This is a genomic window from Mucilaginibacter sp. PPCGB 2223, from assembly GCF_001705515.1.
Classification (GTDB): Bacteria; Bacteroidota; Bacteroidia; order Sphingobacteriales; family Sphingobacteriaceae; genus Mucilaginibacter.
The window spans coordinates 1-115,343 of record NZ_MDJS01000001.1 but is presented as its reverse complement, the minus strand read 5'-3'; the positions used below and the strand labels follow the sequence as shown (position 1 = coordinate 115,343).

The 115,343-nt window shown below is 44.9% G+C and carries 99 protein-coding genes, 1 tRNA gene and 1 rRNA gene (1 of these 101 running past the window's edge); 62 read left to right on the top strand and 39 right to left on the bottom strand.

Annotation, left to right across the window (positions count from 1 at the left end):
- A protein-coding gene (locus BEL04_RS00500) for an MFS transporter (RefSeq protein ID WP_065999023.1) crosses the window boundary here: on the bottom strand, positions 1-57 show its start. It extends 1,173 nt beyond the left edge of the window; the window shows 57 of its 1,230 coding nt (coding positions 1-57); the start codon lies at positions 55-57; its stop codon lies off the left edge, out of view.
- 217 nt (positions 58-274) lie between these two features.
- Between BEL04_RS00500 and BEL04_RS00495 the strand changes: the two genes are divergently transcribed.
- Positions 275-2,365, top strand: coding sequence for an LruC domain-containing protein (locus BEL04_RS00495; protein ID WP_254659497.1), 2,091 nt, complete (start codon positions 275-277; stop codon positions 2,363-2,365).
- 59 nt (positions 2,366-2,424) lie between these two features.
- Here BEL04_RS00495 and BEL04_RS00490 read toward each other — a convergent pair whose 3' ends face one another.
- From BEL04_RS00490 to BEL04_RS00440, 10 genes are all read right to left on the bottom strand, one after another.
- Positions 2,425-2,883 carry a hypothetical protein gene (locus tag BEL04_RS00490; RefSeq protein WP_083227699.1) on the bottom strand — a complete coding sequence of 153 codons (459 nt, stop codon included), beginning with the start codon at positions 2,881-2,883 and terminating at the stop codon, positions 2,425-2,427.
- Positions 2,884-2,949: 66 nt separating this feature from the next.
- Complete coding sequence (locus tag BEL04_RS00485; protein WP_065999019.1) at positions 2,950-3,687, bottom strand: hypothetical protein; 738 nt, start codon at positions 3,685-3,687, stop codon at positions 2,950-2,952.
- A 24-nt stretch (positions 3,688-3,711) separates the two neighbouring features.
- Positions 3,712-4,449, bottom strand: coding sequence for a hypothetical protein (locus tag BEL04_RS00480; protein WP_065999016.1), 738 nt, complete (start codon positions 4,447-4,449; stop codon positions 3,712-3,714).
- A 240-nt stretch (positions 4,450-4,689) separates the two neighbouring features.
- Positions 4,690-5,229, bottom strand: a complete 540-nt coding sequence (locus BEL04_RS00475; RefSeq protein ID WP_065999014.1) for a hypothetical protein — start codon at positions 5,227-5,229, stop codon at positions 4,690-4,692.
- 78 nt (positions 5,230-5,307) lie between these two features.
- On the bottom strand, positions 5,308-5,700 hold the full coding sequence (locus BEL04_RS00470) for an acyl-CoA thioesterase (protein WP_065999012.1): 393 nt from the start codon (positions 5,698-5,700) through the stop codon (positions 5,308-5,310).
- A gap of 278 nt (positions 5,701-5,978) precedes the next feature.
- Positions 5,979-7,070, bottom strand: coding sequence for a chorismate synthase (gene aroC, locus BEL04_RS00460; RefSeq protein ID WP_065999010.1), 1,092 nt, complete (start codon positions 7,068-7,070; stop codon positions 5,979-5,981).
- A gap of 54 nt (positions 7,071-7,124) precedes the next feature.
- The gene (locus BEL04_RS00455; protein WP_065999008.1) at positions 7,125-7,478 is read right to left on the bottom strand and encodes a four helix bundle protein; all 354 of its coding nucleotides are present in this window, start codon (positions 7,476-7,478) and stop codon (positions 7,125-7,127) included.
- Positions 7,479-7,563: 85 nt separating this feature from the next.
- Complete coding sequence (aroA, locus tag BEL04_RS00450) at positions 7,564-8,850, bottom strand: 3-phosphoshikimate 1-carboxyvinyltransferase (RefSeq protein WP_065999005.1); 1,287 nt, start codon at positions 8,848-8,850, stop codon at positions 7,564-7,566.
- A 9-nt stretch (positions 8,851-8,859) separates the two neighbouring features.
- Positions 8,860-9,990, bottom strand: a complete 1,131-nt coding sequence (locus BEL04_RS00445; protein ID WP_066003270.1) for a chorismate mutase — start codon at positions 9,988-9,990, stop codon at positions 8,860-8,862.
- Positions 9,991-10,110: 120 nt separating this feature from the next.
- The gene (locus BEL04_RS00440; protein ID WP_065999003.1) at positions 10,111-10,947 is read right to left on the bottom strand and encodes a prephenate dehydratase; all 837 of its coding nucleotides are present in this window, start codon (positions 10,945-10,947) and stop codon (positions 10,111-10,113) included.
- A 443-nt stretch (positions 10,948-11,390) separates the two neighbouring features.
- On the opposite strand from BEL04_RS00440, the gene BEL04_RS00435 reads away from it, so the two are divergent.
- Positions 11,391-13,052: a glycosyltransferase family 39 protein gene (locus BEL04_RS00435; RefSeq protein ID WP_065999002.1), complete on the top strand. Its 1,662-nt coding sequence runs from the start codon at positions 11,391-11,393 to the stop codon at positions 13,050-13,052.
- Here BEL04_RS00435 and BEL04_RS00430 read toward each other — a convergent pair.
- The 3 genes from BEL04_RS00430 to BEL04_RS00420 all read right to left on the bottom strand — a co-directional run bounded on the left by BEL04_RS00430 (position 13,049) and on the right by BEL04_RS00420 (position 17,148).
- Positions 13,049-13,822, bottom strand: a complete 774-nt coding sequence (locus tag BEL04_RS00430; protein ID WP_065999001.1) for a helix-turn-helix domain-containing protein — start codon at positions 13,820-13,822, stop codon at positions 13,049-13,051. The genes BEL04_RS00435 and BEL04_RS00430 overlap by 4 nt on opposite strands.
- A gap of 140 nt (positions 13,823-13,962) precedes the next feature.
- Entirely contained in the window at positions 13,963-14,610 is a 648-nt protein-coding gene (locus tag BEL04_RS00425) for a hypothetical protein (protein ID WP_139112882.1), read from the bottom strand.
- Positions 14,611-14,649: 39 nt separating this feature from the next.
- Positions 14,650-17,148, bottom strand: coding sequence for a beta-galactosidase (locus BEL04_RS00420; protein WP_065998997.1), 2,499 nt, complete (start codon positions 17,146-17,148; stop codon positions 14,650-14,652).
- Positions 17,149-17,601: 453 nt separating this feature from the next.
- On the opposite strand from BEL04_RS00420, the gene BEL04_RS00410 reads away from it, so the two are divergent.
- Positions 17,602-17,976: a hypothetical protein gene (locus tag BEL04_RS00410; protein WP_065998992.1), complete on the top strand. Its 375-nt coding sequence runs from the start codon at positions 17,602-17,604 to the stop codon at positions 17,974-17,976.
- Positions 17,977-18,028: 52 nt separating this feature from the next.
- On the opposite strand, the gene BEL04_RS00405 is transcribed toward BEL04_RS00410, so the two are convergent.
- The 5 genes from BEL04_RS00405 to BEL04_RS00385 form a co-directional block, all read right to left on the bottom strand.
- Positions 18,029-20,398 (bottom strand): glycoside hydrolase family 2 TIM barrel-domain containing protein, encoded by a 2,370-nt coding sequence (locus tag BEL04_RS00405; protein WP_065998989.1) that lies wholly within the window; start codon positions 20,396-20,398, stop codon positions 18,029-18,031.
- Between the two features lie 7 nt (positions 20,399-20,405).
- Complete coding sequence (locus BEL04_RS00400; RefSeq protein WP_083227698.1) at positions 20,406-21,395, bottom strand: glycosyl hydrolase 53 family protein; 990 nt, start codon at positions 21,393-21,395, stop codon at positions 20,406-20,408.
- 81 nt (positions 21,396-21,476) lie between these two features.
- Positions 21,477-24,656, bottom strand: a complete 3,180-nt coding sequence (locus BEL04_RS00395) for an efflux RND transporter permease subunit (protein WP_065998987.1) — start codon at positions 24,654-24,656, stop codon at positions 21,477-21,479.
- A gap of 23 nt (positions 24,657-24,679) precedes the next feature.
- A complete protein-coding gene (locus BEL04_RS00390; protein WP_065998983.1) occupies positions 24,680-25,864 on the bottom strand; it encodes an efflux RND transporter periplasmic adaptor subunit in 1,185 nt (394 codons plus the stop codon).
- 13 nt (positions 25,865-25,877) lie between these two features.
- A complete protein-coding gene (locus BEL04_RS00385) occupies positions 25,878-27,149 on the bottom strand; it encodes a TolC family protein (RefSeq protein WP_254659496.1) in 1,272 nt (423 codons plus the stop codon).
- Between the two features lie 397 nt (positions 27,150-27,546).
- Between BEL04_RS00385 and BEL04_RS00380 the strand changes: the two genes are divergently transcribed.
- The 11 genes from BEL04_RS00380 to BEL04_RS00330 all read left to right on the top strand — a co-directional run bounded on the left by BEL04_RS00380 (position 27,547) and on the right by BEL04_RS00330 (position 39,258).
- Positions 27,547-28,752: a pyridoxal phosphate-dependent aminotransferase family protein gene (locus BEL04_RS00380; RefSeq protein WP_065998978.1), complete on the top strand. Its 1,206-nt coding sequence runs from the start codon at positions 27,547-27,549 to the stop codon at positions 28,750-28,752.
- 160 nt (positions 28,753-28,912) lie between these two features.
- The gene (locus tag BEL04_RS00375) at positions 28,913-30,031 is read left to right on the top strand and encodes a GNAT family N-acetyltransferase (RefSeq protein ID WP_065998975.1); all 1,119 of its coding nucleotides are present in this window, start codon (positions 28,913-28,915) and stop codon (positions 30,029-30,031) included.
- A 2-nt stretch (positions 30,032-30,033) separates the two neighbouring features.
- Entirely contained in the window at positions 30,034-31,023 is a 990-nt protein-coding gene (locus tag BEL04_RS00370; protein WP_065998974.1) for an NAD(P)-dependent oxidoreductase, read from the top strand.
- Between the two features lie 42 nt (positions 31,024-31,065).
- A complete protein-coding gene (locus BEL04_RS00365) occupies positions 31,066-32,391 on the top strand; it encodes an inositol-3-phosphate synthase (protein WP_065998973.1) in 1,326 nt (441 codons plus the stop codon).
- Positions 32,392-32,602: 211 nt separating this feature from the next.
- Positions 32,603-35,140 (top strand): DUF5686 and carboxypeptidase-like regulatory domain-containing protein, encoded by a 2,538-nt coding sequence (locus BEL04_RS00360; protein ID WP_065998972.1) that lies wholly within the window; start codon positions 32,603-32,605, stop codon positions 35,138-35,140.
- A 28-nt stretch (positions 35,141-35,168) separates the two neighbouring features.
- On the top strand, positions 35,169-35,897 hold the full coding sequence (locus tag BEL04_RS00355) for a CDP-alcohol phosphatidyltransferase family protein (protein WP_083227697.1): 729 nt from the start codon (positions 35,169-35,171) through the stop codon (positions 35,895-35,897).
- An 18-nt stretch (positions 35,898-35,915) separates the two neighbouring features.
- On the top strand, positions 35,916-36,500 hold the full coding sequence (locus BEL04_RS00350; protein WP_065998971.1) for a DUF4833 domain-containing protein: 585 nt from the start codon (positions 35,916-35,918) through the stop codon (positions 36,498-36,500).
- A 10-nt stretch (positions 36,501-36,510) separates the two neighbouring features.
- Positions 36,511-37,131: a sterol desaturase family protein gene (locus BEL04_RS00345; protein ID WP_065998969.1), complete on the top strand. Its 621-nt coding sequence runs from the start codon at positions 36,511-36,513 to the stop codon at positions 37,129-37,131.
- Position 37,132: 1 nt separating this feature from the next.
- Positions 37,133-38,074, top strand: coding sequence for a phosphatase PAP2 family protein (locus BEL04_RS00340; protein WP_065998967.1), 942 nt, complete (start codon positions 37,133-37,135; stop codon positions 38,072-38,074).
- Positions 38,075-38,118: 44 nt separating this feature from the next.
- A complete protein-coding gene (locus BEL04_RS00335) occupies positions 38,119-38,670 on the top strand; it encodes a CAP domain-containing protein (protein WP_083227851.1) in 552 nt (183 codons plus the stop codon).
- A gap of 60 nt (positions 38,671-38,730) precedes the next feature.
- Complete coding sequence (locus BEL04_RS00330) at positions 38,731-39,258, top strand: peroxiredoxin (protein WP_083227696.1); 528 nt, start codon at positions 38,731-38,733, stop codon at positions 39,256-39,258.
- Positions 39,259-39,339: 81 nt separating this feature from the next.
- Here BEL04_RS00330 and preA read toward each other — a convergent pair whose 3' ends face one another.
- The 7 genes from preA to BEL04_RS00295 form a co-directional block, all read right to left on the bottom strand.
- On the bottom strand, positions 39,340-40,608 hold the full coding sequence (gene preA, locus BEL04_RS00325; RefSeq protein ID WP_065998962.1) for an NAD-dependent dihydropyrimidine dehydrogenase subunit PreA: 1,269 nt from the start codon (positions 40,606-40,608) through the stop codon (positions 39,340-39,342).
- 90 nt (positions 40,609-40,698) lie between these two features.
- Positions 40,699-42,039, bottom strand: coding sequence for an NAD(P)-dependent oxidoreductase (locus tag BEL04_RS00320; protein ID WP_065998953.1), 1,341 nt, complete (start codon positions 42,037-42,039; stop codon positions 40,699-40,701).
- A 197-nt stretch (positions 42,040-42,236) separates the two neighbouring features.
- Positions 42,237-43,103, bottom strand: coding sequence for a nitrilase-related carbon-nitrogen hydrolase (locus BEL04_RS00315; RefSeq protein ID WP_175403969.1), 867 nt, complete (start codon positions 43,101-43,103; stop codon positions 42,237-42,239).
- A 181-nt stretch (positions 43,104-43,284) separates the two neighbouring features.
- Positions 43,285-44,667: a dihydropyrimidinase gene (hydA, locus tag BEL04_RS00310; protein ID WP_065998949.1), complete on the bottom strand. Its 1,383-nt coding sequence runs from the start codon at positions 44,665-44,667 to the stop codon at positions 43,285-43,287.
- Positions 44,668-45,034: 367 nt separating this feature from the next.
- Positions 45,035-46,534 (bottom strand): NCS1 family nucleobase:cation symporter-1, encoded by a 1,500-nt coding sequence (locus BEL04_RS00305; RefSeq protein ID WP_065998944.1) that lies wholly within the window; start codon positions 46,532-46,534, stop codon positions 45,035-45,037.
- Between the two features lie 17 nt (positions 46,535-46,551).
- Positions 46,552-47,907, bottom strand: a complete 1,356-nt coding sequence (locus BEL04_RS00300; RefSeq protein WP_065998942.1) for an aminotransferase class III-fold pyridoxal phosphate-dependent enzyme — start codon at positions 47,905-47,907, stop codon at positions 46,552-46,554.
- A 230-nt stretch (positions 47,908-48,137) separates the two neighbouring features.
- The gene (locus BEL04_RS00295) at positions 48,138-49,595 is read right to left on the bottom strand and encodes a CoA-acylating methylmalonate-semialdehyde dehydrogenase (protein WP_065998940.1); all 1,458 of its coding nucleotides are present in this window, start codon (positions 49,593-49,595) and stop codon (positions 48,138-48,140) included.
- 226 nt (positions 49,596-49,821) lie between these two features.
- Between BEL04_RS00295 and BEL04_RS00290 the strand changes: the two genes are divergently transcribed.
- The gene (locus tag BEL04_RS00290) at positions 49,822-50,313 is read left to right on the top strand and encodes an Lrp/AsnC family transcriptional regulator (protein ID WP_065998938.1); all 492 of its coding nucleotides are present in this window, start codon (positions 49,822-49,824) and stop codon (positions 50,311-50,313) included.
- A gap of 55 nt (positions 50,314-50,368) precedes the next feature.
- On the opposite strand, the gene BEL04_RS00285 is transcribed toward BEL04_RS00290, so the two are convergent.
- Complete coding sequence (locus BEL04_RS00285) at positions 50,369-51,247, bottom strand: nucleoside phosphorylase (protein ID WP_065998936.1); 879 nt, start codon at positions 51,245-51,247, stop codon at positions 50,369-50,371.
- 79 nt (positions 51,248-51,326) lie between these two features.
- Complete coding sequence (gene uxuA / locus BEL04_RS00280; protein WP_254659495.1) at positions 51,327-52,532, bottom strand: mannonate dehydratase; 1,206 nt, start codon at positions 52,530-52,532, stop codon at positions 51,327-51,329.
- Positions 52,533-52,640: 108 nt separating this feature from the next.
- Between uxuA and BEL04_RS00275 the strand changes: the two genes are divergently transcribed.
- Positions 52,641-53,330 (top strand): GDSL-type esterase/lipase family protein, encoded by a 690-nt coding sequence (locus BEL04_RS00275; RefSeq protein ID WP_065998930.1) that lies wholly within the window; start codon positions 52,641-52,643, stop codon positions 53,328-53,330.
- A gap of 125 nt (positions 53,331-53,455) precedes the next feature.
- Here the strand turns inward: BEL04_RS00275 and BEL04_RS00270 are convergent, their stop codons facing one another.
- A complete protein-coding gene (locus BEL04_RS00270; protein ID WP_065998929.1) occupies positions 53,456-54,997 on the bottom strand; it encodes a hypothetical protein in 1,542 nt (513 codons plus the stop codon).
- Between the two features lie 383 nt (positions 54,998-55,380).
- Between BEL04_RS00270 and BEL04_RS00265 the strand changes: the two genes are divergently transcribed.
- The 20 genes from BEL04_RS00265 to BEL04_RS00170 all read left to right on the top strand — a co-directional run bounded on the left by BEL04_RS00265 (position 55,381) and on the right by BEL04_RS00170 (position 79,815).
- Entirely contained in the window at positions 55,381-57,684 is a 2,304-nt protein-coding gene (locus BEL04_RS00265; RefSeq protein WP_065998928.1) for a glycoside hydrolase family 3 C-terminal domain-containing protein, read from the top strand.
- Positions 57,685-57,847: 163 nt separating this feature from the next.
- A complete protein-coding gene (locus tag BEL04_RS00260; RefSeq protein WP_065998927.1) occupies positions 57,848-58,162 on the top strand; it encodes a helix-turn-helix transcriptional regulator in 315 nt (104 codons plus the stop codon).
- A 13-nt stretch (positions 58,163-58,175) separates the two neighbouring features.
- On the top strand, positions 58,176-58,604 hold the full coding sequence (locus BEL04_RS00255) for an SRPBCC domain-containing protein (RefSeq protein ID WP_065998926.1): 429 nt from the start codon (positions 58,176-58,178) through the stop codon (positions 58,602-58,604).
- Between the two features lie 75 nt (positions 58,605-58,679).
- Positions 58,680-61,412, top strand: a complete 2,733-nt coding sequence (locus BEL04_RS00250; protein ID WP_065998924.1) for a phosphoesterase — start codon at positions 58,680-58,682, stop codon at positions 61,410-61,412.
- A gap of 69 nt (positions 61,413-61,481) precedes the next feature.
- Complete coding sequence (locus BEL04_RS00245; RefSeq protein WP_065998922.1) at positions 61,482-63,557, top strand: HD family phosphohydrolase; 2,076 nt, start codon at positions 61,482-61,484, stop codon at positions 63,555-63,557.
- 77 nt (positions 63,558-63,634) lie between these two features.
- Positions 63,635-63,721: transfer RNA gene (locus BEL04_RS00240), tRNA-Ser, on the top strand.
- A gap of 249 nt (positions 63,722-63,970) precedes the next feature.
- Positions 63,971-65,254 carry a site-specific integrase gene (locus BEL04_RS00235; RefSeq protein WP_065998920.1) on the top strand — a complete coding sequence of 428 codons (1,284 nt, stop codon included), beginning with the start codon at positions 63,971-63,973 and terminating at the stop codon, positions 65,252-65,254.
- A gap of 92 nt (positions 65,255-65,346) precedes the next feature.
- Entirely contained in the window at positions 65,347-65,613 is a 267-nt protein-coding gene (locus BEL04_RS00230) for a helix-turn-helix domain-containing protein (protein ID WP_065998918.1), read from the top strand.
- Positions 65,610-65,900 (top strand): hypothetical protein, encoded by a 291-nt coding sequence (locus tag BEL04_RS00225; protein WP_065998916.1) that lies wholly within the window; start codon positions 65,610-65,612, stop codon positions 65,898-65,900. The genes BEL04_RS00230 and BEL04_RS00225 overlap by 4 nt, the downstream gene beginning before the upstream one ends.
- Positions 65,901-66,048: 148 nt before the next feature.
- Positions 66,049-66,459, top strand: coding sequence for a mobilization protein (locus BEL04_RS00220; protein ID WP_065998913.1), 411 nt, complete (start codon positions 66,049-66,051; stop codon positions 66,457-66,459).
- The gene (locus BEL04_RS00215; RefSeq protein ID WP_065998911.1) at positions 66,441-67,691 is read left to right on the top strand and encodes a relaxase/mobilization nuclease domain-containing protein; all 1,251 of its coding nucleotides are present in this window, start codon (positions 66,441-66,443) and stop codon (positions 67,689-67,691) included. Before BEL04_RS00220 ends, BEL04_RS00215 begins: the two co-directional genes overlap by 19 nt.
- Before the next feature lie 2 nt (positions 67,692-67,693).
- Positions 67,694-69,868, top strand: coding sequence for a conjugal transfer protein MobC (mobC, locus tag BEL04_RS00210; protein WP_254659494.1), 2,175 nt, complete (start codon positions 67,694-67,696; stop codon positions 69,866-69,868).
- A 114-nt stretch (positions 69,869-69,982) separates the two neighbouring features.
- Positions 69,983-70,546: an RNA polymerase sigma-70 factor gene (locus BEL04_RS00205; protein ID WP_083227693.1), complete on the top strand. Its 564-nt coding sequence runs from the start codon at positions 69,983-69,985 to the stop codon at positions 70,544-70,546.
- A 64-nt stretch (positions 70,547-70,610) separates the two neighbouring features.
- Positions 70,611-71,609: a FecR family protein gene (locus BEL04_RS00200; protein ID WP_065998907.1), complete on the top strand. Its 999-nt coding sequence runs from the start codon at positions 70,611-70,613 to the stop codon at positions 71,607-71,609.
- 225 nt (positions 71,610-71,834) lie between these two features.
- Positions 71,835-75,347 (top strand): SusC/RagA family TonB-linked outer membrane protein, encoded by a 3,513-nt coding sequence (locus BEL04_RS00195; protein WP_175403968.1) that lies wholly within the window; start codon positions 71,835-71,837, stop codon positions 75,345-75,347.
- A gap of 22 nt (positions 75,348-75,369) precedes the next feature.
- Entirely contained in the window at positions 75,370-76,737 is a 1,368-nt protein-coding gene (locus BEL04_RS00190) for a RagB/SusD family nutrient uptake outer membrane protein (RefSeq protein ID WP_175403967.1), read from the top strand.
- 34 nt (positions 76,738-76,771) lie between these two features.
- Positions 76,772-78,112, top strand: a complete 1,341-nt coding sequence (locus BEL04_RS00185) for a TlpA disulfide reductase family protein (RefSeq protein WP_065998903.1) — start codon at positions 76,772-76,774, stop codon at positions 78,110-78,112.
- A 1-nt stretch (position 78,113) separates the two neighbouring features.
- Complete coding sequence (locus BEL04_RS00180; RefSeq protein WP_083227689.1) at positions 78,114-78,572, top strand: protein-disulfide reductase DsbD domain-containing protein; 459 nt, start codon at positions 78,114-78,116, stop codon at positions 78,570-78,572.
- 326 nt (positions 78,573-78,898) lie between these two features.
- Positions 78,899-79,471 carry a hypothetical protein gene (locus tag BEL04_RS00175; RefSeq protein ID WP_065998901.1) on the top strand — a complete coding sequence of 191 codons (573 nt, stop codon included), beginning with the start codon at positions 78,899-78,901 and terminating at the stop codon, positions 79,469-79,471.
- 20 nt (positions 79,472-79,491) lie between these two features.
- Positions 79,492-79,815 carry a hypothetical protein gene (locus BEL04_RS00170; protein ID WP_065998899.1) on the top strand — a complete coding sequence of 108 codons (324 nt, stop codon included), beginning with the start codon at positions 79,492-79,494 and terminating at the stop codon, positions 79,813-79,815.
- A gap of 491 nt (positions 79,816-80,306) precedes the next feature.
- Here the strand turns inward: BEL04_RS00170 and BEL04_RS00165 are convergent, their stop codons facing one another.
- Genes BEL04_RS00165 through BEL04_RS00155 form a run of 3 tightly spaced genes read right to left on the bottom strand, consistent with a single transcriptional unit; the run spans position 80,307 to position 82,707 of the window.
- Entirely contained in the window at positions 80,307-80,684 is a 378-nt protein-coding gene (locus BEL04_RS00165; protein WP_065998897.1) for a hypothetical protein, read from the bottom strand.
- A 6-nt stretch (positions 80,685-80,690) separates the two neighbouring features.
- Positions 80,691-82,058, bottom strand: a complete 1,368-nt coding sequence (locus BEL04_RS00160) for a hypothetical protein (protein WP_139112879.1) — start codon at positions 82,056-82,058, stop codon at positions 80,691-80,693.
- Between the two features lie 49 nt (positions 82,059-82,107).
- Entirely contained in the window at positions 82,108-82,707 is a 600-nt protein-coding gene (locus BEL04_RS00155; RefSeq protein WP_065998892.1) for a Crp/Fnr family transcriptional regulator, read from the bottom strand.
- A gap of 226 nt (positions 82,708-82,933) precedes the next feature.
- Here BEL04_RS00155 and BEL04_RS00150 point away from each other — a divergent pair, with 226 nt between their 5' ends.
- The 15 genes from BEL04_RS00150 (at position 82,934) to BEL04_RS00080 (ending at position 94,804) form a co-directional block, all read left to right on the top strand.
- Positions 82,934-83,815, top strand: a complete 882-nt coding sequence (locus BEL04_RS00150; protein ID WP_065998890.1) for an RteC domain-containing protein — start codon at positions 82,934-82,936, stop codon at positions 83,813-83,815.
- Between the two features lie 110 nt (positions 83,816-83,925).
- Positions 83,926-84,462, top strand: coding sequence for a hypothetical protein (locus tag BEL04_RS00145; RefSeq protein ID WP_139112878.1), 537 nt, complete (start codon positions 83,926-83,928; stop codon positions 84,460-84,462).
- A gap of 119 nt (positions 84,463-84,581) precedes the next feature.
- Positions 84,582-84,860 (top strand): DUF4134 domain-containing protein, encoded by a 279-nt coding sequence (locus BEL04_RS00140; RefSeq protein ID WP_066003256.1) that lies wholly within the window; start codon positions 84,582-84,584, stop codon positions 84,858-84,860.
- The gene (locus BEL04_RS00135) at positions 84,857-85,192 is read left to right on the top strand and encodes a DUF4133 domain-containing protein (protein WP_065998887.1); all 336 of its coding nucleotides are present in this window, start codon (positions 84,857-84,859) and stop codon (positions 85,190-85,192) included. The genes BEL04_RS00140 and BEL04_RS00135 overlap by 4 nt, the downstream gene beginning before the upstream one ends.
- Positions 85,176-87,662, top strand: a complete 2,487-nt coding sequence (locus BEL04_RS00130) for a TraG family conjugative transposon ATPase (protein WP_065998885.1) — start codon at positions 85,176-85,178, stop codon at positions 87,660-87,662. The genes BEL04_RS00135 and BEL04_RS00130 overlap by 17 nt, the downstream gene beginning before the upstream one ends.
- Complete coding sequence (locus BEL04_RS00125) at positions 87,646-88,023, top strand: hypothetical protein (RefSeq protein ID WP_065998883.1); 378 nt, start codon at positions 87,646-87,648, stop codon at positions 88,021-88,023. Before BEL04_RS00130 ends, BEL04_RS00125 begins: the two co-directional genes overlap by 17 nt.
- A gap of 82 nt (positions 88,024-88,105) precedes the next feature.
- Positions 88,106-88,786, top strand: a complete 681-nt coding sequence (locus BEL04_RS00120; RefSeq protein ID WP_065998881.1) for a conjugal transfer protein TraI — start codon at positions 88,106-88,108, stop codon at positions 88,784-88,786.
- Entirely contained in the window at positions 88,773-89,456 is a 684-nt protein-coding gene (locus BEL04_RS00115; protein ID WP_065998879.1) for a hypothetical protein, read from the top strand. The genes BEL04_RS00120 and BEL04_RS00115 overlap by 14 nt, the downstream gene beginning before the upstream one ends.
- Positions 89,443-90,120 carry a hypothetical protein gene (locus BEL04_RS00110; protein ID WP_065998877.1) on the top strand — a complete coding sequence of 226 codons (678 nt, stop codon included), beginning with the start codon at positions 89,443-89,445 and terminating at the stop codon, positions 90,118-90,120. The genes BEL04_RS00115 and BEL04_RS00110 overlap by 14 nt, the downstream gene beginning before the upstream one ends.
- Complete coding sequence (gene traJ, locus BEL04_RS00105; protein ID WP_065998871.1) at positions 90,117-91,307, top strand: conjugative transposon protein TraJ; 1,191 nt, start codon at positions 90,117-90,119, stop codon at positions 91,305-91,307. The genes BEL04_RS00110 and traJ overlap by 4 nt, the downstream gene beginning before the upstream one ends.
- Before the next feature lie 50 nt (positions 91,308-91,357).
- On the top strand, positions 91,358-91,981 hold the full coding sequence (gene traK / locus BEL04_RS00100) for a conjugative transposon protein TraK (protein WP_065998869.1): 624 nt from the start codon (positions 91,358-91,360) through the stop codon (positions 91,979-91,981).
- Positions 91,978-92,205, top strand: coding sequence for a hypothetical protein (locus BEL04_RS00095; RefSeq protein ID WP_065998866.1), 228 nt, complete (start codon positions 91,978-91,980; stop codon positions 92,203-92,205). The genes traK and BEL04_RS00095 overlap by 4 nt, the downstream gene beginning before the upstream one ends.
- A 9-nt stretch (positions 92,206-92,214) precedes the next feature.
- Positions 92,215-93,276 carry a conjugative transposon protein TraM gene (gene traM, locus BEL04_RS00090; RefSeq protein WP_065998861.1) on the top strand — a complete coding sequence of 354 codons (1,062 nt, stop codon included), beginning with the start codon at positions 92,215-92,217 and terminating at the stop codon, positions 93,274-93,276.
- 4 nt (positions 93,277-93,280) lie between these two features.
- Entirely contained in the window at positions 93,281-94,549 is a 1,269-nt protein-coding gene (locus BEL04_RS00085) for a hypothetical protein (RefSeq protein WP_065998860.1), read from the top strand.
- A 75-nt stretch (positions 94,550-94,624) separates the two neighbouring features.
- Complete coding sequence (locus tag BEL04_RS00080; protein ID WP_065998858.1) at positions 94,625-94,804, top strand: histone H1; 180 nt, start codon at positions 94,625-94,627, stop codon at positions 94,802-94,804.
- 317 nt (positions 94,805-95,121) lie between these two features.
- Here the strand turns inward: BEL04_RS00080 and BEL04_RS00070 are convergent, their stop codons facing one another.
- Positions 95,122-95,373 carry a hypothetical protein gene (locus tag BEL04_RS00070; RefSeq protein WP_065998854.1) on the bottom strand — a complete coding sequence of 84 codons (252 nt, stop codon included), beginning with the start codon at positions 95,371-95,373 and terminating at the stop codon, positions 95,122-95,124.
- A gap of 166 nt (positions 95,374-95,539) precedes the next feature.
- Here BEL04_RS00070 and BEL04_RS00065 point away from each other — a divergent pair, with 166 nt between their 5' ends.
- Both BEL04_RS00065 and BEL04_RS00060 read left to right on the top strand, forming a co-directional pair.
- Positions 95,540-97,042, top strand: coding sequence for an SMEK domain-containing protein (locus tag BEL04_RS00065; RefSeq protein WP_065998852.1), 1,503 nt, complete (start codon positions 95,540-95,542; stop codon positions 97,040-97,042).
- Positions 97,042-98,484 (top strand): hypothetical protein, encoded by a 1,443-nt coding sequence (locus BEL04_RS00060; RefSeq protein WP_065998850.1) that lies wholly within the window; start codon positions 97,042-97,044, stop codon positions 98,482-98,484. The genes BEL04_RS00065 and BEL04_RS00060 overlap by 1 nt, the downstream gene beginning before the upstream one ends.
- Here the strand turns inward: BEL04_RS00060 and BEL04_RS00055 are convergent, their stop codons facing one another.
- Positions 98,485-99,030, bottom strand: a complete 546-nt coding sequence (locus tag BEL04_RS00055) for a hypothetical protein (protein ID WP_139112877.1) — start codon at positions 99,028-99,030, stop codon at positions 98,485-98,487.
- A 498-nt stretch (positions 99,031-99,528) separates the two neighbouring features.
- Here BEL04_RS00055 and BEL04_RS00050 point away from each other — a divergent pair, with 498 nt between their 5' ends.
- The 5 genes from BEL04_RS00050 (at position 99,529) to BEL04_RS00040 (ending at position 102,163) form a co-directional block, all read left to right on the top strand.
- The gene (locus BEL04_RS00050; RefSeq protein ID WP_065998843.1) at positions 99,529-100,128 is read left to right on the top strand and encodes a hypothetical protein; all 600 of its coding nucleotides are present in this window, start codon (positions 99,529-99,531) and stop codon (positions 100,126-100,128) included.
- Positions 100,129-100,202: 74 nt separating this feature from the next.
- On the top strand, positions 100,203-100,340 hold the full coding sequence (locus BEL04_RS24130) for a hypothetical protein (RefSeq protein WP_175403966.1): 138 nt from the start codon (positions 100,203-100,205) through the stop codon (positions 100,338-100,340).
- Positions 100,327-100,497: a hypothetical protein gene (locus tag BEL04_RS24125; protein WP_175403965.1), complete on the top strand. Its 171-nt coding sequence runs from the start codon at positions 100,327-100,329 to the stop codon at positions 100,495-100,497. The genes BEL04_RS24130 and BEL04_RS24125 overlap by 14 nt, the downstream gene beginning before the upstream one ends.
- Positions 100,498-100,501: 4 nt before the next feature.
- On the top strand, positions 100,502-101,566 hold the full coding sequence (locus BEL04_RS00045) for a DUF932 domain-containing protein (RefSeq protein WP_065998841.1): 1,065 nt from the start codon (positions 100,502-100,504) through the stop codon (positions 101,564-101,566).
- 51 nt (positions 101,567-101,617) lie between these two features.
- Positions 101,618-102,163, top strand: a complete 546-nt coding sequence (locus BEL04_RS00040) for a hypothetical protein (RefSeq protein ID WP_139112876.1) — start codon at positions 101,618-101,620, stop codon at positions 102,161-102,163.
- 57 nt (positions 102,164-102,220) lie between these two features.
- Here BEL04_RS00040 and BEL04_RS00035 read toward each other — a convergent pair whose 3' ends face one another.
- From BEL04_RS00035 to BEL04_RS00025, 3 genes are read right to left on the bottom strand one after another with little or no spacing between them, the layout of a single operon-like run.
- Positions 102,221-103,237, bottom strand: coding sequence for a YafY family protein (locus BEL04_RS00035; RefSeq protein ID WP_065998837.1), 1,017 nt, complete (start codon positions 103,235-103,237; stop codon positions 102,221-102,223).
- Between the two features lie 11 nt (positions 103,238-103,248).
- Positions 103,249-109,185: a DEAD/DEAH box helicase gene (locus BEL04_RS00030; RefSeq protein WP_065998835.1), complete on the bottom strand. Its 5,937-nt coding sequence runs from the start codon at positions 109,183-109,185 to the stop codon at positions 103,249-103,251.
- A complete protein-coding gene (locus tag BEL04_RS00025) occupies positions 109,182-112,226 on the bottom strand; it encodes a hypothetical protein (RefSeq protein ID WP_065998834.1) in 3,045 nt (1,014 codons plus the stop codon). The genes BEL04_RS00030 and BEL04_RS00025 overlap by 4 nt, the downstream gene beginning before the upstream one ends.
- 249 nt (positions 112,227-112,475) lie before the next feature.
- Here BEL04_RS00025 and BEL04_RS00020 point away from each other — a divergent pair, with 249 nt between their 5' ends.
- From BEL04_RS00020 to BEL04_RS00015, 4 genes are all read left to right on the top strand, one after another.
- Positions 112,476-113,036: a hypothetical protein gene (locus tag BEL04_RS00020; RefSeq protein ID WP_065998833.1), complete on the top strand. Its 561-nt coding sequence runs from the start codon at positions 112,476-112,478 to the stop codon at positions 113,034-113,036.
- 517 nt (positions 113,037-113,553) lie between these two features.
- Positions 113,554-113,757 carry an Arm DNA-binding domain-containing protein gene (locus BEL04_RS24725; protein WP_083227687.1) on the top strand — a complete coding sequence of 68 codons (204 nt, stop codon included), beginning with the start codon at positions 113,554-113,556 and terminating at the stop codon, positions 113,755-113,757.
- Positions 113,758-113,804: 47 nt separating this feature from the next.
- Positions 113,805-113,942: a hypothetical protein gene (locus BEL04_RS24120; protein ID WP_175403964.1), complete on the top strand. Its 138-nt coding sequence runs from the start codon at positions 113,805-113,807 to the stop codon at positions 113,940-113,942.
- A 130-nt stretch (positions 113,943-114,072) separates the two neighbouring features.
- On the top strand, positions 114,073-114,555 hold the full coding sequence (locus tag BEL04_RS00015; RefSeq protein WP_065998832.1) for a 5-fold beta-flower protein: 483 nt from the start codon (positions 114,073-114,075) through the stop codon (positions 114,553-114,555).
- 96 nt (positions 114,556-114,651) lie between these two features.
- On the opposite strand, the gene BEL04_RS24115 is transcribed toward BEL04_RS00015, so the two are convergent.
- Positions 114,652-114,864: a hypothetical protein gene (locus tag BEL04_RS24115; protein WP_175403963.1), complete on the bottom strand. Its 213-nt coding sequence runs from the start codon at positions 114,862-114,864 to the stop codon at positions 114,652-114,654.
- Positions 114,865-115,222: 358 nt separating this feature from the next.
- Positions 115,223-115,334 (bottom strand): 5S ribosomal RNA (gene rrf, locus BEL04_RS00005).
- Between the last annotated feature and the right edge of the window lie 9 nt (positions 115,335-115,343).

Here is a 115,343-nt window from a genome sequence, read left to right as displayed (position 1 = left end):
ATACCAGCTATTGCGCGACAGGCCACTGTATGCTTGTTTGTAAAGTTGTAATAGCATTGGGTTGATGGAACTTGAGGAAGGGTCAAATTTACAAAATCGGTAGCTTAAGAGCTAATCCGGCTATAGCAACATCGCTCCATTCATCTTCCATTTATAGAAATATTTCCAAAAAATGGAATCAAGCAATGTTAATGTTTTATATTATATTATTGATTATAAGTAGTTTAAATATTTGGCACAGCTTTCGTATCCCCCATGCCAAATGAAAACGAAAATGAAAAAAATCTCGAAAATTAATTACCTCATCTCGCTTGTAGTTGTGGTAAGCGTAGCCTCATCATGTAAAAAGGCAACAACATTGGATCAGGCAGACAACAACACGACTACCACAGTTACCACCGCTAACAAAATAGCGCCTGATGGTTTTAACTTTAACACAACCAAGCAGGTTTCGGTTAACATTAAATTATTATCCATCGATAATCAGCCTTTAAAAAATGTAATGGTAAGCCTCGCGCCACCATCTAACCTGGTAAATTACTCGGGCGCCGACCTTTTTAAAGCAGCTACAGATGGCAACGGCAATATCAGCGCATCGGTAACAGTACCTGCTTCATTGGATACATTAGTTTTAAAGCCCGCTTATACCGGTATTATCCAAAACTCAAAAGCATTGATCATCAATAACAGCATTAACGTGGTATTGGGTGGTACGGCTGTGTGCAGCGGCGTGCTGGCGCAAAGTACCGCAGGCATACCGGCAAACAGCATACAGGCAGGCGGCAGGTTAAGCACATACGGCGCCGACCAGACAATCTATACCTATATGGGCAAATTTGATAGCTACGGCGCGCCGGCTGACTATAAAGTTTCGCCATCGGATGTGATATCAGCCTCGTTTATGACTTATCTGAACGCATCGTTACCCGAGGGGAAAGACGTACGGAAATTGCACCCGTCGTACATCGCCGGCGGCACCGCATCTGATTTGAAAGTAGTTCAAAAAGCCGACGTTTGGATAACTTTCGCGTATGAAGGAGCCGGAAACTTAAACTCTGTTGGATACTATGCTTACCCAACCAATACGCCGCCAAAAACCACTGCCGATATTAAGCAGGTTTATTATATGTTTCCAAACTCGTCGATGCCATTCAGCGGCGGTAACCTGGCCCAGGGCACAAAAATTAAATTAGGCACTTTTGATGCAGGCACTTCTATTGGTTTCGTCATATTTTCTGCGGGGTGGACCGGCAGTGGTGTAAACTCAAATGCAGCTAAGTTTTATTCGACGTCAAACCTTAACCCCGAGCCGGGCGACCTGGCGCGCCACACCGTTTTGCTAAACGATGCGAAAGAAAACCTTTTTATGATTGGGTTTGAAGATTTAAACCGCACCACAGCAAGCTGCGATCACGATTTTAACGATGTAATATTATATGCTACATCAAACCCGGTAACTGCTATCTCAACAGATAATGTTGCGCCGGTTGATACCCCTGTAGACAGCGATGGCGATGGTGTAAGCGATACCTTTGACGCTTTCCCTAACGACCCAACCCGCGCATATATCTCTTACTATCCGTCAAAAGATAACTGGGGAACTTTGGCCTACGAAGATCAGTGGCCGTTAAAAGGCGATTACGACATGAACGACCTTGTTGTTAACTACCGTTATACCCTGATCAGCAACGCGCAAAACAATGTGGTTGAAATGACCGGCGATTATACCTTGCTGGCAGCCGGCGCATCATACAACAACGGCTTTGCGGTTCAATTCCCTTTCTCTGCATCGGTTGTTAAACAGGTAACCGGTCAACGCCTTACCTCGGGATACATCAAACAAGCCGGTAATGGTGTAGAAAGCGGGCAAAAGAACGCGGTTATCGTACCTTTCGACAGTTACCGCAGCATGGTTCAAACCCCAAGTTACTTTATCAATACAGTACCATCTAACACCAAATTTGCAAGCGATACCGTGCATATTTATATGCAGTTCACCTCGCCGATTACTACTGCTACGCTTGGCAGCGCGCCATTCAATCCGTTCCTCATCAGCAACGGGCACCGCGGCTTCGAGGTACATTTACCTGGTAACGCACCAACCGACCTGGCCGACATGACCGTATTCGGCACACAGGACGATACTTCGGTACCGGCAACCGGCAGATATTACCTGAGCCAGGACAACCATCCATGGGCGATGAGCTTTTACCAGGGGTTTGCATACCCCACCGAAACCAGCCCGGTTTGGGCAGCCTACCTGCACTTCCTGGATTGGGCCAAATCGGGAGGCACACAGTTTACCGACTGGTATTCGAACACCGCATCCGATTACCGGAACAGTAATTTTATCTATTCAAAATAAAGAGGTTGTAGTTTTCATAGTTCGAACCCTCGTACCGATACGGTGCGGGGGTTTGTTATTTATGATATTTTGGGCTTGAATATTCGTTCCGTTTTCGTCCATTTTATGGCGGGGAAATTTCTATCCGGATGGTTTTTCGACGGGTGCCTTACCTTGCTCACCTTACCTTCGGCGATCGTTCTTTTGCAAATCGCATCCCAGGCCGGGATTTCGGTATCTTCGCTAAGCCAGTGCATATAGGTTGCCTCATCGCACCATAAGGGCAGTTTTTGCATAGCTTTACGGTGCGGCGGCGAGTTTCTGAAAGTTTTCATATCCGCATCAGTTTTCCATACAGTAACCGTCCAAAACACCAGGTTTTTGTCGATCAGCTCCTTACCGGCAATAAAGCCCGGTGTTACAAGCAGTTGTTTAACCGACAGGCTATTGCTTGATAAAAATCCGGGTAAATACCAGATCGATCTTAAACGCAGCCGTGTTATCGAGATAAAAAACATCGTTTTAATTTTATATGCCATCCAAACAAAAATAGCGATGAACCAGTTAACCCATCGCTATTTAAATTCATTTATTAATCAAACCGTTTACCACAAAAACAACGGCACCAGCCAAATTGGCGATACGTAATACGGATCGTAATACGGCTCATAGTATTCTACGGTTTCGTAAACTACGGTTTCGCCATCATCGCCGTTATCATTGCGGTTCTGCGCTTCCTGCTCCAATAGCTTGATCATAAGCTCAGATCCCTGGTTAATCATATCAACCATAGCATCTTCACCAACTTCCTCGGGCTTAATGGCGGTTTCGCAGATGGCTTCTATTTCTTTCCAGATATCGCCCGACATGAGGTCGATCTGCCAATCATCTGTACTTGTATTGAAACGATCTTCATTAATGAAAGACATGAACACGATTTCGGCCGGATTTATCTTTTTAAAAATGGCCACCGCTATCCGCAGATCATCAAAACGCTCTTCGTTTTTGTAGATATCCCAGGCCTCATCGGTACTGAAATCGTAAAAGCGCGAAAAGGCGAATTCACCTTTTTCCAGGTCGACGAAGGCGAATACATCGTATACCTTTAAATATTCAGTATAGCGCTGCATAAAATTATCGAAAGCTTGCTGTCCCTTGGCTGATACCTGGTAGTTTACGCCCGATACCTGTACATAGCCTTTTTCTTCCAGCTCGGTAAACAAGGGTTTTAATACAGGGTCGTTACCCTGCGGGATGGTTTTGAACTGGTGGTCGCCATTGATCAGTTCGTTTAGCAAAACAATGGCCCTGTATGTTTTTTTATCTTCTTCGTTGATATACATAAGATGTGTGTTGTAGGTTAAAAATTATCTTCTGCGGCCAAAACCCGAACGGCTGCCGCCGAAACTGCGGCGCGACGAACCGCTGCTAAAGCCCGAACTGTGCGAACCGCTGCCAAAACCGCCGCTCCGTACGCGCGACGAACTGTTGCGTGTGCCGAACGAACGTTGCGAGCTTGACCCGGTTACCGACCTGCTGTAACTGCGGTTGGCCGAGGTTGGCGCACTGGTGCGGTAGGTAGTGCTTACACGGGTACGCGAGTAGTACGACGGATAATATCCATAATGATACATCGGCACATAATACGGGTGCGGGCGCAGCAGGTAGCTCATCAGCAAAAAGTCGCCAAAAGTAAAGTGCGAGTGGTAATAATAGTTATCGCCAACATATTGGGGGTTACCCTGGATATTCAGGTCGGCATTATTGTTATCTGTAGGGTTGACTTTGATAGAAGCCACAGTTACCGACTGATCCTTACTTACATCGTCGATCACGTCCAGCTGGTTCTGGCCTGGTTCGTTCACTTTCAGGTAATCGATGTTGCCATCCTTATCCAGGTCGAGGTTATTGATGCCGTTTGCCGGATCGTTAATGGCTTTTTCCAACACCTGCGGGTCGGTACTGGTTTTAACCAGGTTAGCCAGTTTGTTCACATCAAAGCCTGCGGTAGTGTTGCTTTGTATAGTTACGTTGTTTTGTTGCGGACGCTGGTTACAACTGCTTAAAATAGCTGCTGCAGCCAATATAATGAATACTTTTTTCATGATTGGGTTATAATATACTATAAAGGTACGAAACTTGCGAATTAACAGGCGCAAACACTGATATGTTTGCCGGGATGGATAGATGACCGTGTAACACGATTGGTTTGTTTTTCATTTTGACGCTTCTGCAAGCGGTTTGTTACACCAAATATAGTTATACCTGTATACAGGTATCAATAGCTACCGGGTAAATCAAGGCAAATAGTCGGTGAACGGAGGTTTTATGACGGTGATTACGAATCACATTCCCACGCCACTACCCGTTTCAGGGATAACCAACCCATCTGGATAGGTCGGGAACATCTTTTTAAGATTCTGGTTCTTAAACGGAGCCGTATCGGTAAAGAACCAGCGCAGTCCATTATTGTGTGATACAGCAAGCAGGTAGGCTCCCCTGGTAATAACCGTACCGTTCGCCGAAAGCTGGATGATATCAGGCACTAAGCTGTACAGATCGCCTTTTGATTTGTAAATATCTTTGATGTCGCCTACCGAAACCGATTTGAATATTACGCCACGGGCCTGCATTTCCATCATGCCCTGTTTGATCTTTTCGGCCATTTTCTCTTTACCGCCAGCCATGGTTACAATTCGCGGTACGGTATAGTAAGCCATCTTTTGATAATCCTGCTTCATCATGGCGGCAGCCATTTCATTGGCCTGCTTTTTCAAAGCGACAGTTTGCGCAGCTTTGGCTTTGTAAGGTTTGGGCTGAGCGTGTAATGTTATCGATAAAACAGTTAGCGACAAAGAGATGAGCACAATTTTAAATGCTTTCATTAATACCTTATTTCTAAAAAATGAAGATAGATATTTTGAAGAATAAAAGCCCTGAGCTTTTACCTTTCTGCTTTCGCCTCAATCTTCCCTCAACCGCTCATCGGTATAGGTGATCTCGGTTTTGCCGTGAGGTACGGGTTTGCCGTCGGCATCTACGCTTACAAAAACTATTTTATCGATAGTGAGGATGGTTTTTCGGCTGATCTTATTCCGAACCTGGCAGGTGAGCGTGATTGACGTTCGGCCGAAATGCACAGCTTTAATGCCCAGCTCAATAATATCGCCCTGTTTGGCCGAGTTGATAAAATTAATTTCGGACATGTATTTGGTTATACATCCGTTGGTACCCAATTGTATAATAGAGTATATCGCGGCTTCCTCATCTATCCAGCTCAGCAAACTACCGCCGAATAAAGTGCCGTGAGCGTTCAGGTCTTCGGGTTTAACCCATTTACGTGTGTAGAAATTCATTAATTAGTAGTTGGTATCGAGTATTTAGTAGTTAGACCTTTACCCTATTTCTTTGAGTAACTCGGGTTGGGAATAAAATCGCCGACAATAATCCCACTATCATTTACTTTCCATGCACCCTTTATTGCTTCAGGTGGGACATTATCTTCTTTCTCAAAAACTGTGTCTATCTCATATACCCACCCATTGGGATGGTTGACTGCCTCTTTAATTGCGCCTGGAGGGGGTGTTCTTTTAGATTTGAAAAGTCCCATAAATATTATCGTCCAGGCCCAACATCACAAATGCGCATTCCTATTCCTCAACCAATGATCTGCAATAACTAAAGCGGCCATCGCCTCAACAATAGGTACGGCGCGTGGCACTACGCAAGGGTCGTGACGACCTTTGCCGCTTATTTCGGCGGCTTCGCCGGCGGCATTTACGGTTTGCTGGTTATGCATAATGGTGGCAACCGGTTTAAAGGCAACTTTAAATTCGATAGGCATACCATTACTGATACCGCCCTGTATTCCGCCACTAAAATTGGTAATGGTTTTGATGCTGCCCAGGTGGCTTTTTACAAAAATATCGTTATGCTCTGAGCCGCGCATTTCGCTGCCGCTAAAGCCCGAACCAAACTCAAAACCGTGTACGGCGTTGATGCTCAGCATGGCTTTACCTAATTCGGCATGCAGCTTATCAAAAACAGGTTCGCCCAAGCCTACCGGGCAATTTTGAATATGGCAGCTTACTTTACCGCCAACGGTATCGCCATCCTTACGTACCGAATCGATAAACGCGATCATTTCTTCGGCTGTAGCCGGATCGGCGCAGCGAACAATATTGCTTTCGCGGATAGCTAAAAACTCTTCGGCGTTGGTAAACTCTACATTGGGTGCGTCGATCTTGCCTACGCTGCATACATGCGCCAGTATCTCGATGCCCTGTGTTTTCAACAACAGTTTAGCAACTGCGCCGGCAGCTACACGTGCCGCAGTTTCGCGGGCAGATGAGCGGCCGCCGCCACGATGATCGCGGATGCCGTATTTAGCCTGGTAAGTATAATCGGCATGGCTCGGGCGAAAAACATCGGTATTGTGGCTGTAATCCTTCGAGCGCTGATCTTCGTTCGGGATGATCATCGCTATCGGCGTACCGGTAGTTTTACCTTCGAACACACCGGATAAGATGTTAACCGTATCGCTCTCCTTGCGCTGCGTGGTTATTTTGCTCTGACCGGGCTTGCGTTTATCCAGTTCGCCCTGAATGTAATCCAGATCGATATCCAGCTGCGCGGGGCAGCCGTCGATAATTACCCCGATAGCTTCGCCATGCGATTCGCCAAAGGTGGTTATCCTGAATAATTGCCCGAATGAGTTGCCTGCCATCTTTTTAGTATTGGGATTTGCGTATTGCGTATTGCGACACTCAACGCATGGTTTTTAGTTATTTAATGATTTTTGAAGGTTATAGTTCATCTTTTGCAGTTCATCGATATTATCCAATACTTCATCACATATTACAGTATCAATAAAACCCAATTTTTTTGCAATTACTATTTGCGTCTGAAGTTCATACGATGATCCATTGGCTATACCTAAAAACTGTTTGAACTCGCCACTGGTATTTCGACCGGCACCTTCCGAAATATTAGAAGGAATTGAAACAGCAGAACGTCTTGTTTGCGAGATCAGCCCAAACCGCTCATCAGATGGAAACTCAGCCGAAACTTTATATATTTTAACTGCAAGGTCAATCGCTTTATTCCAGATTTTAAGTTCTTTAATATTGTGCATTTTTAGTATTGAGATTTGCGTATTGCGTATTGCGATTTTTGTCGCGTTTATCTTAAATTGTTATTGTCGCATTACGCAACACTCATTACGCAATACTATTTACTACAAACCCCGCCTTCTCCAGATCCTTCCAGAATGCCGGGTACGATTTTTCGACCACCATCGGGTCTTCAACCTCCACTTGCGGAACGATCAGTGCCAGCGGCGCAAAGGCCATCGCCATACGGTGATCTTCGTAGGTGTGGATCGTTACCTTTTCGGGGATATGCTTCCCGCTGCAATCCAGTTTGTACACCTGTCCTTTTTCGATCAGTTTCACACCTATTTTTGCCAGTTCGTTTTGCAAAGCGGCAATACGGTCGGTTTCTTTGATCTTTAAAGTTTCCAGTCCTGTAAAGGTAGCATCATGGCCCAAAGCCGCGCAAACCACGATCACAGTTTGTGCCAGATCCGGGCATTCTTTCATATCAAATACCTTACGCAGTATAGGCTTTACTTGCTTTTGCAGGTACACGCCGCCATCTTTAAACTGCGAAGTAATACCAAAGTTAGCCATGATCTCGGTGATCACACTATCCCCCTGCAAACTGTAAGGTTTTAAAGCGGGTAAAAACAATTCGGCCTCATCACACAAAGCTGCGATAGCATACCAGTATGATGCCGCGCTCCAATCGGGTTCGATAACCAAAGTGGTTTCGGCAAAAGGTTGGTTAGCTATATGGATACTGTTGCCCTCCCAGGTGTATTGAATACCGGTTTGCTGCAGCATAGCCAGTGTCATCTCTACATACGGTTTCGAGGTAAGCTCACCCTCTATCTGCAAAGTTAAACCCTGTGGTAAACTTGAAGCGATGAGCAACAAAGCGGTAATATACTGGCTGCTCACATCGCCTTTAATACTGATGGTATTTGTTTTTTGCTCAAAACCGGGTTTGATGTTCAGTGGCGGATATCCTTCATTCAACTCATACTCAATATGCGCACCTAATTTGCTCATGGCATCAACCAAAATACCTATCGGGCGTTGCTGCATACGCCTGGTGCCCGTTAAGGTAAATTCCTGATTTTGCAAAGGCAGGTAAGCTGTCAGGAAACGCATGGCCGTGCCTGCGGGACCAATATCTACGAGTTGTGAGTTGTCAGTTGTCAGTTGTGAGTTAACTCGTTGACTTTCTAACTGACCACCGACCACCGACAACTGATAACTTAACGTCACCGCATCTGCTGCGTCGGACATATTTTCCACCTTCACCATACCCTTACTTAAGGCTTCGATAATGAGCGCACGGTTACACTCGCTTTTCGAACCTGTAAGTTGTATGGTACCTTTTAAGGTTTTAACCGGTTTTGATATAATGATGTTAGCTTGCATCAAAACCAATTAAGCGTGGGTTAAATGCTCCTGTTGCGATCCGGCAACACCATCTTTATTCATGATCTCGGTTTGCTTGCGGATAGATTCGCTGTGGATCAACTCCAAAAACTTCTCGGTAAACTCTTTGCTCAGCTTTAAGGCCGAACCGTAAGTTATGCGTTTGTTCAGGATCTCTTCCCAACGGTTAACCTGCAAAATGGTGATGCCGTTCTCTTTTTTGTAGTTGCCGATCTTCTCAACAATCTGCATACGCTCGGCCACCTTCTGGATCAACAGATCGTCGATCTTATCAATTCCCGCACGCAGTTCGGCCAGTTTATCTTTAACTTCGGTAGTACCGGCAGCGGCTTTTCTAACTTCCAAACGCTCCATAATGTCGTTCAGTGCCGATGGGGTCAATTGTTGTTTAGCGTCTGTCCAGGCTACCGATGGGTCGATATGCGATTCGATGATCAAACCCTGCATATCCAGATCTAATGCTTTTTGTGCAATGTACGGGATCAGCTCGCGGTTACCGCAGATGTGGCTCGGATCGCAAATGATCGGCAGATCAGGCGCGTGTGTTTTCAGGCTGATGGCCAGGTCCCACATCGGCTCGTTACGGAAAGCCGATTTTTCGTGCGATGAGAAACCACGGTGTATAGCCGCCAGTTTGGTAATACCTGCATTATTAATACGCTCTAAAGCACCGATCCATAACGACAGATCGGGGTTAACCGGGTTTTTTACGATAACGGGTACATCATGGCCTTTCAAGGCGTCGGCAATTTCCTGTACGGTAAAAGGGTTGGCTGTAGAACGGGCGCCTACCCATAAAATATCAACGCCAGCCGCAAGCGCTTCTTCAACGTGTTTGGCGGTAGCAACCTCTACAGCTACAGGCAAACCTGTTTCGGCTTTGGCGCGTTTTAACCATTCCAAACCAATGCTGCCGATGCCTTCAAACTCGCCGGGACGGGTACGGGGTTTCCAGATACCTGCACGTAAAGCCGATACACGGCCTGTAGCTGCCAGCAAATGCGCGGTGGCAACCAATTGCTCCTCTGTTTCGGCGCTGCACGGGCCTGCAATCAGTAAGGGCTCTTTGCTCACCTTCATCCATGAAGAAAGCGGCTGTATGTTAAAATTGAGTTTCATCGTTTTTTGTTGTTTTAGACCATGGACCATAGTCGATGGTCGATAGCTGCTTTGTTGATTAATTTATTATTCTATTCTTTGTTTTGTTTCTATTCTATGGACTATCGACTATGGACTATCTCACACCGTATCGTTTTTCAGGTATTCGCCCAGTATGTTAAAATTATGCGTGTACTTGAGTATCTGCTTTATGGCGGCATCGTATTGCTGCTGCTGCTCCCACTCGGCATCTACATAAAAATTGTATTCGTTACGTTTACCTAAAACCGGCATCGATTGTATCTTGCTCATGTTCACGCCTTCTTGTGCTAAAATATTGAGCACTTTGGCCAGCGAGCCAACTTCGTTACTTACCTGGAAGCACAGCGAGGCTTTGTTAGCTTTTATTTTAGGCGCATTGCTATGATCGGTCAGTATCAGAAAACGGGTGTAGTTAGTTTTATTCGATTCGATGCGGCGCTCCAAAACATCCAGTTCGTACAATTTCGCTGCAAGCGTATTGGCTACGGCTACGGTATCGGTCAGCTTTTCATCGCGTACACGTTTGGCGCAGGCTGCGGTATCGTTACCCTCAACTAATTGGATATGCGGGTAATCCTCAAAAAAATCGAGGCATTGGCGCAAGGCTATCGGGTGTGATATCACCACCTTTACATCCTCAAATTTAACGCCCGGATACGCCAGCAAATGTAATTGGATAGGCAAATAAACCTCTCCCACTACCGGGAAGTTGTAATCCATCAGCAACGAGTAGTTTGGCAATATGCTACCTGCGATACTGTTTTCTATCGCCATGATCACATAATCGGCCTCTTTGCTTTCCAGCTTCTCGAAGGTTTGTTTGAACGATTTACATTCAACAGTTTCGATATCATCGCCAAAAAACTTAAAAGCCGCCTCTTCGTGAAACGAAGCACGAATGCCTTGTATAGCTACCCTTGGTTTTTGCTTTTCCATATTACGCTAAAACAAAAAATCCCGGCTTTTGGGCCGGGACTTTTGTTTATGTTTTTATATCAGGTTATGACATATTAGTCCCGGCTTGTACTGCTAAAGTAAAAGTAGTAACCGAACCAATATGCGCTTGTAAATTTCATTGTTTTTGTATTGCGCCGTAAATGTACAGCAAAAAATCAACTTGTCAATAACTAATTTTTATTTTTTTATTTATTCCGAATTTTGTTCGGGCAAACACCACTTATCAACAGCCAAACCTAACTATATTTCTGACAACAAGTAATACTACAGGTTGTGTAGTATTTACACTCAATCAATCATTACCTCTTAACATCCGGGTGATATTAAATTAACAATCCGTCGAAAAAATTGCTTTTTTATGAGACTTTTCTGAAAGCAAATTGGTCATTTTGCGATTTCTATTCCAACGGGCTACATTATCTATGATCGAACATCCTGAAACGCAACAACAAACAGAATCAAAAAATGCTTTTTCAGGCATGTTAACCGAAGATAATGCCGCACGGCGCACCTTACTGCTTATTATAGTTACCTTTCTGATCCGTTTGTTTATAGCGGCCTTTACCGGTTTGGGCATCGGCGAATCGTATTATTTTCGCGGGGTTTTACATCTTAGCCTAAGCTATTTCGATCAGCCGCCTTTGTTTTTCTGGCTAAGCTGGGTATCGACCAAGCTATTCGGGTTAACTAACCTTGGCCTCCGTTTTCCGGCGGTGTTATTATTTGCCGGCACAAGCTGGTTGCTGTTTCTTACCACTAAAAAGTTGTTCAATGCCAAAGCCGGCTTTTGGGCGGTGTTGGTCATGAACTTAAGCGCTGTATTTACCATCCCGGTAGCGGCCTGGTTCCAGCCGGATGCGCCGCTGATGTTCTTTTGGTTGTCAGCCACCTACTTTATGGTGCAAATTATGCTGCCCGAAAAAGGCGAACTACGCAGCAAAAGCCAGATCACACTTCTGTGGGTTTATGTGGGCATCTGTATGGGCCTGGCCACACTGAGTAAATACCATGTATTATTCCTGTTCGTGGGCATTTTACTGTTTGTATCTGCCAATAAAAGCCAAAGGCACTGGCTTACACATCCCGGGCCTTACCTGGCGGTATTGATTACCTTGCTATTTGCCTCGCCCATCATCTGGTGGAACGCACAAAACAACTGGGTATCGTTCGTATTCCAGGGCTCGCGGGCCGGCAGCGACGGTGCCTTTCATCTGCACCCCGACTGGTTTATCCGTAGCTTCATCGGCCAGGCCTGCTGGCTGTTACCCTGGATATGGGTACCGGTAGTGCGCCAGCTTTGGGTATCTTTTAAAAACCGTACAAGCTCGCAGGCCTACAGCTTCGTATTTTGGACATCGGTTTTACCCATCGTATTCTTTACTACCATTACGCTTTGGGCCGATCTGCAATATCATTTCCATTGGCAGGCCCCTGGTTACCTGATGCTGTTTATGCCTTTGGGATACGCTATCGATAAAAATCTGAGCAACCCGGCCAAAGTGAACGGCACACGCCGCTGGCTCAAGTTCTCAGCTTATTTTACCGTGATCACCATCACCTTTTTAAGCGCGCATATGATCACCGGTTTTTGGCAATGGTACGGGCCTAAATATATCGTCAACAAAACCCACCTGGGTATCGACGACCCGACCATCGAGGGCAATGATTACAATGATATCAAAGCCCGTTTTGACCAGGAGGGCTGGAGCAAAAACCCTAAAATATTTGTGGGATGCACCCGCTGGTGGCTTACCGGTAAGGTAGATTGGGCTTTGAAAGGCCAAAAACCCATCGTTTGTTTTAGCTATGACCCACGCAACCTGGCGTTTTTAGTGAACCCCGATACCCTGAAGCATTTCGACGCGGTAGTGATCATGCAGAACGATACCACCAGCATGCACCAGGATGTGGAGCCGTTCTTCGATAAAATAAAGCACGTAAAAGACATCGTGGTTACCCGCAACGGCCGTCCGGAGCTGCACCTGTCAACCTACTATTGTACCAACTTCAGGCTGCCTAAAAAACCTCGTCCGGATATACCGGCATACTGGCAATTGATGGGTTTGCCGCCATTCGGGCATTAGGCCAAAACCGGGTGCTTAGTAAAAGTGGTTGGTTGGTTCGTGCTTTGGCACTCCAGGTACAAAATGCAGGTCAATAGCAGATCACATCCTACCGAAATGATCAAACCGGTGCTTTGAATGCCGAAATTAAAGCTCAAAAACATCAGGCTTTGCACGATCCCGATTATACCGGCAATGCTATAAAGCAATTTATGGACACCTTTTGAGTTCTGATTGAACACGCCCACACCAAAAACAATGCAATTGATACATAATGCAATGTATACCAGGCCAATTGCCGCAGGGTTCAGTAAATAGAACAGGTTGGTTAGCGGCAGCAGGATAATTTGCAGCATGGCCGATATCGCCAGCCTTTGATTACCGCGGCGTTTCCCTAAAACATGAAACCCGTAAAAGAACCCAATCGCACTTAAACTGTGAACAGTAAAGGTGAATACCCTGGCCGCACCACTAAATGAATGGCTGATCAGTTCGGTCACAACAGCTATTGCATTCAGCGAATAAATTAAACCTGCTAAAGCCGTAAACTTCAAAACAGTTACCGGCAGGTCATTATTCTCAGATTGCTTCGCCTGCGGTGTGGCTTTAAAGTCATACCCCAATACTTCCGATAACAGGTTGAGCGTGTACATACGCGGGCTCACCTCTCCGGCCTCGATACGCTGGATGGTACGGATATCTACTTTACACCTGTCGGCAAGCTCTTTTTGGGTAATTCCCTGAGCATTGCGCAGCTCTGTAATTTTCAATCCTAATGTTGGCTGTTCCATTGTTTTACGATTTTACTGGCTCAAAACTAAGTGTTCAAAATATCATTTAATCCGAAACCCATACGGCATTTATACGGCATTTGCCCCGGGCACCAAAAAAAACTTCCCCAGGGGGGAAATTGTAAGAATATTTTCAGACTCTAATTACCGCTATTCTTCTCATCGGGGGCATCAAGAGATGGTTCCTGTATCAGTTTATTGATGCGCGGTTGTATGAACCATATCCCAATAGGATAAAACCAGATAAGGAAAAACTCGGCAGCAAAATCACTAAACTCCACTTCTTTTTGTACCTCGGCAGTTTTTAACGTCTTAGCCACAAAGTACAGGCAGTAAAAAATACAGAATATCGAAAACAGGTGAAGCGGGATGATAACGGCGAAGGGTACGAGTATCGCCGCCGGATTAACCCCGGCAGCAAACAGGCCGCTACCCTGCGGGTTCAAAAAATCTACAGATGATAATAAAAAACACATCAGGCCTATCATCAGTGCCATGTATACCAACGGTATAAAAAAGAACACCTTAAACCTTTTTATCTTCATTTTAACTATTTCGGGCACCTTAGGTTGCAGCCCTACTGCTACCGACCAGAACCAGCCAAACTGAACACCGATAACCAGGAGCATCAGGATTGGGAAAAACTTAAACACTCCAAAAACATTGACCGCGTTACCGCTTGTTGCTGCCGAGAAAATACTCACCATCATAAAAATATAGAATATGAACGGCAGGCCGAACATCAATACAAACAGTTGCCAGTGCCTGGCTTGTAAAAATCTATTCATGGCTTAGGTTTTTGCTCTTCTAATGTACTGATATTCTTTTTAAAACACCACTTCGTACTGTGGTTTTACGCGGATACCATTTAACCCGGCATAACTGCTTTTTGCAAATTCCAGGTCGGTGCCCGGCTCAAAATGTATCTGCCGGTTTTCCATCAGCGGCGTTATCTGCAAGATAAACTTTTGTTTGCCCAACAGGTCGGCGTGGCGTTTTAAACTGTACGTCATAGTATTGCCGGTATAATAATCGTCAGCCACGATCAGGTTACCGGCGTACAGTGCTGCCGTGTTGCCTTTGTAATCAAACGCTACCTGTACATCGTGCACTGTTTTAGGCAAAACCGAAGGCATATTGATCTGATAAGCCTTATAAGGCAGCTTCGCATCAAACCGGATGCCGTAGGTTGGACCGGTTGGAGTTTTGCCGGCCAGACTTTGGGTATACCGGTCAAAGGCAGTATCGGCTGAAATTTGCTTAAAGCCGATATCGACCGGTTTCCAAACAGGCAGGGTTACCGAATATTTATTAAACATACCATCAACGCCGACCGCTGTAACAGCTTTGTTTTTGATGCGGATAGCGGGCAAAGCATCGAAGCTGAACGCAGCTTTGTCTATCGACCTGATGGTGAGTTCGTCTTTCACATCATCGTAAAAAGCCATATCTGATGTGAGCAATAGGGTTTGTACTCCTTTGATATTAAACACATACGAGTTGCGGGCCTGTTGCCGGGTGAGCAGCAGTACCTGGATGTTTTCGCCGCTTTTGGTGGTGATGTCGATAACTGAGCTTTTACCGGAAATCATTCCGTCGACAAGTACATCCCCGCCGCTCCTGATCATTTCACCCGAAGACACTTTCAGGTTTTTGATATTGCGGTTCTCAAATTTAAACTGCGGTGCAATGCCGTCCATCGCATAATAACAGTAAATTTTGGTTTTGTTGTTATTCAGGATCACGGTTGGGTGCGCGGTAGCGTATTTCAGCAGCAGGCCATCCATATCATAATTAAACGGCATTACGCCATAAACCTTGTTATTGATGTTCAGTGCTCCCTTTTCGGGGATACGGATAGTTTCCTTTTCTGTTTTGATATCGAACACTACGCCTTTATGATCAGCCATATCAAAATGACGAACATAATTATTAAAAAACACATATCCCGCCCCGCTCCTGCTGCGTACCGAGTAACGCAAGGCTCTGAGGTCGTCTGCCTTTTGGGGATTATCAGCCGGGATCTGGGCCGCCATCGGCGCCAGGTTACTGCCATAGGCATCAATAAACTCGTGCAGCAGTTTAAAATCGTGGTAATAATCGCGGATGTAACCCCACTCGCTGATCGGCGCTTCAAAATCGTAGCTGATCATCGGGTAATCGTTCGGGTAAGGATAGATCGTCGATTTCGATTCCTGCGTAGGGTACTCTTTGTTCCAGCTTAGCGGGTGCTGCGTGCCGTGGAAAACATAATAACCCAGCATATTGGCGCCGACGCCCAACCGGGTATAATCCAACGCAAGCAGATCTCCGGCCTGTAAAGTCGGCCTGCGGTGATAAGTGACCTGCATACCGCCCCCCAGTTCTACCGTTAAAAACGGATGACGGTAAACCGGTGTCTGAGCTGCGCCGGGCTGATAGGTCAGCACATCGTTACCGATATTCTTATCCTTCCTGTCGGGCGTAAACAGGTAAATATTGTTCGGCGGCAGGTCTTTGGTGTTCTGCGTCCATGGCGCATCGGGGTAGCCACCCCATAATGGCATTACATCGTCCTCGGGCACCTGCGGGCCGGGCCAACCGGTAACCACATAAAGCGGCACGTCCATCCCATCGGCAACAGCCATTTTTTTGAGCGCAGCCAGGTATTTATAACCATCGCTGTTTGGCCCGTTGCTGCGCATTTCATTGTCGACCTGTATGCCGATCAGCGGGCCGCCATCTTTATAATATAAACCTTTAAACTGCTCGGCCAGGGCTTTGTACCAGTCGGCAACCTCGGGTTCAACGCTGCCGTTTTTCGTCGCCCGGTCAAAGCCGCTTTTCATTTTCTTTTTCACAAACCAATCGGGCATACCGCCGTTGCGCGCTTCGCCGTGCGCCCAGGGGCCTATCCGCGCCACGGCTTTTAAGCCGTGTTTTGCGCATAACTGGATAAAGTAACGCACGTCAAGGTTGTCATCAAACCTAAACTTGCCTTCCTCCTGCTCATGGTGTATCCAGAAATCATAAAAAGCGATCACGTTGATACCTGCCGCTTTCATTTGGAGTATAGCTTCTTCCCATTCTGCCCGCGGGTAGCGCGAATAGTGTATCTCGCCCATCACCGGCAACACAGGCTTGCCACCCAGGCGCAGGTAATAGTTATTCAGATCGAGCATAACGCCCTGCGGGTTTTTATTACTTCCCTGCTGAAAATGCTGCCCTTCGATGTAAGTTATATCCTTACCCAAAACAACGGTATGTTCTTCGGTTTGGGCATAAGTGGCAATGGTTAGCACAAAAACACACGCTCCTGCCAGGGCAGCTTTAAATATTAATGGCATTGGTATAAAGGTTTATAAAACAATGATAAAACTATCCCGGCGTTTTACCATCCTGAACTATCATTGCCGATGGTTTTAAAACCGGGTGATGTTTGATGAAGTATCAAGTATTTCTCTTTTTGTCTTGCTACTTGATACTAACTACTACCAAAACACATGGGTATTTATGGGTGCTTTTATATGTTTTTCCTCAATTTATTCACTTCTGAGCTAAATAAGCACATTTCTCATTTTTTATACCCATCAAACACATGGGTATACGATGGGTATTCATGGGTGTACCCATGGGCCTCTATCCGACGCCCGTTTCAATGAACAAAACAACCCGGCGTTATCTGCTAACTTATAAAGATACACATTTTAAGGCATTTCTGATAGGTTTTTACAAGAAATATCTCCTGCTTCAACTCCTTAGGGTGCAGCAACACGCAGGTTATTTACTAATTTAGCCCGATGCCTAAAAAACCCATACCCTTTGATTTTTTGCTCGATTATCTGCCAGCAGATATCATCGTTAAACCGGCCATCGGTATGTTTTATATTTATTTCGACAAAAAGATCGTCTTCATCTTCAGAGAAACGCGTAAAAACCCGCAGCATAACGGTATCTGGATATCAACCCAACGCGAACATCATGATAGCCTGAAAGCAGGTATCCCGGCAATAACCGGTTTTGTGCTCGACGAAGGTTTTGATACTGCCTGGCTGCTGCTTAGCGATAAGCACGATGATTTTGAAAGCGCTGCGATACAGCTTTGTGAACTGGTTGCACACAAAGATCACCGGATAGGCAAGGTGACACCAGCCAGTGCCGCGATGTTTCAGTAGTTTGTTTCACGCTTATTTAAAACGAGCGTAAAAACCCGCAAAAACATCAAATCTATCCAGGCTTAACGGATGATGTATTAATTGTTGCTTCAATATAAGGTGCAATGTTCTCTGCATCGCCGGGTAAGGCGGCCGATACCTTGATCTTTCCGGCACCGGGGTGAATTTTTATCAGCACGGGGGCAATACCTGCTTCGCTTTTAACTACTTCATCACCTATTATTTCGCAATTACCGGTAACCTTGAACCTGACATCGATCGCAGCATCCGGCACCAGTGTCCCGGCAGCATCAACAATTTTGGCGTAAACCAATTGTATCTCATCCATCGGGCTGTCGTACGCCCAAACATCCCAGTCTAACATTAAATTGTTCGGCCTGCCCGGCGTTTGCCGTATTGCATCTGCAACTTTAACATGGTTAAGATACCCTACAGCTTCCAATTTCCCGATTTCGAATTTGCTGATCGCAAACGTAAACGGCGGGTGTGGCAGATTGTTGCTGTATGGGTCCTTATCCGGCTTCTGCCTGGCAATTGGCTTACCGTTCAATAACAGTTCCACCTCGTCGCAGTTGCTGTACACCTTTACAGTTTTGGTAGCGGGGTCGTTCCAGTAGTTAGCAATAAACACCATCGGTTTGCCAAAGCCTTTATCATCCGGCTTTGGCCCGTACTGGCTCTGGTAAAAGTAAAACGCAAATTTGGGCAGCCGGTAAATATCCATAATACCCGACGATTCGATATCGCTGGCATAACCACGTTTATAATCAAACATCAGCCAGTTGACGTCACCAAAGTTCGGCCCTTTCAGATCGTCGTTATGTGCTTCCTGGAAGTTATAGGCCTGCTGCAGCATCCTCGCCTCGCCGTCGGTACGCAATTGCCGCGAGTTGCGTTCCTCGCTCTTCAGGCCTTCGTAGGCTTTCTGGTTAAAGCCCGCATTCTGGGCATAATATTCCCAGTCGCCATACTCGGCGAGCAAAACAGGCTTGCCCTTGCTGTACTTCTTCCAGTAATTTGGCGCTTTGGCGTGCTGCCGTGCCGGGCTAAACACATCATAAGCATAATCTATCCAACCAATCGAATATACATCCTTGAACGGCAGCTCGGCATGCACAATGCGGTTGGCCTCGGTCATATAAGCCTTACTCATTCCCGATTCATTCAGCGATGCCTCCCACAGTACGATCGATGCGTGGTTACGGTCGCGGTGTATCATATCCCGGATGTTCTGATAACTGTTCTTTTGAAAAATCTCATCGCCAAAAAACTGCCAGCCCGGTATGGCATCCATCACCAAAATACCCAGCTGATCGCACGCGTTTAAGAATACCGGCGATGGCGGATAATGCGAGCAGCGCACAAAATTCATCCCCGCTTCCTTGATCTTCCAGGCATCATTATATTGCGCGTTGTCGCTCAAAGCATAACCAACGTACGGGTATTCCTGGTGACGATTGGTGCCAACAATGTTCAGTTTTTCGCCATTAAGGTAAAATGCGTCGGCTGTAAAACGAAATGTTTTGATACCCACAAGTTGCCCGAGCTGGTCTGCTACTTTGTTATTTTTAATAACCTGCACCACCAGGCTGTAAAGGTTGGGGTGCATCGGCGACCATAATTTGGGCGATTTGATCGTTAAGCTTTGTTCAAAAATTGCCGTGCCGCTCACTTTTTGTATGATGGACCTGTTTTCGGCGACTTTCTTTCCGTCCTTACCCATAAATGATACCAGCACTTGTACAGGCGCCGCCGCTTTTGCTGCATTTTCAACCTCCGTCTTCACCACTACCTTCGCCGAAGCCGCAGTCACGTCTTCGTAATGTACCATCACGCCGCCTCCGGCTTCGTGGTTGGCAGCAACAGCATTGCTGATATGCACCGGGTCTTTTACAATCAACCAGGCACTGCGATAAATGCCACCGTAAAAATTAAAATCGAGATCTTTTACAGGTTTCCCGGGTGGGATGTGCGGATTATCCTCATTCACCAGTTTCACCAGCAGGCAATTTTGGGCACCGAATTTTATCTTGTGCGATACATCGATGGTAAAGGGCAGGTAACCGCCCACATGCTTGTACACATGCTTACCGTTGAGGTAAACATCGGCATCGTTCATGGCGGCATCAAATTGTACAGCAATATATTTGCCTTTATTGGCAGCGGGCATGGTAAAGTATTTGCGGTAGTAGCAGGTACCCTGCCATTGCTCTTTTATCTTGATCACCGGTTCAATATGCGGCGTGTGAGGTAAAGTGATTTTTTCCCAATCAAGGGTTTTATCTGCCTTTGAGAGCAGTATCTTTTTGGATGTTGCGGTGTCGATATCTTTAACAAATTCCCAGCCGGTATTAAAAAGCGTTTGTGAGCGGCCTTGAAAAACTGACATGAGCACAAATGCCAGGCATAATATTTTCTTCATAGATGTTTTATTGGATATGGTATTTGGCGGCTATCTGCGGGTATATCTTCATAAATTCGTTTTGGTGGCCGCTCCTGTCAAATACCGCTTCCTGGTAATTCAGCGGTTCCCAGATAAAAGTTCCTTTACCCTTGTTACCGGGCAGGTTAAACTCGATGTCGTTTACTTCATTCTTCATTTTGGTGTATTCTACCACGATCACATCCTGTTTGTAGCGCGTCGCCAGGTCGGTTAAGTTATTTTTCAGATCATCGGTCGTACCGTGCCACTCGGGGTAATACGATTCGCCGATGATGTCGAACTGCACATTCCGTGCTATCATGTTATCCAAAAACCAGCGCGACTCCTGATTCTGCCCACCGCAGGCAATATGCAGCATAATTTTGGCTTTCCTATCAACCGCTTTTACCCCCGCAATACCTGCCTTAAGCAAGCCTGCCAGCGTATCCAGGTGCATGATATTGGCCATGGGCCACATTATGCCGTGGTTGATCTCGTTACCCACTTGCACCATATCCGGCAATGTGCCCTGGTTCTTTAACGCTGCCAAAACCTTTTTTGTAAAATTGCGCACGCTGTCCTGCAAATCTGGGTAACCCGCATTCTTCCACGCCGATGGCATATGCTGCTTGCCGGGGTCGGCCCAGTTATCGCTGTAATGAAAATCGAGCAAAAAACCCATGCCGGCAGCTTTAATACGTTTGGCCATTTTCATGGTCTCCGCCAGGTCGCAATATCCTTTTTTCGAGTAGCCGCTATCGGCACGCGGGTTATTGAATATACGTAAACGGATATAGTTAAAACCATGCGCTTTCAATATCGCTACCACATCCGTAGCTACGCTGTCGTCGCCATAAAACTTTTTACCCTGCGCTTCAAACTGCGGTAACCAGGAGATATCGGCGCCCAGAATTTTTTCGTGTTTGGTTTGCGCTTCCGCGGACAGGTTCATCAAACAAATGAGCAGAAATAGGTTCGCTGTTTTCAGATATTTCATGGCACTGGTAATTGGTGATGCAAGTTAACCAAAAAAGGAGCTTATAATTTAAGCTCCTTCAATAATTGTAATGATAACAGTTTATACCTGATCTTCGTTCGGATCGGGTTTGTAATTAGCCTGCAATTCGGCCAGTTTCTTTTTACCGTAAGCAAACTTTGTGATCAGTACAAACAGCACCGGCACAATAAAGATAGCCAGCAAGGTTGCCGAAAGCATACCGCCCAACACGGTAAAGCCGATGGTTTTACGCGCTTCGGCACCGGCGCCCGAAGCAAATACCAGCGGCAATACGCCTAAGATAAACGCCATCGACGTCATGATGATCGGCCTTAACCTCAGGTGAACGGCAACCAGGGTCGCTTCCACTACTTCCATCCCCCTGTCAACACGTTCCTTGGCAAACTCCACGATCAGGATGGCATTCTTGGCCGCCAAACCGATCAGGGTGATCAAACCGATCTGCGCGTAAACGTTATTGGTAATGCTCGGCACCAGGGTGAGCGTCAATATCGCGCCAAAAGCACCCAGCGGTACGGCCAAAAGTACCGAGAACGGCACCGACCAGCTCTCGTACAAGGCCGCCAGGAAGAGGAACACGAACATGATAGACAGGGCGAAGATATACACCGTCTTCGATCCGGATAAGATCTCCTCACGGCTCAAGCCCGAAAACTCGTAGCCATAACCCTGCGGCAGGCTCTTTGCAGCTACATCTTTCAGCGCGTTTAAGGCGTCGCCGCTGCTATAGCCGGCTTTGGGGTTACCATCAATTTCGGTAGAGCGGAACAGGTTAAAGTGCGATATCAGCGGAGCGCTCTCGGTTACTTTATAACTCGTTAACGAACTCACCGGTATCATTACCCCGCTTTTGTTGCGTACAAAAAACTGGTTCAGGTTTTCAATTTTATTGCGATAACCGGTATCGGCCTGCTCCACCACGTGGAAGTTACGGCCATAAATGGTAAAATCGTTCACATATAAGCTGCCTAAATACGTTTGCAGGGCATTGCCCACATCAGATATGCTGACGCCTAATTTTTTACATTTCTCACGATCGATCTCCAGGTTATAGCCCGGCGTACGCGCGGTAAAGAAAGTAAACGCTTTGGCAATTTCGGGCCGTTTATTAATCTCACCTACAAAATTCTGCACCACGTTCGAGAAGGTTTTGATATCAGCGCCCGTCTCGCGCTGCTCCAGGTTAAAGGCAAAACCCGCGGTGCTACCTAAACCAGGTATGGCCGGCGGCGGAATTACCACTACATTTGCTTCTTTAAACATACCCGACAGCTTGGCCTGCAACTGTGCCACCAGTGCAAACAACTGATCCTTTTTATTGGTCCGTTTATCCCATGGTTTTAACTGGCAGAACATCGTCGCGCTGTTTGATTTTGATGCGAAGGATACCACGTTCAAACCACCCAGTGCAGCGTAGTGGCCTATGGCAGGAACGCTGTCCAGCACATGCATCATTTTGTTTAAAACATCCACAGTTTGTGTGGTTGATGATGCTTCCGGGATATCAAAAGTGATATAGATACGACCATCGTCTTCGGTTGGGATAAAGCCCGATGGCTTGCTCCTGAACAGCATAAACGCAGCAACAAATATGCAGGCAAGTATCACCATCACAAATTTCGAATTTTTGATACCCCTGCCCACACCTTTTTGATAGCCGTTGGTAACACGGCCAAACCACCCGTTAAACACATAGAACAAATGGTTTAAACCTTTGGATGATTTATCAAGCTTCATCGGCTTTAAGATCAGGGTACACAAAGCCGGTGTTAGCGACAGCGCCACAAAAGCAGATATGATAACCGATATAGCGATAGTGATAGCAAACTGCTGGTACAAACGGCCAACAATACCCGGTATAAAGCCAACCGGCACAAACACTGCAGCGAGGATCAAAGCGATGGCTATAACGGGCGCGGTAATATCGCGCATGGCATGTATGGTCGCTTCTTTCGGGTCCATTCCTTTCTCATCAATATAATGCTGTACCGCTTCCACCACCACAATGGCATCATCAACCACGATACCGATAGCCAGTACGAAACCAAACAGCGTTAACGTATTGATGGTAAAGCCCAGCGGGAAGAAGAAAATAAACGTGCCGATAATAGAAACCGGTATAGCCAGCACCGGGATCAACGTTGCCCGCCAGCTTTGCAGGAACAAAAATACCACTACAATTACCAGCCCCAGCGCTATGAGCAGGGTCTGTACAACCTCGTGCACCGAAACTTTTACCACCGTTACCGATTCGAACGGAACAACATAGGCCACATCTTTAGGGAACTGATGGCTTAGTTCTTCCATTGTAGCGTACACATTTTCGGCAGTAGTGATGGCGTTACTGCCCGGCGCCTGGTAAACCAGCAGGTACGAGGCGTGTTTACCATCCACATACGAGTTATTGGCATAGTTAAATTTACCCAGCTCAACACGGGCCACGTCTTTTAAATAGGTAACGGCACCCGTTGTGGGGTTGGTTTTCACGATGATCTTTTCAAACTCGGCTGGTTCAACCAAACGGCCTTTCACAAATACCGAATACTCAAATACCTGCGAGTTTTTTTGCGGCGGGGCGCCAACCGTACCGGCGGCTATCTGGGCGTTCTGCTCAGTAATAGCCTGGGTAACCTCGGCGGCAGTAATACCCAGTTGCGACAGTTTATCCGGCTTAAGCCAAACACGCAGGCTAAAATCGTCGGCGCGTGTTACCACGTCGCCCACGCCTTTTGTACGCAAAAGCGCATCCTTCACAAATACGTTGGTGTAATTATCTATATAGGGCACGCTGTGCGTGCCCGCCGGCGAATACATGGCCACCAGCATCAGGATACTCGGGTTACGTTTTTTTACTGTCAAACCTAAGCGCTGCACCTCCTGCGGTAGTGTTGGCGTGGCAATACTCACCCGGTTCTGTACATCCAGCGTAGCGATATTGATATCGGTCCCCACCTCAAAATTCACCGTCATGCTCATGGCGCCGCTGCTGGTGCTGTTACTGGTAAGGTAGGTCATGCCAGGGGTACCGTTCACCTGTATCTCGATCGGCGTCGCTACGGTTTGCTCAACCGTTTGGGCATCTGCGCCGGTGTAATTACCCGTAATTTGCACGGTAGGTGGCGTAATTTCGGGGTACTGACCTATGGGGAGCGTGGTAATCGCCAATGTACCGACAATAACGATCACCAGCGAGATAACGATGGCTGTTACGGGCCTCTTTATAAAAACTTCTGATATCATAGTGTAGTTTCCGTCTTAAAAAATTACTGTTTTAACTGGCCTTGTGCCGGTTTTTTTGGCTTCCCTACTGCAATGCGGCCCTTATCGCGTAAGCGTTGCAAGCCGTCGGTCACCACCTTATCGCCTTCTTTTATGCCCGACAGGATAACCACGTTGGTACCGGTCTGCTGTCCAAGCTTTACCTTATATTGTTTGGCAATGGTGTCTGGTATGATTTTGGTCGTATCCCTGGGCGATTTCATCGTACTATCACTGGCTACGTAAACAAAATACTCTCCCAATTGCTCAACCACAGCCTTGTACGGGATGATGATCTGCTCGCCCGACTGATTGTTCAACACCTGCAATGTGCAGCTCATACCATCAACCAGTTGCTTTTTAGGATTTGGAAACTCTATGCGCACTTTGATCGTTCCCGATTGATTGTCCACCCCCCTGTCAACCACCAGTATCTTTCCTGGCTGCGGATAGGTTGTGTTATCCGACAGTTTTACCCTGAAAGCCGAATCGGGATTAACCGCGCCTTTACTTTTCATTTGCTCAAAACGGCCTACGCTGTTTTCATCTACCACAAAATCAACAGCTATCGGGTCTTCGCTCGATATGGTATTTAAAATGGTGGTGCCCGGGGTTACCTGCGCGCCTAATTTTACCTGCGATATGCCAATACGCCCGGTAAACGGCGCCCTGATGATGGAATAATCCAGATCGGTTTTAGCCGAAAATACAGCTGCCTTGGCGGCCTCTACCTGGCTCTGGCTCGATGCGAGCGTTGCATTGGCATTATCAACCAATTGCCTGGCCACGGCGTCCTGCTTTAAAAGCTGGTTATAACGGTCGGCATCTTTTTGTGCGCGTACCAAACTGGCTTCGGCGTTGGCCTGGTTGGCCTTGGCCTGCAAATAGGCAGCTTCGTACTTACGGCGGTCTATCTCGTACAGCGACTGGCCCTTGGTCACCACATCGCCCTCCTTAAAAAATATACCGGTAATAAAGCCGCCAACCTGTGCCCGTAATTGCACGCTGTTAAGCGCAACCACTGTACCGGGGTACTGATCGTAAAATACTGCGTTGGCTTTAGTCGCTGTAGCCAGGTTAACAGGGGTTGGCGGTACTGCTGCTGCATTGGGGTTTGCAGGTTGCTTGCACGCTGTTGCCCACATCAGCATCGCCGCCGGACCGAGGGTAAAAACATATCTCTTATTCATTGTAATTTGTAGATTAATATTGTACTGATAGGGTTCCGAGTGCTTTTTGAAGATCGATCTTGGTTGATAAAACATTGAACAATGCGTTATAATAATTAAGCTCTGATGTGCGCAGGTCGCTTTCGGCGGTGATCACATTCAGATAAGTTTTAATCCCTTCGCGGTATTGCAGAAACACCACATTATAAACATCCTTGGCCAGGGCCACGTTATCGCGCAACACTTTATAATCGTTGTAACTGCTCTTATAGCCCGCCAGGGCCTGGGTATATTCGGTATTGATGAGGTTGCGGGTGTTTTCGATATCCAGATCGGCACGTTCAACCTGCAGCTTTGCTTTCGCTACATTTTGTATGCGTTTATTGCCCGTAAAAATGGGGACCGATACATTGAGCCCGACAAGCGAGTTAGGGAACGAACGGCTGTACAGATCGCTCAGGTTCGGGCTATAATAGCCCAGGTTGTAACTGCCAAACGCCGAAACCGACGGTAAAAAGTACCAGCGGTAATAATCGACGTTTAGATTGTCGAGCGTTTTTTGAGTTTGCAGCTGTTTATACTCAACGCGGTTGTTTACATCCAGGGCTTGCAAAGTATCGATCACTGTTTCGCGCTCCAGTTGCGTCGAGTCGTACACCAGTTCGATCGGTTTTTGCGGTGTAAGCCCCATTACCTGTTTTAAGTAAGCTATCTTGCTTTTAATGGCTTCTTCGGCTTGCTTCCGGCTGGCCAGTTCGTTATTTAACGAAATCGTCGCCTGCTTATAGTCGGTTTTATCAACCACACCGGCCTGGTATTGCGCATAAGCATCTTTTAAACTACGCTGCAGGCGCAAAATATCCTCGTTAATAATTGCCAGCTGGCGCTGCGATAGCAGCACATCATAAAAAGCCTTGCTTACATCGGCTACCACATTGATCTGTGTGCTCAATATGTTTTGTTTATAGTATTGCCTGCTGTATTTTGAAGTGCGCGAAGCCAGCGCCACGGTATTATTATAGATAACCTGGTTGCCCGTTAACGATAATGTAGAAGAGTTGGCTACGCCGCTGGTAATAAAACCACCGTTAAACGGTTGTTGCGGCAACTCAAAATAATGTTGCGCACTGCCGCCGGCGTTAATCTGCGGCAGCCAGTCGGCAAGGGCAATTCCTATATTCTTTTCGTTAATTTGTTCATCAATGGAAGCTTGTTTTGCCGAGGGTTGATTTTTTAAAGCAAAACTGATACATTGGGGCAATGAAACCGCCGTGGGCAGGCTATCGGTTTTAGCCTGCGCATGCAAGCATATTGGTAATAAAACAGAACAAATTATTGTAACAAAAAACAAAAACAAGCGTCTTTTCATAGTAACTTCAACTTTCGACACAAATTAAAATTTTTATATCCGATTTGTTTTGTTGTTCAAACAAATAAAGACCAATACGTCATGGAAATGATTTGATATCAAGGGGTATCACAATATTTTTACAATCAAATTAGTTAGTAAGAGTTAAGAGGTTATCGTTATTTTTAAGTAAAAAAATCAATAATCATTTTACTTATGACAAATAAAATTGATTAATTTGCCAGACGGAATTGAATTGCATATACACAGTATTGTTAAAAAATTATAAACAGATTAGGCGTATATTAGGATTTTCGTGGTATTTTTACAAAAATTTTAAGTAGGGTTAACATACATGGGTAAAAAACTACATGAGAAGATAGCTCAGTTTCAAGAAGCATCTTTGATCAAAGAGAAGGGTATTTACCCTTACTTCAGGCCAATCGAATCGGCTCAGGATACCGAAGTTATTATCAACAACAACCGCGTGTTAATGTTTGGTTCGAACTCTTATTTGGGTTTAACCAACCATCCAAGAATTAAAGAAGCATCAAAAAAAGCAATCGACAAATATGGTACCGGATGTGCAGGATCAAGATTCCTGAACGGCACACTTGATATCCATGTCGAATTGGAAGAACGCCTTGCCCGCTTTGTTGGCAAAGAAGCCAGTGTTATTTTCAGTACAGGTTTCCAGGTTAATTTGGGTGTACTTTCGTGCATCACCGGCCGTAACGATTATTTAATATTAGACGAGTACGACCACGCCTCGATTATCGATGGCAGCCGTTTATCATTTTCCCGTGTAATTAAATATGCGCATAATGATATGGACGACCTGCGCTCAAAATTACGCAACCTGCCCGAAGATGCTGTAAAACTGATCGCTGTGGATGGTATCTTTAGCATGGAAGGTGATATCGTTAAATTGCCCGAAGTTGCAGAGTTAGCTAACGAGTTTGGCGCCAACATCATGGTCGACGATGCGCACAGCCTGGGTGTTATTGGCGACAAAGGCGCCGGTACCGCTTCACATTTCGGCATGAACGATGATGTTGACCTGATCATGGGTACCTTCAGCAAATCGTTCGCATCACTGGGTGGTTTTATAGCTGCCGATAAAGAAACTATCGAATACATTAAACACAAAGCACGTTCGTTAATATTCAGCGCCAGCATGACCCCGGCCTCGGTTGCCAGCGTTATTGCAGCTTTGGATATCATCGAAACCGAACCTCATCACATCGAAAACCTTTGGAAAAACACGCACTACGCAACCCGCTTACTGCTCGAAGAAGGTTTTGACATCGGCGTAACCGAAAGCCCGATATTACCGATCTATGTTCGCGATAACGATAAAACATTTATGGCCACCAATATCCTGCAAAGGGATGGTGTATTTGTAAACCCTGTGGTATCGCCAGCAGTTCCTTCGGATATGTCGCTGCTCCGCTTCTCGTTAATGGCTACGCACACATTCAGCCAGATCGAGGAAGCTATTGAGAAGATTTCAAAAGCCTTTAAACAAGTTGGTGTAACCAGCATTAAAGAAAAAATATAAGAAACCGATACCGCGCGTTTTAGCTATAAGATTTACTTTTATAGTTAAAACGCGTTTTTATTTATACCCATTTTGTCTTATGAAACCATCATGAGCAACCGCTAAAAAGCACCAAATAGCTCATGATAGCTTTATCTCCATTAAACAACAAATCATCACGATGAAAAAAGTAGTTCAGGTACAGTCGAAAAAAGATATGGCAGCATTTATCGATTTCCCGCACGATCTGTATGAAGACGACCCGAACTACGTGCCCGAACTGTTCATCGCCCAGCGCGACCTGCTCACTACGCACCCTTTCCATAAGCATAACTCGCTGCAATGCTTTTTAGCTTACGACGGCGACAAGATCGTTGGCCGCATAGCCGCCATCCTAAACAATGCGCACAACGAGTTTAATCATCGCAACGATGGTTTCTGGGGATTTTTTGATTGTATTAACGATCAGGAAACTGCCGACCTCCTTTTTAAAGCCGTAACGGATTGGCTGAAAGCAAAGGGCATCGATCAGAAACTGATCGGCCCGACCAATTTCTCAACCAACGAAGCCTGCGGCCTGCTGATAAAAGGTTTCGACAGCCCGCCGTTTTTGATGATGACCTATAATGCGCCTTACTATGAGCAACTGGTTGAAAAAGCAGGGTACTCGAAACAAGTCGACCTGATAGCCTGGCATTGGGATGGCGATGGTTACGATGATAAATCAGTAAGGTTGCTCAATGCTCTGCAGGAACGTTTAAAGCGCAATAATATCATCATCCGCAAGGTAAACCTCAAAAACTTTAAATCCGAAGTTGAGAAGCTGCGTACGGTTTACAACTCGGCCTGGGACAAAAATACCGGATTTGTACCACTAACCGACGATGAGTTTGACTATCTGGCCAAAGATCTGAAACTCATCCTCGACCCCGACTTTGCCCTGGTTGCCGAGCAGGATGGCAAGATCGTAGCTTTCGGTTTGGCGCTGCCCAACTACAACGAAATATTCCGAACCATCAAACGCGGCCGCCTGTTCCCTACCGGGATATTTAAGCTGCTGCTGAATAAAAAGAAGATCAAAAGCCTGCGTATTTATGCTCTGGGCGTTATCGACGGTTACCGTAAAATGGGTATCGAAGCCTGCCTTTACGGGACAATTATTAAGGAATATAAACGCAAGGGCCTCAAACACGCCGAAGCAGGGTGGACATTGGATAACAATACCATGATCAACGAGGCCATTATCGCCATCAAAGGCGACCCGTATAAAAAATACCGCATCTACGAAAAACAGATATAGATATGAGCGAACGGGTTTTAATAACCGGCGCCAGTGGTTTTGTCGGCTATCACCTCATTGCGGAAGCATTAAAAAATAACCTGGAAGTTATTGCGGCAATAAGGCGCAGCAGCAAGATCGATCATCTGAAGGACTTTGACATCCAATATTGCTGCCCCGATTTTACCAGCGTCGAGGCGTTGAAAGCCGAACTCGAAAAACATCAGTTCGCGTATATCATCCACGCCGCCGGCATTACCGCCGCTAAAAACGAGCAGGAATACAATATCGTCAACGCCCAATACACCTACAACCTGGCACTGGCAGCATCGCAGGCCAACATCTCTTTAAAAAAATTCGTTTTTTTAGGCAGCCTTGCGGCGATGGGGCCGTTACCTACAACCGAAGGTGTTATTACCGAGAATACCCGGGCAGCGCCGGTAACTGCTTATGGCAAAAGCAAATTGTTGGCCGAGCAAATGCTGGCTCCGCTTACCTCGCTCCCGCTCATTATTTTACGCCCTACCGCAGTTTACGGCCCGCGCGATGAAGGCATTTTTATCATCCTTAAAACATTCGCCAAGGGTTTTGAACCTTATATCGGCAAAGCGCCCCAACAATTAAGCTTTGTATATGTTAAAGATTTAGCAGCCCTGACTGTTCGGGCCTTACAAAGCGATATCGTACAAAAAACATACAACGTAAGCGATGGCAAAGCTTACGACCGGTACGAATTGGCCAGGCTAACCAAACAGATACTGAACAAAAGGACGTTAAAGATACACTTGCCCGTTCCGGCTATCCGTGTATTGGCCGGTATAATGGAACGGCTTTACGCCAAAAGCGACAAAAGCCCGGCACTTAATATCGAAAAGCTGAATGAGCTCACGGCAGCCAACTGGATATGCAGTGTCGATAAGGCTAATCGCGATTTGAATTATTTACCAAAATATGACCTGGAACACGGATTAACAGAATCTTTACAATGGTATAAATTAAACCATTTACTTTAATTTGCATTTTTACACTTTATTTACGTTCTATTTACATCTTTTATGAAGAATTCTATAAAACCAGCCGAGGGTAAGTTAGGCATCCTAATTCCGGGTTTAGGCGCGGTAGCAACTACATTAATAGCAGGCGTTGAAGCTGTTAAGCTTGGCATTGCACAACCAATAGGTTCGTTGACACAGATGAGCAATATCCGCTTAGGCAAACGTACCGAAAACCGTTACCCTAAGATTAAAGATTTCGTTCCCCTGGCCGATCTGAGCGATATTGTTTTTGGTGGCTGGGACGTTTACGAAGATAACGTTTTCGAAGCTGCATCGAACGCCAAGGTTTTAGACGCAGGGTTATTGAATGCTGTAAAAGCTCCGTTAGAGGCCATTAAACCGATGAAAGCGGCTTTTGACCATAACTACGTTAAAAACCTCGACGGCAAACACATTAAACAGTTCACCACCAAATACGACCTGGCCGAGCAGGTGATGAAAGACATTACTGACTTCCAGAAAGAACACAATTGTGATCGTATCGTGGTGATCTGGTGCGGTTCGACCGAGATCTATTTTGAAGAATCGGAAGTGCACCAAACCCTGGCTGCGTTTGAGCAGGCTTTGCACGACAGTGACGACCGCATCGCGCCAAGCATGATCTATGCGTATGCTGCTTTAAAATTAGGCATACCTTTCACTAACGGTGCCCCTAACTTAACAGTGGATATCCCGGCGCTTGTTGAGCTATCCAAATTAACCGAAACACCGATCGCAGGCAAAGACTTTAAAACCGGGCAAACCCTGATGAAAACCATCCTGGCGCCGGGTTTACATGCGCGTGCCCTGGGTGTTAAAGGCTGGTTCTCAACAAACATTTTAGGCAACCGCGATGGCTGGGTGCTGGATGACCCGGACAACTTTAAAACCAAAGAAGTATCGAAATTGAGCGTACTGGAAGAAATTTTCAAACCCGAGATCAACCCCGAGCTATACGGCGATCTTTACCATAAAGTACGTATCAACTACTACCCGCCGCATGGCGATAATAAAGAGAGCTGGGATAACATCGATATCTTCGGCTGGCTGGGTTACCAGATGCAGATCAAGATCAACTTCCTCTGCCGCGATTCGATTCTCGCTGCTCCGGTAGCATTGGATCTGGCTTTATTTAGCGATCTGGCCAAACGCGCCGGCATGAGCGGCATCCAGGAATGGTTATCGTTCTATCTCAAATCGCCGCAAACAGCGCCGGGCTTACCTCCGGAGCACGATATTTTTAAGCAATTAATTAAGCTTCAAAATACCCTGCGCCATATGATGGGCGAAGACCTGATCACTCACCTGGGGCTCGATTATTACCAGGACCTGGTCGAATCCATGTAACATTATCAACACAATAAGTGAAGGCAGCCCATATTCAGGCTGCCTTTTTTTATGGGCAGCAATTATATCCACCGCAAGCCGTTGTATTCTGCAATATTTGACTTTTTAACAACACTAACATTTAATCAATTGATTAACTTCGCCACGTTTTAATTACAATGACGACTTAACAATTGCAGTTATTGTAAGTCTAAACCGTATCACAATATAAATGAAGTACTATATACTCTCTTTTTTTATCTTTTTAACAATTGTTGTTAATGCACAAACTACTGTTGTAAGAGGGGTGGTAACCGATGCGCACAACAATCAGCCCTTGCCTTTTGTGAGCGTTGCGTTTAACGGCAGCACTACCGGTACCCTTACCGACGCCAACGGCAAATATGTGCTGCGTACCAACAAATCATATACACAGGTCAAAATATCGTTTATAGGTTACAAGATCGTTATCCGTAACATCACTAACGGGCAGGACCAAACCGTGAACTTTAAACTGCAGCAGGAAGGCAAGGTGCTGACGGAGGTGAGTATCAACTCCGCAAAGAGGACCAAATATCGAAATAAAGATAACCCGGCTGTTGAGTTGATCCGCAAGGTCATCGAACATAAACACCAGAACCGCCTGCAAAGCTATAATTACGCCGAGTACCAGCAGTATGAGAAGCTGCAATTCTCGTTCAGTAACCTGTCGGCCGGCATCAGCGATAAAAAGTTCTTCCGCAAATACAAGTTTTTACTGGATAACCGCGATAGCTCAACCATGCCCGGCAAATCATTATTACCTGTTTACCTGGATGAGAAACTAACGCAAAACTATTATCGTAACGATCCTAAAGCAAAAAAAACGGTTGTTATCGGCGAAAAGAAGGTGAATTTCGGTAGCTTTATTGATGATGAAGGCGTGAACACCTATCTGAACCGCATGTATTCGGAGGTTGATATCTATTCAAACAATATCTTCCTGATGACCAATCAATTCCTGAGCCCTATATGCGACGAGGCTCCTACCTTTTATAAATTCTTTATTACCGATACCATTACCGACGGCAATACCAAACTCATCGAGCTGAGTTTTACGCCTCGTAATACCACCGATATGTTATTCGAGGGTGAGATATACATTACGCTCGACAGCGCATACGCGGTGCAAAAAGCCAAATTATCCATCAACAGGAACATTAACCTCAACTGGGTGCGCGACCTGTATGTAAACCAGGATTTTGAAAAAACTGCCGATGGAAAATATATCCTGAAAAAAACGGATATGATGGCTGATTTTGGTATCACCAAAAAGGGTAAGGCAGGCCTGTTTGGCGAACGAACGTTATCTTATCGCGATTATGTCATTAACAAACCCCGGCCCGATACAACCTATAACAACGTAGATGCTTTGCCACCCGAAGGCGTGGATAAGCGATCGGAAGATTTTTGGACAAAGGCGCGCGGTACCGATACCCTGACCACAGCCGAATCGAAAGTTTATACGAATATTGATAGCCTGAAAAGGATGCCATCGTTCAGGCGCACCATGGATATCGCATCTCTTTTACTGGCAGGCTATAAATCGTTCGATTGGTTTGAAGTCGGCCCGGCAAATACATTTTATAGTTTCAACCCTGTTGAAGGTTTCCGTCTTCGTTTGGGCGGCCGTACCACACCCGAGTTGAGCAAACGTTATTACTTTGAGACTTATGCCGCCTACGGTTTCCGCGATGAGCGGTGGAAATATTTTGCCAGCGCAACATACTCTATTAATGATAAAACCATCTATCGCTTCCCGCAAAATTACCTCAGGGTAAGCATTCAGCGCGATACCAAAATACCCGGTGCCGAGCTGCAGTTTGTTCAGGAAGATAACTTCCTGCTCTCATTTAAGCGAGGTGTGAACGATAAATACCTGTATAACGACTATTACCGTTTTGATTATGTGCACGAGCTGGAGAACCATTTCTCGTACAACTTTGGCTATAAATACTGGAAGCAGGCACCGGCAGGATCGCTCCAGTTCATCGATAATATCAACAACACACCGAATATAGTACCCAACCTCACCACATCCGAGTTATCGCTGCATTTACGCTATGTACCGCACGAGCAATTGCTGCAGGGCAAAATATACCGGATAACTATCCCAAGCAAATACCCCATCTGGAATGTGGATTATACCGCAGGAGTGAAAGACCTGTTTGGCGGCCAATATAACTACCAGCGCTTACATGGGCGTTTTGACAAGCGCTTTTACCTGTCGCAGTTAGGTTATGCTGATTTGACTGTGGAAGGTGGTTATCTGTTCGGGCAAGCGCCATACCCGCTGCTAACTATACACCGGGCAAATCAAACCTATTCGTACCAACTGGATTCGTACAACTTAATGAACTTTCTGGAGTTTGTGAGCGATCATTACGTAGGCTTTCATATCGACCATACCTTTAACGGGTTCTTTTTTAATAAGGTACCATTGTTTAAGCGTTTAAAATGGCGCGAATACATTACTTTTAAAGCGCTTTATGGCGGTATCCGCGACGAGAATAACCCGGCTCTCCATCCCAATTTGCTCCAGTTCCCGACAGATGCCGACGGCAGGCCACTAACCTATTCGTTAAACAAGGGGCCGTATACAGAGGGTAGCGTGGGTATAGGTAACATTCTGAAATTTTTCCGTGTCGACCTGGTTGAGCGTTTTAACTATCTCGATAATCCAAATACAACACGTTTTGGTATAAGAACAAGGGCAACGTTTGATTTTTGATTAAATTTGAGGCGTAAAACAGAGAAAAATGGCAACAGTAAGTCAACCCTCCATGCGTACCAGCCTGCAATTGGGCATCTATAAGGTTATAGATCCGCTGGTTAAATTATTGGTTAAAATCGGACTTACGCCCAACATGATCACCACTATCGGTTTATTACTCAATATGGGTGTTGCCTATATCTTTATTTTAGGCGCCGAAGAGGGCAATCGCGGCGATCTGCGTTATGTAGGCTGGGCCGGTGCGCTGGTGTTATTTGCAGGTTTGTTCGATATGCTCGACGGGCAGGTTGCCCGCCTGGGTAAAATGAGCTCTACTTTCGGTGCCTTGTACGATTCGGTTTTGGACCGCTATAGCGAGCTGATCATGTTCCTGGGTATCTGCTGGTACCTTGTGGCACATCATTATTTTCTGAGTTCGTTCTTTGCCTTTGTTGCCTTAATCGGCTCGATGATGGTGAGCTATGTACGCGCCCGGGCCGAAGGTTTGGGAGTTGAATGCAAAGGAGGCCTGATGCAGCGCCCTGAGCGTGTAGTAACCATCGGTTTATTCGCCATTATTTGCGGGATAGCGCAACACTATATAGGCGATTACAAACTGTATATCCCCGGTATACCCTTTCACGTTTTCGAAACCATCACCATCTTTACTTTCCCGATAGTGGTGCTGGCCATTTTATCAAACATAACTGCTTTTAAAAGATTAGCCGATGCCAAAAAAGCCCTTGAAGCTAAGGAAACCGCTTCAAAAAGCTGATAATACTTTACTATTACGATGAATACTTTATTTGCCATACTACTCAATTTTTCGCTCCTGTTTCATCATCCGGGCACAACAACCTCACCGGAAGCCGGCAACGAAACCGATACGATAACCCGTAAAAAGGTAAAAATGGTGATCAATTTTCCTACCCCTGCGGTGCCGAGGTTATTTTATGTACAGCGCGATCCGAATACCAATACCATCATCTACGACCTTAACCAGGATGCTTCAGGCCAGTTGGATCCCGACAACCCGATACACGTTTATTGGATAAAATATAACGAACGCAGCCAAAAGGAGGAACTTAACTTAATTCAACGTAAATTTGCCTACGGATTAGTTACAAAACCACTGGGCAATAATAAATTTGACGTGCGTTTTGTATCGTATAAAAAATATCCGCTGCTGTTAATGCGCTCGGCCACAGATAATAAGTACCATATATACGCCACAGTTGCCAAAAAGCAGATCATACTGAACCGGGTATTTCTCCGGATTGAAGGTGGCTCTTTTTGGATACCCAACGTAGTATACGCCGAAATTAAGGGTACCGACCCGGATACAGGTAAAGAAGTGGTAGAGCGTTTTAAACCGTGATTGTGTTATTATGAAGAAAAATTATGTATCAAACTCGCCAGAGTCGGTAAGGATGTTTAAGAGCGACCTGTTAGAGGCTTTGTCTAAAGTTCATTTTTTTATACCTCTTATTATTTACGTGCCTGTAATTATTTATCTGCTGTATAAAGGCATTTTTGAAGCGTCGATAGGTTTAGGTACATTTATATTGCTGTTAGCCGGCGGCCTGTTTGTATGGACATTTGTCGAATACATTATGCACCGCTTTATTTTCCATTATGTACCCAAACAAAAATGGGCGCTGCGCTTACACTTTATTTTTCACGGCGTTCATCACGATTATCCAAACGATTTAAAACGTTTGGTTTTGCCCCCATCGGCAAGTATCCCCCTGGCTTTAAGCTTTTATTTTTTGTTCAATGCCATACTGCCTGCAACCTACGTATATGCTTTTTTCCCGGCGTTTATCACCGGTTACCTGGTATATGACATGACGCACTATGCCATCCATCATTTTAATTTTAAATCGGGTATCTGGAAAAAGATCAAACAACACCACATGCTGCACCACTACCAGGACCCGACCCGCGGTTATGGCGTAAGCTCCGACCTTTGGGACAAAATATTCCGCTCGCGTTTTACCGATAAATAACATGAGCGACTCCTCTTGGCAAAAGGGAGCAGCTACTTCCGTTAAAACCGTTTTGGTTACTTCGGCAATTTCGCTGGCGTATCTGGTTATTTCTTATTCTCTGGTGGGATACAAGGTTGACCAGTTGGTGCTTATCGCGATATGTAACGGGTGTTATTATATTTCGGCTACCTCGCGCAAGTTTATCCTGGGCTTTTCTGTATTCGTTATCTATTGGATAATTTACGATTATATGAAAGCCTTCCCCAACTATAACTATGCCACCGTTCATATCGGCGATATCTACAACTTCGAGAAAGGGCTTTTCGGCATCAATATCAATGGCAAAATACTTACGCCGAACGAGTATTGGCGCTATAATGGCAGCACGACTTTAGATATCATCTGCGGCATATTTTACCTGTGCTGGATACCGGTACCCATGCTGTTTGCAGTATATCTGTTTATTAAGCATCGCAGGCAGCTTATCTTGTTCTGGCTTACCTTTGTGCTGGTTAATTTCCTGGGTTTCATCATTTACTACACCTTCCCGGCCGCACCGCCCTGGTACGTACAGTTACATGGATTCAACTTCATTGCTAATACACCTGGCAATACCGCCGGTCTGGCCCGGTTTGATGCGCACTTTCATATTAGCCTGTTTCACTCCATCTATGCCAAAGGCTCTAACGTATTCGCAGCCATGCCCTCGCTGCACTCGGCTTACCCTATGGTAGTTTTGTACTATGCTGTAAAGAACAGACTGGGTTGGATCACCGCTTTTTTCGCTACAGTGATGGTCGGCATCTGGTTCGCAGCAATATACCTGAGCCATCACTACGTGCTCGATGTACTCGCGGGCGTTGCAACAGGTCTTATCGGCATAAGCCTCTTTGAGTATATCGTGGAACACTCCGGCCGGTTTAAGCGATCTGTCGACCGTTTTGCTGCGGTCATTGCATAAAACAAAGCCTCTCTCCCTGCGTTTTATTATCCGGAGAAATGGATATGAAGAACAATATATTGTCAGCGCTTTTTGTGTTACTGAGTTTTTCTGCGGCAGTCGCACAAAAATCCTTACATCTGAGCGATAAGGATTTTAAAGACCAGTTTTTAGTTGCCATTAATACGGTTCGTGCCAAAGGCTGCAATTGCGGTACCACCTATATGCGCCCGGCAGCGCCTATTACCTGGAACGATATTTTAGCTGATGCGGCCGAAGAACATGCCAGAGACATGGCTAAGCACGAATATTTTTCGCATACCAGCACCGACGGGCGCAGCCTGCAGGACAGGCTCTTTGCCGTTGGTTATAATTATACCGGTTTTCAAAGCTATACCATTGGTGAGAATATCGCCGCCGGGCAGCGCAGTATCACCGAAGTAATTACCGGATGGTTTAAAAGCGTTGGTCATTGCAAAAACCTGATGAACCCAGGTTTTAAAGAGATCGGCGTAGCCGAATACAAATACTATTGGGTTCAGGATTTTGGCGGCCGCATACCCCAGGAAAAAGGCAAGCACTACAATGGAAAGTGGGTAATAAAGGAATCTAAGTAGTTAAATTAAGAATAATCAATCGTTATACAACCCACCTTCGTATTTAGTATAAACCTTGTTATGAAACAGTTTCTCTCCGCTACCCTTTTCGCGCTGCTGTTGCCTTTCGCGATACAGGCCCAAAACAAAAAAACGCTTGCCGTTGGCGATGAGATACCGGCGTTTACGCTGACCGATCAGAACGGTAAAGAGTTTAAAGTTGCCGACCATATAGGTAAACATGCCCTGGTAATTTATTTTTATCCGAAGGATGAAAGCATGGTTTGTACCAAAGAAGCCTGCGCTTTTCGCGATAGCTTTGACGATTTTACCAGAGCCGGTGCAATAGTCATCGGCATTAATGGCGGCACGGTAGCCAGCCACAAACACTTCGCCGATAAGGAAAAGCTACCGTTTGTTTTGCTAAGCGATCCGCAGGATAAAGTGTTTAAGCAGTTCGAGGTTAAAAATTCCTTTTTCATGTCCGGCCGCGAAACCTTCGTTGTCGACCTGCATGGTAAGATCGCTTTTACCTATACCAGCATGATCCATGGAGTTGAACACGCGCAGCAGGCGTTGGCCATAGTGCAGAAGATGAAGAAGCAGTAAGTCCCACCCAATCCTCCCCGACAGGGAGGGCTTGAAAAATGCATATCAAAGTCTCCACTACCGGGGAGTTTTAGAAGGGGCTCAATGATCATTCAACGGCATGCCTAAACGCTGAAAATCCTTCCAGTTCATATATTCGGGCGCTTTTCGCTGCTCCACCATCGTGATGCAGTTATCAACCGGGCAAACCAGTTTGCACAGGTTACAGCCCACACATTCCTCTTCCTTGATGGTGTATTTATTGTAAGGCTTACCGTAATCTAAAGCTATCGATTGGTGCGAAGTATCCTCGCAGGCAATATAACACAAACCGCAATGCACACATTTATCCTGGTTAATGTTGGCTACAATGTGGTAGTTGATATCCAGGTCTTCCCAGTTGCTCATCGTCGGTACCGATTTACCGATAAAATCATCCAGCTTTTTAAAGCCTTTGTCGTCCATCCAGTAATTCAAGCCCTCGATCATGTCCTCTACAATGCGGAAGCCGTGCTTCATGGCAGCGGTACAAACCTGCACGTTGCTTGCGCCAAGCAGCATAAATTCAACGGCATCTTTCCACGTGCTTACGCCGCCGATGCCCGAGATCGGTACCCTACGGGTAATTTCGTTTTGTGCGATGGTAGTCAAAAATTTGAGTGCGATGGGCTTAACCGCCGGGCCGCAATAGCCCCCAAAGGCCGATTTGCCCCCTACATTCGGGTTAGGAACAAAACTATCCAAATCAACCCCCGTAACCGATTGTATGGTATTGATAAGCGAAAGCGCATTAGTACCGCCCAGCACCGAAGCCAAACCGGTGGGCACTACCGAGTGTACGTTTGGTGTTAGCTTGGTAATAACCGGTATGGTAGCCACTTCCATTACCCACTCCACCACCATACGGGCAATCTCCGGGTCCTGCCCGACGGCAGCACCCATGCCGCGCTCGGTCATCCCGTGCGGACAGCCGAAGTTGAGCTCCAGGCCATGCGCGCCGGTGTCTTCCACTTTTTTAATCAGTTCGTGCCAGCTTTCGCGATCATTATCCGCCATCAGCGAAACGATCATCGCCCTGTCGGGGAATTCTTTTAACACCTCACGTATCTCACGCAGGTTAATATCCAATGGCCTGTCGGATATCAGCTCGATATTGTTAAAACCCATTACCCTGCTGCCATGATAATCCACCGCCGAGTAGCGCGACGATACGTTTTTTACCTGGCTGCCCAGGGTTTTCCATACTACCCCGCCCCAGCCTGCCTCAAAAGCACGCAGTACGTTGAGTTTTTTATCCGTAGGCGGCGCACTGGCCAGCCAAAACGGGTTCGGCGATTTGATCCCTAAAAAATCTGATGATATATCTGCCATTTCTTTTTTCAGTTGTGAGTTGTTTGTTGTGAGTTGTCAGTTATTGAGCGCCTTTTTAACTGACAACCCGCAACTGAAAACTGATAACTATTATAAACCTAAAAAATCTAAAATTCCCGTCGCGCCATCTTTTCCGGCTTGTACGGCGTCTACTACTTCTTTACCACCGTTAACGCAGTCGCCACCGGCAAACACGCCTGCAATGCTGGTTACGCCTTGGCTATCGGTAACTATCTTGCCGTATTTGTTCTCCAACACGTTTTCAGCAACCAGTTTCTCGAAAGGCATTTGCCCCGCGGCTTTGATCACCATATCTACCTCAAGCGTTATCGTTTCACCAGTATCCACCGGCGAACGGCGGCCGCTGGCATCGGGTTCGCCCAAAGTGGTAATACTGCAAACCAATTGCTTTACCTTTCCATCGGCACCCAAAACTTCTTTAGGCGTTGCCAGCCATACAATTTTACAACCGTCAAGCATGGCAATATCCAGCTCAACCTGTGTGCAAGGCATTTCGGCCTGCGTACGACGGTAAAGCATGGTCACCTCTTTAGCACCTAAGCGTTTGGCTTGGGTAGCGGCATCGATGGCCGTCATCCCCATACCGATTACGGCAACCTTATCGCCAACCTTAACCTGGTTGTAACCTTTGCTGCGGATATCGTAAATAAAGCTGATCGCATCAACAACACCATCCAGTTCTTCGCCCGGAATAGCCAGCTGACGGGCCAAACCAACACCGATACCCAAATACACCGCATCGTATTGACTTTGCAATTCGGCAAGCGAAATATCCTTACCCAACTCCTGGTTGTATTTGATCTCGATACCGCCCAGCGACAGGATATACTGCACCTCATCTTCGCAAAACTCGGGCGTTACCTTGTACGCCGCAATGCCGTAGGTCATCAAACCACCGCCTTTGGCTTCCTTTTCGTAAATGGTTACATCGATACCTTCGCGGGATAAAACGTGCGCGCACGATAAGCCTGCCGGACCGGCACCCACAACCGCTACACGTTTACCATTAGATGGCTTGCGGGTAAACAAGGGCCATTTTTCCTGGATGGCCTTTTCGGTACTGTAACGCTGCAAACGCGCTATCTGGATGGGTTCTTCTTCCATCAGGTTATACACGCAGGCGCCTTCGCACAGTTTTTCAACCGGGCAAACTTTTGAGCAGCCCCCGCCCATAATATTGGATGAAAAGATGGTATGTGCCGAACCTTTGATATTTTCGGTGGCGATCTGTTTGATAAACTTGGGCACGTTAATGCTCGTCGGGCACGATTTCATACACGGCGCATCGTAGCAAAATATGCAACGGTTAGCCTCCACTAATGCAGCCGTCAAATTCTCGAACGGCGGGTGGATATCGGAAAAGTTTTCGGCGTACTGTTCGGTAGTAAGCCGGTAGTTAGTTATCGACATGTTTTTTTAAGTTAAAAGTCAAAAGTTAAAAGTCAAAAGCAGTATGCGCTATCAACCTTAAACTATAAACTCTGCTCAACCTCGCCACGCGGCGAATGAGTAATATTTTCATAGGGAACCGGCCATCGGATCGCAGCCAGGCAGTTCCTCTTGTATTTTGTCTTTGCTCCTTGCTCTTTATTCTTTTATCCCAAACACTACAAATCAGTTATCGGCCCATAAGTTTCCGGTCTCCTGTCGCGGAAAAACTGCCAGGTACTGCGTACCTCGTCTATCATATCCAGGTCGAACTCGTTCACCAGCAACTCGTCATTATCTTCCGATGCCTGGCCGATGATCTGCCCGCGCGGGTTTACATGGTACGATGTACCGTAAAACTTGCCCAAATTCCAGGGCGCTTCGGTACCTACACGGTTAATGCAACCCATAAAATAACCGTTGGCCACCGCATGTGCGGGCTGTTCCAGTTGCCACAGGTATTGCGATAAACCCTTTACCGTTGCCGATGGGTTGTACACAATTTCGGCTCCGTTCAGCCCCAAGCAACGTGCTCCATCCGGGAAATGCCTGTCGTAACAGATATACACACCTACTTTGGCGTACTTGGTTTGAAACACCGGGTAGCCCAGGTTACCGGGTTTAAAAAAGAACTTCTCCCAAAAACCATTGGTTTGCGGGATGTGGTTTTTGCGGTATTTACCCAAATATGTACCGTCGGCATCGATCACCGCTGCCGTATTATACAGCACGCCTGCCTGCTCTTTTTCGTAGATCGGCACAATGATCACCATATTATACTTTTTGGCATAGGTGGCCATCAGGTCGGTCGTAGGGCCGGGCACGGTTTCGGCCGAGGCGTACCATTTAGGGTCCTGCCCGGGGCAGAAGTACGGTGTATTGAAGATCTCCTGCAGGCACAATATCTGTACGCCCTGCCTCCCGGCTTCTTCAATATACGGAATATGCTTCTGCACCATGGCATCCACAATTTCGGGTATCGTACCCTCGCCCTCCGTTTTCGGCAGACTCATTTGTATCAGTCCCGATTTAATGATTCTTGGCATGTAAATGTTTTTTCTATATAAGGTCAGTTAACTAATATACTTATGTCATTGCGAGCGATAGCGTGGCAATCTCTGAGGACAGTAGTCAAAATGCTAAGCACACGTGATTGTCCTTAGAGATTGCCACGTCGTCGCTGCTTTCAGCGCGCTCCGCCTCGCAATGACATTTTTGTTTTGTTGCTTAAAAATGATTGCCCACTTTCTTCCTTTTAATAAACTGCCCATTGCCTTTCTCCACCTTGCATTCATTATCATCAATAGCCACCTTACCACGCAGTAAAACGGTTTTCACTTTACCTTCAACTTCCCAGCCTTCGTAACCGCTGTAATCCACATTCATATGGTGCGTTTCGGCAGATAGCTTATGTTTAGCTTTCGGGTCGAAGATCACGATATCGGCATCACCGCCCACAGCTATCGTTCCCTTCCGCGGAAACATACCGAATATTTTGGCCGCGTTGGTACTGCTCACCTCCACAAATTTGTTCAGGCTGATCTTGCCTTTTGCCACACCTTCCGAGTACAGCAGCTCAAACCTGTTCTCTATCGCCGGGTGCCCGTTCGGTATCTTGCTAAAATCGTCCTTACCCATCAGCTTTTGCTCCCACATAAAGGGGCAATGATCTGTAGCCACAATTTGCAGCAAGCCCTGGTTTATACCGGCCCATAAGGCGTCCTGATCTTTCTTCTCGCGCAGCGGCGGGCTCATCACCCACTTCGCACCTTCAAAATCCTTTTCGTACAACGATGCATCCAGTATCAGGTATTGGATACAGGTTTCGGCAAACACCTGGTAATTTTCCTTGCCCATATCGCGCACGGCGTTCAACGCTCCTTCGCAGGTGAGATGAACAATGTATGCCGGGCAGCCGGTATAGTGCGCCAGTTGAGCAAACCGGTTCGATGCTTCGGCCTCACTTACCTCAGGTTGCGACAGGTAGTGATACAGGGGGGATAATTTACCTTCCGCGCGATGCTTCGCAACTAAAAAATCAATCAAATCACCATTGGTGGCATGCGCGGTAACCATCCCGCCCTGCTTCTTCACTTCCTTCATCAACCCAACCATCTGACGGTCATCAATCATCAGAGCGCCTTTATAAGCCATAAATGTTTTGAACGAGGTTATCCCCTCTTCCTCCACCATTTGTTTGATCTCCGCTTTGGTATCTTCATTAAAATCGGTCACGGCCATGTGGAAGCTGTAATCGCCAAGGGCTGTGCCTGTAGCGCGCGATTGCCAGTCGGTTAGGGCATGCTTAAGCGATTTGCCTTGTGTTTGCAGCACAAAGTCTATCACGGTAGTGGTACCGCCAAACAAAGCTGCACGCGTACCCGTCTCATAAGTATCGCTCGAAAAGGTACCCATAAATGGCATCGACAAATGCACATGCGGGTCTATCCCACCCGGAAACACCAGCATGCCTGCAGCATCGATCACTTTATCGGCTTTATAATCCAGGTTCTTGCCAACGGCAACAACCGTTTCGCCTTCAATGTATATATCAGCTATCGTATCCTCTGCAACGGTAACAACCCTGCCATTTTTTATCAGTATCGACATAAATTATCCTTTTTAATGCAGAATCATTGATCATTCTGTCATTTATCATTTTTCATTTGCACATTATCTGGGCGTTGCCTATGGCCGGGCTATCCGCTCATACTGCACGGGCATTAGCCACGGGCCGGTATCCGCTACTATCCCTAACGCATTTCCGTTTTTATAACAGGAAGCTCCTCCGGAGCTAAGCCCTCTTATACTTTTATCTACAAACACGCGACTCCTCTGGAGTCAAAAAAGTCTAAACCATATTTTAAGCTCCAGCGGAGCACCCTGTTTGTAGTATAGCTACCATTCATATTTGGCTCCAGGGGAGCCTCCTAACTACGGCCTGCTTTCGGACTTACGGTCTTTCCGACTTCCGGACTTACTCCACACTCAAAACTCCAGACTCTCGACTAACTTCTTCCCTCCGCATAAAAATCAAATACAACCCGCCCGAAATAAAGAAGCCCACAAACCAGGCATAGTTGTACAGGTAATCAATCCAGGGCCAAACCGATGTTTTGGCAACCACGCCTATCGTGGTTAAAAAACCCGGGATATTAGGAACGATACCGCACAACAAAGCAATAATGGCATAGCCATTAAAACCGTTACCAAAAGTATAACGCCCTTTGTAGCTGTATAGTTCTTTAACGTTTAGTTGTTGTTTGCGCACAAAGTAATAGTCGGCTATCATAATGCCGCCTATCGGGCCCAGTAAGGCCGAATATCCTATCAACCAGGTAAAAATAAAGCCCGAAGGATCGGCTATCAACTTCCACGGAAAGATCAACAAACCAATAACACCGGTGATATAACCGCCTGTTGTAAAAGTGATCTTCTTCGGCGACAGATTAGCAAAATCGTTAGCCGGACTAACAATATTTGCCGCAATATTTGTGGCCAGGGTCGACAGCGCAACCGCGATCATGGCGATACTCACTAAAAATTTGCTGTCAAACTTACCTGCCAGCACCACCGGGTCCCAAATAGTTTTACCGTAGATGATAAACGTTGCTGAAGTAACCACCACACCAATGAACGAAAAAACCGTCATAGATGGCGGTAAACCGATGGCCTGCCCCATGGCCTGGGCGCGCTGGCTTTTGGCATAACGGGTAAAATCGGGGATATTTAACGATAACGTTGCCCAAAAACCTACCATACCCGTCAAAGCAGGGAAGAAGTAAGCCGCAAACCCACCAAAAGAATTAAATTTTGACGGCTGCGATAAGATGGGCCCCAGGCCATGCCCGGCGCTGATTGCCCAAAACAATAAGGCCAGTGCGGCTACCGGTAAAAAAAACGCTTTAAATACCAGTAGTTTTTTAATGCTTTCAACGCCGAGATAAACCACGTACATATTCAGCAGCCAGAACAAAAAGAACGTAATAGCCGGCCCGGTTTGCAATCCCCACGATGTGGGAAATATTTGCGGTAGAGAATCGATCGACGGTATCCACAGCCGCACCATCTGGTAAACCGCAAAACCACCTATCCAGGTTTGTATACCAAACCAGCCACAGGCGATCACAGCACGTAGCATTGCCGGGATGTTAGCTCCTTTTACCCCAAAACTCGCCCTGGCAAATACCGGGAACGGGATACCATATTTGGCTCCTGCCCTGCCGTTCAATATCATGGGGATGAGCACTATGGTATTCCCCACCAAAATAGTGAGGATTGATTGCCACCAGTTCATGCCGCCCTCAATCAGCGAACTGGCCAGCATATAGGTAGGTATGCACAGGCTCATGCTTATCCATAACGCGGCGTAGTTCCAGGTATCCCAGGTACGTTTGTCCATCGGTATGGCTGCAAGGTCTTCGCTGTGCAGTTCCGAATCTATTACTTCGTTGGCTATTTCAGGGGCGTTGTGCATATAGGTAAATTAAAACCTCAATATACGTACTCGTCGGCAATTTTTAAAGCCTCTGCTATAATTGCCAAACCTTCGTCAACCTGCTCTTTAGTAATGGTCAACGGCGGCGCGATGAACACATAATTCCAACGCACAAAGGCATACATGCCCAGCTCTTTGATCTTGGCTGCTACCTTGTTCATAATTGCCATCTCATCGGGTTTGGCATTGTATGGCGCCATCGGCTCTTTGGTATTGCGGTTTTTCACCAGTTCAAAACAACCCAGCAAGCCCGTATTCCTGAAATCGCCTATGCTTGGGTGTGTTTTTTTCATCTCCTCAACACATTCCTCAATATAAGCGCCCATGTTGGCGGCATTTTCAATCAGGTTTTCATCCTCGTATATCTTCAGTGTTTCTACACCGGCAGCGCAGGCAACCGGGTGTGCCGAATAGGTTAAACCCAGCATCAGCGGCTTATCATCAAAAGTAGCGGCAATCTTATCCGTTACAATCAAAGCACCCAAAGGCAGGTAGCCGGCAGTAATACCCTTCGCTGTCGCGATCATATCCGGCACAATACCACCATGATTATCCACACCAAACCAATGCCCGGTACGACCAAAACCGCTCATTACCTCATCGGCAATTAATAAAATGCCGTGTTTGTCGCACAAGGCACGCAATTTTTTCAGATAATCAGGCGGGTATTTAATACAACCCGAAGTACCGCTTTCGCCCTCCATCAAAATGGCGGCCACCGTATGCGGGCCTTCAAAATCAATCACCCGCTCAATATGGCTCACGCACTCGCGGTTACAACTGTTCATCTCTTTCCCCCAGGGGCAGCGATAGCAATACGGGTCTTCCACATGCACAAAGTTGGGTGCCTGCTGCGCGTCCGACGCTATCTTGCGCGGGTCGCCACCCGCGGTCATCACACCATACGTTGCGCCATGGTAAGCGCGGTAACGGGCAATAATTTTATGTCGGCCAGTGTACAAACGGGCCAACTTTATAGCGTTTTCAATAGCTGTAGCTCCACAAACAGTAAATAAAGTTTTGGTTAAATTACCCGGACTGATCTCCGCCAGTTTTTTACCCAGTTCGCCGCGTGCCTTGGTTACACAGGTTGGCGTAACGTAACTCACCTGCTGCATCTGCTCAACAACAGCTTGCGTAACCCGCTGGTTACCGTGGCCTATGTTCACGTTCATCAATCCCGATGAAAAATCCATATAGCGTTTACCTTCGTAATCGTACAGGTAAATACCTTCGGCATATTTTACCGCAATCGGGTCGATGCCTTTTTGTTTGCTCCACGAAAAGAGCGTATAATCCATATTATCCTGGACAATTTGCTCGGTCTCGGTTAATGTTTCTGTTAACGACATGTTCTTGTATTTAATCGTTTCTAAATATTCTTTTCAAATTGGGCGTTCCCTACGGGCCGGGCTATCCGCTCATACTGCTTCTGGCCTTAGCCACAAGGCCGGTATCCGCTGTTATCCCTAACGCATTCTGTCATTAGTTCAATGGTCACTGGTTCATTAGTGGCAAAGTTCGATAGCTCTAACTCAGAACAGACCAATGAACTATTCAACTAATGAACCAATAAACTAAATCAACTCATCCAGTTCACCCCTGCTTCCGGATTCCACTTGGTGGTCGATTTTTTCAATTTCGTCCAAAACTCTATCGAGCTTTTGCCGGTAATATCGCCGACGCCAAAACGGCTTTCGTTCCATCCACCGAACGAAAACGGCTCACGCGGTACAGGTACGCCAACGTTAACGCCTACCATACCCGCGCTGGCGTGGGTCATCACATAACGTGCCGCGCCACCGCTCTGCGTAAATACCGAAGCTGCGTTGCCATAAGGGTTTGCGTTCTCTATCGCCAAAGCCTCATCCAAAGTATTGGTACGCATAATGCTGATCACCGGGCCGAAGATCTCTTCTCTGGCCACATCCATATCCGGAGTAACATGGTCTATCACCGTAGGGCCAACATAATAGCCTTCCTCTTTACCAGCTACCTTGGCATTACGTCCGTCTAATAAAATCTTGGCACCTTGTTTTTCGGCGCTGGTAATGTAATTATTAATGCGATCCATCGATTCCTTGCTGATCACTGCGCCTAAGTTTTCGCCCGGTATAACTTTTTTGGCTTCAGCAACTAACTGATCGATAATATGATCAACCGCGCCTACCCCAACCATAGCCGACGCTGCCATACAACGCTGGCCTGCACAGCCGCTCATCGAGGCGGTAATGTTTTGCGCCGTCATCCCCGGGATAGCATCCGGCAATACCAGCAGGTGGTTTTTGGCACCGCCTAAAGCCAGGCAGCGTTTCAGGTTACCTGTAGCGCGTTGATAAACAATTTTGGCCACTTTGGTCGAGCCTACGAAAGATACCGCTTCAACACCCGGGTGATCGCAGATCGCTTCCACCATTTTACTGTCGCCATGTACAATATTTAAAACACCATCGGGCAAACCGGCCTCTTTCAGCAGTTCGGCTATACGGCCAACGCTCAAAGGCACTTTTTCGGATGGTTTTAGTATCATACAATTACCTAAGGCAATGGCGTTAGGTATTGTCCAGTTAGGCACCATGCTCGGGAAGTTGAACGGCACAATAGATGCCACAACGCCCAAAGGCACGTATTCGGTACGGCACTCAATGCCTTTGCTTACTTCCAGTAGTTCGCCGGTAACCAGTTGCGGCAGCGAGCAGGCAAATTCGGCCAGTTCTATCGCTTTTTCAATCTCGGCTACAGCCTCGGTATAAGTTTTGCCGTTTTCTTCTTCAACCAGTTTCGATAGCTCTACCAGGTTTTTCTCCAGCAGGGTTTTGTATTTAAAAAACACCTGCACACGTACTTTGATCGGCGTTTGCGACCATTCTTTAAAAGCAGCCTTCGCCGAGGCTACCGCCTTATCCAGATCGGCTTGCGCAGATAATGGCACCTGCGATAACAAAACGCCATTAACCGGCGATATTACATCCAGGTAGCCGGTACCCTGCGCATCAACAAATTGCCCGTTTATAAAATTCTGAACTTTTGTGTATTTCATTTAAACTATTGATTTTGTAACCGCATTATTTATATTTAGCCCTTGTAAGCCTTTTTAGCTGTAAAGCGGAGGTTTATGTCAATCAAATTTAGCAAAAGAATTGATACTTGCTACATATTTTTTATAAAACTATGTAATTATCTGCAAATTTTGCATATTTGATAGAGGCAAATAAAAAATAATTCACCGGCTATCAGCCTAAAAACCGATCCGTTATACCATTCATATGGAAAAAAATAAAGTTACAGTAAAATCAAATGCAATTTTAGACGAAACGGATTTTGCCATCCTGAGTTATTTACAAAATGACGGCCGCACCTCATTTACCATTATAGCCGATAACCTGAATGTTTCTATTGGTACCATCCGTACCCGTTTTAACCGTTTATTAAACGAAGGGATCGTAAGTATCATCGGCCGTATCGACCCGGCAAAAGTGGGTTTTCATTCTTACGCGCATATCGCGGTTTATATCCGCCCGGCCTTGTTAAAGGAAAACGTTGCCAAGCAAATTGCCGCGATGCCCGAGGTGAGCTTTTTGGCGGGTACATCCGGCGATTACGACCTGGAGATCGACGTCATGTGCCGCGATAATGATCATCTGGAAGATTTTATCAATAAGATATCCGAGATAGAAGGCATCTACCAAACCAAAACCACCATTTATTTTAAGGTGTATAAATATGCCCAGCCCAACCTGGGGTTGCTGGAGAGATAAACAGAAAAATACAATTATTCGGATAGCGATGGGTTTGAAACCCATCGCTATTTTTTTAGATAGACGTCAATATCCCCAGCGTTTTCACGATCAGGCTCTCCATCGTTTTAGCGCTATCTTTAGAGAATTCGCCGACAATGCGGTTAGCCATAATGGCATTAAGGCTTAACACATTGTGTCCCAACAACGTACCGAGACCGTAAATACCGGCCGTTTCCATCTCAAAATTACTGATGCGATGACCGTCATGATTAAAGTGGGTAAGGTTATCTATAAAATCAGGATTGCTTAATGGCAAGCGCAACACGCGCCCCTGCGGGCCGTAAAAACCAGGGCAGGTTACCGTAATACCATGGTGAAAACCATCCTGAAAGTGTTTGGCCAAACTATCGCTGCAAGGCGTAACATACGGGCCTGCCGATTTAGCGCTTAAACCCGTTTGTGTAATAAAAGCCTGCAAAAGTGCTTTCTCGTCTTCAGTAGGATTATATTGATAAAAATTAAGCAGGTTATCGATACCCAGGCCGTGTGTCGAAACTAAAAAACTATCCACCGGTATTTCGCGCTGTAAGGAGCCCGAGGTACCGATACGTACAATATTGAGTTGCTTTAATTGCGGATTAATGGTTCGGCTTTCGAAATCGATATTGATCAAAGCATCAAGTTCGTTAAAAACGATGTCGATGTTATCGGTACCGATACCGGTTGACACCACCGAGAAACGCTTTTTGCCGATATAGCCGGTGTGGGTCACAAATTCGCGGTGATGGCGCGTTACTTCAACACTGTCGAAGTGCTTACTCACCTCGCCTACCCGCTCCGGGTCGCCTACGGTGATCACGTCCAGCGCCAGTTCATCCGGGCGCAAATCCAGGTGATAAGCCCCCCCGCGATCATTAATGATCAGTTCCGATTCGGCAATACGATTAGCCATATGCTATTGTTTTACAGGAAACAAAAAGCCATCCCGGCCCGACAGGTAGCGGGACAGAATGACCTGATTTATATTTTGGTTAGTAGTTTAATGATCGGGCTATCCCCATTTCCAAACCACGCAATTCGGCCAAACCGCGCAATCTGCCAATGGCAGAGTAACCCGGGTTGGTTTTCTTTTTCAGATCGTCAAGCATCTGGTGGCCGTGATCGGGGCGCATTGCTATCCTGATCTTGCGCTCCTGCATCACATGCAATAGTTCTTTTACCACATTGTACATATCCACGTCGCCCTCGAGGTGGTTATCTTCATAAAAATCGCCAAACTCGTTTCGTTTGGTAGCGCGCAGATGGATAAAATTGATACGATGGCCAAACTGGCGCACCATACCAGGCAGGTCGTTATCAGGTCTTACTCCATACGAACCTGTGCAAAAACACAAACCGTTGTTTAACGATGGCACAGCTGTTATTAATGCTTCAATATCCGATGCGGTGCTTACCACGCGCGGCAAACCCAATATCGGGTACGGCGGATCGTCAGGATGGATCACCATCTTCACACCATGTTCATCGGCAACCGGCATGATCCGCTGTAAAAAGTAGATCAGGTTGCTGCGCAGCTGAGCCGCATCCACATTTTTATAGGCGTCCAGCGCCAGCTGAAACTGCTCTACTGTAAAACTTTCCTCACTTCCGGGCAAACCGGCTATGATGTTACGCTCCAGCAGTTTTTTATCATCGGCGCTCATACCTTCAAAACGTACCTTTGCACGTTCGAGTTCTTCGGCAGTATATTCGGCTTCGGCCCCGTTACGTTTCAGGATAAATACATCAAAAGCAATAAAAGCTGCTTTTTCAAAGCGTAGCGCCTTCGAGCCGTCTTCCACTTCGTAGGCCAGGTCGGTACGTGTCCAGTCCAGCACAGGCATAAAGTTGTAGGTAACTACATTTATGCCGCAATGCGCCAGGTTGACGATGCTTTGCTTATAATTTTCGATGTATTGCTCAAAGCCTGATGTTTGTGTTTTGATGGCTTCGTGCACAGGCACGCTTTCAACAACATCCCAGGTCATGCCTGCAGCTTCAATCAAAGCCTGGCGTTTTTTTATTTCTTCTATCGTCCAAACGGTACCGTTAGGGATGTGGTGCAATGCGGTTACCACGCCGCTGCACCCGGCCTGGCGTATATCGGCTAAACTTACCGGGTCGTTAGGGCCGTACCAGCGCATGGTCTGTATCATATTAAAGCCTTTGGCCTGGCTTTTATCTGTAATTATACTCATTTTTGGTTAGGTGTAAGCGGCGCTAAAAATAGGAAATCTGTTTACAATATCTTTTATCAATATCATTATTAAATTAGCTAAACCAATTAAACGTTTAAGTAGATAAAGATGTATTTAAAAAATCGCAGACTTATTTTATTCGCTTTCGCGATCATCTTCATTTTAAACTCGTTGTATAATTTTGCAAGCGCCCAGCAAAAGGCTATGCCCTTTGCCGAAGAGCTTAAAGCCTTCCATGTTAAAGACAGTTTAAACGCTCCGCCTAAAGATGGTTATGTGTTTATCGGCAGTTCGTCGGTGCGTAAATGGAGCGATTTTGAAACGCGTTTCCCCAATCCTAAATTGATCCGTCGTGGTATAGGCGGGTCGACACTGGCCCAGTTTGTCGATTATTATCTGCCTTATGTGGTGTTTCCATACCGGCCTGCCAAAGTGTTCGTGTATGTTGGCGAAAACGATATTGCTGCTGGTGCTACTGCCGGTAAGTTGATGGAAAATTATAAAAAGTTAACTGCCATGATCAAAGCCAAACTCCCCCGAACGCAGATCTACTTCCTCTCGGTAAAATACAGCCCGAGCCGGGCTAAATTCAGCGCTGTTGTTAGGCAAACCAATATATTGCTGAAGGCTTTTACCAAAACTCAAAAAAACCTGCATTATATCAATATTGCCGATTGTTTGCTGATAAGCGATGAGCACTCCGACCCATCGCTATTTGAAGCGGATATGCTGCATCTCAACTCCAAAGGCTACGATCGCTGGGATAAAGTGTTGCGGCCGTATTTTATGGCTAATTGATAAATCACTTGATAAAATCAATATCGAATAATGAATATTGAATATCCAACATCGAAGTAATTTCGAAATTCGGCATTCAACATTCGGTGTTCGATATTAACAGCCGTGTGACATTACACATTTTTTCAATACCCAATATTCCTCAACGCCTGCACACCAAGCCTTTCCTTGAGTTGTATGAGATACAGGCTCTGCGGGGCAACCGGTTTATTTTGTGAATCGATAATACCATCAGGTAGTATCGGATTTGTTTTTTCGAAAGGCATGGCTTTATGCTCGATATCACCTTTACAGCCTATGAGCCAGTTTTGCGAACCCGGAGGCTGCTGGTTTAAAAAGTTTTTAGCCGTACAGTTCCAGGCCACGGCCCAACCTATGGCCCAGCCATGCCCCGAGCCCATTTCGCCGCGGTTCATAAACTCAATGCCTCCGCCCGGCACCTGGCAGTTATCAACCAGCAAACCTGTTGCCCAGCGCTGGTGCGGCTGTATCCATCCGCCGCCTTTAAACACGCAGTTCAGCAACACTACAGGCCCCGAAACTTTTGGGCCAGTGGCCAGGTAAAATACATTATCGCCCGTTATGGTGCAGCGGTTAAACAATACCTGGCTGCCGCTGCCGTTCAGGTCTGCCGGCTTTGCCGAACCCAAGGTCGGCACATCGTGCATAATGCTTAAATTATCAACTGTAATGCGCTTGCCGGTAATACTTACGCTGTTTACCGTATTAAACAGTTCAATGTTTCGTATCCAGGCATCACTTATCCCACCCATATTGATGCCGCTGTTATGGCCTTGTGTAATAGTTACCGACTGTGCCGCCGATACGATACGGAAGTTTTCGATACCTATCTGTGATTGCTCGCCAGCGATGTTTACTTTTTGTACGGTTACCGCCCCGGTATATTTGGCATCGTACGAATCACTTAACGGTACGCTAACTGTAATGCTGCCGCCCGAAATCTTTTCGATAACGCGCTCTGTAATAATATCGCCGTTTACCCAGGTCTCTTTTTTTCCATCGCGCACCAGGTTATCCATACCCATAAAGGCCAGCCATTGCGGTGTTACAACTCGGGTGATCTGGATGATATCGCCCGCAGCAAAACCTTCCACACTGGCAGCATTAAAGGTTTTGGCTGCCGATGGCACATAAGCATCAGCCAGGGTTGTTTTTGGCCAGGCCGGGTTTGCCGAGGTACGCACCCGAACGGCGACACATACATGCGGATCGCCGGTCATGTTAATAACCGTACCTTTTTCGCCCGAACCAGCTCCGCGTAACACCACGCCGCTTGTATTGATATTTAAAGTTTTTGAGCAATCGTACTTACCGGCATTCAGCAGTACTGCTCCGCGGAAACCATTCACCAAAGGCATTTTCGATACCTGGTCGATGGCATTTTGTATCGCTTCGGCATTATCTCCATCTACTGGGTTCAACGTTAGCTTTACAGCAACATCGGGCAGACTAATACCTCCGCCCATATAACCTGCATACGAAAAATCCATGATCTTATCGCCCATGGGCAAAGCTTTATAAATCAGCTTGCCATCGGGGCCGGGGTATACCCATCCGCTTTTTTGCGCATAGCTGATTATCCCCGTAAGGGTTAAAGCAAAACATAAAAACGGCCGGGCAAATCTTATGGGGCGTAGTTTCATCATTGGGTATGTTAATTGATAAATATGAGGCAATTAACCTATAATCGCCTCATATTTAGCTTTTGTAATTGGCGTATTGTTCAGTAATATTAACATAAAGGTAAGAAAGCGCTAAGCCGGAAGCCAATAGCCGGAAGCTTTTCTTTGCTTCCAGCTTCTTGCTTCACGCTTTATAGCTCGCTCACACAACAGTACAGGGTAATTAATTACCTCATTAGCTTAATGTTGGTACAGCCAATCAGTTGATTGAGTTAATTAAGTTTATCAGGTGAATAGTTTTAAAACCACTCGCTCCATCAATTCAATAAACCTAATCAACATTTTTCCACCACAGTGTATAACTTACACTTAGTTTATTATATCTTAGATTCACCAATTATCAAACCATGATGAATCTACCTAAACCTATCGTCGTGCTGGCAATGATCAGCTGCAGCCTGACCTCGTTTGCGCAAACCGTACCGCAACTGGGCAAAAACAGCGTTAAGGAAGTTATCGCTGCCATGACTTTAGAAGAAAAGGCCACCCTGGTGGTCGGCGCTTCTAAACCACCGGCAAACCAAAGCACCATGGCGGGCGGCGCCATGATAGGCGCTACGCAAGCCAAAGTGCCTGGCGCGGCGGGCAATACGGCTGCAATACCGCGTTTGGGCATCCCTTCGATGGTATTGAGCGACGGCCCTGCCGGGGTACGCATCCAGCCCATCCGTAACGGCGACAGCACCAAAACCTATTATGCAACGGCTTTCCCAGTAGGCACTTTGCTGGCTTCGAGCTGGGACCCTGCCTTAGTAAACCGTGTAGGCAAAGCCTTTGGCAACGAGGTTTTAGAATATGGTGTGGATATCTTACTGGCGCCCGGTGTCAACATTCACCGCAACCCGCTTAACGGCCGCAACTTTGAATACTACTCCGAAGACCCGTTAATAGCCGGCACTATGGCGGGCGCAATCATCAATGGCGTGCAATCAAACGGTGTAGGCACATCCATCAAACACTTTGCGGCCAACAACCAGGAAACTAACCGCACCACCATCAATACCCTGGTAAGCGAGCGTGCTTTGCGCGAAATATACCTTCGTGGCTTCCGTATAGCTATCGCCGCATCAAACCCCTGGACGGTGATGTCATCGTACAACAAAATAAATGGTACCTATACCGCCGAGCGGCATGACCTGATCACGACCGTATTGCGGGATGAATGGCATTTTAAAGGTTTTGTGATGACCGACTGGGGCGGAGGCCGTAACTGGGTTGATGAGATGAAAGCCGGCAACGACCTCATCGAACCCGGCAGGCCGTCTCAAACGCAGGCCATCATATCCGCGGTTCAGCATGATTCTCTTTCGGTGAAGGCACTGGACGAGAATGTGGAACATATCCTCAATATTGTTCTCCAGTCGCCTTCATTCAAACATTATCAGTACAGCAACAAACCCGACTTAAAGGCTCACGCCGAAATATCGCGGCAAGCTGCTACCGAAGGAATGGTGCTGCTGAAGAACGATGATCACACTCTGCCGCTTAAAGGTGTCAAAGTGATTGCTGCCTTTGGTAATGCATCGTACAATACTATCGCAGGCGGTACAGGCAGCGGCGATGTTAATAAGGCTTATGTGGTATCGGTTAGGCAAGGTTTGGACAATGCCGGCTATATATGTGATGCCGGTTTAACCTATGATTATACCACCTATTTAAAACAGGAAAAAGCTAAGGCCCCGGCAGGGCGACGCGCTCCTGCTCCTGCCGAATTCATGGAAAGTGAAGAGATGATCAATAAAAGATCGGGCAGCACCGATATTGCTCTAATCACTATCGGCCGTAACGCGGGCGAAGGGTCGGACCGTAACCTGCAAACCAATTACAATTTGACCGATGCCGAAAAACAGCAGATTAAAAAAATAGCCACTGCCTTCCACCACCAGGGTAAAAAAGTAGTTATCGTTCTCAACATCGGCGGTGTGATCGACATGAACGGCTGGCAGGACGATGCCGATGCCATTCTTTTAGCCTGGCAGCCGGGTTTAGAGGCCGGTAACGCTATAGCGGATGTGTTAAGCGGCAAAGTAAATCCATCGGGCAAACTGGCTACTACCTTCCCGGTAACTTATACCGATGTGCCTTCGGCCAAAAACTTCCCCGGCACGCCCGAAGGTAAACCCGAACAGGTAATTTACCAGGAAGGCATCTATGTAGGCTACCGCTATTATGATACTTTTAACGTTAAACCGCAATACGAATTTGGTTACGGCTTATCGTACACTAACTTCTCTATCAGCGGGCTCAAACTCAACACATCGACCATGACCAAAAACCTCACCGCTGCTGTAAGCGTTAAAAATACCGGCGGCGTGGCAGGTAAACAGGTAGTGCAGATTTACGTTAGCGCCCCGGCAAAAAGCATCGATAAACCCGTGCAGGAACTGCGTGCCTTTGGCAAAACCAAGCTGCTGCAGCCCGGCGAATCGCAGGTGCTGACATTTAACATCAGCGTAAACGACCTTGCCTCGTACCATACCGCTCAATCTGAATGGATAACCGATGCAGGCAAATACACCTTAAAAGCCGGTGCATCATCGAGAGACATTAAGCAGGCGGCTGTCTTTACAGTTCCTGCGCCTATCGTTACCGAAAATGATCATAAAGCTTTTGAATTACCGGTAGAGATATCGGAGTTGAAAGGGAAGTAATTAGCCCCTCCCAACCTTCCCGGAAGGGAGGGTTTAAAGCCAAAGGCCTTCTTTCAAGTCTCCCCCACAGGGGGAATTTAGAGAGGGTTTTTATTTTGCATTTTTACTTGCGAAACCGAACGGTTACATTTATATTTGAAACCAAACGGTTACATATCAAAAAATGCGCAGAGACGTTTTCCAGGCAATTGCCGACCCTACCCGCCGCCAGATCATTAATATGCTGGCGCATCAGAGCTTAAACCTTAACTCGGTTGCCGACAATTTTAACGTGAGCCGGCCGGCCATATCCAAACACATCAGGATACTGACCGAATGCGGCCTGATCACGATCAAACAACAAGGCCGCGAGCGTTACTGCCAGGCCAATTTAAAATCGCTCAACCAGGTGGCCGGCTGGGTGGAGCAATACCGCGTCTTCTGGAACGATAAGCTCGACGCCCTTGGCGATTTCCTCGAAAAAGATCACAAACCATAAAATCTGAATAATTATGAAAAACGAACCTTTTGTAATTGAGCGCACTTATAACGCCCCGGTTGAGAAAGTATGGCGGGCCATTACCGACCGTGACCAAATGGCGCTATGGTATTTCCAGTTAAAAGAGTTTAAACCCGAAGTGGGCTTTGTGTTTGAGTTTGAAGGCGGCCCGCCCGAAAAAACCTACCTGCACCGCTGCGAGATAACCGAGGTTATCCCCAATAAAAAGCTAACGCATAGCTGGGCTTACGTGGGCTACGCCGGCCGGTCGTTTGTTAGCTGGGAATTATTTGACGAGGGCGGCAAAACCCGGGTAAAATTAACGCACACAGGATTGGAAACCTTCCCTGCTGATAACGCCGACTTTGCCCGCAAAAACTTCGAGATGGGCTGGACGGAGATCACCGGCAAAATGCTGAAAGAGTTTGTGGAAAAAGCCTGAGCAAAAGCTACTCGCGTTGCAGAATTGATACAATTGAACATCCGCTTTTGCGGATGTTTTTGTATACTTTTGGGCATGCGATCATCCCTTAAAACAACCTTTTACCTATCATTAGCGGCTGTTTTGTTAACCGCCTGCCATACACAGCCAGGCGTTAAATCAGCAGGTGTCAACAGCCAGGCCTCTTACCGCATCGGCTACGACGACAGTACACTGTACGGCAAATCGGCGCCTTACCTGATGCCTTATAACCGCATTATCGACCCGCCGGGTGTTACGGTTTACTTTGGCGATTCGCGCTACGAAAACCATAGCCTCGATTGCAAACTGATACCCGGCCAGCAAATGCTGGTGGTCGAAGACAGGTACGGCATCGCCATCATCAACATCAAAACTAAAGAGGTAGCGGCCCGCTGGAGCTATAACGACGAGAAGCGCTTTTCGGGCGTAATGAGCACTTTTTCGGGCGTGCAGGTGCTGCAGCAATATGGCAAAACAAGTATTTTCTGGAGCGCGGCCAGCACCAAACAATCGTACGTAATGATGGCCAGTTGGGATGGTGTGCATATCTTCTTTAAAAAATCAATCGCATTTAAAGCTGAAGGTTCCTCGCCCCTCGCCTTGCCGAATGAGTTAAAGGTTATTGAAGAAAGCGGCATTAACTATCTGTACGTGGTGCTCAACGGCAATAATCAGCTCGTCAAAATGAGCCTGGATGATGAGAAAATTAAATGGAAAGTGCCGACCGGCGTTGCGCCTTACGGCCTGAGCGTTGTTAACGGCAATGCTTTTGTAACCAACTGGGGCGGTAACGAGCCAATCGATACCATCAGCCACGAAACGGCAGGCGTGCCTTACGGGCATGCTTATGTGGATCATCGCACCGGCGGTATAAGCCAGGGTACGGTTTCGGTGTTTGATACACGCAGCGGCAGCTTAGTTAAACAGATACCTGTGGGATTGCATCCAAATGCGATTATTGCCAGCCCCGACCAGAAGTTTTTGTACGTAGCCAATGGTAACAGCGATAAGGTGTATGTGCTCGATGCTACCAAATACGTTGCCGTTGATTCGATCAATATCAGGCTCGACTTAAACGATAAAGCCTTTATCGGCGATTCGCCCAACGGGCTTGCCACCAGCGACCGCGGTACCATGCTTTATGTAAGCAACGGTATGGATAATGCCGTGGCCGTTGTTAAGCTGGGCGCCAACGTGGCTACCAACGGGCGCGATTTATCAGAGGTGCAGGGCTTTATCCCGACAGGGGCTTACCCGGCAGGTTTGGTTGCCGACAGGGACAACCTGTACATCTGTAACCTGGAGGGCCAGGGCGCAAGGCTAAGCAGCACCACCATCAACGGCGATGCGGTTATCAATGGCACCAAAAAATCAGACGCTACGCCCCAAACAGAGGCTTTTAACAGCCACCATCAGGAAGCTACGGTAAGCATCATCCAAATACCCGACGGGCCGACGCTGAAAGATTATACCGAAAAGGTAAAAAAGCTCAACCTGTCGTTCAGGGCCGGCCTGTCGCGCAGGTTACCGCGCAAAAACATGGCCGCCGTGCCGGTGCCCGAGCGCATTGGCGAGCCGTCGGTATTTAAGCATGTTATTTATATCATTAAAGAAAACCGTACTTACGACCAGGTTTTGGGCGATTTACCCGGCGGCAACGGCAATAATGACCTGTGCATCTACGGCGACAACGTTACCCCCAACCAGCACCAACTGGCCAAAGATTTTGTGTTGTTGGACAATTATTATGCGTCGGGCAAATCATCGGCCGAAGGCCACCAGTGGACGGACGCCGGCATGGTAAGCGATTATGTGGAAAAGAATGTAAGGGCGTGGTTCCGCAGTTACCCGCACGTGCAGACCGATGCCATGGTTTACAACAAGGAAGGCTTTATCTGGAACAACGCGCTCGATCACGGCCGGAGCGTGCGCATTTACGGCGAAGCTGCCACACCTGTTTTTGACGAGCGCCTGGGCTGGAGCCAGATATACGACCTGTACAAGCAGGGCAAACCTTTTGCATTTACCAATTACTCCACCATCGCCAGGGTAAGGCCGGTATTGGCTAAGGATTACCCGGGTTATGATACGCACGTTATCAACGACCAGATACGCGCCGATGCGTTTATCAAGGAGCTGAAAGAATACGAAGCCAAACCCGGCGACCAGTGGCCCGAACTGATGGTTTTAGCACTGCCCGCCGATCATACCGGCGGCTTAAAACCCGGCCTGCCTACGCCACGCGCTATGGTTGCCGATAACGACCTCGCACTGGGGCGCATCGTCGAAGCGATCTCACACAGCCGTTTTTATAATTCGAGTGTGATCTTCGTTACCGAGGACGACTCGCAGGACGGCTGGGACCATGTTTCGGCTTACCGCACCACGGGCAATGTCATCAGTCCGTACTCGCGCTTGCAGAAAGAGGTGCGCACCAATTATAACCAAACCTGTATGGTGCGCACTATCGAACAGATACTGGGCCTGCCGCCGATGAATGTGGTCGATGCTACTGCCCTGCCCATGTTCGATGTATTTAACAATAACCCCGATGCTTTTGCTTATACCCATCTGCCTAACCGTATCCCGCTCGATGAAATGAACAAGCAGACATCCATGCTGAAAGGCACAGCGTTATATTATGCCAAAATATCCATGCTACCGCCCTACAGGCATATCGACGGCGGTAACGACGACCTGCTGAATAAAATGCTTTGGTTCGATGCCAGGGGCAGGAAGCCTTACCCGGTAAATAAAGACCATAAAGCGGATAAAGATGGCGATTGACACCGATATTTGAACATCGTACCGCTTAAAACCAGAAACTTATTATACTTTTGATTGGTTAAACAAGGTATGGCAACACTTAGCCCTTCGCGTCAAAAGGCATTAATGCGTAAATACGCACGTAACGTCAAGTTTTTTATGATGTTTTTAAGCGTGGCGCTGATTGTTTTTGCATTGCCCAAGCAGGCAAAATTCAGGTACGAGTACGAAAAAGGCAAGATATGGAACCAGAAGGACCTGGTGTCGCCGTACATCTTCGCCATACTTAAAACCGATGCCGAGCTTGAGACGGATCGCGAAGCTGCCATTAAAAGCATTACCCCATTTTACCAGCTTGATGAAAATGTGGCCAAACAAAACCTTGAGGGCTATAAAACCGATTTCGAGATCAAATGGCGGCGCACCGGCTTTAAAGAAGACCTGAAAGCCAAATATTTCGAAGTTGGCTATAACCTGTTAAAAGAGGTTTATGACAAGGGCGTGCTGCCGTTGTATAAAAAGTTTCAACGGGAATCGCAAGATTACCGTATCACGGTTTTACACAATAACGTAGCTACCGATGGCAACACCTCGCAATACTTTACGCGCGAAACGGCACTGACTTATATCGACCAGGCACTTTCGCAATATAAAAATCTCGACAAAGGCTTTCTGACCGGCGTTATCGGCGACAGGTTGCAATACAATATCACCTTTGATGATAAACTGACCACACGGCTCGAAAACGAAGCAGTTGATGGTTTGTCGCAAACCCGGGGCATGGTCGAAAAAGGCGAAGTGATCGTAGCCAAAGGTTCTGTCATCAACCAGGACACCTATCAGAAACTCGAATCGTTTAAAAAAGCCTTCGAAGACAATGTACGCATCACCGGCGACCCGCGTTTGGTTTTGCTGGGGCAGATCCTGCTCGTTTCGATAGTGATCACCTTACTGATGGTGTTTTTGTACCTGTTCCGTAAGGATATTTATTACAATAACCGCCTGATCAGTCTGATCTTACTGGTTGTTACCGCCATGCTGGCTACACTGGCCTTTGCTATCAGGCAACAGCTGCCAAACCTGTATTATATCCCGTATTGTATCGTACCTATTATCATCCGCATCCTGTTCGATACGCGCCTGGCGCTCAACATACACCTTCTGGTGGTGTTGGTGGCCGGTTTCTTCGTACCCAACAGCTTTGAGTTTGCCTTTACGGAGATCACTGCGGGCATGGTGGCCATTTACAGCATGAAGAACCTGATCCGCCGGGAGCAGTTCCTCATATCGGCGCTTATCATCCTGGTGCATTACCTGGTAGTTTTTATCGGCATATCACTCATCCGCGAGGGCAGCTTCCAGAGTATCGACTGGGCCGACTTCCTGCCTTTTGCCGTAAGCGTGCTGCTCACACTGCTTGCACAACCTGTTATCTATATTTTCGAACGTATATTCGGCTTAACGTCCGATATCAGCCTGGTTGAACTCACCAATACCAATGCGCCGTTATTACGCAAACTGGCATTCACCGCTCCGGGAACTTTTCAGCACTCACTGCAGGTGGCCAACCTTGCCGAAAGCGCTATTTATGCCATTGGCGGTAACGCACTGCTGGTACGTGCGGGCGCCTTGTATCACGATATCGGCAAGATGGAGAACCCCCAGTTCTTTATCGAGAACCAGACCTCGGGTTTTAATCCGCACGATAAGATGCCTTACCAGGAAAGCGCCCAGATCATCATCCGCCACGTAAGTAAGGGTGTGGAGATGGCACGGCGAGCAAACGTACCCGAAATCGTGGTCGACTTTATCCGTACGCATCACGGTAATACCCGGGTTGACTATTTTTACCAGTCGTACCTTAAAAACTTTCCTGAAAAGTTGGTGGATGAGAATACTTTCCGTTATCCCGGCCCTATCCCTTTCTCGCGCGAAACGGGCGTTTTGATGCTGGCCGACTCTGTGGAAGCCGCCTCACGCTCTCTGCACGAACCTAATGCCACTGCTATCGATGCCCTGGTCGACCGCATTATCGAATACAAGCTTGACCAGGAACAGCTGAAAGACAGCGACATAACATTGAAAGATATCGAAACTATCAAGATGATCTTCAAAAAAATGCTGATGAGTATTTACCATGTGCGAATAGATTATCAAAATCCCTAAAATTTTTTTTTGATGGGATAGGCTAATTACTATATTTGCAATCCCAAAACGGGGATATGCACATTGGTGTATAGATTGGTGAGGTGCCTGAGAGGCCGAAAGGATCAGTTTGCTAAACTGACGTACGGGAAACTGTACCGAGGGTTCGAATCCCTCCCTCACCGCTTTGAAAATCTTCAAAACACATTAAAAGCCTGTAAATCATCAATTTACAGGCTTTTTTAATTTACAGAAAAACTCAAAATATGTCCCGATTCGCATAGTTTTAGTGAGACATTCAGTGAGACATTTTTGCGAGAAAAATGTCTCACTGAAAACAATGTAAACATTTGATTTACAGTACGTTTACTCACTAAACATCTTGACTTTTACAGGCTGAATTTTCGACATTTGTTCACTTAAAATGCACTGTTATGTTAGAAAAAAGTTTCGGCCTGCTATTCTTTTTAAGAAAGCCGAGAGATTATGAAGAAGGATTGATGTACGTTTACATGCGGATTACCGTAGACGGCGTAGCCAAAGAAGTGTCTGTCAAACGCTCATGGGAGCCATCGAAATGGAGCGCTAAAGCCAACCGCGCCACCGGTACGAAAGAGGATACCCGGCAGCTTAACCATTACCTGGATGTGCTGCAAAACAAGGTTTACGATGCCAGAAGAAAGCTAATCGATAACGGCAAGATCGTTACCGCATCGGCCATCATGGACATTGTAAGCGGCAAAGAACAGCGGACGCGGGAACTCCTGGCCCTGTTCAAAAAGCACAATGATGAAATGAAAGCCATGATCGGGAAAGGCGTGGCTAAAGGTACCTGGACCAATTTTAACACTACCTACAGGCATGTATCGGATTTCCTGCACACGCAGTATCAGGTCAAAGAGATCAACATCCTTTCCTTAGACCTGGAGTTTGTTAAAAAGCTTTATCACTGGTTCAGAACGGTTAAAAATCTTGGCCATAACAGCGCACTTAAAAACATTGCCAACCTTAAAAAGATCGTCATTGAATGCAAGGATAACGGCTGGTTACCCGTAGACCCCTTTGCCAAATTTGACCTGACCCGCGAAGAAGTGGAAACCACCTTTTTAGTCAAAGAGGAAATTCAGGCCATTGCGGATAAAGAGATCAGGAACGAGCGGCTATGCCGGGTAAGGGACGTATTTATTTTTTGCTGTTTTACCGGGCTGGCCTTCTCGGACGTCAAACAACTGAAAAAATCGGAAGTCAATATCGGCGTTGACAGCGAGCTGAGGATCTATAAAGGCAGGCAAAAGACCGGCACGCCCTCACTTATCCCCCTGTTGCCAATCACGCAAAAGATATTGACCAAATACCAGTATGACAAGCAATGCCTGGCCAGTAACCAGTTATTACCGGTTTTAAGCAATCAGAAATACAATGCCTATCTGAAAGAAATTGCTATTCTGTGCGATATCGATAAAGAACTGAAAACCCATATCGCCCGTCACACCTTTGGCACCTCTGTGACCGTCGGCAACAACGTTCCGCTGGAATCGGTAAAGGAAATGATGGGTCATAAGAATATGCGGCAAACACTGCATTATGCAAAAATCACCGGCATGAAAGTCAACAAGGATATGAAAACCCTGAAAGCAAAGCTGACCAAAAACAAATTTATATCGGATGTTCAGATACTCCAGACCATCTGTCTGCCGGAAGAACCCAACAGGAAGTGATCAGTAGCGTTCCGGTAATTGCACTTTTTTCGTTCGCAACTACCGGGACGCTTGCGAAAGCTTGCTTAAAATCTCCCCCTCTTTTGCTGTCTATGGCAGCAGAAATCATCACCAAAGAAGACCTACAGTTATTTAAGGCCGAGTTAGTTGCGGAGATCAGGCAATTGCTCGAAACGGACACTACCAAGTCAGACACCGAGTGGCTCAGAAGCAGCCAGGTCAGGAAAATGCTCCACATATCACCAAATACGCTCCAGGCTTTGCGAGTGAGCGGCGATCTCCAATTCACTAAAGTCGGCGGTATATTTTATTACCGACGGGAAGACATACGGCTGATGATGGAGGGCGGACGGCCATGAGCGAGATCAAACATATAACCGATTTTTTCGGACAGGCACAGGCGGATAAGCGGTTGGGCCGGGTTCATCTCAGTTTGTGTATGGCTTTAAGCACTTACTGGCAGGCCAATCATTGCCGGATGCCTTTTAGGGTAACCCGGAAGCGGCTCATGGAACTGGCAAGGATCTATTCCACCGCCACCTATCACAAGTGCATTAAAGAAATGGTGGCTTTCGGCTATATCGAATACAAGCCCAACTACAATTATTACAAGGGAACCCAGGTCAGATTACTGTCCTTAAATTAAAAATAAGCAAGACCTTAAAGGCCGATTTTCTGCAAGCACCAGCTTGCAGCAAGATGGATTTTTGTCCACAAAAATCATCTTGCCGCCCTTGAGGTCGGGACGGCGCTCGGAACATCGCGCCGTCTGGAAGCCAATTGTAAACGTAACTATGTCAAGGAAAAAAGCGATCGATCAAGATACATTGCTCGATTACCCCGTCAGAACCAGGGTAACCACTGACACCGGCAAACGGCTGGAAAAGATCAAGATGGAAAGCGGCTGCCAGAGCATCAGTGAGGTTGCCCGCATAATCTTATCAGACCAGCCCATCAAATGCTTTTACATGGATGTGTCCATGAACGCGCCGATGGAGCAAATGGCGCTTATCCGAAAGGAGCTGAAAGCCATCGGCATCAACATCAACCAGCAGACCCGGTATTTTAATAGTAGTAAGAGCGATGCGCAGCGCAGCTTTTATGCAATCAAAACCGCCGATTTATATAGGCAGGTTGGTAGTAAGGTGGATGAATTGTTGAGCATCGTTAACCAGTTAGCGGTAAAATGGTTGCAAGGTTCGTAAACGGTAAAAGCATCAAGGGCGTGGTGTATTACAATGAAAACAAAGTAAGCGCGGGCGACGCCCACTTACTATTGGCCAGTGGCTTTGCAGGCGATGCAGTACACTTTACCCTGCAACAAAAACTGCAACGTTTTGAGCACCTGACCGCCCTAAATACCCACGTCAAAACCAATGCGGTACATATTTCCCTCAATTTCGATGCACAGGACAATTTGACGAATGAACAGTTGCAACAGATCAGCATAGCCTATATGGAACACATCGGCTTTGGCGATCAGCCCTATTTGGTTTACCGGCATAAAGATGCCGCTCATACGCATGTGCATATCGCCACCGTGAACGTGCAAGCGGACGGCAGCCGCATCGATACGCATGGAATCGGCTGGAAATTATCCGAACCGGCACGGATCGCGCTGGAAAAAGAATTTGGCATAGTACAGGCGAAAGGCAGATCGCGCAGTAATGAGTTGGGCATCAATTCTGCCGACCTGCAAAAAGCTGTCTATGGTAAAACCTTAACCAAACGGGCGATCACCAATATTGTCAATGCAGTTATCCGCGATTACCGCTTCACCTCATTGGCGGAGTTTAACGCCGTTTTACGGCAATTTAATGTGGTTGCCGACCGTGGTGGCGAAAATACGCTGATGCGGGAAAAGGGTGGCTTGCTGTACAGCCTGGTCAATGATAAATGCGAGCAGGTCGGCGTACCGATCAAGGCCAGCTCCATCTATAATAAACCGACCTTAACCCGCTTACAGAAGGAGTTTGATAAAAATATTGAACGACGCAAGCAATACCGGGAACCACTAAAAGCAGCGATTGAAAAGGTATTTGGCAAATACAATAGCATCACCAAAAGCACTTTTATCAAAGAACTGCAACAGCAAAATATCAATATACTATTCCGGACCAACGATAAAGGGTTTACTTACGGCATCACCTACGTAGACCACCGTAACAAAACCGTGTTCAATGGCAGCGACCTGGGCAAAACCTACAGCGCCAAAGCCATTTTAGAAAGGCTGGATATCATTGACAGGCTAGTCAAGGCACAGCAACAAGGCAAGACGCAGACACAGCAGAAGCCAAACACTTATTTAAAATCACCAAAGCCTACGAATTACCTACCCATCGCATTGGCGAAATACCAGCCGCAGGCCGCGCCGAGCGTAACGCGCAAAAAGAAGAAACGCAAAGGACAGCAACAAGATCAGGATTTAACGATTTAATTATGAACACGGGAGAAGATACACAGGGCCTACGCAAGATCGTAGAGTTTACCAGGCTCATCAGCATTTTTATACTGGCCATCCATTTTTATATCCTATGCTATAAAGCATTTGAAAGCTGGCACTGGACGGCAACCATTACCGACCGCATTGTGGGCAATGTGGCACGAACCGGCCTATTTAATCAATGGTGGAAACCCAAACTGGCGGGCTTGCTTTGCCTCATCATTTCACTGATCGGCGTGAAAGGCAAGCCGGATGAAAAGATCAACTGGAAAAGCATTATCGCTTATCTCTTCAGCGGTATGCTCGTTTACTGGATCAGCATCTTGGTATTTTACCTGCCGGTCTCTTTAAATGTCATAGCTATTTTATATATGATGTTAACGGGTACCGGTTACCTGCTCATCATGACCGGCGGGGCCTGGTTAACGCGCCTGCTCAAAGAAAAGCTAAACAAGGACATCTTCAATAAGGAAAACGAAACCTTTCCGCAAGAGGAACGCAAACTGGAAAATGAATACTCTATTAACCTGTCCGCTAAGTACAACCTCAAAGGCAAAGTACGAGATAGCTGGATCAATTTTATCAACCCGTTCAGGGGATTATTGGTTGCCGGTACGCCCGGCGCGGGTAAATCTTATTTTGTGATCCGGCACATCATCGACCAACATATCAAAAAGGGCTTTTCGATTTTCCTGTATGACTTTAAGTTTGACGATTTAAGCAAGATCGCCTATAACAAGCTCTTACAGTATAAAGTGAATTACAAGGTCAAACCGTCTTTTTATGTGATCAATTTCGACGACCTGAACCGTACTCACCGCTGTAACCCGCTCGACCCGCAAAGCATGAACGATATTACCGACGCGACGGAAGCTTCAAGAACGATCATGTTAGGACTGAACCGCGAATGGATACGCAAGCAGGGCGATTTCTTCGTCGAAAGCCCCATTAATTTTTTAACGGCGATCATCTGGTATTTGCGTAAATATGAAGATGGTAAATACTGCACCCTGCCGCATGTCATTGAACTGATGCAGGCCGATTATGATCAGTTGTTTGCCGTATTGCTGAAAGAACCGGAAATTACGGCGCTGATCAATCCATTTATATCCGCTTATAATAACAATGCCAAAGCGCAATTGGAGGGCCAGGTCGCCAGCGCCAAAATCGGTTTGGCGCGTTTGGCTTCGCCGCAGTTATATTATGTGCTATCCGGCAATGATTTTCAACTGGACCTGAATAACCCCGAGGAGCCCAAGATCATCTGCATGGGCAATAACCCGCAGAAGCTGCAAATCTATGGGGCGGTACTCTCCTTATTTATTTCCAGGATGATCAAGCTGGTCAACCAAAAGGGTAAACTGAAAAGTAGTTTGATCTTTGACGAGTTCCCGACGATCTTTTTTAATAACATCGACAGCCTGATTGCTACGGCCAGGAGTAACAAGGTAGCGACCACTTTAGCGGTGCAGGATTTCAGCCAGTTGAAAAAAGATTACGGCGCCGAGCAGGCGGATGTGATTACAGGCATTGTGGGTAATATCATCAGCGGGCAGGTGACCGGGGACACGGCGAAAAAGCTTTCTGAAAACTTTGGCAAGATCGTGCAGGATAAGAATAGCATGACCATCAATAGCAGCGATACCTCGATCTCTAAAGCGACGCAACTGGATTACGCGATACCGGCGTCCAAGATAGCGGCCTTATCTTCTGGCGAGTTTGTGGGTATGGTTGCCGATAATCCGGAGCAGCCGATCGAACTGAAGATGTTCCATAACCGGATACAGAACGATCATGAGGCCATTGCGAAAGAGGAAGCAAATTATAAATCTATTCCTGTGGTGGAACAGGTAAGCGAGGAAACGGTGACAGAAACGTACAACCAGGTCAAGGCGGATATTGCGGAATTGTTAAAGAGCCAGTTGGCAGATTTGAAACCGGAAGATGAAAAGGCTAAACCCGAAACACAGAAAGCACTCATCGGTTCGGACGGGCATCCGTTAAGCCGCAGGCAGCAAAAAAGGCTGGACAAGCGCGAACGCCGGTTGGAACGGTCAGTCTTGCGGAGAATGAAAAACCAGCCGACTGATGAGGAACCCGACGAGCCTAAGAACGGTGCGGTCAAATCACCTATCAAGAATGACGGTACGGAACAAACGCTATCTATGTAGTCATTTTATACTCCTAAATGGGCGTATTTTCAGGTAAACGGCGAAGAAAACGCACTCAACAAAAATTTGTTTATTAATTTTTCGTTATCTTAGGCTGAAATTAACGTTACTAAGATGGCTGAAAAGCAGGCAAATCCACTCTTTCCTTCGCAAGTCGCACTTGACGAGGCTATGGAATTGCTGTTCAGTGACATCTTCCGTTCGCATGAAAACGCGCTTTACACCTTAGCCTTTCGTCTGACCAAAGACGATGCTTTGGCCAAAGACATTATCCAGGAAGTCTTTATTAAATTGTGGGACCTGCGCCATACCATCAGCGAAATCGAGAATATCGACGCTTTTCTCTTTAAGCTGACCCGCAACAAGGTCATGGACTTTTTGCGCAAAACCGCTGCTGATGAACGCCTGAAAATGGCCATTTGGGAGGGCATGAGCCAAACTTTGGATCAACCTGCTTCCGGCCTTGAACAAAAGGAATACCATATCGTGATCGCCAAAGCCATCGCCGCCTTGCCGCCTAAGCGCCGTGAAATTTACCGCTTAAAAATGGACGAAGGTCTGAATTACCAGCAGATCGCCGATGAACTCAATATCTCCCGCCATACCGTAAAGCACCAGGTTTCTTTTGCTTTGCAGTCCGTCCGCGCCTTTATTTTAAGTAGTTTTAAACTTTTTTAAAAAATATTTCCTTTCCGGATAGGACACTCGCCCACACTCGTCCGTCATGTTATTAATAAAGCACATGAAGGACAAGATCAAATACCTGTTTCTGCAATACTACCATAACCGTTCCAGCCGCAGGGAACTGGAAGATTTCTTTCATATCGTTAATTCTGCCAAACATGATCAGGAGATCAGCGAACTGGTGAAACAGGTGTATGATGAGATCAAGCTGGCCGAACCGTCCCTGACCTATATCAATGATGAGGGGCAACTGGTGCTACGCGAACCGGACTGGCTCCAGGAACCGGACGCCAAAATAAAACCCATCCGTAAGCATTATCCTTTACTCATCGCGGCCTCAGTATTATTGCTGATCGGTATCGGGACGCTATGGTTTTATAAGTCCGGCACTCCGGGCAATTTTGCCGATCATGCGCTGGTGAAGCAGTTTACCGAACGTTCGGAGCATAAGGACATCACCTTGGACGACGGTACACATATCCAGTTGAACGCTTCCAGTACGTTACAATTTCCGGAAGTGTTTGCCAAGAACAAACGCGAGGTATGGTTAAGCGGTGAGGCGTTCTTTGATGTCAAACACGCGGACAAATGGCCTTTTATTATTCATACGGGCAAGGTGGTAACCACGGTGTTGGGTACGGCTTTCAATATCAAGGCTTATCCGGGCCAGCAGCAAATCGTGGTTTCGGTGAAACGGGGTAAGGTTTCCGTGTTGAAAGAAAATCAACTGGTCGCGATGCTGATCTATGGACAGGAAGTCAAGGTAAACACCGATGCGGTGACGCTGAAAAAAACGGAGAAGACCTTAAATACGGAGGACGTTGGCAACTGGCAGCAGGGCTATTTAAGCTATGACGATGAGCCTTTGCAGGAGGTCATCAATGATCTGGAGCGGGTGTATAATGTAGACATCACGTTGAAAAGGGATAATTTAAAGAATACGGTGATTACTACGTCCTTTAAAAGGGATATCGGCCCTGCGCGCGCCTTGCAAATCTTATCGTCGCTGACAGATACGAAAGTACAAGTAATGAATAATCAGTTCACCCTTAATTAATTTAAAGCAGTGCCTATGGAGCAATAGATACAGGACATAACAAAAAACCGCTTTCGGCTTCTGACCCCGAAAACGGTTAAAGTTTGATTAATAACCCGATTCAAGAATTATTAAAAACCATGCAAAACTATGCATTTAATTTTTACAAAATGCAGAGAGAGTCATCTTTCTGCTCGGAAGTCCAAGACGCCGGGCCATTTTTTAACCCGATATAAATATGTGATCATGAAAGTTTTTATCCTGGCTGTTTGTTTGACCCTTAGCGGATTGTTGCAGGCAAGGGAGTTAAAGGGCCAGGATCTGAACAAGGTAGTTGTTTCCCTGCAATTAAAGAACAGCGATCTGAAGGCGGCCTTTAAGAAGATCGAGGCGCTGACGGCTTATCGCTTTACGTACAAAAGTGAGGATGTAGCCAAATACCGCAACCTGAATTATGCGGCTAATCAATTGAGCCTGGAAAAGGTTTTACACGATTTATTGAAAAGTACGGATTTGGGCTTTGAGCAGGTAGATAAGGTGATTATCGTAAAAAAGTCTGTAGAAACGGTACAGGTAAATAATTCACAACCTGCTACCGTTTCCCCTGTGGTTGTTCCGGTAACGGTCACTGGGAGGGTAACGGACACGACGGGCGCGCCTTTAGTTGGTGCTACGATAGCGAATAAAACTACCAACAAATCATTTTTAACAGATGACAAAGGTGAGTTTTCGTTTAATGCCCAAACCGGCGATCAGGTAACCGTAACTTTTATTGGCTATCAGCCTTACACGTTTACCGTGTCGAATAGCTTGCCTTTTCAAAATATTGTGCTGCATGGCAGTTCGAATAATTTGAGTGAGGTTGTTGTTAGTACAGGATACCAGCAGATTCCTAAGGAAAGGGCAACAGGGTCATTTGATCTTATCAATAATTCCACCATCAATCAACAGGTAGGCAGCAATATTTTAGACAGAATCAATGGCACTGCGAGTGGGGTTCTTTTCGTAAACAATCAAAATTTAACCGATGGGCCGTCCAATGGCATCATGATTCGTGGATTAAGCACGATAAATGGCCTGAAAGATCCTCTCATTGTGCTTGACAATTTCCCTTATGATGGTAACATTTCAAACATAAATCCAAACGATATCGCAGATGTAAGTATTCTGAAAGACGCGGCAGCCGCATCTATTTGGGGTGTAAAAGCTGCAAATGGGGTCATTGTCATTACTACCAAAAAAGGCGGTCTGAATAAACCCTTTCAAGTCGACTTTAACTCGACATTCAGTTTTACAACCAAACCGGATTTAATGAAGCTTCGGACGATTTCATCAACCGATTTCATAGACTTGGAGCAATACCTGTTTCAACAAGGCTTTTACGATCCCACGTTAACAGATCCTAATAATCATACAGCGGTTTCTCCAGTTGTTGACCTTTTGAATCAACAGCGAAATGGATTAATAACAGCAAGTCAAGCAAACAGTCAAATTAATGCCTTTCGAAACGATGATATCCGACAACAATACGACAAGTATATCTATCGCCAAGCGCAGTTACAGCAATATGCTTTAAATATCTCAGGAGGAACGGAAAAAACAGCATATTATCTTTCGGCAGGATATGATAAAAATATTGATCAATTATCTGGATCAAATGATAGGGTCACCCTTCGGTCACAAAATCAGTTTAAAATAACTAAAAAACTATCGATTAGTACTAATATCCAGTACACACGAAATAATTCCTTATCTGGAAAGCCTCCTTTTGGTAGCATATCGGTTAATAACGCTCTAATTCCTTATTTGCAACTCGCTGACAACAACGGAAATCCATTCCCAATAGCTCGATATTTTAGCAGGGCGTATACGGACACAGCCGGTAAAGGCAAGCTTTTGGATTGGAACTACTATCCATTAACTGACTGGCAACACTCGTACACGCAAAACAAGACAGATGATATTTCGGCGAATGCGAACATAGAGTATTCGCTTTTCAAGGGATTAAAAGCAGTCGCTGCTTATAATTTCGAATCACAGCATGGTCAAGCAAATGCCATGAACGACATTTCAAGCTACAGTGCACGGGACCTTATCAATAGGTTCACGCAAATAAATAGTTCTACCGGGATAGTGACCAATGTTGTGCCTGTAGGGGGAGTACTTTATACTTTCGATAACACACTACAGAGTAATAATTTGCGGGCGCAATTAAATTATAACGCAGAATTCGGCAAACACGCAATTGATGCAATAGCTGGTTCTGAAATCAGGCAGACTAATAATAATTCTTCAAACAATTCATTCTTCGGCTATAATTCAAATGTATTAACGACTGTTCCCGTTGATGCTGTTAATGCCTACCCAACAAACCCCTACGGAGGTTTCCAGACTATCCCATACAGTCAGGGGTTATTACAAACTACAAATAGATTTGTATCTGTTTTTGCAAATGCTTCTTATACCTACAATGAAAGATATATTTTAAGTGCCAGTGCTCGTAGAGACGCTTCTAACTTGTTTGGTGTAACCACAAACAATAAATGGAATCCGCTATGGTCTGCGGGTGCCGGCTGGATCATATCTAAAGAATCGTTTTACCATTCAGACTTGTTGCCATTTTTAAAGCTTAGAGCCACCTATGGATATAACGGCAATACTAACCCAGCGATAGCGGCACTTTTGACGTTTAGAACCAGTTCAACAAGGTCCCCTACGTTTTTAAATGGAAGTATTATTCAAAATTTTCCAAATCCTGGTTTAAAATGGGAAACAGACAAAACCGTAAATTTCGCGATAGACTTTTCTACAAAAAACAATGTCGTTTCTGGTAGTATCGAGGCTTATATAAAAAACGGTCTTGACTTATACGGGTTAGCACCTATCGATCCAACTACAGGCTTGAACGGACATACGACTGTAGTCAGAAACTTTGCTAGTATGAGAGGGCAAGGAGTTGAGGCTAACGTCAATCTTAAATTAATCGACAGCAAATTTAAGTGGAATACAAAAGTTCTTTATAATTACAATTTTAGTAAGGCAACCAAATATTACCTCGATACCTCCCTTCGCGCACAATCTTTTATTAATGGTGGAACCCAAATTACGCCGGTCGTTGGACAACCGCTGTACAGCATAGTAGCTTATAAATGGGCCGGATTAGATAATCAAGGCAACCCGCAGGGATATCTAAATAACCAAGTAAGCGAAGACTACACAAATATCCTGAATGCGACAAGAAAAGAGGACTTAATTTACAAACCCTCCCTCCCTACGCATTATGGCTCTTTGATCAACTCCTTTAGTTACAAGGGTCTTACCATCGATATTAATATTTCTTATCGTTTGGGTTATTACTTCGCCAAGCCCACAGTTAATTACTATGCATTAATTAATAATAATGGTGCCGGGATCGGAACCTCAGATTATGCAAAGAGATGGCAAAAACCGGGGGATGAAAAGACAACAAATGTTCCGTCATTTTTATATCCCGATAACGCTGATAGAGATGCCTTTTTCCAAGAGGCTTCGGTCAACATCGATAAAGCGGATAATATCAAGCTACAATATATCAATTTATCCTATGATTTAGGCAGAATTATTAAAAATCGGTCCTTTTTGAAGAGCTCGCATATATTTTTTAACGCAAGCAATTTAGGCATTTTATGGAAAGCCAACCATGATGGTATTGATCCTGACTATCTATTTGTACCTGAATCTGGTAAAACGTTTGCAGCCGGTTTTCGCGCTAATTTTTGATCACACTATAAATTTAAAAAAAATGAAAACCAAATACTTAATAATTTTCTCACTTTTCATCGTAACCTTTTGCGTGCTTACAGGATGTAAAAAATATTTAGATGCAAAGCCCGATACTTCACTTGCTACAATATCTCAAGTTTCCGATCTACAAGGTTTCTTAGACCAACATACCTGGACTAATGACGTTTCAGCTGAAGAAGGAGAAATCTCCGCTGACAGTTACTATGTAACAGACGCGGTTTATGCTACTTTTAATTTACAAGAAGCCAGAGCTCTTTATCTTTGGCAAACACCCACACGGGCTTATGAATGGGACTTCGAATACTCATGCGTATATTCAGCAAATATTGTTCTGGATAATCTACCTAATCTGGAAAGAAATAACACGAATGCTTCAGCCTGGGATAATTGCAAAGGTTCGGCCCTTTTATTTCGGGGAAAGGCTTTTTTGGATATAGCCTTAATATGGGCCAAATCTTATGACAGTCAAAATTCAAATACCGATCTTGGCATTCCTTTAAGATTAACATCAGATTTTAATGTATTATCGAAGAGAGCTTCGGTTCAACAAACTTATGACCAAATCTTAACGGACTTAAAATCATCTATCCCGTTACTCCCACGAATACCTATAAATGTTTTCCGGCCATCTAAAGGTGCCGCCTATGGTTTGCTGGCCAGAACTTATTTGATGATGAGAAAATATGACTTAGCAAAACTTTATGCAGATTCTTGCCTTCAGATCAATAGCAATCTGTTGGATTATAATTCTATTAAAACATCAGGTACGTTCCCATTCTCAGCTGTAACATACACAAATCCTGAACATGTTCTGTACTTGGATAGTTACCCCAACTATCATGTGGCATTTTACACTACTGCGACGGTTGATCCGACACTATATGCATCATATGATGTCAATGATTTACGTAAATCGATCTTTTTTATAGCAAATCCCGCTGGCGGATTCCGTTTTCGTGGGGATTATACAGGAGGTAATAAGCATTACAATGGCATCGCAACGGATGAAATGTTTTTAACGAGAGCAGAATGTGAAGCGAGAAATGGTGATACACAATCTGCTTTAAACGATTTAAATACTCTATTAGCGAAAAGATATAAAGCAGGAACTTTTGTGCAGGTTCAATCCAATAACGCCACTGCATTGTTGCAGGTCATTTTAACAGAACGAAGGAAAGAATTATTCTTCCGCTTGTTAAGATTCGCGGATATCAAAAGATTAAACCTTGAAGGCGCGAATATTTCGATAACGCGCGTTTTGAACGGTCAAACCTATACATTGCCAGCAAACGATGAACGTTTTGCACTGGCAATACCTGCCGATGTGATAACCTTGTCTGGTATTCAACAAAACCCGGGGCATTAAAGGCCATTTATCTAAATTATTTAATTAACAATAAATGATGAAAAATATCTTCCTTTTTTGCGCCGCTACTTTTATTTTTCTGCATGCGGAAGGTCAAACCTTTACTCCAATTTCGAGCAACAACAATACGGCTGCACCCCCCAATCGATTACACGTTGGCGATAGAATGCCAAGTTTCATATTTAAGGAAACCGTAAATTATAAATCTTCAATAGCCAAACTGTCCGATTTCAGGGCAAAATTGACCATTTTGGATATGTGGAACAGTGGATGTACGTCATGCATCAACTTGATGCCGGAAATGCAAACATTGCAGGATCGTTTTGGAGGCAAATTGCAGATCGTCCTCGTTAATACAAACACCAAACGTTTTGGTGATAGCAAAGCAAAAGCTATTGATATCCTAAAGCGACAAAAGGCGATCACAGGGATCGATATCAAATTACCGGTGCTGCTAAACTCCGAACAATTTGATAAGGCATTCCCAACGCATTCATTACCTCAAGAATTGTGGTTAGATGAAACCGGAAAAATACTAGCTATTACAGATGCGTCTCAGCTAACTACCGAAAATATAGTGGCGGCGATAACCGATAAAGCAATTCACATGCCTACAAAAGATGACCAATTTTTTGACTTCCAAAAAGGGACTTTACAGGAATATTTGTATGGGCAAAAGGGTGAACATCGCTCAGCGCCCTTTTCCTCCACGATTTGGAGAGGCCGGTTGGATTTGCGTGGAATTGGTATGCGTCGCGATAAATCGCGGCCGGACAAATATTTAGGAATTTGTTTGATAAATACAACATTACTGACGTTGGCGAGCTATGGCTATTCAGAAGAGTTAAACGGGATACTAAATAATCAAATTTTTTATGACAGACCTGATTCTTCGCTGTTTATTCGGCCGCTTGAGACAGACGTCTCTTTTAGTAACTACTTCTATTCATACGATTTGAACGTGCCCCCTTCAACACAAAAAGAAATTCACGATCACATGAGGGCTGACCTTTATGCGGCCTTTAAGATTGTGATAAGAAATGAGAAGAGAAACTTGAATTGTTGGATTATAAAAAGCACTGCCAAGGCGCGTGAAGCCGACCCAAATGAGAAAAAAGAATGGGAAGTTGGGGAGCATATCGGAAGGAGGCTGATCAAGAATACCCCCGTAAGCGAAATTGTTGAAGAATTAAATCGGTTTTCGAAACTTCCGATGATCTTTGATAGTCGTGATAACATAAATATTGATATTAATCTGCCGGTGAATTTCAGCGATTCAAAAGCCGTCATAAAAGCGTTGGAAGATGCTGGCCTCGACGTTTCAATGGAAAAGCGGTTGATGAAAGTCGCGATAATTTCAGATAAAGTTAATTGATATGGGCAAAAAGGAAGTAAAATACATTTTTTTGGCCCTGCTTTGCTGTTGTCAAACAATTTGTCTTGGGCAAATCTTAAAACCCGTGAAGTGGAGCTATGCTTCGAAAAAGTTGGACGAACATCATGCAGTAATTTATTTTAAGGCAGATATTGATGATGGCTGGCATATCTACTCACTGAATCAACCAGACGGAGGACCAAAGAAAACGACGTTTGTTTTAAATAGAAACACTGGATTCACAGCAAACGGCAAACCTATCGAACCCAAGCCCAAGAAGCATTTCGAGAAAGCCTTTGGTATTTATGTTTACTATTTTGAGCACTCTGTTATCTTTCAGCAAAAAATTTTAATTAAAAAACCGCAAACAACGATCAAAGGGACTTTAACCTTTATGGTTTGCAATAATCATCAATGCCTATCACCGGAAGATATTGAATTTGCAATACCAATAAATTAGGGCGTCTAACATGAAAAAATAGGCTTTTTTTATAAAGTCGGGCGATACCTTTGTCTCTTTATGGGGGCTAATGTTTGCATTATGCACGACTTTCAAATCTCGACCAGCAAATAATACGACGTTTAAGCGGTACTTATTAATTATCGTTTTGCAAAATCATTAAATACAAGCAATTACATGGAAACTTTATCAACAACGAATACAATGTCTAATTTTCAGAGCCGTTGTGTGCGATGAATTTGAACAGGCAGCCTGAAGTTTTGCAGATTAAAATTCGGGTTACTGATGATGAACAATTAAACCGAATCACCGCGCATTGAGTGCTTATGGAATACGTGTTGAAAAAGATGATGTGGGAGAACAATAATGAATTATTTATTATGAAGAAAAGTTATGTTTTAACAATCAAATCTGAAGATCGTCCTGGGCTTTTGCACTTGATTACGGGAATCATCGAAAGGCGACTCTTAAAGATAAAAAGCCTCAGTTTAGCGCCGACAGACGTAAGTTTTATCACACTAATTAGCATAGAATTGAACGCCACAGAAAAGGAAATTACATTATTGGCCTTAAAGTTGGAAAACTTGATTGAGGTGTTACAAGTAGAGGTAAAATTGTACGACCAGGCGCTTTGTTTGAGAGCGACCTATTTCAAGTTGGATAAAGCCTTATTGGATAAGGCACAGTTTTCGGTGCTCAATAAATATGGTGCCGTGATTGTTAATTGGTCTTCGGAATCATTCCTTGCTGCAAAATACGGCAGTGATGCTTCTATTCTAAACCTATACAATGAATTAGATGGGCCGCATTTATTGGGCTTTATTCAGACAGGTTTAATTACAGACACAGATTTGATCGGTGAGGAAGAGTCATCGGTCATTAGCAGGCTGGCCGCCTAACGGCTTTGTTATTTTGGAATATGAAAATCCGAAAAGCGACCTTTCACGATGCTCCCGATATTAAAATATTGCTGGATAATTTGGGATATAAGGTCAGTCTTAGCAGACTCATTACGCAGATCACAACCTCTTTCAATGATGATGATAATCAGGTTTGGGTTTGTGAAGATCGGGATACTTTGACTGGTTTCGCGGTATTACATGATCTGCCTAAACTGGGTTCTGAAACTGGCCTTTTGGTCGTGAGTTGTTTGTCCTGTACGGAACAAACAGCCAAAAATGCACTTGAGCGGCATGTAAACGAACTTGCTGTAAAACGGAATTGTGAACGCATCACCTTATAGATATTCGCTTGTTGTTCTTTATAGTTTTTTCATTTTGCTAAAAATGATCAGTTAATAGTTAGTAAGCAGCGTCCCCAGGGCGAGGGACGCTTTACCAATGAATTTTTAATAGTGAGTTAATAATAGTTAGTTAAATGTGACGGTAAGCCCTGTCAGGCAGGGCTACCGTTTTTGAAGAAATTTGAGTACTCCCCAGGCAGGAAAAATCTGGTAAATTTTATAGGCAGGGAGCACAGCTATCCGCATCTACGCGCGGATTGGTTTGTGCTGGCCTGGGCTACCAGACCCTACCTGCTTCGTACAAGCCGTCCGCCGTAGGTGCAGATGATAAGATCGCACCTGGCGAATTAGGTATGGCGGTGATAAAGATGATATTTATCACTGCGCAAAAAATAGTTCGCCCGGAAAGTCCGGGCCACTGCGTTTTATTCACTGGATAAAGCAAAAGTGATCGTAATGCAAAGGGGGCGTGAGCCCCCTTTGTGTTTTGTTTATAGATAATCCCAAAGACTTTTTTCGGTTACGGCTGTGATGCCTTGCACCGGCTTTTTATAGGGTAATCTGAACCTTTGTGGGCAAAAAAGCCAGTCGCTCCATTGCCAGAAGCGCCAGGGTTTGATGGTATAAGTGCGGTAAAGGGTGCTGTCTTTGGCTTTCTCGTCGGGATGTTTTTTCAGGAAATCCCGGTAATCATAGGTTACGGTGAGAAAAGCGGGTTTTCCGCCTGCTTCCTCGGCGTCGGTAAAGCTGCCGTCACGATTGCTATAGGTATAATTCTCATGGAGGATATAGCTGACCGGTGTAAAATTAAAAATCAACAGGATGGCTATTCCAACGATGATAATCCATTTGATGGGTTTCTTTTTCATGGTTTTTCAATTACAGGGTCCGTGACTTTGACCGACGGTTCCGCCGTTGGTGTTGGCTTTCAGGATATCCGATACGTCCCGGATGGAACCGCCCAAAGCAGCCGGGGTCATGCCGGTCTGGAAAAAGCCCATATTGCCGTTAGGATCGGGTAAGGTGATATCTCCTTTGCTGCATGCATCATAAACGAAATTGGTGCAGTTATAAGTATAAAGGTTATAAGTAGACGGAGGGTTGGCGATAAAATTGGCGATGGCGTTAAACTCGAAGGGCAATACGCTGTAGCTGACGCTGACGGTGTAGTTGAGGTTGGTGTTGTCTACGATCTTGGCGCTGGTTCCGGTGGCGGCCAGTTTACTGCTGGTGGGATAAAACCCGACGGTTTGGGTGATGCTTTGGCCATTAACGGTTTTGGTCAGGCTGATCGCCGTATGGCCGACGGAGTTCACGCCGTAGTTGAAAGGAAGCCCCGGTTGCGGTTCCTGGACGTAGACAGTGATGGTTTCTTTGGCGCCCTGGTCAGGCAGGCTGCCGAAACAGTTCATAAAGGCTTTGGGATCGATGGGAGCTTTAGGCTGGTCGGGCAGGTCAACGGGTGCGTCCGGCGCGCTGGCTTCGCTTCCCCCACCGCCACCGCCGCTACCCAGCGGATCGCCTGAAGGTGCCCCTCCACCACCACCGCCGTCCATACCGTCATCATAGATCTCGTAATCACAGACCTGGTAGGAATAAATGGTAACCACGCCCTCGCCGTCGATATAGTTATCATCGATCCAGTCGCAGCTTTCGGAGATGGCGACCATATCGGTTCTTAATTGGGGCGCTTTGGTGCTGGCCGTTGCGTTAAGCGTGATTGCTTTGGGCCTGATAGCACCGACCTGTTTGCCGTTGTTATAAACCATGCCTTTTTGCAGTTGGTATTGTTGGTTATAAACGAAGACTAGGCCGGTAAAAGTTTTGGTATCGGCGCCGTGGTGGATATGCAGGTAAGCGGCATCCGGGATGATCTCCAGGATGCGGGCTTGTATCGCCCCGGTGCTGTCTTTGGTAAAGACGAGCTTGCGGTAACCTTGCTTCAGTCCTTTGTAGGCGGTCTGTCCCGGTAAGGCAAGGGTCCACCAGTTGCGTTTTGGAGTGGTGACGTTTCCGGCCTTATTCCAATCAAGGCTGAATTGGTGCAGGCTGAATGTTTTAGTGGTGCTTTGGGTTTGCAGGTTGGTGGCGGTGTTTTGTGCGTTATACCAGGCTTGTACATCGGATAAACTCAGCGTGTTTATTGCAGGTGGTGATTGGGTTTGGGGTAAGGTGCTGCTTTCTTTGCGGCAACTGATGGTACAGGCTAATGCTGTTAGGAGGATAATGATATACTTTTTCATGGTTTCAGCTCTAAAAATTGTTGGTTTCTGTTTCATTATTTGATTTAAATCAAAGGTCCTTACTGGCGCGTAAGCGGCTCAGGGTTTCGAGTTCGATGCCGAGGTAGGACGCGATCTGCTTGAGACTGGCCTGTTGCAGGATATTCGGATGGGTTTTCAGGAGGAGTTTATACCGGTCTATGGGCTTTTTGCAATGCAGCATGATGGCCCTTTCTTCGGCTTTGATGTAGTATAGTTCGGTGAGTTTCCGGCCATGAAAATTGAATGTAGAATAGTCGGTATAAACGTCTTGTAACTCCTGGGCGGTGATAGATTGCAATACGCTGTCTTCCAGCAGTTCGATGTTCTCGGAGGCGGGTTGCTGCGTAAAAAAGCTGTAAACGGAGATCATGACGTCCCCGGTTCCCATGAACCAGAGCGTGTGTTCTTTGCCGTCGAGGTCATGGTAAAAGGCGCGGGCAAAGCCCTGTTTAATGAAGTAGATGCGCCGGGCGGTTTGTCCCTGTTTGAGTAGTAAATGTTTTTTGGGGAGTTGGTCCGTCCGGACAAGCGCGTTCAGATCGTTTCGCAAAGCAAGGCCGAGCGGTGCGATCATGGAGAGGACATGGAACAGTAGTTCCGTGTCCGTTAATTCTTGAATTTCAGCCATAGGATGAATTTGATTTGGATCAAATCACCGCGGCTTTATTCCACTTTTCTTTGCAGGTAAGTAATCGTAATTAAAAGTTAAAACGACAGCAGCCGCAAATGGTTTGCGGGGACTGGAAATTTTTCAGAAGGGAACGCTTATGCCAAAAAATCTACCCATTATCCTGCCGGAGTAACAGTTATCGCCAGTGAACGGGCTATGGCAGGTCATACCAATTTTTTATCCTATGAAATTGAATTTTTATGACCAGTTGTATGACCAACTGCAAGCGGACATTGCTGTTATTCACGAGCAAAAACAGGAACCCTTAACACAAATGGCGGCCTATATAGCCGCGGTGCGTAGGCGGCTGGAGGAATTGAAGGCGTATGTGCTTCAGCATCCTTTTAAAGACCAGTCCGAAGAGATCCATTTTTTTAAATCCGTCAAGCCCCGGTTTTACGCCCTGAAGATCTTTTACCTGGCGAAATACCAGGTGGATACCCATTTACCTGCGGGTGACAGCGATACGCTCAGGGCGTATTACATGGAGGAACTGGGGCTGATCCGGCGGGAACTGGAGCATTTGGGTTTTCATTTTCAGTATTACCGTTTAGGCGCGACAGAACTGGATGCGCTGTATTTTGTCAGAGGCGCCGAAATGCAAAGCCTGCTGATACCGGAAGTGCCGGAGCTTGACCCTCAATTCTCGACCAACGGGGATTATGTGTTCGCGAAGATCAAGGCGGCGGAATTAGTACAGGAATACCTATTGGGGAAACTGAATGCTTTATCAGGTGCTGCTATGCCACCTGTTGCTTCTTTGGCAACCTCGCCGGAACTCAAATGGACAGGCGATAAGGTGAACCTTGTGGAAGTGATCTATGCTCTTTATTTCACGGGGCAGCTCAATCACGGAAACGCGGACCTGGCGCTGATTATTCAATTCATGGAGAAGAATTTGCAGGTCGATCTTTCCCGAACGTACCGGGATTTTATCGACATCCGCAACCGAAAAGTCTCCAGCCCGACCCGCTATATTGACCAGATGCGCGAATCCATTCACAAGCGGATTGATGAAGATATGGCTTTTAAACCGATCAAAAAGCACAATAGGCCAGCGAATTAGCAACAATCGTTCGCAAGTGCCGGGTGCCTTGCGAATCAAAAATTGGGTATCCGGCAACCTTTGCTTTTGTAAATCCGGCACAATGCCGTGACGGATAAAAAAGAAAGTTTATGCTATTCAAATCATTCACCTGGCAGCAGTTTTTGGTAGCTGTCTTAGTATTGAGCAGTATCTGGTATGGGATCATCCTGCCAATAATTTACCGGAAACAATTGCGGCAATGGCTGGACAGCAAGGGCGGAAAACCCGCGGTCGAGCCTTTACGCAGGGATTGGGAAGACGAACTGGAAGACGAGCCGGAGTTACAACAAGAGGATGACCTCATGGGCCGCTCCAAAATGCCGGAAGGCATGTCGCGGTTAAGTATGAATATGTTCAGTTTCGCGCCGGATGTGGAGGAAGAAAATGACACCCGCGAGTTACAGCAAAGCTTGGTGCCGGATGCTATTGAGGAAATCAAAAGCATCTTTCATATCCTCGAAAAAGAGCAAGGCACGAAAGACGATTTTATCTCGCTGTTCGGTTTGGTCAAGGTCAAATATGCGGCGATCCGGGATACGCCGAGCGAATGGGCGCTGAATGAATACATCCGCGAAAACGCCCTGTTTCCAATCTCTGATGCGGAGTTAAGCAACCTATGGAATTAACCTAATGATCTATACTGATGAAATTAGTAAAAGCAATCTTTAAAAACTTTAAAAGCTGGTTTACGGCCTATCGCGAGTTACCGGCAGCCACTAAACGTATCGCATTCACGAAAACCTTGATGTTGCTTTCCAGCCTGTTAACCGTCAATATCTGCCTGGCCCAGGATGGGAATTCGGGGATAAACAGCGCAACGAGCCAGGTGAAAAGCTATTTCGATTCGGGCTGTAACCTGATGTACGCCATCGGCGCAGTGGTGGGGATCATCGGCGCGGTACGCGTTTTTAACAAATGGAATAGCGGCGAACCCGATACGAATAAGGTGGCGGCAGCCTGGTTTGGCTCCTGTATTTTTTTGGTAGTGGTCGCTACGATTTTGAAATCATTCTTTGGCTTATGAGCGTGTACCAGATCAATAAAGGCGTATCGAAGCCGATTGTCTTTCGTGGGCTGAAAGCCCAGTATATAGCTTATTTAGCTATCGGCCTGGTGGTTTTGCTGATCAGCTTTGCCGTGCTCTACATCTGCGGGGTATCGCTTTGGGTCATTCTGCCGCTGATTCTGGGTTTGGGTACCGCCTTATTCTTTGGTGTGTTCCGCCTCAGTCACCGCTTTGGTGAGCACGGGCTGTCCAAACACTTCGCCAAAAAACAATTGCCGGATTTTATCGCCTGCCGTTCAAGAAAACTTTTCATTCATCTTAAACATGAGGCTTATGGAAATCTTGCTTGAAAATATCCTGCCGCTAAGCAAAGTGGAGAAAGGTGCTATCCTTTCTGCGCACGGGGACATCACTATCACTTATGAAGTGACCCTGCCGGAAATATTTACGCTGTCCGACCGGGATTATGAAGCCTATCACCAGGCATGGGTAAAGGCGATCCGCTTGTTGCCCATTGGTTGCGTCTTTCATAAACAGGATTGGTGGCTGGAGAGCGGCTTTAGGCCTGACTTTGAAAAGGCCGGCAAGGGCTATCTGTCACGGGCCAGTGAGCGCTTTTTTAATGAGCGGGAATACCTCGACCATCGCTGTTATATCTTCCTCACCCAAAAACCAAAGGATCGTAAGTTGTCGTCATCGGCATACAGCAATATCCTGCGTAAAAGCCTGGTGCCGCAGCAAACGGTCAATCCCGTTTTGTTTAAGGATTTCCTGGACAGCGCGGGACAGTTTGAACGGGTGTTATCGGATAGCGGTTTTGTAGGTCTATCACGCTTATCGGACGATGAATTAGCCGGAACGGACGCCGAGGCCGGTGTGATTGAACGTTATTTGATGCTGCGGGGTCAGGATGAGCGCCCGCTTTTGCAGGATATTCATATCCAAAATGAGATCAGGGTCGGCAAAAATCACTGCGAATTGTACACACTTTCCGATGTGGAGGACCTGCCGCCTTTATGCGGCAGTCGTATCAATTACGATAAGTACTCGACTGACCGTACCAAGTTCTCCATCGGATTCGCTTCACCTTTGGGCAGTTTATTGCCCTGTAACCATATACTGAACCAGTATATCTTTATCGAGGACGCGCAAAAGACGATCAAGCGGCTGGAAGCCAAAAAACTGCGTTTACAGTCCTTATCGGGTTACAGCCGCGAAAATGCAATTAGCCGCGATGCGGTCAACGACTTTTTAAACGAAGCCATCGGTGAACAGCGTTTGCCGATCAAAGCGCATTTCAATGTGCTGGCCTGGTCGGATGATGCAGCGAAAATCCGCGATCTGAAGAATTTGGTGGGTTCGGCGATGGCGCAAATGGATGCGGCCTGTAAGCAGGAAACCGATGGGGCCGCGCAGATCTGGTTTGCGGGAATACCCGGCAATGAAGCGGACTTTCCCATGAACGATACCTTTGATACGTTCATCGAGCAAGCAGCCTGTTTCTTTAACCTCGAAAGCAATTACCGGGATAGCGTTTCGCCATTCGGCATTCGCCTGGGCGACCGCCTGACCGGCAAGCCGGTGCATGTAGATTTGTCTGACGAGCCGATGCAATCAGGGTTTACCACTAACCGTAACAAGTTCATTTTGGGGCCGAGCGGTAGCGGCAAGTCTTTCTTTACCAATCACCTGGTCAGAAGTTATTATGAACAGGGTGCGCATGTGGTTTTGGTGGATGTGGGCCACAGTTACCGCGGTTTATGCGATTTGGTAGACGGCTATTATTTCACGTATTCAGAAAGCGACCCGATCAAGTTCAATCCTTTCTATCTGACCGACGGCGAGGTCATGGATACGGAAAAGAAGGAAAGCATCAAGACCTTGCTTTTGGCGCTATGGAAAAAAGACGATGAAAGCATCCGGCGCTCTGAATACGTGGCCTTATCCAACGCGCTGACGGGCTATTTCGATCACCTGAACCAGCATCCCGATATTTTCCCCTGCTTTAATACTTTCTATGAATACCTTATGGAAGTGTATTTGCAGGTATTGGAAGACGGCAAGGTTAAGGAGCGCGACTTTGATGTGTCGAATTTTCTCTATGTGCTCAACCCTTACTACCGCGGCGGTGAGTTCGATTATTTGCTGAACGCTACCGAAAACCTGGATTTGCTGCATGAGCGCTTTATTGTCTTTGAAATCGATGCGGTGAAGGATCATCCTATCTTATTTGCGGTCACTACGCTTATCCTGATGTCGATGTTTATCAGCAAAATGCGCAAGCTACAAGGTGTGCGAAAGTTGATCCTGATCGAGGAATGCTGGAAGGCCATTGCCAAAGAAGGCATGGCGGAATACCTGAAATATTTGTTTAAAACCGTTCGCAAATTTTTTGGCGAGGCCATCGTGGTCACGCAGGAAGTCGAGGATATTATTTCTTCGCCTATTGTCAAGCAGGCAATCATCAATAATTCAGACTGCAAAATACTGCTCGATCAAAGCAAGTACCAGAACAAGTTCGACGCGATACAGGAATTGTTGGGCTTGACCGACAAGGAAAAGGCGCAAATCCTTTCGATGAACCGGGCCAATGACCCGAAACGGAAATACAAGGAAGTGTTTATCTCACTTGGTGGGCAATACTCTAAAGTTTACCGCACCGAGGTCAGCCTCACTGAATATCTGGCTTACACCACCGAAGAAAGCGAAAAGGTCAAAGTAATGCAATACGCTAAGAAATACGGCAGCATCCGGAAAGGCATCGCGATGCTAGTTCAGGAATTAACCCATAAAAAGAATCGATATGAAAGCGATTTTTAAATTACTCATGCTATTTGGCATAGGCTGCATAGCAGCTTGCCAAAGCAAAAGCGCCAAAGTTCAGGCATTCATTGACGGTGTTTATGTCAATCACGCGCAAAGTGTATACGGTATTGCCGACGATACATTAACGTTTACCCACACGGACGATCAGCATTACCTAATTACGCGCAATACCGGCTATTACGCGATCAGGAATGGTAGGCCACTGCCGAAAAAGCACAAGCAGGAAAAGTTTGAGGGCAATTATGACTCACAAACCAATGTACTCAACGAAAACACTACCGGAAGGGTATTCCGTTTTGACCCTAATAAGGGTGTGCTGCTGCTGAAGCAGGCGGTTTACCGAAAGCTTAACTAACAGAAATTATTCACCACATACCAATCAGGTGCCGCAACCAGCGGCACTAAAGGAGGCTATTGTGTCAAAAATTAAAGCATTTATGAAAAAGTACATGGTCATTCTGCCCATTTCGTCGATGACCGTTTTTGTAGCGCTGCCCAAAGGTGCGGATGCGCAGGTGATTGTCGGCTCGGTCATATCTTCGACCGTAGGCCGCGTGATCCGCGCCATCGACCTGGAGGTGCAGCGCTTACAGAACCAAACGATATGGTTGCAGAACGCGCAAAAGGCGCTCGAAAACCAATTATCCCAACTCAAGCTATCGGAAATATCCGACTGGTCGCAAAAGCAAAAGGATCTATTCGGTTCTTACTACCAGGAACTTTGGGACATTAAAACAGCTATTACTTATTATTCCCGTATTACCGAACTCACGCAAAAGCAGGTGGCTTTGGTCAATGCCTACAACCAGGCATGGAACCTGATCAAAAACGACAAGCATTTTACGGCTGACGAACTCACTTATATGGGCAAAGTTTATTCAGGAATTTTGCAAGCCAGCGTCAACGACCTCGACCAGATCATGGCGGTCATTCATGCCAACAAAACGCAAATGCCTGATGCGAAACGGTTAGAGATCGTGAACAAGACCGCCGACCACATGGATGCCAATTATAATGACCTGCAACAGTTCACCACGCAAAATGAATTGCTCAGCCTACAACGCGCCCATGATGAAAACGAAGTACTCACTTTAAAGCAATATTATGGAATCGATTAAGCGAAAAGCGGAAAGATTAAAGCATAAAGCTTTCTGCTGCATATTGGTCTGCTTTGGACTTTTTGCTTTCAGCTTTCAGCCCACAAAAGCGCAATCTTTCTCTTTTTCCGACCTCTTCGGCCAGGGCAATAAAGAACTGAAGAATATGGCAGCGCAGATCGAGGCGCTCAATGCCTTTGAAACTTCGATGAGACAAGGTTATGCGATGATGAAAGGCGAATGGACGGCGATCAGCAACTGGAAAAATGGGGAATTTGGCTTGCACCAGGACTATTACACTTCGTTAAGTACTGTAAATCCACAGGTCAAAAACGATCCCGATGTGGCAACTATTCAGTCCGAACAGCAAGCGATCATCAGCCTGTTTTCGGCTTTACAGGGTATACCCGGCTTACTGCCCTATGAGCAAAGCTATGTGCAAAGCGTGGCGCAGAACATTCTTAAACATTGTGATGCTGATCTACAGCGATTGCAAAAGGTCTTAGAGAGCGATACGCTGACGATGAGCGATGACGAGCGATTAAAAGAGATCGCAAAACTGCAAGCGGATATGCTGGATAAGTACCGGTTTACGCAAAGCTTCTGCAATTCCGTCCGGCTGTTGGTTATCGCGCGTAATCAGGAAATGAATGAAGTACAAACCCTAAATCAATACTATGAAAACAATTAACAGATTTATAAAGCCCTCCCTGCCGGGGAGGGTTTGGGTGGGGCTGATGGTTTGTTTTATGCTTTGCGCTTTCAGCTTTCAGCCTGCAAAGGCGCAGGTTTCGACCGCGCAGGATATTCAACAATTACTTTACGACATTGAAAAGTTGACGCAGTTCAAGGCGATCCTTTCCGATATGCAGACTGGCTATACCATCTTAACGCAGGGCTATGGCGCGGTAAAAAGCATTTCAGAAGGCAATTTCAACCTGCATTCCGCATTCCTTAACAGTTTGATGGCAGTTAGCCCGACGGTACGACAATACGGGCGCATTGCGGATATTATTTCCATGCAAGCCAGTATCGTTTCGGAATATAAAGCCGCCTATAACCAGGCATCGGCCAGTGGTCATTTCAGCGGGACTGAATTGTTGTATCTGAATGGGGTGTTTAGCCATCTGCTCAGTCAAAGCGTCGATAACCTGACCAATCTGGCCAATGTGATCACCGCGGGTACGCTGCGGATGAGCGATGCGGAACGTTTGCAGGCTATCGACCATATCTACGGTGATACGCAGAACAAGCTGATCTTCCTGCGGCACTTCGATAGTGATATAGCCATTCTGCAATTACAGCGGCAGAAAGAAGAAAACGAGGTGAACACTTTACAAAAGCTATTCCCATGAAACAGAAAGTATTATATAGCTTCAGTACCCTTTTATTGCTGTTTACGGCCTCGCAAAGTCATGCGCAGGACATTACTTCTTCTTTAAAGGGTATGCAACCGGTATTGAATAATGTGTACAATCAGATGATACCCCTGTGCAGTAACCTGATCGATGTGGGTCGTGGTATCGCGGGCTTCGGTGCCTTGTGGTATATCGCCTCAAGGGTATGGAAGCAGATCGCCAGAGCAGAGGCTGTCGACTTTTATCCCTTGCTACGGCCATTTGCTTTGGGTATGGCGATACTGATGTTTCCGGCGGTTATTTCTTTGATGAACGGGGTGATGCAACCCATCGTTTCGGCCACCGGCGCAATGGTGACCAATTCAGATAACAGTATTGCTTTATTGCTCAAACAGAAGCAGGAAGCCATTAAAAACAGCAGTTCTTACCAGATGTATATCGGCGACGATGGTAATGGAGATAGGGCGAAATGGTATGCCTACACCCACCCCGACGACCCGAACGACCAAAACGAGGGTACCTTTTCCAGTTTGGGTAATGACGTCAAATTCTGGATGGACAAACAATCGTACAATTTTAAGAACAATATCAAACAATGGATGAGTGAGGTGTTGCAGGTGTTGTATGCGGCGGCGATATTGTGTATTAACGTCATACGCACCTTTTACCTGATCGTCTTGGCGATATTAGGCCCTTTGGTTTTTGGCTTCGCGGTATTCGATGGCTTACAGCATACCCTGACGCAGTGGATAGCAAGGTATATCAATATCTTTTTATGGCTGCCTATCGCCAATATCTTCGGTGCCATCATCGGGCAGGTGCAGCAGCAAATGTTGCAATTGGATATCAACCAGATACAAAGCAACGGCGATACTTTCTTCAGCCAGACGGATTTAGCGTATTTGATATTTCTGTGCATCGGAATTGTCGGGTACTTCTCGGTGCCCAGCGTGGCAAACTACGTGATCCATGCACATGGCGGTAACGGGTTGTTGAATAATGTCACCAATGTAACGCAAAGTGTGGCCAACACTACTATCAGTGCAACACGATCTGCGGCTGGTGTGGCGGGTGAACGTTTTGAACAGGCCCGCAGCAATATCCTTAACGCACCAGGCGACTTCATGGAGGGCTACCGCGGCGTAGGTAATCAACATCAAAAAGACAAATTATCAGGAAAGTAAAAAAGTAAAATTTAAAGCCCTCCCTACCGGGGAGGGTTTGGGAGGGGCTTATGTTTCAGCATTTTAAAAATATCGACACCGCTTTTAAGCACATCAAGCTGTTCAGCTATTTGCTGATCGCGGCCTGCGTGGGCATCAGTTGTTTCGCGGTTTACCAAAGTTTCCGTTACAGCGCGGATTTCCGCAACCATATCTATGTATTGGCTAACGGCAAGGCTTTGGAAGCCATCGCCCAGGACCGGAGAGATAACATACCCGTGGAGTTGCGCGATCATATCAAGGTGTTTCACGAAGCCTTTTTTGATTTGGAACCGGACGATAAACAGATACAGGCTACCATTACCAAAGCTTTGTACTTAGCGGACGGCAACGCGAAAACGGCTTATGATAACCTCAAAGAAGCGGGTTATTACAATAATTTAATATCCGGCAATATCAGCCAGCAGGTAATGGTAGACAGCATCCGTTTGGATATGAACAGCTATCCTTACGGGTTTACCTGCTTTGCCACTGAAAAGCTGGTACGAAGCACATCGACAACCACCCGAAGTTTAGTTACGCAGGGTTTTGCCCGTAACGTTTCGCGCAGCGATAATAACCCGCATGGTTTCCTGATAGAACATTGGGAAACGATCAGGAACCAGGATGAACAGGTTAAAACCAACCAGCCATGAAATTATTTCGCAAACGCAACAAAGAGAAGCACCAACCGGCTAATTGGCTGATACAGCTTCGGCAATCCCTGGAGCAACGGCAATTGAAACTGGCTGGTTATTTAAGCCGCCGGACACAGTACTGGAGCAAGCTTTCCTGGATCGTCGCTTTAGCCTTGTTTATCGGCTTATTCGGCGGTTGCTGCCTGTTCCTCTGCATCAAAGCATTTATTCACTTCAAATAGAAAAATATTATGACAACACCAGAAAAAAGAAAACTCATTATGCGGTTGGCTATGCCGGTATTTGTAGTACTGTTTTCCGCGTTAGGATTTTATGCGCTTGGCGGCGGACATGGCACCCCATCGGCTGGCGCATCAACCGGCGACAAAGGCATTAACACGCAGCTTCCCGGAGCAAAATTGCAAAAAGATAATACTACAGATAAGCTTAGCCTCTACGACCAGGCAAAACGGGACAGCACATCGGCCAAATCACATTCAGCCGCAAACGCATTTGCCGCATTGGGTTGGGATACCGCCAAATTCAGCAGGCCCGCTAACTCGACTGCCGCCAGCGAAGCGAAGATCAAAGAGCGTTTAGCCGCCATCAATCAGCAGATCAGCCAACCGCCGCCTGCGGTCAAACCAACGCCACCGGTAGCCGATAATGGCCAAAGCGCACAACTGGAAAGGCTCGAAAAACTATTGAAACAAAAGCAAAACGAGGTTAGCACGCCCGACCCGCAAATGGCGCAGTTAAGCGCAATGCTGGACAAGATACAGCAGATACAAAACCCCGCTTTGGTGCAGGAAAAGCTCAAAAAAGAAGCGGCACAGCAAAAGCCGGACAGCGCTTTTCGGGCGATCCCCGCCACCATAGACGGGAACCAAAAAGTGCTGAACGGCGGCGTAGTCAGATTGCGGCTGGCGGATAGCGTTCGCATTGGTGATATGCTGTTACAAAAAGAACAATCCTTATCGGGTGCCTGTACGGTAACCAACCAGCGCCTATTGGTGGACATTAAAAATATCCGTTTGGGTACTTCGATCATCCCGGTTAAGCTCACCGTGTTTTCACTGGATGGTATGGCGGGCATTCCGGCGCCGGAAGCGGAACTCGGCGAGGCAGCCGGGCAGGGCACGGCGGGCGCGCTGGAAAATATGCAGTTCCTGTCGGCGGACTACTCGCTTGGCACACAGGCGGCCAGCGCGGGCATTTCGGCGGCGAAAGGGCTCCTGGGCAGGAAAGCGCGGCGCATAAGGGTAAAGCTGCATGGCGGGCAGCGGGTGCTGTTAAAGATCAACAAATCTTAATACCATGTATGTGGTAACACAGCACGCGGCCGATGTGATCAGCCGGCTGGAAGATGCACAGGATATTGGTTTTACCTATGTGGTGTTTTCCAGTTACCCTACCGAACGTGGGTTACATCCCGCGGATTTGAATTTCTTCGATACGATGGGTGACGCGCTCGACTATTGGGACGATGCTTTAGGCAGGCCCGGTTTTGGGATTCAGGAGCCTGATCATCCAATTTACTATATCGAAACGGATAAGCTGTTAGAAGAAGTTAAAAAACAGAATGGTTTAACTAAAGAAAAAGATATGAATTACAACAATCTGGAGAACTTGAAAAATGAACTTTCCAAGCTGGGCTTTGGGAAGAAAGTCATGGAGGACATGCAAAAACAAATGGAAAAAGGGGTGCCCGAATTTACTGTTAACGACAAGGTATTAGGCAACCGGGGACAGGTAGATGTTTCGCTGCATTTTAAACAGTCCGGCCAATCCGAAAACTACTATTTTAACAAATACCAGGTGGCGCTAAGTAATGCCAAGCCATTGGAAGAAGGCCATAAGTATATGGTCATTTCGCCGAACGAACAGCAGCCGGGCAAGAACCTGTCCCGTTCTTTCGAGAATGTGACCGAGGCGATTGCCTATTTCAAAGAACAGAATGGCAATAGCAGGCTGGCTTCCGGCAAGGATGCCGCCCATGCCACCGACCTGGCGCGTATGGAAAAAGGCAGTATCAATTATGTAGAGAAAGAGTTTGCTTATGCCTTTAAACACCCTGCTAAAACACAAACCTTTTTTGTAGAACGCGGTAAAGGGTTTACCGAGGGGCAGGCGGTTAACCTGATCCAGGGCCGTGCGGTATTCCGTGATGACCTGGTAAGCGCCGTCGGTCAATACCAGGCATGGGTCAAGCTGGATATGGACAGCGCCAAAGACCGCTATCAAAACTATACCACCCTGCAATACCATGTACCGACCTACGGTTTTGACCTGCAAAATACGCTTGATAAGTTCAATATTAAGGAACTCACCGACGATAAAAAACGTGAAAACCTGGTCCAAAACCTGGAACAGGGTAACCGCCCATTGGTAACAGTCGTTAAAGACGATAAGGAAAGTAAGTTGTTTATGGAGGTACAGCCGCGTTACAGTCAACTCAACTTCTTCCGTGAGGATGGCAAGCAGGAAAAACGGGAGCAGTTCCTCAAGCCGGAACATCAGCAGGAAATGAAGCTGGGCAAGGAAAAGAGCCAGGCCAAAGAACAGGAACAAGATTTGGCCGTTTAAGCTGCTTGCTTATCTTTGCCGCCTGATCTACGAAAAACAATTATTCATTTATTATTCATTTCAAATCAAAGCATTATGGAAAAATTAGCAGAACTGAAAGCGCTGGTAGCAACCGCGGAAAAAGAAGGTGCCGCCTTTTATGACAAAGGTAACAAGGCAGCGGGTACCCGTTTACGCAACGCCTTACAGCAGATCAAGGTGGTAGCGACCGACCTGCGCAAAGATGTTACGGAAAAGAAAAACGCGGCGAAATAATTGAAATTAAATCACGCTTAACGAATTTGGGAAAGCCCTGCTGATCATTCGGCAGGGCTTTATTTGTAGCTTTTATTCTTCATCAAGAATAAGGTAGATAAATATTAAGTCGTCTCCTATTTCCTCTGAAAACTCATAGTCAATTCCCTCTAATATATTGTCAGGTTTGATATTGACTCCAAGTGCTCGTAATTCGTCTGCCTCTTTCCGAGGTACCGTGTAACCACGATTAACTTTATGGTGGGCGCTACCGTCATCGACATTAACAGCGTACAACTCCTTTTTGCTATTAGATGGATAAATATGATAATGAGCCTTTACCGGTATATCCGGATTTGCCGAGTGATATAAATAGCGATTTGTACTTTTTTAAATTGCTTGTATTGTTCATGTTCTAATAACAATTGCAACTTATCGCTATCTGTAGGATCTTCAAATGTTAGTAAAATTTGGTATTGAATCGTTGGCGTTATTTTAGCTAACGCCTGCAATCGAGGCTTAGATTGCTGTATTAAATTATGTTTAGCCAGGCGTTCTGCAAATTCAGTAAAGGTTTCGAGGTATTCCATAAATATTGTCAGTTGAATTAACGTGGAAATTTAATAGTAATAAGCATAATATTTATGCTGTATATTTGATGAATGCCTAAAATTATCAGGATAAATATTAAGCATTGTCCCATGCGATATTAATATATTTTATCTCAATTAATCAACAGGTTGATCAATTAAACTTATGAACAGAATCGACCACATCAACAAGATAACGACCTATGCTGCGAGGTTTGTTTTAGAAGTAGAGGGTTTTAACGCCAATAGCCAATATCACATAAATATTCACGCTGAAAGTTTTTTGATACCCGTTTTGAATGAAACATTCGGCCTGGAATTAGAAAACTTAAATTCTACGCAAAAAAAGAATTATCCAGCTATTGACTTAGCTGATTTCAAAAACCGAGTAGCCTTTCAGGTGACAGCCACATCGGATTTTGAAAAGATAAAAAATACACTTGAAAGCTTCTTTAAATATAAGCTCAACGAGCAGTTCGATGTGCTTTATATCTACATCATCACTCATAAGAAAGAAAATTATAACGCTACCAAGCTGCGTGCAATCATGCCAGGCGATTTTGTTTTCGATGTTAATGAAAACATTATTGATAAGGACGATCTGTTAAAAAAGATAAACGCCATAAGTTCAACGCCGAAATTGCAGGCCATAGCGAAATTGTATGAACATGAATTTTCTGATGTTCAAATCCAAACGCGTCAACAAAAGTTCGTCAGCGGGTATCTAAGCACAGAGAATGAACCGATATTACCAAATCTGCTGCGAATTACCTTTCCTGAAAAATTCTATACAGCCAGTCTTAAAATAGATGAACAGGCCGTGATCGCTGACATAAACGACTTTTTACAGAAAAACAATAAACGACAAGTCAAAAGCCTCAAAAAAGGAAAATTGATCAAACACGCGATGCGAATGGCCGGCATCAAATCTGATGAATGGATTCCTCATGAAAACCGTATTTATACCTTTCTCGATTTAACAAAATCATCTGAAGCTCTGAGAGGAATTATTGATACAACCACAATTATAGATATTGACTCTGAGGCCTATTACGAGGCAAGTGAAGATAACAAACGGGTTTTTAAACACCTGCTTAGAAATACATTAATTGCCTATTGCAAACTCAAGCTGATAGAATGGTTTGGCCCCCGCGAAATATTCCGGTTTGCGAACAACCAGAAAGTGCCTAATCAAAAAAGGGTTAAATGGAAAGGAAAAAAAGAAGCCACAAAGACTGTAATTTTTGAAATGATTAATAAAAAAGAACAACACATCATTTGCTATCGAAATTTAGCATTCCGAAGTTCTTTTTTGGATCTTGGCAACGAATGGTTTTTGGTGATTAATCCAACCTGGAGCTTTACAAACCCCGGTGGTTACAAAGAAAGTCGTTTTGAAGCAGATTATATGTCAGGCTTAAAACGAATGGAAAACAATGGAGCGGTATGTAATTATTTTCGCTTTTTTAGCTATTATTTCACCTACGTTGATCTTTTCACCACAGAATACCCTTATTTAAAATTACACGCTGTTGAACCACTTACCATATCACCACGGCTGGAAGAAGGAACCTGGAATCCACCGAAACTGGCAACAAAAAAAGGTAAAACAATGGAAGTAGAATTACAAATTGATAATGAATTGTCAGACAATACCTTATTTGAATAATGAAGTTACGATACATAGAAGAACCATCATTACAGTTTGGATCTAACCAGCATATCTGCCCTAAACAAGGAATCTATAATTATACACCATTTGATATTACCAACGTAAGGCCAGAAAAAATAACAGTGGGCATTATTGGCAAAGGGGAAAGTGTAGACAAAGTTTTGGAATGGCTTGACAAGTGTAAAGCGCATATTGATGGTAAAGAAAGTAAAAATCCACATCCAACTTTATTTCTGAATTTTTGCGGATTTAATAAAGATGTGGGATTTATGAGCGAGGTGGTCTATGATGACACTTACCTGCGCAGAATTAACAATACTGAATTTGATACCATTATAAAAGCAAAAAAGGACTTAGAGGAACGGATTATAGATATTGCTAATTTATACCTAAGTGAAATTAAGTTTCTATCTAAGAACAAGAAACCAGATGTAATTATTTGTGCCCTAAGCGAAAACTTTATCACTTATATCCAAGATACCGATACCCCTGTAATAGACGAAGATGAAGAGACAACTTCAGAAACAGAGGTTGATGAAGAAGAAATTTCAAAAAAGGAGCAAAATTTCAGGCGGTATCTAAAAGCAGCCGCTATGCAACACAATATTCCCATACAAATAGTACGGGACAGAATTGCCAAGCCTACTTCAGAAATGCAGGATGCAGCTTCTATAGCGTGGAATTTCTTTACCGCGTTATATTATAAAGCCGCTGGTACGCCTTGGGCATTGGTTAGAAAGGATACCGCGGAAACCACCTGTTACGCCGGTATTAGCTTTTTTAAAAGCCGAGATAAAACCACAACTCAGACAAGTATTGCACAAATCTTTAACGAACTGGGTAAAGGCGTAATATTAAGGGGAGAAGAAATTACATTAAAGAAAAACGACCGAACGCCACATTTGTCAGAAGAACAGGCTTTTAATTTGCTTTCACAATCACTCAAAGAATATTACGACGCTATTAAAATATTTCCCAAACGGTTGGTTCTACATAAGACCTCTAACTATAGTGCCGGTGAAATAGATGGCTTTACACAGGCCGCGAGAAATTTTCACATTAATCAAGTTGACCTGGTATCAATTCAACAATCCGACATTCGTCTCTATCGGTTTGGAGCCTATCCACCAATGCGTGGTACACATCTTCATTTAACTGATCAACACCATATTCTGTACACGAGAGGTTCAGTTCCCTACTATGAAACTTATCCGGGAATGTACATCCCCAGCGCATTAGAAATCAAGTTAGCATCATACGATGAATCTCCGAATTTGATATGCGATGAAATTTTGGCTTTAACAAAAATGAATTGGAATAACACACAATTTGACAGAAAATATCCGATAACCATTGAGTGCGCCCGAAATGTTGGAGAGATTTTAAAATACTTAGGCCCGGATGACGAGATGCAGTTGAAGTATAGTTTCTATATGTGATCAGTGAGGTTTGAAAAATAAGTGCTCATTCTGCTTTGAATTAGCATCCATAACAAATCGTGTATAAAATTTTTTTCTTGCTTCATTTGTATAAGACAAGATTATCACAATTTTGTCAAGGAATGGCGGAAATGGTTGCCTAAACTCGTCAGCCTCACGACTATTAAGTGTTACTTCTTTTCTAATTATATAACTAAGATCAATTGATTCAGCCTCTTTTAAAGAAAGAATGTTATTTAATTGTTCTAAATGATCAATTTTTGTTTTATAGATACTTTCAATTTTTAAATTATATGCCGTCTTGCTTGAATTGTTTCTAATAGAGATTATATAATTCCAAAAGAATAGAAAATCCCATCTTACATCGGCTACTGCGGGTACATCATGATCTTGCTTGTTTGAAACTGATATAGTCTTTTGCCCATATAGATCACTTGGATTTAAGATCATATCAATATCTATTCTTGGCCTAGAAAGGACAAAACTTAAAAAAGCAACTCCAAATTTCTTTGCTTGTGCTAAAGCAGCTTTAATGATTGCACTCATAATCATTAAATGTAAAAAAACTAAATCAAATTATGCCAGCGTTTCCAGCCGCGTCCTTCGTCTGCCGCTTCACCGCATTTTGGGCAACATGGCTTCGTTCCTCAGCCATATTGCCTGTCTGCACTTTTTCATGATTGATAAAGTCCTTTTAGCTCCCCCAATTTTTCCCCACTGGCTTTTTCGCAAGCAAATTTCTGAACGGCGGGACTGAAATGCCAAGACCGTGCCCTGCGGGTTTGCTGGAAAAAAATCTTCCCTGCCCGCTCCGCGGACGAGGTATTTTTTTCCGCAAAGTCTTGTCCTTCAGCCCGCCGTGTTCAGGTCAGGGCGCTTACAAAAAGCCAGCGAGGCGTATGCCGAGCGGGATAGTAGAAAAGCAAAACTGACATGGACACACGGAACAGCAGAGCGCCCCCAAGCAGGTCGGACAGCACAGACCGCCGACCGTCACAGGGATTAAAAATTGAATTGAGTATTAAATATTTAAAAATTAAGAAAATGGAAACTAAAGAAAAAGCAACCGCCACAGGCGCAAACACTAATGATAAAAAAGGAACAGTTAACACAGGTAACATGCGCCCTAACGTAACCGGAAAGGAAAAAACAAATGACAACAAAAATCAAAGCCCTGCACAGACTGCGCAAGCTACCCCTGCACCGTCCGCAGAAACTAAGGCCGGCAGTCCTGCACCCCAACCGCAAGCGACCGCTCAACCTGCGCAGGCGGTAGCCGCTCCCGCACCTGCCGCCGAGCCGAGCAAAAAGGAACTCAAAACTGATTTGCAGGAACACAAGGTGCGGGGTTTGGAAGATACCGTAAAACTAGTAGAAACTTTGGGGATTAAGATTGCCCAAAAGAATAAGCTAAGCAATACCATTACCAATTTGGATAGCTTTCTGATTGCCCAGAGCGATGACAAAGACGATGTGGCAGGGGATAGCAAATTTGGCCGTTGTGAATTGACGATTGCTGATGACGGCGGCGAGGAGTTTGTAACTAAGAACGCTTTCATTATCTCGAAAGTGGTAGATATGGTGAAACAACTTTGTTTAGAGAAACTGGCAGAGGTGGAAGCCACTATCGTTATTCCGCAATAAATGGGAAATGCCCTGTGTATGACGGTACACAGGGCATTAATTTTTAATGGTTGAACCACCAAAAAGCTAAGACAATGTTAGAATTATTCATTGAATTAACCAACCAAATTTTTTGGGATGGTTATGCACGGCAGTTAGCCAGTTCCGACCCTGCATTATTCCAGTTGGAGTTTAACGAGTTCTTAAATACTTACCAATATGAGAACGGATAAGATTTTCTTACTGATTAGGGTTACGGTGCGAACCGAGTATCAGCACATACACGATGCCATACAGGAGTTACAGAAGGAAACCGATTATCATATTGGAAGTACGGAGAATGTAGAGGTATTAGAAACGGAAATTATGGATTACAAGCTAAAAAATTAAGACAATGGCACATAACATCAATTATAACGAGCGTACAGGAAAACACAGTTTTTTCTCTGTTAAGCAAAAAGCATGGCACGGCTTAGGGCAGATCATCAGCGATTACCCGACCAGTGCCGAAGCCCTGCAATATGCGGGTTTGGATTTTGGCGTAGAAAAACGCCCTTTATTTACTTATGACACCGAGAACTTTATAGGCGACCCCGACACGGATATAATTATCCCTGAAATAGCCGTACCCGATTATTTTGCTACTGTGCGCACCGATACCGAGCAACCGTTAGGCGTGGTGGGTAAGGATTACGAAGTCGTGCAAAATGTAGATGCCTTTAGTTTCTTTGATAGTATTGTGGGCGGTAAAGACGGTATTTTATACGAAACGGCGGGGGCGTTGGGTAAAAACGGCGAACGCATTTTTATTACTGCTAAACTGCCTGATTATATCCGTGTGGGACGCAATGATTGCATTGAGAAGTATTTGTTTTTAACGACTTCGCATGATGGTACGGAAAGTATTACCATTGCATTTACACCTATCCGTGTCGTCTGTCAGAACACATTAAACGCCGCTTTGCGCAACCATGTTAACAGTATTAAAATACGCCATACCGCCAGTGCGACCGACAAGCTGAAACAGGCGCATAAGATGTTGGGTATCACTAATCAATTATCGATTGAACTGGAGGCCGTATTTAACCGATGGTCAAGGGTGCGGATTACCGACCCGCAGTTAAAGCAACTCATACAATTAGCCATGTCGCCCAACCGAGAAACGTATGAACTGGTAAAGACAGGCAAGCAGGAAGAATTAACCAGCCAATTTAACAACATCGTTTCGAGTGTATTTGATTATGCAATGACCAATCCGACACAGCAGGAAAAAACTACTAAAGGCACTTTATTCGGCATGTACAATGCCGTTACGGGTTACTTTCAGAATGTGCGGAATTTCAGGGACGACCAAAGCAAATTCAAATCCATCATGCAGGGTACGGGCTTACAGAAGAACCAAGCCGCTTTTAATCTCTGTAATGATTTCGCAAAGCACGGCGAACGTATTTTAAACTAATCAACAGGGGCGGCAATGCCCCTTTATGTTTTAACCACAAATTTAAAAACCATGAAAACGATAGAGCAATTAATGAATGTGGATAAGGCGAAAATTATATTCGACCTGTTCAGGGATGAGATACCCGAATTTTTGGAATACACTCAAGCCATCGCCGAAAAGGTAGCCAACGACAAAGAGGAACTATTAGTCAACTGGAATAATCCATTTTTGAGTTATCACCAATGGTTACAGCTTGCCGAACGGGTAGCCAGTGCCATAAAAAAGTATGATAAGAACCTGACCAAAAGCGGCAACCTGTTTACCAACCAACTTTTTGATGGCTATTTAGCGATATTCACCAATCACTGTTTGGAGCAGTACGGTTTGCACAGAGCAAAGTCGCCACGTTTCAGACAAGCCATTGAGCTGTTTTATTTGCCTGTAAAACTGGCTACGCCAACAAGCGGCCAATACTTGGTTTTGGAAATGCACGGCGGGCCTGAATATGCAGCGATTTGTACCGATACGGACGGTAATACGCTCGTATTTGATGACCGTGCAGATGCGGAAGCCGAAGCATCCGAATGTCAGGACGGCTTAATCGTCGAAATATAGTCCCAAAGCCCGGGTCGCCCGCTGCCGCTCCGCGGCAGACGGGCGTTGCTGTCGCAATTAATCGATTTTGAGGTCATACAGTTTTTTCATTGATTGAATTTTATATCGCACAGCTTCGACCAAAGATGGCGGTTGAAGAACCTTAATTCCATCGCCATAGGCCAATAATTTTGAGATTAACTCATAATTCACGATCAGTTGGAATGTCAATACATCATTTTTATCCCCTCTCTTCTGTGAACCGTGTAATGGTTTAGTCTCCAAGTACGGTAGTAAGTCAGGAACCACCGATATTACAATAGTTTCTATTTTACCATTTTCAGGTAATGTAACGCCGATGATATCTTCAAAATAGTCGGTAAAATCTACAAACTGATTTGGAATATAGGGGATTTGTAACTCCTCAATTAATTGAATACGGTCAAGCGCAAAATTAGTAAGCTGCATTACATCTTCCGTTATTCCAAATACAAACCAACGAAGATTGTATTGTTTCAAATAGTATGGGTGAAACTGGTAACAAAGAATATCTTTTCCCTTAAAAGGTAAGTATTTGACATTTAGAGCACGATTGTTATGAATGGCGTTAAAAAGTGTCGAAATATGTTCAACACCTTTTAAATATTGATTCTGTTCAAAATCTATAACACTGCTATTCCCTTTTAGGCGGTCATTGCTAAGAGTCTGTAACCGATTGGAAATTTCTGAAACCCATTCAAATTGAGGTAGCCCTGTAAAACGGGACAACGTATGAATAACTTCTTTGATCTGTGTTAACTCAACTTCGTTTAATGGACTTTGGTTGATAGAATAGTGGTCGTCTTTATAACGATAATAGACCTGTTTACCATCTTTACACTTTTCGATTATAGCACTCCATCCCCGTTCACTTTCCATGAACTTAATGTCTTCATAAACCTGACGTTTTCCTACGCCATCATTTCTTCCCGTAAAATCTAAGATTGCCTCATTGCACGCAATAACGAGATCACCAATATAATATCGACGGCCTCGATTACTTAGACATTTATCAAGTGCAAGATATCGGATTTGAGCGTGTTTATTTGTAGGCATGGTTGTAATAATTATTTGCGCTCAACAGAAAGGACGTACAGAATAGGCATTATCTGATCCTTTTTATTAATTACATAAGTATCTAAAACGGATGTCTGTTGCGAGAATACCTTTTTACGATAATCATTCAGGTACCAACCATGTTCAATGCCGGCATCTGGCCTGATAGTTATTTTAACTGCTTCGTTATCAAAAATAAAGTATCTAAAATGTGGGATTTGGCCATTAGTGGCTGACACTTCAGTTATGCCAGTATCTTCTGCAAAAGATATAACTGCATTATTACGGTCTTCTGCAGTGCTAAAATTATCAAATATGTTGTGTGGCTTGCGGTCACCTGAAAAGTTTTGTCCCTCGAATTTAAAAGATTGAATATCAAAACCTAGTTCCTTGCTTAGCCGATTTAGGAACTGGATAAGAAGAATGCAACCGAGAGGCGTCTTAAGATACCGATCAGTGTAGGTAACATCAAATGATCTGCCATTCATAAATTCTTTCAAGTCTATTTTTCCATCCAATTTTTCCAACAGAATCGATGCAATTTCATTTGACAAGATTGTATCATTTTTTTCAATGAAAATTTCAAATACCGATTGTTGGTCAAGTGTGAAATTTTTATCGCATAATGTTTCGAGCTCGCCGCTATGATTTTTGAATATGTTCCCATGAGTTGCATTACCCCAATTTTCATCGAAGTTTCTATTAAAATCTGTAGTCAAATACTCTGTAATACGTCCCTGCTCATCTGTTATTTTGCATATAGTTTTTAACCTTAATTCCGCGTTGTTTGCTACTTCTTTAACTGTCGACCAGGAATTGAGCTGGATGAAAGAAATTTTTTCTGATAGCGTTAACGTCCTGTCAGTTTTATCGATGGCAAACTCTACTGGCACGAATCCTTTAAGCTTCTGTATTACTTTAAGCTGGTCAATATCCCAATTCAGTATATCTGATGACCCATACAAGCGAATTGACTTTACCTTGTCCTGATAGCGCAAACGTATGATTTCATTTTGGATGCCACCAATTAACGGCAGTAAACCGGGATATTGGGATGTAAATTCCTGTGGTACACGTAGCCCTGTAACGCGCTTTAGCCACGATAATGCTAAATTGCGGTCGAGTTTGTCAGTGTGCCATTGAGTATTCCTGTCAATCAAGCACTTTGTACATGCTCCATCACAATCGCAAGCAGCTAATTTGTGTTTAGCCAGTTCAAATATGCGATCAGCGTAAGAAATAAATTGAGAAGAATAACCAGCACCACCTTTTGTCGTATCAAAAATGAATATTGTGGCAAAGTTCTCATACCGCTTTATACCAAAGCTTATTTCTGCTTCTTCCACAGCTAAGAAATGAGATAATTCTTTACTGATTATTGCCCCAAGCGTATATAGCAACACTTGATCAGAGGAATAACAGTCATTTTCATTTTTGATACGTAATTCACAAAAGTCCGTTTTAAATCGCCCTCCTAATATCACATTTTCGTGAATGGCAAAAGGCGTAACATTTCCTGAACAATTACCTGTTTGTTGTTCCTGGTCCGTCTTTCCACCTCTCAAACGCTTATGTCCGTTAAGAGAATCCCGGTCCATTGCAGCTTTACCACAATGCAGACACACAGAATAACCGTTGCCCTTTCCAATATTATAAAACATGATTTCAGCGTGGTAGTCGCTTTCTCTGATATCAAATAACGCCGTACTTTCATTTTCCCAGGGCTTAATGTTGATTAACAATGGATCTACATAATTGACTGATGACACTTCGTTGATTTTACGGGTGGATTTTTTATAAATATCCACCGCAAACCCTGCCGGTTGAATCATTTCCGTATACAAGCTTCTCTGAGTTTCTCCTTTAAAAGCAATTCCCTGAAAAGTATTGTGTCTACAGTGAGGACACTCAGAGTGGATATCCTCATTTTTTGTTACTTCAATAATACGCTGATAGCCGCAATGCTGACATGATTGGATAATTTCTCGCTCTGCCTGAACACCCCGGTCGTTTTCAAGCACAATTCCTTCCGATAAATAACATTTTCCGTCAATGACGACCTGATTACCAGGTGCGAACTCGGCTAATGCTCGTGTAATAAAATAAGAAGGTTTAGCATTCTCATTTTTTTGTTTTTTCAAGTCATCCACATTTACTGTGTCAAATTCAACTATGCCGGTTGGTAAACCAGCGCTCGGTAAAAAACCCTGCTCAGACAGATATCCAATCGCATTCTTATGGAGGAATTGATTTCGTTGGAAAAGCACTGTTTTATAAGCTGGGGATTGCTCACCGAATTCGACTGCCAGCGCCTCTAATTTAGCGTCATAGGCATTTTTTTTATGTACGGTTCTATCTGTAAGCTCTTGAAATGTCGATGATACCTTATCGCGTAGAAAAGAAAAATTTCTATTGGCTAACGGCGTATCCTTTAATATGATTCTTAAACTGTTTTCTAACAAACGAAGATCAGAGTCCTGTAACCAATTACTGAATTGTAACGCAATAGGCATATCTTCCTGAAAGAAAAATCGTTCTGTTATCATCTTAATATTGATACCGCTAACTGCTGTCGTCTGCACGAACTTTCCTAACAGAAAAGCGTTCATGTGACGCTCCACTACAGTTTGACTATTAAATGATAGCAACGGTGGAGCGATCTGGTGATCAAGTGCCCATGAGGGATTATTCATTGCATTCAGCCCAATAGGATTGGGAGTACAAATAGTAAACGCGAGGGATTTCGCTTCTTTTCTGCGTCCCGCACGACCTGCTCTTTGTAAGTAATTAGCCGGACTAGGAGGTACATTATTCATGACAACTGCGGATATTCCGCCAATGTCAACACCCATTTCCATTGTTGTTGAACAATTTAGAATATTGATTTCCGATCTTTCGAATTGGCCCTCTAATTCTTTCAAACGTTGTTCATTTTGTTGGGCAGAGTGTTCACCGGATAAATAAAGTGGCCTGTGTAATAAAATTTGTTCATGCAGATTGTTCCAAACGCCTGCTGTGCGCAAGGTATGCGTATTGTTAATTATCCAATCTCTGGTGCGGCTAATAACCGTGTTTTTTTCATCATCTTGGTTAAAGGGATAAGGAAACTCCGGAAATTTAATAGCACTATGTGTGATTTTGAAATGGCGAATATTGTCACTACTTAAATTACCTTTTATCCAGGGTGAATAGCCTTTAAATTGTGCATCAATCAGCCGACGTTTTACCGGACATAGCCAAAGTTCGTTACACAAAATAAATCGACTTTCACTTTCTAAATCAATTCTGAAGCCCTCCTCATGGCGGGTAAGGATGGTTCTTACAGACCGCCACATCTGTTCCATCAATTCATTGATCCGATCTTCTGTTTCCGCATCAATTTCATCGACTTCATGAAAACCAAGGCCCGCACAAATCAGCAGCGCAAGCCTGTTTTGTTGACGCTTTTTCTCAAATCTCGGCCACTTTCTGACGTTGGTTTGCTGAGCATCTGGAGGAAATAATAGTTGGTTACGAAAGTAGGAGGTTCTGTATGGGTAAGTTTCCGGATTGCTGGAAAAATAAAAGGAATATCGTATAAAATAATCTATAGCGATTTTTAATAACGAATGCCAATCTTTTAGATTAATACCTAATGCCGTAGCTTCTGTTGGCAAGTTGGTATGCTGTAATTTGGGATAATATAAACTAACCATACCTAGGTTTTCCAATGAGCGCTCGCGTGGTAACCTTCTGGCAAATTGATCGTAAAGTATGGCGTTTAAATAAAGTGACAAGCCGTTTGGATTGGTGTCGTGAGGATTAGTGCCTTCATACAATGTCTTGAGCCCCGCTTGGCTTAATAGATAAGTTTTTATGGTAGACCAATCTAAACTAATAGCTTCATTGGGAGCCGCTTGTTGATTCAATAGACCATTATACTTTTCAATATCTTTCAGTTTTGAATTTCGAAGAATAGGTAGTGTAGTGTTAGCTAGTTCAAGTTCTAGTTGTGTAATAATGGCTTGTAGTTCTTCTGGGGAGGACGCATTTTCCTTTTTCCAATCTTCTTTTTTTTCGCAAAGCTTATGATAGACATGCGATCTTATCCAATTGGCTTCATTGTCCTGATTTATCAAAGCTGATATTTTCGCTGTTCCCTGACGGCTATCAGTAAATGAGATGTACTTGTGTCCTTTCCAGAGCATTTCCCTCGTCAATGGGTGGGATTCCGGAGTAAGTTCTAAAATAACATCTGATAAAATTCGGTTGATAAATGATGAGGATAACCGGAAGTGCATAGGTTCAGAAACCGGCTCACCACAATGAGGACAAGTAGAGCCTGAATCAGCTTCAGTAAAATGCTGTCCAGGTATTATTTCACCAACGGAAGACATATCAAAATTGATTATCGACCCAATATATCTAGCATTCGGAAATCTTCGTGTGAAATAAAATTTATCCCTGCTAATAATTGGGTTATCTTCATCGTCATCATCACTATGCTCAATTGCAAACGGGTCCTGCATTATTGTCGACACCATTCTTAGCTGACGATCCAGCGTTCTTGGCATTGTTATTAGCTCTGCTTCCAAAAGCTGGTTACCGCAAGACCTGCAGGCTACCAATTCTAACAACTGTGCACCGCATTTACAAAGAGTTCCTGCTATCGTGGTCATGCACCCTAGCGCATTTTCTGGTTTATGTCGATGCACTTCCGTACATGATGGATTTGTGCAGGCAAATACGCCGCTTATGCCTCTTGTAAAAAAATGTCCTCGCACTGGAAAAATCGAATCGCCGTTGACATGTCTATCGCTTAGTTTATCAACAAGTGCAAGTCCCTGATCTATATTTAAAGAACGAAAGTCCTTTCCCAATTCCGATATTGGCATACCTGGCTTGCAGAGTAGTTTATTTCGCAATTCATGCACTTCTTTAAATAATTCAGGAAAGTCATGATTTTGAATGTCCGCCACCTTATCTATAGTATATATAGGAACCGGTAGCTCCTGGGAAAGAACTCTTTTACCAGTAATCACCTTGATTTGACCCTGTGGTATGCCACAAAGATTAGCCATAAATTGCTTTAAATGCAATGAGCTATCTTCCCCGGCGCCAACAGTTGCAGATGTAATAGCAAACCGTATTTGGCTTATATCAACTTCAAAAGCGTCTATAACTCGACGGATTAACAACGCCATTTCTGCTGCCGCTGAGCCAGTTAGTGTATGAGCTTCATCTAATAATATCCAACGTAAAGAACCTTTTGAGTTCCTGAGTAACGGAACGTCTTTGTTACGCACCAACATATATTCTAACATTGCTGGATTTGTAAATAAGATCTGCGGAGGCGTTTTTCTTATTTGATCGCGAGAAATTAGTTCCGGTAATTTCTTTTGAGCATCTGCCGTTCGAGCATGTTCATCTGTTAGACCATTATAAACCGCATATTGTATACCACCGAGGGCGCGACACCAGGTATCAATTCGTTTTTTTTGACTTCCAATAAGCGCATTCAACGGATATAAAAACAGCGCATTTACCCCGCTACAGTTTCGTTTATTAGTGTAAATATCATATAAAACGGGAAGCATAAAACATTCTGTCTTTCCTGACCCTGTGCCTGTCGTAACTGCAATAGACTGGTGTTTATTTATCAGTGTATGCCAACTTTCTAATTGATGCTTATACACGTTACGATCTTTTGGAAAACGATATTCTCCATTCTTTTCCTGATCTAGCGCATTAATAAATTGCTCACTAAATACTTCATTGGTTTCCGCAAAAGTCTTGTCTGAACTTTCCCATGGAAATGCTGTCTGGAACACAGGTTCTGCCATTAGCCCTTCCTTTTCTAAAAGCCATGTAAAATATTGTTGCATTTCTGCATCACCTGTTGCCCAAAGCGACGTTATGGCATCTTTAATTCGGCTTTGTGCTGTATGATAAAAATTTCTAAAATTCATGACAAGTTTGATAATTTAGTTAAACTATAATTGACTGCTTGCCCGTACCACTCAGGATCTAATTGTTGAATGTATTTAATATTTCTTCTTTTGAATTCACTTTCTACCGACCATAGATTATCTTCTTTACCAGCGATCGATAAGGCAACGACTAGCGGCGAACGAAGTAAAATTTCAACGGGACGATTACTGTCGGTTACAGGAATAATATGCTGGTATTTATCGGCTATTTTTGGATAGCGCTGAGGAAATTCGCTTAATACTCTAGCACCGAAAGAAGCCCTTAGTTCGCTAATCCGACTGTTCAAATGATAGCCACTGGGTAAGTCAGGCACAATGTTTTGGGTCACGAACGCCGCTATTTTAGCGAAATAATTATTGGGCTGACAATTGTCAAAATGCGACAGAATCGCTTGGCTTACTTCTTTCGTTAATTGGCCATCATTGAAACACCCCATCCATTCCATAGCGTCGATCCAGTGATCTTTATTGATCCAATGAAATAAAAAGCCAAGGTCTTGCTCCATCTTAACGTAGGCGATTTCATTAAAATTCTGTTTAGGGTCACAACAAGTTAAAAATACAAATGCTTTAGCCGCCAGCAGTGAGGAAAAGCTGATAGCCCTTAAAATATCAAAAGTTGAATAGGGTATATCGTTATCTTCACATACCAAATAATAGCTCAGCAGCTTATTCCAGTCATCATCTGTTGAAGCTGTTCTCAAAAGTTTATCTCGTAACGCAATTATTCTTTTTTCGCGATCTTCGAGTGTGGTCGCTTTATTAACAGGGTCAAGACTTAGAAATGCTGGCTGCGTTTGAACGTCTTTATTCTTGCTAAATACGACGAACTTTGTAAGTAATTCTGCATTTGGGAAAGCATACTGTCCTTGCTTGTTAATGAGACTTCTCAGTTGTAATTGGGCATTTGTACAATCTAAAGGAATAGCGTATAGATCTGGTAAATCAGGTCCAGTTTTGATAAAAAGATGACTCCCAAGATAAAACCCCCATTCGATTTGTTGATCATAACGTTTAATCTTGTATTCTTTTAGCTTTGTTATACTTTGTGGACGCCTCTCTATAATTTCGATAATAATCTCCACTGTTCCGTCCATTGCATCGGAGAGCGCAAATAATTGAATGATAGCGTCTTCAAAAGTGCGTACCGATATAAATCTATCGGTTAACGGTTGTGAAATCACCATGTTTGTCCGCGTTGTGTTCCAAATATTTACGACCAAGTTTGCCAGATTAGAAATTAGTCGTAACCCACGCAAATGATTTAGTTGCAAATAGCTATTCTCTTGTATTATGTTTCCCTGATTATCAATGATTTCAATTCCTTTAAACGGTGGCTTGAGTTCAAAACGAAGGCTTGAAGTTTGAATATTTGTTTTTAAACTTGCTTGGATTGCAGGAGGGATAATATCATTTCGGGTTAATTGTAGGCCAAATTTATTTACTGAAATACGCCTTGCAACAACTAACGGATTATCGGTTATGGTAAGATTATATGTATTGCCAACTAACGTAATTTCGGCGCTGTTTAATGCATTAGATTCAATTACAACATCGATATTACCAAGATTAAAAACAGCATCATATTCTATAATGCTACCAACTTGTATCTGTATTTCCAATAAACCTAAGCTGAAGCCAGCATCCCAGTCATTCCATATGGCTGTGTTTTTCAACCGCCACTTCAGCCGAACATTTGGAATGATTTCTCCGTTTTCATCATAGACAGATACTTTGGGCTTTCTTCGTATAACTGTATAATTAGAACGCTGTATCCAAGCTGGTCGATGATCGGTAATATGCCAATCTATTTTTCTGCAACCCGTTTTAAATGTAGTGCTTCCAATAGTTAAAGTATGTTCGAATTTTATCCATCTAAAAGACGTGCCTGCGATGACGACACATTCCCCATTGGCTATATTTTCGGAACCATTTTCTAAAGGGCATAACACAAATCCTTCTAAAGCGTCTGTATGAGCGCTTCTTTCCAATATCCACTGCTCTTCAGAGTATTTGGTCCAAAGAGTGGCTTTTGTTAAATTTGGAAGATGTGTTATTAAATGTTGGCAATTCGTTTTTTCACCAGAACAACTTATCAGGTATATATCAGGCAAACGATCCGTTCCATCCCAATTTAATTCGTTGTCGTCAACCCAAAGAATTTTGTATGAGCTATCAGCACGTCTTAAGAATTTGCATAACAAATTATCATTCAGATATAACTTGTATTCTTGATCTAGAATAGTATTAGGATTATTAATAAAAAGAGCACTAAACGAAGCACCAGTCATGTCCGGAATGCCCAAATAAAGCCTGATACGCTGCTTTGCAGGTTCAAATACCCAAAAGTTTCTCCATCGAGGTTTCGAAGTTCTGATTGGAAGGTTTTTCCGCTTGATTTTTAAGTCTCTTGTAATTTCTCCCAATTCTTCTTCATCATCAAGTAGGGCAAGATATTCCTGATCTTCATCTATAATTGCTCTTACTATAGCTAAACAACATTCATAGATTTCATCACTTTGACTTGAAGCAGGTAATAGAGAAGTTATTTCAGGATTAAAAGCAAAATCATCAATATTAGTAGGATTGAATTCCAACAGTTTTGTAAGAATATTTTTATAAGCACCTTTATTATTGGAGATGTGTTTAATGGGAATGCCGCCCTGTAGTAACAGTGTTTTAAAATAAAGGGTATTTTGGTTTTTAATCCATTTTATTCCTAAAAGGGTGGCACCCCTTTTAGCGGTCCGGTAAAAGGCTTCGTCATCGTAGTACTGACCATTTTGTATCGAATCAAAAACATCTTTTTTTGAAGGGAAGCCGCCATTATAACATCTTTTCCACCATTCAGAATAGTAAAGAGTCACGTCTCTCGGATCAAGCAACTCTAATCGCTTTGTTTCCAGTAACAACTTTCTAAGTTGTTGAAATTCGCCATCAGACAAGCCATACTTCCATAAAGACCTACCATCGTGTCTTGTTAAACATTTAGAAACCAAGATCTTTTCAAATTGCGTCATTGTGATAACGGTTTAATAGTGCAATATAAGGAACTATGTGTGCACTCTATCAGCAAACGTTAATAACAACCACATAAGTTGGTTCCTTTTTTTTAAAAAATATGTTTTTAATATTTTTGAATAGAAATGTTAAGCCTAAAAATAAAGCCCAATTGCCTTATTTGCTTTCGCTTTTGGTTATTATTTTAACTCACCTGAACATCATTTGAACAAGATGAGCTGTTTAACTTATAATTTGGAAAACACAAAATGAAAGAGATTGAAGAATATATTACTCTGTACAATGAGATAGAGACATGCGAATTTAGAATCGGCATCTTACGCCAGGATGAGACTGACAAATACGAATTAGCTGAAATGAAAAGATTAAAGACTAAATATGAAGCTGAGATATCACCTTTGCGTGAAGTGCTGAGACAGGAAAACGTTGAGAATGCAGATTCGATAAGATTAGGATACATCAGTATATTCAATCACTACCTGGACGGTTTTACAGCGTCCCAAAGGATAGGCAAATCACTTGATCTGAATCAGGGCATGATTAATCCTGGCTATCTATTAGGTATGATTATTCACGATCTAAATGGTGTTTTAATATCAGTTGGGGATATTGTAGCAATGCCATACTTGATGGCGAGCAATTATAAATGGGAAGATGATTTGTTATTTGAAATCATTAAGTCTTATAGGCAGAAAATTTTGAACCGTCAGTTTCTAAATATTTTGGAAGCTGTTGACTTTTATTACCAGATACGTGATTCCATTCGTGACTTAATTAATAAGCTAAGAATAGATAGGGTTATTTCATAAACGTTTACTGTTACGGCTATCAAACACTATTTATAATGGTGATCACTACACTGGTAAGTCTACGCCTAAATCGCAAGCACCTGCCAACCGCCAATTTTTCATTTAAATTTTTGCTTGTTAAATAGCCGGATAATGCTTAAATTAGGATTGAATTTACAGCCCTAAAAAAGGTCAATGTGACAATCGTTGTGACATGATTTCTGTAAATGTGTAAGTGTAAGATAATCAATTGCAAATAGAGGCAGGTTACAATCCCTCCCTCACCGCCAAATTCGACCACAAAACGCAACAAAAGCCTGCAAATCATTCACTTGCAGGCTTTTATGTTTTTGGGCAATCTATTAATAACGCACCTTTTTAACCCCGAAAAGGGAGTTATTCGGCGAGTTAAGCAACGTGATTTTTCGACCCACCGAATTGATTGTAACTATTTGATATATAGGTCGTTAAAAAATAAACATCTTGACCTGCGGTATCTGCAAAGCTAAATTTGTTTCACTTTTTATTGTTAAAAAACATGAAAACCAATTTCAGCTTGCTCTTATATATGAAGAAGCCCAAAAACTACCAATCCGGCCCTGCGCCAATCTACCTGCGCATTACAGTTCAGGACGAACGATCCGAAGTCACCACAGGGCGGGAATGCGAACCTGCCCGTTGGAATACCCACGCAGGGCGCGCCATCCGCACTAATGAAAGTATAAAATGCTTATCTGGATGATCTTCAAACAAAAGTTTATGAAGCCCATCGCCGGTTAACGGAAGCGAATGAGCGTATTACCGCCGATGCTATCCGCGATAAATCTCGGCAAAGGTGAAAAACGTCATTGCCTGATCGAAATATTCAAAGAACATAATAAAAAAATGGAGGCACTTATTGATAAAGAATACGGCAACTCACGCTAACTTAGCCATTTTAAATTTCTGATCTAAACAACGCCAATACAAAAACTGACCTATATCACTTTTTAACTTGCTCACTGTCAATAGTTTTTGGATTGGGTTTATTTTACTTTGGTAAAAAACAATCAAAGTCATGAAAAAGTTAAAACACCTATTCACCTTCGCGGCGCTCATAGTGTTTGCTGCGAGTGCTTTCGCACAGAAGGCAAAAGATTCAACCAAGTACAACTTTATTACTATCGACGGTAAAGGCGGTATCCATAACCACGCCGGTACTAAACTTGGCTATATTACTAAGGATAATATTGTTAAGGATAACCAGGGGCACACCTTGTACTTTATTGACCGCGACGGCAATGTTGTAGATGCGAAAGGCAATAAACTTGGAAAGGCCGCAAAAAACGGCAACTACTATAATAATGAGGGGCAGGTCGTACTACAATTAAAAAATGTAGATGAAGCGAAGTGTGAGATACTCGACCCGAAAGGTCACAGTTGGGGCTATGCTCACAGAAATTACAAGCTGCATACCTGCGCCGCGCACTGTTTCCTCCTCGAAAAGCAAAAATTAGAACAGGCCAAAAAAGACTCTCTGAGCAAGAAAGGTAAAAGTTAAGTGAAATTAAACTTGTAATCCGATGAAGCGGGCAGCAATCTTTGGTATTATAATAGTATACCTACTTTCCATTCTTTGAGTGACGGTAACTGACTACTATTGCTGCGGCCTTTTAAGATCAACAAGTTTTTCTATCGGTGGAACCAAATCGGATCGAAGCAAAGCCGACCACTCTTTTTCTGATAACTGCTGCAAGAAAATCCAGCATGAATTTAAGGTAAAAGAAAACCACTTTGCCCCGGCATTATTTTGCAACTTTTCAAAGTCCTGGGCATTGTTAATGCTTCCCGCTTTTGCCAACGACTTCAACTTGATGGAAGTAAGTGGGTATGCTACCATCAACCATCATGCTCCCATTACGATGGCACACTCCAATTTACACCTGGATCTGCAATTACAGAACGATAGACGTTTATATGCCTGAATTGAATCGAATGATAAAGGGGAAAAGAGTAGCGTTTGTTAACCCGCAGGCTAACCTTTAAGACAGGCATCTTCCTTCTCTTCTTTATAATCCTTTTTTAGCACGTGCTTATCGAATCCTTTGTAGCAATTAATTATCAGGAACTGCAAGATTAGGAGAAGCTCCGATCGCATTTTACAAATGTGAAGTGTATAAAAACAAACAAACCCTGCTAACTTAAAGTTAGCAGGGTTGTTGAGTAAAAGTTGGCACCGACTTACTCTCCCACGTATTACCGCAGTACCATCAGCTCTGGCGGGCTTAACTTCTCTGTTCGGAATGGGAAGAGGTGGACACCGCCGATATAGGCACCTGAATGCTTTTT

Excerpts from the sequence above, each read along its gene's own strand:
- BEL04_RS00495 (WP_254659497.1), top strand. The coding sequence starts at position 275 with ATGAAAAAAATCTCGAAAATTAATTACCTCATCTCGCTTGTAGTTGTG.
- BEL04_RS00490 (WP_083227699.1), bottom strand. The coding sequence starts at position 2,883 with ATGGCATATAAAATTAAAACGATGTTTTTTATCTCGATAACACGGCTG.
- BEL04_RS00485 (WP_065999019.1), bottom strand. The coding sequence starts at position 3,687 with ATGTATATCAACGAAGAAGATAAAAAAACATACAGGGCCATTGTTTTG.
- BEL04_RS00480 (WP_065999016.1), bottom strand. The coding sequence starts at position 4,449 with ATGAAAAAAGTATTCATTATATTGGCTGCAGCAGCTATTTTAAGCAGT.
- BEL04_RS00475 (WP_065999014.1), bottom strand. The coding sequence starts at position 5,229 with ATGAAAGCATTTAAAATTGTGCTCATCTCTTTGTCGCTAACTGTTTTA.
- BEL04_RS00470 (WP_065999012.1), bottom strand. The coding sequence starts at position 5,700 with ATGAATTTCTACACACGTAAATGGGTTAAACCCGAAGACCTGAACGCT.
- aroC (WP_065999010.1), bottom strand. The coding sequence starts at position 7,070 with ATGGCAGGCAACTCATTCGGGCAATTATTCAGGATAACCACCTTTGGC.
- BEL04_RS00455 (WP_065999008.1), bottom strand. The coding sequence starts at position 7,478 with ATGCACAATATTAAAGAACTTAAAATCTGGAATAAAGCGATTGACCTT.
- aroA (WP_065999005.1), bottom strand. The coding sequence starts at position 8,850 with ATGCAAGCTAACATCATTATATCAAAACCGGTTAAAACCTTAAAAGGT.
- BEL04_RS00445 (WP_066003270.1), bottom strand. The coding sequence starts at position 9,990 with ATGAAACTCAATTTTAACATACAGCCGCTTTCTTCATGGATGAAGGTG.
- BEL04_RS00440 (WP_065999003.1), bottom strand. The coding sequence starts at position 10,947 with ATGGAAAAGCAAAAACCAAGGGTAGCTATACAAGGCATTCGTGCTTCG.
- BEL04_RS00435 (WP_065999002.1), top strand. The coding sequence starts at position 11,391 with ATGATCGAACATCCTGAAACGCAACAACAAACAGAATCAAAAAATGCT.
- BEL04_RS00430 (WP_065999001.1), bottom strand. The coding sequence starts at position 13,822 with ATGGAACAGCCAACATTAGGATTGAAAATTACAGAGCTGCGCAATGCT.
- BEL04_RS00425 (WP_139112882.1), bottom strand. The coding sequence starts at position 14,610 with ATGAATAGATTTTTACAAGCCAGGCACTGGCAACTGTTTGTATTGATG.
- BEL04_RS00420 (WP_065998997.1), bottom strand. The coding sequence starts at position 17,148 with ATGCCATTAATATTTAAAGCTGCCCTGGCAGGAGCGTGTGTTTTTGTG.
- BEL04_RS00410 (WP_065998992.1), top strand. The coding sequence starts at position 17,602 with ATGCCTAAAAAACCCATACCCTTTGATTTTTTGCTCGATTATCTGCCA.
- BEL04_RS00405 (WP_065998989.1), bottom strand. The coding sequence starts at position 20,398 with ATGAAGAAAATATTATGCCTGGCATTTGTGCTCATGTCAGTTTTTCAA.
- BEL04_RS00400 (WP_083227698.1), bottom strand. The coding sequence starts at position 21,395 with ATGAAATATCTGAAAACAGCGAACCTATTTCTGCTCATTTGTTTGATG.
- BEL04_RS00395 (WP_065998987.1), bottom strand. The coding sequence starts at position 24,656 with ATGATATCAGAAGTTTTTATAAAGAGGCCCGTAACAGCCATCGTTATC.
- BEL04_RS00390 (WP_065998983.1), bottom strand. The coding sequence starts at position 25,864 with ATGAATAAGAGATATGTTTTTACCCTCGGTCCGGCGGCGATGCTGATG.
- BEL04_RS00380 (WP_065998978.1), top strand. The coding sequence starts at position 27,547 with ATGGGTAAAAAACTACATGAGAAGATAGCTCAGTTTCAAGAAGCATCT.
- BEL04_RS00375 (WP_065998975.1), top strand. The coding sequence starts at position 28,913 with ATGAAAAAAGTAGTTCAGGTACAGTCGAAAAAAGATATGGCAGCATTT.
- BEL04_RS00370 (WP_065998974.1), top strand. The coding sequence starts at position 30,034 with ATGAGCGAACGGGTTTTAATAACCGGCGCCAGTGGTTTTGTCGGCTAT.
- BEL04_RS00365 (WP_065998973.1), top strand. The coding sequence starts at position 31,066 with ATGAAGAATTCTATAAAACCAGCCGAGGGTAAGTTAGGCATCCTAATT.
- BEL04_RS00360 (WP_065998972.1), top strand. The coding sequence starts at position 32,603 with ATGAAGTACTATATACTCTCTTTTTTTATCTTTTTAACAATTGTTGTT.
- BEL04_RS00355 (WP_083227697.1), top strand. The coding sequence starts at position 35,169 with ATGGCAACAGTAAGTCAACCCTCCATGCGTACCAGCCTGCAATTGGGC.
- BEL04_RS00350 (WP_065998971.1), top strand. The coding sequence starts at position 35,916 with ATGAATACTTTATTTGCCATACTACTCAATTTTTCGCTCCTGTTTCAT.
- BEL04_RS00345 (WP_065998969.1), top strand. The coding sequence starts at position 36,511 with ATGAAGAAAAATTATGTATCAAACTCGCCAGAGTCGGTAAGGATGTTT.
- BEL04_RS00340 (WP_065998967.1), top strand. The coding sequence starts at position 37,133 with ATGAGCGACTCCTCTTGGCAAAAGGGAGCAGCTACTTCCGTTAAAACC.
- BEL04_RS00335 (WP_083227851.1), top strand. The coding sequence starts at position 38,119 with ATGAAGAACAATATATTGTCAGCGCTTTTTGTGTTACTGAGTTTTTCT.
- BEL04_RS00330 (WP_083227696.1), top strand. The coding sequence starts at position 38,731 with ATGAAACAGTTTCTCTCCGCTACCCTTTTCGCGCTGCTGTTGCCTTTC.
- preA (WP_065998962.1), bottom strand. The coding sequence starts at position 40,608 with ATGGCAGATATATCATCAGATTTTTTAGGGATCAAATCGCCGAACCCG.
- BEL04_RS00320 (WP_065998953.1), bottom strand. The coding sequence starts at position 42,039 with ATGTCGATAACTAACTACCGGCTTACTACCGAACAGTACGCCGAAAAC.
- BEL04_RS00315 (WP_175403969.1), bottom strand. The coding sequence starts at position 43,103 with ATGCCAAGAATCATTAAATCGGGACTGATACAAATGAGTCTGCCGAAA.
- hydA (WP_065998949.1), bottom strand. The coding sequence starts at position 44,667 with ATGTCGATACTGATAAAAAATGGCAGGGTTGTTACCGTTGCAGAGGAT.
- BEL04_RS00305 (WP_065998944.1), bottom strand. The coding sequence starts at position 46,534 with ATGCACAACGCCCCTGAAATAGCCAACGAAGTAATAGATTCGGAACTG.
- BEL04_RS00300 (WP_065998942.1), bottom strand. The coding sequence starts at position 47,907 with ATGTCGTTAACAGAAACATTAACCGAGACCGAGCAAATTGTCCAGGAT.
- BEL04_RS00295 (WP_065998940.1), bottom strand. The coding sequence starts at position 49,595 with ATGAAATACACAAAAGTTCAGAATTTTATAAACGGGCAATTTGTTGAT.
- BEL04_RS00290 (WP_065998938.1), top strand. The coding sequence starts at position 49,822 with ATGGAAAAAAATAAAGTTACAGTAAAATCAAATGCAATTTTAGACGAA.
- BEL04_RS00285 (WP_065998936.1), bottom strand. The coding sequence starts at position 51,247 with ATGGCTAATCGTATTGCCGAATCGGAACTGATCATTAATGATCGCGGG.
- uxuA (WP_254659495.1), bottom strand. The coding sequence starts at position 52,532 with ATGAGTATAATTACAGATAAAAGCCAGGCCAAAGGCTTTAATATGATA.
- BEL04_RS00275 (WP_065998930.1), top strand. The coding sequence starts at position 52,641 with ATGTATTTAAAAAATCGCAGACTTATTTTATTCGCTTTCGCGATCATC.
- BEL04_RS00270 (WP_065998929.1), bottom strand. The coding sequence starts at position 54,997 with ATGATGAAACTACGCCCCATAAGATTTGCCCGGCCGTTTTTATGTTTT.
- BEL04_RS00265 (WP_065998928.1), top strand. The coding sequence starts at position 55,381 with ATGATGAATCTACCTAAACCTATCGTCGTGCTGGCAATGATCAGCTGC.
- BEL04_RS00260 (WP_065998927.1), top strand. The coding sequence starts at position 57,848 with ATGCGCAGAGACGTTTTCCAGGCAATTGCCGACCCTACCCGCCGCCAG.
- BEL04_RS00255 (WP_065998926.1), top strand. The coding sequence starts at position 58,176 with ATGAAAAACGAACCTTTTGTAATTGAGCGCACTTATAACGCCCCGGTT.
- BEL04_RS00250 (WP_065998924.1), top strand. The coding sequence starts at position 58,680 with ATGCGATCATCCCTTAAAACAACCTTTTACCTATCATTAGCGGCTGTT.
- BEL04_RS00245 (WP_065998922.1), top strand. The coding sequence starts at position 61,482 with ATGGCAACACTTAGCCCTTCGCGTCAAAAGGCATTAATGCGTAAATAC.
- BEL04_RS00235 (WP_065998920.1), top strand. The coding sequence starts at position 63,971 with ATGTTAGAAAAAAGTTTCGGCCTGCTATTCTTTTTAAGAAAGCCGAGA.
- BEL04_RS00230 (WP_065998918.1), top strand. The coding sequence starts at position 65,347 with ATGGCAGCAGAAATCATCACCAAAGAAGACCTACAGTTATTTAAGGCC.
- BEL04_RS00225 (WP_065998916.1), top strand. The coding sequence starts at position 65,610 with ATGAGCGAGATCAAACATATAACCGATTTTTTCGGACAGGCACAGGCG.
- BEL04_RS00220 (WP_065998913.1), top strand. The coding sequence starts at position 66,049 with ATGTCAAGGAAAAAAGCGATCGATCAAGATACATTGCTCGATTACCCC.
- BEL04_RS00215 (WP_065998911.1), top strand. The coding sequence starts at position 66,441 with ATGGTTGCAAGGTTCGTAAACGGTAAAAGCATCAAGGGCGTGGTGTAT.
- mobC (WP_254659494.1), top strand. The coding sequence starts at position 67,694 with ATGAACACGGGAGAAGATACACAGGGCCTACGCAAGATCGTAGAGTTT.
- BEL04_RS00205 (WP_083227693.1), top strand. The coding sequence starts at position 69,983 with ATGGCTGAAAAGCAGGCAAATCCACTCTTTCCTTCGCAAGTCGCACTT.
- BEL04_RS00200 (WP_065998907.1), top strand. The coding sequence starts at position 70,611 with ATGAAGGACAAGATCAAATACCTGTTTCTGCAATACTACCATAACCGT.
- BEL04_RS00195 (WP_175403968.1), top strand. The coding sequence starts at position 71,835 with ATGAAAGTTTTTATCCTGGCTGTTTGTTTGACCCTTAGCGGATTGTTG.
- BEL04_RS00190 (WP_175403967.1), top strand. The coding sequence starts at position 75,370 with ATGAAAACCAAATACTTAATAATTTTCTCACTTTTCATCGTAACCTTT.
- BEL04_RS00185 (WP_065998903.1), top strand. The coding sequence starts at position 76,772 with ATGATGAAAAATATCTTCCTTTTTTGCGCCGCTACTTTTATTTTTCTG.
- BEL04_RS00180 (WP_083227689.1), top strand. The coding sequence starts at position 78,114 with ATGGGCAAAAAGGAAGTAAAATACATTTTTTTGGCCCTGCTTTGCTGT.
- BEL04_RS00175 (WP_065998901.1), top strand. The coding sequence starts at position 78,899 with ATGGAATACGTGTTGAAAAAGATGATGTGGGAGAACAATAATGAATTA.
- BEL04_RS00170 (WP_065998899.1), top strand. The coding sequence starts at position 79,492 with ATGAAAATCCGAAAAGCGACCTTTCACGATGCTCCCGATATTAAAATA.
- BEL04_RS00165 (WP_065998897.1), bottom strand. The coding sequence starts at position 80,684 with ATGAAAAAGAAACCCATCAAATGGATTATCATCGTTGGAATAGCCATC.
- BEL04_RS00160 (WP_139112879.1), bottom strand. The coding sequence starts at position 82,058 with ATGAAAAAGTATATCATTATCCTCCTAACAGCATTAGCCTGTACCATC.
- BEL04_RS00155 (WP_065998892.1), bottom strand. The coding sequence starts at position 82,707 with ATGGCTGAAATTCAAGAATTAACGGACACGGAACTACTGTTCCATGTC.
- BEL04_RS00150 (WP_065998890.1), top strand. The coding sequence starts at position 82,934 with ATGAAATTGAATTTTTATGACCAGTTGTATGACCAACTGCAAGCGGAC.
- BEL04_RS00145 (WP_139112878.1), top strand. The coding sequence starts at position 83,926 with ATGCTATTCAAATCATTCACCTGGCAGCAGTTTTTGGTAGCTGTCTTA.
- BEL04_RS00140 (WP_066003256.1), top strand. The coding sequence starts at position 84,582 with ATGTTGCTTTCCAGCCTGTTAACCGTCAATATCTGCCTGGCCCAGGAT.
- BEL04_RS00135 (WP_065998887.1), top strand. The coding sequence starts at position 84,857 with ATGAGCGTGTACCAGATCAATAAAGGCGTATCGAAGCCGATTGTCTTT.
- BEL04_RS00130 (WP_065998885.1), top strand. The coding sequence starts at position 85,176 with ATGGAAATCTTGCTTGAAAATATCCTGCCGCTAAGCAAAGTGGAGAAA.
- BEL04_RS00125 (WP_065998883.1), top strand. The coding sequence starts at position 87,646 with ATGAAAGCGATTTTTAAATTACTCATGCTATTTGGCATAGGCTGCATA.
- BEL04_RS00120 (WP_065998881.1), top strand. The coding sequence starts at position 88,106 with ATGAAAAAGTACATGGTCATTCTGCCCATTTCGTCGATGACCGTTTTT.
- BEL04_RS00115 (WP_065998879.1), top strand. The coding sequence starts at position 88,773 with ATGGAATCGATTAAGCGAAAAGCGGAAAGATTAAAGCATAAAGCTTTC.
- BEL04_RS00110 (WP_065998877.1), top strand. The coding sequence starts at position 89,443 with ATGAAAACAATTAACAGATTTATAAAGCCCTCCCTGCCGGGGAGGGTT.
- traJ (WP_065998871.1), top strand. The coding sequence starts at position 90,117 with ATGAAACAGAAAGTATTATATAGCTTCAGTACCCTTTTATTGCTGTTT.
- traK (WP_065998869.1), top strand. The coding sequence starts at position 91,358 with ATGTTTCAGCATTTTAAAAATATCGACACCGCTTTTAAGCACATCAAG.
- BEL04_RS00095 (WP_065998866.1), top strand. The coding sequence starts at position 91,978 with ATGAAATTATTTCGCAAACGCAACAAAGAGAAGCACCAACCGGCTAAT.
- traM (WP_065998861.1), top strand. The coding sequence starts at position 92,215 with ATGACAACACCAGAAAAAAGAAAACTCATTATGCGGTTGGCTATGCCG.
- BEL04_RS00085 (WP_065998860.1), top strand. The coding sequence starts at position 93,281 with ATGTATGTGGTAACACAGCACGCGGCCGATGTGATCAGCCGGCTGGAA.
- BEL04_RS00080 (WP_065998858.1), top strand. The coding sequence starts at position 94,625 with ATGGAAAAATTAGCAGAACTGAAAGCGCTGGTAGCAACCGCGGAAAAA.
- BEL04_RS00070 (WP_065998854.1), bottom strand. The coding sequence starts at position 95,373 with ATGGAATACCTCGAAACCTTTACTGAATTTGCAGAACGCCTGGCTAAA.
- BEL04_RS00065 (WP_065998852.1), top strand. The coding sequence starts at position 95,540 with ATGAACAGAATCGACCACATCAACAAGATAACGACCTATGCTGCGAGG.
- BEL04_RS00060 (WP_065998850.1), top strand. The coding sequence starts at position 97,042 with ATGAAGTTACGATACATAGAAGAACCATCATTACAGTTTGGATCTAAC.
- BEL04_RS00055 (WP_139112877.1), bottom strand. The coding sequence starts at position 99,030 with ATGAGTGCAATCATTAAAGCTGCTTTAGCACAAGCAAAGAAATTTGGA.
- BEL04_RS00050 (WP_065998843.1), top strand. The coding sequence starts at position 99,529 with ATGGAAACTAAAGAAAAAGCAACCGCCACAGGCGCAAACACTAATGAT.
- BEL04_RS24130 (WP_175403966.1), top strand. The coding sequence starts at position 100,203 with ATGTTAGAATTATTCATTGAATTAACCAACCAAATTTTTTGGGATGGT.
- BEL04_RS24125 (WP_175403965.1), top strand. The coding sequence starts at position 100,327 with ATGAGAACGGATAAGATTTTCTTACTGATTAGGGTTACGGTGCGAACC.
- BEL04_RS00045 (WP_065998841.1), top strand. The coding sequence starts at position 100,502 with ATGGCACATAACATCAATTATAACGAGCGTACAGGAAAACACAGTTTT.
- BEL04_RS00040 (WP_139112876.1), top strand. The coding sequence starts at position 101,618 with ATGAAAACGATAGAGCAATTAATGAATGTGGATAAGGCGAAAATTATA.
- BEL04_RS00035 (WP_065998837.1), bottom strand. The coding sequence starts at position 103,237 with ATGCCTACAAATAAACACGCTCAAATCCGATATCTTGCACTTGATAAA.
- BEL04_RS00030 (WP_065998835.1), bottom strand. The coding sequence starts at position 109,185 with ATGAATTTTAGAAATTTTTATCATACAGCACAAAGCCGAATTAAAGAT.
- BEL04_RS00025 (WP_065998834.1), bottom strand. The coding sequence starts at position 112,226 with ATGACGCAATTTGAAAAGATCTTGGTTTCTAAATGTTTAACAAGACAC.
- BEL04_RS00020 (WP_065998833.1), top strand. The coding sequence starts at position 112,476 with ATGAAAGAGATTGAAGAATATATTACTCTGTACAATGAGATAGAGACA.
- BEL04_RS24725 (WP_083227687.1), top strand. The coding sequence starts at position 113,554 with ATGAAAACCAATTTCAGCTTGCTCTTATATATGAAGAAGCCCAAAAAC.
- BEL04_RS24120 (WP_175403964.1), top strand. The coding sequence starts at position 113,805 with ATGAGCGTATTACCGCCGATGCTATCCGCGATAAATCTCGGCAAAGGT.
- BEL04_RS00015 (WP_065998832.1), top strand. The coding sequence starts at position 114,073 with ATGAAAAAGTTAAAACACCTATTCACCTTCGCGGCGCTCATAGTGTTT.